Raw genomic sequence first — 115343 nt, forward strand, 5'->3', positions numbered from 1 at the left:
CGCGTGATGATCGATGCCGGTGGTGGTGTTTATCTGCGTTTTGGCCAAGCGGGAGGCAAACTGGAAGACTTAGACTTCCTTGGTTTAAGCCACTTCCACACCGACCACGTCGCCGACGTTCCTGCCTTATTAAAAGGTGGCTACTTCTTTGACCGTCAAGATCCCCTTGATATCGCAGGCCCAGAAGCAGGCTCTGCATTTCCTAGCTTAACCGGTTACATGAAAGCGCTTTTCGACGGTGATGAAGGCGCTTACGCATATCTGAACGGTTTATTTGATGGCAGCGATGGCTTGTTCCCAGTCACCATTACTGATGTGCCATACAAAACTTCCCAAGGCACCAAGGTGTACGAGCAAGATGGGTTAACCATTTACGCTCTCGGCATCCCACACGGTGACGTACCTTGTCTCGCTTTCCGAATCGAAAGTGCCGAAGGCGTAATGGTGATTTCCGCCGACCAAAACGGCAGTAACCCTGACTTCATCGACTTCGCTAAAGGTGCCGACATTTTATTGATGCCATTGGCAATTCACGAAGAAGCCGACGAAGTCTCGTCATTTATGCACGCTAAGCCATCGGTTGTCGGCAAGATCGCCGCAGAAGTAAATCCAAAACTCTTGGTGCTTAACCACTGGATGGGCTTAGGTCTAAAACTCAAACCCGCTTCCATCAAGATCGTCAAAGAGTACTACCACGGTCAAGTTATCGCTGGTCACGACTTATCTAGCTACCCAATGAGCGCAGCGAAGGAGATGTCTCATGAACAATAAACTCGCTCTATCTATCGCGATGACGTCTGTCATTACTTTGAACTCAGGCATGGCGTTTGCCGATGCACCCACCGAGGCTCCCGTTGAAGCTCAATCCAGCTCTCAACATGGCGGTAAGTGTGCGGCTGGTAAATGTGGTACAGAGAAACGCTTTGAGAAACAAGAGTTAAAAGATGATCCGCAAGGCCGCTTGGTACGCGCCCGAGACGGTAAATGTGGTGTGACAGGTGAAGGCATTAACCCTTCGGCAGAAACCATCAAATTAACCAAAAGCAAAATCACAGGTGGGGTATGCGGACAATAACCGATACATCAAAAGGGATTGGGCTGCGCAGTGAACACGTTGATTTGCTGTGTCAGTTGCCCGAGCACCCAGATATCGATTTCCTCGAATTAGCACCGGAAAACTGGATGAATATTGGCGGCTTGAAACGTGAACAGCTACAAGACATTGCTAAACATTATCCTCTTGTCGCTCATGGCTTGAGCTTATCGATTGGTGATTGCCAGCCGATAAACGAGTCTTTTGTACGAGACGTCGCACGCTTTCTCGATGAATTTAATATCGACATCTATAGCGAACATCTGAGTTTCTCTAGAGACAATCAGGGCTATTTGTATGAACTGCTTCCGATCCCTCGACACAAAGAGAACATTCCGTATTTGGTCGAACGCATTCAACGCGTGCAAGACATTATTCAGCGCCCATTAGCGTTAGAGAATATCTCTTACTACCACGATTACGGACATGAAATGCCAGAGGGCGAGTTTATCGCTGAAGTGAGCGAGCGCAGTGGATGTGAGCTGCTTATCGACATCAATAATGTGTTCGTAAACAGCCGAAATCATCATTTCTGCCCGTACGACATGCTCAGCACTTTACCAAGCGATGCGATTCGGTATTACCACATTGCGGGTCACCTGAAAGAGCGTGATGACTTCTTACTCGATACCCATGGCAAACCAGTGCCTGATGAAGTGATTGATCTGGCTCGTTACACCTACTCGGTGCATGGCAGCAAGCCTTTGCTTCTTGAGCGCGACCACAATGTGCCTTCGCTGCTTGTTCTGGCTGAAGAGCTTCGCAGCATTCATGGTGAGATCTTGGATTTCAGCCAAACACTCGAAGTGTTGTGTAAGGAGGTGCTCAATGCTTAATCCTCCGAGCAAAATGTGCGCGCAAACCGAGTCCCTAACGGCTCTGATTCGCACGCCTATGAATCAGCATGCGCTGTGTCGATATAGCGAATTTATCCGCGACAACATCTTGGGTGTCGTTGCGAATACGTTCCCTCTATTTTCTTCGCAGTTCGCTGATGAACAACTTGAGCGCATGGTGGATGACTTTGTGGTGATGCATGGTGCATCCGAGCCTGAATTTCACCATATTGCCACCGAGTTTGTTCAATTTTTGCAACAGAAAGCGCATCAAGATTCCAGCTTCATCTCTGCCGATCAGATGGCGTTGTTGGAATATGAATGGGTGGCGTTCAATGTAGAGATTGACACCTTAGTCGCGGCATTCACTTCTTCACCGAATCCGATATTCGAAGAGAACCAAGTGCTGCAACTCAACCCAACATTAAAGCTGGTCGAAGTGCCTTTCTTGTTGCATCAAGACTCCGTGACCTTCTTAACTGACAGGCGTCACCCTGTGTTTTATGGCGTGTTTCGGAACTCACAGCATCATGTGATATCGCAAAAGCTCAGAGAAGTGGATGTCGCATTGATTCAGCTATTACAACAGCAACCAAACCTGACTCTGGCGCAACTACAACAAATGCTTGCTCAGCAACTCGCCAGATTCAGTTTCATGGAGTGGGCTCAACACTTCAGTGAACTAGGACTCGTCAGCGTCCGCCCTTCAGGAGAAAAATTATGATTAAGTCAGCCCTCAATTGGTTCGACGGTCTCGTCGAGAAATGCAAAAGATACGATTACTTAGCGTTGCTTGCGATTCGTCTCTACCTCATTCCGGTCATTTTTGTTGGCGCTCGCTCTAAGGTGCTGGGCTTCTCTGGCACCGTCGCGTGGTTTGGCGCGTCCACCGCAGATGGTGGTTTGAACTTACCATTTCCCGAGTTGTTAGCGTTTCTTGCCGCTGGTACGGAAGTGCTTGGCTGTATTTGTATCGCTTTGGGTTTATTTACCCGAGTGATGTCGATTCCGATGATTTTCTTGATGAGTGTTGCGAGCGCAATGGTGCACTGGAAACACGGTTGGGATGCCATCGCCACTGGCGGCATGGAAGCAACGGTACGTTTGAACGGCTTTATTGAATGGTTAGCAACCAACTTCCCAGGTCGATACAACTACATCACCGAATTGGGTGACCCAGTAATGCTCAACAACGGTATGGAGTTCGCAGCGACCTACTTTGTGATGTTGCTGGTGCTGTTCTTCTACGGCGGTGGTCGCTACGTAAGCTTGGATTACTGGTTGAGAAAACCTTTCTCTCGCACACCAGCAAAAGCATAATTCAAGCACCCAAGCTTTAACGCTTAATTAAACAGACCAATAATAACCTTATCTAACCCGCTACTCTGGTAGCGGGAAGGAGTCCTTATGTTTGCAGATGTCGTTGATCTGTCGCGGTTTCAGTTCGCTAGTACCGCACTCTATCATTTTATATTCGTCCCACTGACCATAGGTTTGTCTTTCTTACTGGCCGTTATGGAGTCTTTGTACGTCATGACGGGAAAAACCATCTACAAGGACATGACCAAGTTCTGGGGTAAATTATTCGGGATTAACTTCGCCGTGGGCGTCGCGACCGGTCTTACCATGGAGTTTCAATTTGGTACCAACTGGGCTTATTACTCTCACTATGTGGGCGATATTTTCGGGGCACCGCTCGCCATCGAAGCCTTAATTGCCTTCTTCCTCGAATCCACCTTAGTTGGTATGTTCTTCTTCGGTTGGGATCGATTATCAAAACGCCAACACTTGTCGGTCACTTGGCTGACAGCGCTAGGTTCTAACTTCTCTGGGTTGTGGATTTTGATGGCGAATGGCTGGATGCAAAACCCAGTCGGCGCAGAATTCAATTACCAAACCATGCGAATGGAGATGATCAACTTTGCTGATGTGGTGTTTAACCCCGTCACGCAAGTGAAATTTGTTCATACCGTGGCTGCCGGTTACACCACAGGTGCTTTGTTTGTGATGGGCATCAGTGCTTACTACTTACTCAAAGGTCGAGATATCTCTTTCGCTCGCCGTTCATTTGCGGTGGCGTCCGCATTTGGCATGGCCGCGATTGTGTCGACATTGATGCTAGGTGACGAATCGGGTTACGAGCTTGGTGACGTGCAACAGGTAAAACTGGCGGCAATTGAGTCCGAATGGCACACCGAAGAAGCACCCGCCTCGTTCACGCTATTTGGCTTACCAAACCAAGAAACCATGGAAACCGACTACGCCATTAAGATTCCATATCTAATGGGGATCATCGCAACTCGCTCGCTGGATGAACCAGTGATGGGCTTACGCGACCTGATGGCACAGAACGAAGATCGTATCCGCGATGGTATCCAAGCTTACGGCATGCTAGAGGAACTTCGCGCAGGTAACGACAGCCCAGAAAACATCGCTCAATTCGATGAGATGAAGAAAGATCTCGGCTACGGTCTGCTCTTGAAGAAATACACCGAGAACGTCACCGACGCGACTGAAAGTCAAATCAAGCAAGCGGCGCAAGACACGATTCCTCAAGTAGCACCTCTGTTCTGGAGCTTCCGAATCATGGTGGCTTGTGGGGTATTGATGTTCGCCATTATCGGTTTGTCTTTCGTCCAAGTCTGCCGCAGAAAATTGGGTTCGAGCCCTTGGTTATTGAGAGCGACACTATGGGCGATTCCATTGCCTTTCATAGCTTGTGAAGCAGGTTGGTTCGTTGCCGAATATGGGCGCCAACCATGGGCAATTGGTGAGGTGCTTCCGGTCAATATGGCAGTATCTAACCTCGCACCAAGTGACATTTGGATTTCGCTCGGCTTTGTTTATGTGCTCTACACAGCGTTCTTGATTGTAGAAATGTTCTTGATGGTGAAGTTTGCCAAACGTGGACCAAGCGTGCTTAAAACGGGTCGCTATCACCATGAAGAGAACAACGAAAAAGACAAACAATCCGACACATTCAAACTGATTGATCAGCACTAAGGAGGCACTATGTTTGATTACGAAAACCTACGCCTATTTACTTGGGCGATCGTTGGTGTGCTGTTGATTGGTTTCACCATCACTGACGGATTCGATATGGGGGTGGCCGCGCTGCTCCCAGTTATGGGGAAAAAGAACCTCGAACGTCGCGTAATGCTTAACGCTATCGCGCCACACTGGGACGGCAACCAAGTTTGGCTAATTACCGCAGGCGGTGCCATCTTCGCGATATGGCCCTTGGTATACGCCGCAGCGTTCTCCGGCTTCTACATTGCCATGCTGTTAGTGCTAGCATCCCTTTGGTTGCGTCCTATCGGTATGGATTACCGAGCTAAAATCGATAATCCGCAATGGCGCAACGCATGTGATATCGCCTTGTTCATCAGCGGTGTGATTCCACCGATTATCTTTGGGGTTGGTTTCGGTAACTTGTTAGTCGGTGTGCCGTTCGAGTTAAACAACCTATTGATGTTGGATTATCAAGGTGGGTTCTTTGACTTGCTTACTCCATTCCCAATTCTGTGTGGCTTGGTGAGCTTGACCATGGTGGTGACACAAGGTGCAGCTTTCCTTCAAATGAAAACCAAACATGAGCTACGCACACGAGCACAAAACATCACGTTGTGGGGCGCGGGGGCAACCATGTTGCTATTTATGTTTGGCGGTTTGTTCGCGGCATCTCAATCGGGTTACATCATCATCGGAGCAATGCTTAAAGATGGCATTTCAAACCCACTCAACAAACAAGTGGTGAGCATCGCGGGTGATTTATTGCATAACTTCAGCGAAATGCCGCAACTTTGGCTGATTCCATTCACTGCAGTAACGAGCTTACTCGTGTGCTTTTGGGCAACGGTCTCTCGCCGTGCTGGGGTGGCGTTCACTATGTCGAGCATTGCGATTGCTTGCATCATCTTAACGGCAGGCGTCACCTTGTTCCCGATGATCATGCCATCAAGCATAAACCCATCGCACAGCTTAACGTTATGGGATGCGACATCGAGTGAGAAAACGCTCGGAATTATCTCTGTCGTTGCCATCATCGTTGTACCTGTGATTCTGGGCTACACCGCATGGTGTTACTACAAAATGTTCGGACGTTTGGATAACAACTACATCCGCAGCAACAGCTCATCGCTCTATTAAGGAGGCAAGTATGTGGTACATGTGTTGGGTACTTGGCGTATTACTCGCCTGCGCCTTTGGTGTCATCAATGGTTTATGGCTAGAGAACACTGGACGCTTTGAAGAGGAAGAGTTCTAACCTCTCACGTCAGAACGGAGCATTCCCAATAACAAACGCCCTCAATCACGAGGGCGTTTGTTCATATCAATGAGTTTACTCTGCCGACAATCGATAGCGGCGCACTTCGTATTGGTCTTGCTCTGAATAAAATGTATTGAGAAACTCGCCACCCGCCTTTTCGATCACGCGTCTTGATGCGGTATTGTTCATATCACAAGTGACGATAGCGCTGCCTTCAAGAACCTCGGCTTTCACCCAGTTCAACATGAATGTAGCGATGCCTTTGCCTTGCGCATCTGGCGCAGTTTCGTAACCAATGTGCCCAATCACATTTTCAAGGTAGTCGTTATTACCGTCACGAACTCGAATCGAACCAAGTATCACCTCTTCCTCGATACAGAAGTATGTCGAAGACGGCGTCCAACCTTCCGGCAAACCTTCGCCTTTCGCGTATCCAATTCGTTTTTTCAGCAGCGCTTCGCTGTCGCTTTGGGCAGCGACGTACATTTCCATTCCCACCTGAGCACACTTCTCAACATACTGCTCAAATGCTTCTAAATGGCTGAGGTTGGCTTTAACTACTTGCATTTTCTTCCTTGTGTTAGTTTGAGTGAGCATCCGTTACGAAACCAATGGCTCGATGTTTTCTGCAAATAAGCACTCAAGAGGATAAGGCAAAGCAAGTGTCGGCATATCTGTTTTCGAGAACCAAGCCAGCTCGCTAGTCTCGTCATCTAACTGTTCTTCAAAGTGACCTGTTTGCAGACACTTTAACAAGACAACGGTGTATTCGACTTGGTCGCCGTTTGGATAAGTAAAACCAAATCCTTCTCCACCGAAAATACCGAGCACACGTTCAACTTTAACCTTGAGTCCGGTTTCTTCTCTGACTTCTCGAATCACGGCTTGCGAAGGTGATTCGGCTGGCTCAATCATGCCTGCAGGTAAACTCCAACTGCCATCAGATTTCTTTTGCAATAGAAGTTGGTTTCTTTGATTGAGGATCACAGCGGCAACGCCCGGAATCATTAACACTTGATTACCTACTTTGCTGCGTAGCTCTTTTACGTAGTGACTGGCACTCATTTATCTTCCTTGAACTCAAATGTTTTAGTTTCTCACCAGATGTTCATTTTGAAATACAACAAGAAGCAGGTAATAAAAATTAAGCCGCACCATGCGAAAAAGATCTTCGCTTTTTGCTCTGCACTGGCTTTTTCTGGATCTGGTTGCAAGATGAAGTAGTAACAAACGATGGGAATGAGTTCGTAGGTTTTAGCAATGTATTGATGCCCCATTTCAAGGAATGGCGGGACGTACAAATACACCACGGTATAAGCAATGAAATAAAGCGTACCAAGAATGCGGTGCAAACCGATGGATTGGCCTTCTCGGAAAAACCAAACTAATGCTGCCAAACCAGCAAAAACTGCGACGAGTAAAAACATCCGTTCTTCTACCCTTCTTTTTGAAACTTTCTCCTACCCTATTTAAACCACTCAATTAATCAAATGGTTATGTTGCCAAACACGATAAAGCTCAAACAGAAAAGGCACCAATTGGTGCCTTTGTGACGCTCTGACGCGTTTATTAGTATGTCACTTTCAGTGCTTCGCGCGCTTTTAGGTTTTGCGCCGCATGCTTAGGCGCTTCTGCCAAGACATCTCGGCTGCCCTGCTCTGCTTTTCGATTCAGTTTCACTGAGGTGATTTGCCAGTTATCGCCTGCTCGTTGCAACCCAAACTCGTATTCACCCGAAACTGCCCAGAAACCCTCTTCACCGAGCCAATGACTTGCGGTGAAATCCACTATCGCACTCGCCTTATCGCCATCAATAGAGACGTTCAGATTGCTCAAGTCATGAAATGTCGCATCAAACCCAGGCAGGAATCCCGCCCACTGCTGCATTAAATCTTGGCGTTTGACTTGTTGGGCTTCACCGCCAAACAGCGTGGTGTAATCCACCGTCAATTCTGGAGCGAACAATCGACCTAAGTATTCAAATGCGCCTTGGTCTGCCAAAGCCGAGAAGCTGTTAATGTTGCTACGAATTTTCGCTTCGTCCAAAGACATGGTTTGAGCATTCACATTCATGGCAATCACTCCGATAAACAGTAACCACAGTTGTTTAAGCTTCATCACGTGATTCCTTATAGGTTCGCTTCGAAGTGCTCTACAACTTCATCGACAGCCAGTTTTACCGCTTCTGGTTGGTCATAGAAATCGAATTGATTGATGTCGTATAGCCATACTGCGTTAACGTTGCTACCAGCATTCTCAATGTAACGATGCGCACCAGCAGGCAGAGCCATGGCTTCAGATGCCACCATTAGCACTGGTTTATCTTGTGTTGCTGCACTTGCTTGAGCGTCGTAGTTCAACCAACCAGTCCATGATGCAACGTTGTATTGGTTGTCATATTCAGGAATCAAACCGCGGTCAGTCTCCGTGTAGTAAGGCGCTTGGAACATCAATGCGTTCTCATTGGTTGTGCTTGCCGCTTCGATGTAAACCGGAGTCGCTGAGCGTGCAGCTTCTTCCGCTGCTGCGAGTAAGTTTTTCGCGCTTTCTTCGCCACCGTAAATTTCAGTCGCCATCGCTTTATCGTGCAGCCAAGGAGCAACCACTGCCGCGGCTTTTACTTTGTCATTACCGGCAACCGCATCTAGCATGTAGCCCGCCGATGCACAGATACCCAAACCACCGATGCGTGTTGCATCAACGCCATCGAGTTGACTCACCGCTTCAATCACTGCACGAATGTCTGCGGTTTTACGTGCAGGATCTTCTAAGTACATCACTTGGTCTTTGCTTTCACCCCAACCACGGAAATCAAAAGTCAATGCAGCGTAACCTCGCTCTGCCAATGCTTGAGCATAAACCGCCGGCATCTGCTCTTTCACTGCTGTCCACGCACCCGTCACGATAACAACTGGGGCATTTTTCGCACCTTTTGGTAGGTAAAGGTTTGCAGCTAGTTGACCAACTTGAGTATTGAGTTCGATGTGTTTCATGGTGGTGTCCTCTAAAGCTAAGTTCATGTTGTTGTCATTTGCAGAAACTGAGTGAGCAAAGGTGGTAAACGGCAAACTACCTAATAGTAGTAAAAGCGATTTCTTAAACATGGCATCCTCTCTGTCTTATGTTTTGCCTAAGCTGTCCGGCTAACTTGGGTATAGATTAGCGCTGCACCGCGAGAGAAGATTGAACATTCCTGCCCAAGTTTTTGTACTTTGTTGCCCCCTCAATGAGTTGACGAAATGTGCAAAACTCGGCTAATTTCAGCTAGCAAGTGGAAGAGAACAAAGGAAAGAAAATGAAGTCCGAGCTTAAGTTTTATGACTCTGAATCTAATGCGCTATCAAGCTGTGGCGACGTGCTGGATATTGAGTTTTCAAACCATGGATTAGATTGGCCGGGCGTATTGGTAGAAAAAGGCACGTCCCCTTATTTTTATCCGAAGAATGTCTACACCCCATACTTCTACTTTGCACTGGCACTAGAAAAAGATTTGAATTGGAGCGTCGAAAAAGATGGCACGTTCGCCGATCTGAAAACCAGCCCGGGCAACATTTGGATTAACCCGCCTAAAACCCCGTTTACCCATGATGTGGCAGAGCCTTGTTACTTCGTGATTTTGGCGATTGAAGAGCAAGAGTTTTTCTCACACTGCCCGCTCAATTTAGAGGGAATTGAGCTGCAATTTTTGAACAACTACAACGTGTTGGATGAGACCATCAAAGGCATCATTGAACTGTTTATGTTGGAAGCGAAAGCCAAAGGACGAAATGGCAAAATCTACCTCAATAACTTGGTTTCACTCCTTGCAACCCACTACATTCAAAACTACTCCAACTACTTTGACCTTAAGAACAACCAGCTTGCTGCCTCTAAGTTCGACCAACACCAAGTCGATAAGATTGACCAATACATCGAAGAAAACATCGGCAACAACATCGCGGTTGATGACCTTGCAGACTTGCTTGGGTGTAGTAAGTTTTACTTTCTGAGGGAATTCAAAAAGCTTATCGGCGTAACGCCTTATCAGTACCTGATGAATAAGCGTTTGGAGCAAGCACGAGTGGCACTCTCTTCTGGCTCAGTTAATATCGCTTTAACGGCGCACGAGCTTGGCTTTAATGACCAATCCCACTTTACTCGTGCCTTCAAAAACCATTTCGGCATGACACCGGGGCAATTCGTTAAACAACAAGAAAGCTAATCTTAAGGTTGGTTAGCTTTCTTCCACTGCAAAGGGGTGATGCCATTCGCGCGTTTAAAGGCACGCACAAACTGAGTGGCATCAGCGTATCCCAAGTGCACAGCAATATCTCCAACGGCACTGTTTCTTTGAATCAAAACGCGTTTGGCAAAGGTAAAGTTGAGCGCCTCTTTTACCTCTCGAAAACTGGTGCCTTCTTGCTTCAAACTACGCTGCACCGTGCGCTTTGAAATGCCAATTAACTCGCTAAACACTTCCAAACACATATCAACTCGCCCTACATACGCAGACAAAGCTTGCTCAACATAGTAAGCAAAAGGCTTGTCTTCCGCGCATACATTTATGCTATCGATCCCTTCTAAAGCGGGATACTCCAACGCTAAGTGTTCTTGACCAAGAAACTGCGGAATATCGTTTCTGATTTGGAGCTCAGTTAAGGGTTGGCCTTGCGGGTGAAGCAGATAATAAGCGCTCGGCTCTTGCAGATTTGGGTACCAAGCTTTCATATACGCATGAAGATAAACCGTTAGAAAAAGCTCGGCTTCTATTTGCTCAAAAGCACTAGCATGAGCTTCTACACGAGTGAAATGAGCTGTCGTTTCTAAGCTCAAGGCTCTTAGACCTAAGCTCGTGAAGACGTTTTCCGGCGTGGCTTGATTGAACTTCAAATTAATACTCGCGTGCTTCGCGATACGTTGTAATGAAGAGACAAATACCGTTGCACCTAAGTGCTGCCTCAACCCGGATAGCAACCGAGAAAAGGCATGGAAAGGAATGAACTCAGCCGTTGAAGTGTCTAGCGCAAATGGCATGTCGGCTTGCTCTTGCAGTTGCGCCAGTGCTGTAGGCTCCAGAGCTAACTGACCAAGAAAATCATACACGATTGTTTTTCTAATCAATGGGATGGAATGACTCACACCTTCTCCTAGGTTCAACACGTCTCTTTTCATTACACGACTTCTGACGTTACTTGACTGGCTTTTCAAAAGATAGAACACGTGGCGCAAAATGCACATTTTCAGATTCCTAACTGGCTAAGATAACCACATCGCTTGAGTGAAGCTAAGGCAAAAAATTTGAGCCATAGATCGTATTTCACATCAAGTTTCCGTTATCGCTTAGAGATTGGCAGCAAGAACGTGAGTTTTGACTAATATTCAATTAGTTGAATTAAACTGTTCACGACAAAAGCCATCTCTAAACGCTAGATGCACCCATCAAAATAAACGGACTTACACTCACTATTGAGAGGTTACTATGATCAAGAAAATGTCATTGGCAGCAATCACTATCGCCGTATCAATGGGCTCCGCTTACGCCAGCGTAGAAAGCAAAACGTGGCCAGCCTCAGACAAAGCAAAAGCCTTTGTTCAAGACACCATTGTGATTGGCATGCTAGCAAGCCCTTATGGTGCTGGTTGGACAGATGATCAACAACTTCTCGATTACTTCCAATTAGCACGCGATAACGGCATTACTGGTCATGAATACACGATTACTGCGGCTGACCATAACTTTGATGACTTCATTTTCCACCACCACAAACACCGTGCAGCCATGGCGAAAGAACCAGACAATTTTATTGTTGCCCATTCCAACCAAGACATTGAGAAAGCGCACGTAGAGGGCAAAACCGCCGTTCTTTGGAATAGCCAAACTGCCACCATTTTGGAAGAAGACGTGACTCGTATGGCGCTGCTTAAAGACATGGGTTTGAAAAGCATGATCTTGGCGTACAACGATATTTTCCGTACCGGTTCAGGTCAATTAGCGGCCTACAATGGTCGCGATATTGGCTTAACGCCTTGGGGCCAATCGGTGATCGATGAGATGGTGAAATACCGTGTAATTCTGGACTTGAGCCATACCGGTTCCAAGACCGCCAATGATGCGATGGATTACATGGAAAAGAATCATGCTGGAACGCCATTTATCTACTCTCACTCAGTCCCTGCGGGTTTGTATAAGAGTGAACCCGATGCGACACCAAAAGGCTGTTATCGTGCAATCCCTGATGATGAGGCAATTCGTGCAGCGAAGTCAGGCGGTTACGTATCACCAACCTTTACCGAGTGGATGATGGATGGTGTATGGCCTGAGGACATTTCGCCAAAGCAGGCAGCGGATATGATTGATTACTATGTGAAATTGGTTGGTGTTGACCATGTTGGTATCGCTACCGATGACATGTTCTCCACAAAGGGCGTGGTCGATTTTGCGATGAAAAACGCCAAGATGTATGACGATGGCGGCTACATGATTGACGCCTTCAACAAGGGTGCAACAGGCAACGGCGAACTATCCAAGATCTTAGCCGCAATTACTGATGACTTATGGGCACGAGGCTATAGCAACGAAGACCTAGCGAAGATTTACGGCGGTAACAAGATGCGAGTATACGCCCAAGTTTCTGAAGGCGTTGACCCAAAAGCCTTCCAAGAGCAGTATTCAAAACGCTTGGAAATGCTAACAAAAATGCGCCACGAGCATATGGGTAAATAAACTCATTCCAAAACGCAAAAAGGCACCAACCGGTGCCTTTTGTTTTAGTTAGTCAGTGTACTTATAGCTCGTGCTCGGTACGTGCGATGATGTCGTCTTGAGCATCTGGTGATAGCGCGGTGAAGAAGGCTGAGTAGCCTGCAACTCGCACAACAAGATCACGATATTGCTCCGGGTTCTTCTTCGCAGCCAGCAAGGTCTCACGAGAAACGATGTTGTACTGCACGTGCCAACCTTTGTGGTGGTTGAAGAAGGTGCGAATCAACATAGATAGCTTGAGCTTATCCCCTTCAGACTCAACTGCCGCAGGGCTTAATTTCTGGTTAAGCAGCACGCCACCAAGGATCTTATTCGCTTGGATCTTACCGACCGAGTTGTACACTGCCGTTGGACCTAAACGGTCTGAGCCAGATGACGGGCTTGCGCCTTCTGCCAATGGCGTTTTCGCTTTACGACCATCTGGCGTTGCCATAGTTGAAGCGCCAAATGGGACGTTTGCCGAGATACTTGATGTACCTGCGTAGTAACCTCCGCCAATTGGACCACGCCCATGACGCGTATTAACGAACTGCTCTAGCTCATCAATGTACACTTGGTACGCGTCTGCCAGTAGTTGGTCTACTGCGTCATCATCGTTACCGTATTTTGGTGCAAAGTTGATAAGACGTTGGCGAAGCTGCTCGTTCTCCATGCCGTCGAAATCTTCTGCCAATGCTTTTGCCAACTCTGGTTGGGTGATTTGCGCATCATCGAAAACAAGGTGCTTGATAGCTGCTAGGCTATTACCTAAGTTTGCGATACCGACTTGTAAGCCAGATACCCAATCGTATTTCGCACCACCCTCTTTCACGGTTTTACCGCGAGCCAAACAGTCATCCACCAGCGTTGAACAGAAGATGTCTTGTGCCTGCTGTTCAAGCACGCTGTCCACTACCGTATCAATCTCAATCGATTTACGGGTGTAGTAGCGGATTTGCTCTGCCCAAGAAGCCGTCACTTGCTCAAAGTTCTCAAAGTTACCTTTTGCTAATGACTTATCGTGCGGCAAGAAGGCTTTACCCGTTGTTGCATCCACACCTTCGTTCAATGAAGCGAGCAGGATACGAGCGAAGTTAATGAAGCTCATACCCGTACAACGGTAACCCCATTTGCCCGGAACCGCCGTCTCGATACAGCCGATAGATGCGTAGTTGTAAGCGTCTTCTTTCTCTACGCCAAGCTTGATGAATTCAGGAATAACAATCTCATCGTTGTTGAACGCTGGCATACCGAAGCCGCATTTAATCACTTCGATACAACCCATTAAGAACTCTTGGTTCAAACCTTCGTGGTAACGCACACTCAAGTTAGGTTGCGTCGAACGCAACTGACCACAAGATTCCAGAATCGCCCAAGAAAGAGGATTCACTGCGTCTTCAGGCTCACCCTTTTCATTCAACTTCTGACCGCCGATACACACGTTTTGATACAGCGGAGAACCTGCCGATGCTTTCGAGTGAGCACCAGAGCGAATCTTGTTTACTTCAAGCAGCTTCAACCAACAGCTTTGTAAAAGCTCTAATGCAAAGTCTTTCTCAATCGTGCCATTTTCGATATCACGAACATAAAATTCGTTGAGGAATTGGTCCATACGACCGAAAGAAACCGAGTGACCATTCGATTCGATTTGTAGCATCAACTGAACGAAATAGCTCAACTGCAGTGCTTGCCAGAAGTTTTCTGGTGCGTGGCTCGCGACATGACGACAGTTTGCCGCAATGCTTTCTAATTCAGCTTTGCGCAGCGGGCGCGTCTCTTCTAGCGCCATTTTTGCTGCTAATTCAGCGTAGCTCACCATGTGGTCTTGAATGGCAAGCAGTACAATTTCGACCGATTTGTAGAACTGCTCTTTCTTCAAGCCTTCAAAGGTCGAAACATCATTGTTAGCACGGTGCTGACGAACATCCTCTAGCAAACCGTTCATGCCTAGCTTCAAGATTTTCTCGTTGTCCACCGCTAGGTGCGCGTCACCCGAAGTCATGTTGCCTTCAGCTTTAATGATGGTGCTGGCTAAGATCTCTTGCTGTTCATCAGTAAACAAACCATAACAACGGTCTTGAACGGTTTTACCGCGCCAGTACGGTGTGATGCTGTGGATGCTTTGCTTATCTTCTTCAGTAACCGCAAAGCCTGCACCAGGACGGTCGGCTAGCTCATCAATTTCCGCTTCAATCCAACGTACAGTGTATTCTGGGAAAATAGGCGCAGCGCGTACTTTGCTCGCTTGGTTACCGACGATTAACTCATCATGCTTAATCCAAATCGTACGAGTGCGTAAGTGCTCTTGCAGTGCTAGCGCACGTTGGACAATTACAGGTTTGTCTTCGTTCGCTTGATAAGCACGAGTGTATGCCTCTGCACGCTCGGTACAGACAGGTGGCGTTACGATATTTACCAGTGCCGATTTGTGCGCTTTGATACGCTCAGGAAGGTAATTCAGGTCCATAGTTAACCTCTTACAATCACGTTAAGTTGGGTGTTTTCGCTTGCGTATTGCATGGCGCTTTCTAGCAGTTCTGGTTTGTTTAATGGCTTGTCAGAACACTCGTAAGGCATATCGAGCAAACGGTATTTATTGATGCCGAGCGTGTGGTACGGCAGCAAGTGAAGTTCTTGGCAGCTTTCTAGTGAAGCCGCAAAATCGATGATGTCTTTCAACTCTTCGATGGTGTCATTGAACCCCGGCACAACGGGAACGCGAATCACAATGCGTTTCGCGATAGGTGCCAGTTTTCGGAAATTGTCTTTGATGCGTTTTAGTGAACCTTTCGCCCAGCTAAGAAACTTCTCTTCATCGGTGTGTTTTAAATCCGCCAACCAGCAATCAATATACGGCGCGGCTTTTTCAACGTTCTTCCACGGAACATGCATGCACGATTCAATAGCGGTAGAGACTTGGTTGTCATGCAGACGTTGTGCGAGTTCTGCCACCAAATCGGCTTGCATGAGTGGCTCACCACCGGAGAATGTCACGCCACCTTGGCTTTGGTCATAGAAAGGTTTGTCTTTCATTAAGGTGTCGAACAACATGTCTGATTTCGCCTCTTCACCGCAGACAGTCAGTGCTTGCGTAGGACAGACGTCTCGCAGCGCGATCAGTTGGTCTTCTTTGATGGCTTTGCGATTGATGATGATCTGGTTGTCGATGCGTTGAATACCATCACCCATCATTTCACTACCCGCTGTAGATTGAGTTGTGGCTTGATAAGCAGAAACGCACAGCTGGCAACCTTCCATACAACTTCGCTGATCAAATAAGAGTGAATGCTTTTCGCTGCGGCTTTCTGGGTTTTGACACCAAGGGCAAGACAAGCTGCATCCTTTAAGAAAAAGAATGGAACGAATGCCATCGCCATCATGGGTAGAGAATCGTTGAATATTGAAATACATCTCTGCTTGCCTCTTGGTCTGTGCTACCGCTGTGTACTTAATCCGTTTCTTGCTGGTTAAGTCTTATCAGCGACTTTTCTTTGTTCGAACTGAAAGCTTCATTTGAGCGTTTACAAGTTTCACTTAACTTTCATTTAATGAAATTATTATAGTTTCAAATGAAATTTCAATTGATCAAAATCAAGATCTCGTTCGATTGTCAGATCTATAGTGATCCCATCATCAAAACGAAGATTTTGTTTAAGGTAGAAACCATGATTGAACTTTATTTAGATACTGCTGATGTGGCAGAAGTAAAACGCTTTAACCAGTGCCTACCGCTAAAAGGCGTGACCACAAACCCAAGCATTTTGGCGAAGTCAAAACAGGGACTGAATGAAACCCTAGCAGGCATGCAAGAAGCACTTGGTGGTACACCTCGCTTTCATGCTCAAGTTGTGAGTTCAACCGTCGAAGGTATGCTGGCAGAAGCGCGCCAACTGAATGAATTGCCTTACGATATGGTGGTAAAAGTGCCAGCAACAGAAACCGGCTTAGCAGCAATTAAGCTAATGAAAAAAGAGGGAATTCAGGTTCTTGCCACCGCTATCTATTCAGCTCAACAAGGTTTCCTTGCAGCACTGTGCGGTGCAGACTATCTAGCACCTTACGTAAACCGCATTGATGCGATGAACGGCAACGGTGTTGAAGTGGTCGCAGATCTTCAATTGTTGCTCGATCAAAACCAACTACCAGCGAAGATTTTGGCAGCCAGTTTCAAGAATACTCAACAAGCGATGGAGGTGATGAAACTGGGCATCGAAGCCATTACATTGCCAACTGATGTGGCGGCACAAATGTTCGCACATCCAGCAGTAAAACCGGCGGTTGAGCAGTTCGATAAAGACTGGAAAGAGACGTTCGGCGAGAAACTTTCATTTGAAAGCTGATTAAAAGTAGCAGCTAAACTTCTTAGTTAACAATAAAGGGAACCTTAACTCACCCTGTGCGCCGGTGAGTTTAAGATTCCCTTTTGTATTTCAGATAAAGAGGTGAGGTTTACAGCAGTTCTCTATTGGTCAGTGACCAAAGGTACACGCGCTTGAGTAAACTAATTTTGAACCTCTTACGAATACCTCGTTTGGAATAGCGGAGTCGGTCTGGTAGCGCAATGGCTTTCATCTCGGTCTTCATTTCTTTTCTATCCACCAACACAGTAGACCTCCGATGCAGTAAGCCAGCAGATCTTTCCAATCAAATGTGGCGCCCAAAATCACTGCCAGAGGCGATGAAGATTCGATACCAAGCCAAGCTGCGACCTGAAGCAATTGCCCCAACTCGACGGCAAACGCAATCAACACCACCAGTGAAACCAGCCAGTTAACGGGCATGGAGAACAAGCTTGCAAGAAAGTAGTAGAGCCAAACCACAACCAGAACATCACCAAATGTCGGACGAATAAAGCTGTCTCGAACATAGAGCGCAATAACGACCAATGTGATAAAACACACCAAGCTTTTGAGTCCATTTTTTGCAGAAAATCGCAGGTGGATAGCGGACGTCTCTTCCACCATATCGCTTGGCTTAGCAGTGAGAATTGCTCGCTTAAATATCTTCATGATTCGCCTTTGCACTTTCTTCTGCTTTCTTATTTCGTGCGTACCAGTCGATGTTGCGTGTAATGACCATAGTGAAGCTCAAAATCGCGAAGCACAGTAATGTCCCCATCACCAATGCGTAGCTTTCTGCTTGTAGCAAGCCAAACAGTAATCCGTAGAGAGTAAGTAAACACGCTCCGAATATCGCCCCGTGCTTGGTGTTGCTCAACATACCGCTCACGTACACACTTAAAAGCCCGGTCGATGCAACTGCCGACACCACATATGCCCAGTTGAAGCCGAGGTGTTCACTCATCGAAATCAGCAACAGATAGAAAAGCGCTAAAGCCAGACCAATAAAACCGTATTGTACTGGGTGAACCGGACGCGCTTGGAACAGCTCCAGTAAGAAGAAACTCGCAAATACTAATGTGATAACCAAAAGTGAATAGTTCACAGCTCGGTGAGATTTCAAATAGTGGTCCACGGGATCAATCAAATCTACGCCCATTTGTCGCTGTTCAAGCTCGTGACAAGCGTGATTCGATGACAAACAGCTTTGGAACAGCTGCGCAATATTGGTAGAGAAGTTGTTGCTCGCCCACTGTGCGTTAAATCCATCTTCAGATACTTCTGATGACACTGGTAAGTAATCACCGATAAAGCTTGGATGCGCCCAAGTTGAAGAGAGTTCAACCGTTGTTTGACTGCCAATTGGTGTGACTTGAAGCTGTCCCATCCCTTGTAGCAAGAAGTTAAGATCGAATGCCAAAGGTTGTGCTGGGTTTAGGTCTGCAAGTGTCAGATCACTGTGGAAGCCTTGTGGTAACTGATTTAACCCCGTTCCCGGTGCGACTTCGATATCAGAGCTCGCCATGGTCATGTCATCCAAACGAATCAATCCACGGCTGTCTTCAATGCCAACGACTAGGCTCATGTTTTCAATATCAAGCCCCAGCAACGCCGCGAGATCGTCTGCATCAAAAGTGCCTTTCAGTGCCACTTGTACTTTGTATAAACGCGCACGGTAAATGCCTCGGTACTTTTCAAAACTGTCCAGATTCGCGCTCATATCAAAAGTGCTAGGTAGGAGGAATTTACGACGCTCTTTAATCTGTACTTTGTCATCTCGGTAACTGGTTTCGGTGTAGTTAACCATGATGAATGGACCAATGATGCGCTGTTCGCCACTGCTGCTGCGTGCGATGTCATTTCTGACTTCATCTTGGCGATATGAGCGTTCTGAGATCAGCCCTGTGACCATTGAAAGCGGGATTTGCAGTAAAACAAACAAAAACAGCACGAAGGCGAACTTCGTGCCGAGTTGGTTATTGAGGATCTTTTTCATGTTTCATTCTCCATTTGCTGATGGGAGTAATCTAAATCAGCAATTTGGAGAACGAATGGAGCTAATGTGGAGTTTCTATGGAGTTGGTAAAATCAGGGTCACTTTCACGCCAGAATCGACGTTTTCTACTTGCAACTTACCTTTGTGTAGCTTGGTCACTTGCTCAACAAAATTCAGCCCGAGCCCAGTGCTCTTAACACCATTTTCCCTGGCGAGGGAGTAGAAGCGCTCGGTTAAACGAGGCATTGCATAGTCGGGAATGTGAGGGCCTGAATTGAAAATTGACAGGCACACCTCTTCTTTCGCGACCTCAGTTTTCCATTCAATGCATCCCTCTGAATGAACAAAATCCAGCGCATTGTCCATCAGGTTAAAAACGGCTTGTTTCAGTAAGAAGGCATCACCAAGCACGGAGGGATGGTCATCAATTTGAATGTTGGCAGTGACCGACTTAGCACTCAAACGCACATCCGCCGATTCAAGCACTTCATTGACCATTTGTTTTAGCGAGATAGCTTCGACTTGCTCTAGCTCAGGGCGCTTTTCAAGACGAGCAAGTTCTAGCAACTTATCAATCAATGACTGCATGCGGTCGCTTTCTCGCTCAATGTTGCCAGCAAAGCGCGTGACCTTTTCTTCAGGCAACGGCATTTGCAATATTTCACTCGCGCCTTTAATCGCTGATAACGGGCTTTTCAGCTCATGAGTCAGCGTCTGTACGTACTCTTCCACATATTGTTTGCCGTCGAGTTGGTTGCGCATTTTCTCCAATGCGTCGCTTAGCGTACCGTACTCATAGAAGATACGAAATGTCGGCTTAGAGACCTTTTCGCCCTCACCCATTTTGGTTGCGTAGTCTTCTAGCTTGTTCAGTGCCGAGTGAATTCGCCAAGCAAACAATGCCCCTGCCAATAGCACTAAACCACTCATCCACACCATCCAAAACAGCACATTGCGTTTAGAAAGATCGATGAAGGGTTGTACTGAGCGATTGGATTTTGCCACCGTCACGCTGCCAATGATTTCACCTTTGTGGTAAATGGGCGCAGCAACATGCATAACGGTTGAGAGTGGATCTTTCGGGTCTTCGATGGTACTGCGCGCGCCGTATTGACCACGCAACGTGAGATACACATCGTTCCATTGCGAGTAGTCTTTGCCTACGTCTTGCTGCCAAGAATCCGCAATCACAATGCCTTGTTTGTCGGTGATGTAAATTCGATGGTTAATCGCTTTTTTGCCAATTTCCCAAATGCGCGCTTGAGGCTCTCGCTGCCCATAAGCCGCTAGTAGTTTGGAGAAGCGACTCTCAGACAACTTTCCGTTCGCAACATCTTCTTCTGCCAATACCGCAAGCAAGTTCGCCATATCCACCAGCGTTTCTTCGGTGGTTTGACGCACGGTTGGCTTAAGTTCTTGGACAACCGTTTTGCTCACCATGTAAGCCGTCATCCCGACTAAGATGAAGTAGAGAAAAAACAGTCTGAGTCCAAGAGGGATCTTCGGCCAGCGATTCATCATTCACCTTTAATGCAGTAGAAGTAACCAAAGCCACGCTTGGTACAGATGCGTTCAGACATCTCAAACGGCTTTAACTTATGGCGAATGGCTTTGATGTGGGTATCGATATTGCGCTCATATGCAGCCTCTGGCGCCATGCCTGCAGCGACCATGAGCTGCTCTCGACTCAATACATTGGAAGAGACGGAAATCAGTTTATCGAGGATCTTAAATTCGACCGCGGTCAGCCCAAGCATTTGCCCACCCACACCATAGTCGAAGTTTTGCGCAACCAAATCATGGCTCAATTGAGGTTGTTCTGGAACAGCCACAGGCTCTGGTTTGTGCTCTATCATTGGCGCTTTAGCTTTGATTCGAAGTTTAATGCGAGCCAACATTTCGCGCGGGCTAAATGGCTTAGTCACGTAATCATCTGCGCCAATCTCCAAGCCCACTACACGGTCAATTTCATCGCTTCTTGCGGTGAGAAAGATAATGGGAATATCAGAAAACTCACGGATGGTTTTGCACAATTCAAACCCATTACCATCCGGTAAGCCTACGTCTAACACAAGTAACGCTGCAGAGTTATGCTGCAAAAAGGCCAAGCCCTCTCCTGCCGTTGCAAACCACTCTGCGTGGTAGCCATCCATCTCTAATACATGAATCAGGTTCTCTGCAATGGCAGATTCATCCTCAATAATGACGACGGTTGATTGGTCGCTCAATGTTCTAACCTCACTGACGATACTTGTTTAGATGCACATCTTGTTCACTTACTTTGGCGCAAAGGCTATCGGATTGATACCACAAAGGCAAAATCCGTGAATAATATTAATCAAACACCCTCTCATTCAGCGTGGTGAACTTATCACTCACACTGATGAGTCACTACAATTGTGAATACAATGATTTCAACCATTGATATGAACAGTGTTCATTTTACACTCGAGTTATCAATTCGATTTTGTTTAAAGGACAGTAACTGATGAAAAGAGCGCTAATCCCCCTAGCTTTACTCACTTTGCTCTCTGGTTGCGCCAGCATGTCTCCGGATGAGTGCAAGACGGCGAACTGGTACAAGGTAGGTTATCAAGATGGCCGAGACGGCAACGATCCAAACGTTATTAATAGCTATACCGAAGACTGTGGTGAAGCGGGCGTGACACCAGACCGAGCGAAATGGAAAGAAGGTTTTGATAAAGGCACTATCCAGTATTGCTCACCAGACAATGGTTACACTGTCGGTATCGAAGGCAAAGAATATTACGGTGTGTGCAGCAGCAAAGAGTTCATTGAGAACTACCAGTTAGGCCATCAAGAATATCAACGCCAGCAACGCATCCAAGAGATCGATACTGAAATCTCGGTCATCGATAATCAACTTGATGGCAATCCAGACAAAGACAATGCCAAACGTCTGAAAGAGAAGAGAAAGCGATTGGCTGACGAGCGCTCAGACCTCTTGTCGCCAACCATCAACTTGAATCTAAATTTCTAAATCGATTGGATTTAGCTTCTAAAAAATTAATGGCCCTAGCTCAGTTCTAGGGTCATGAATTGGCTGTTTGGATCGAGTTCATAGTCACCAAACGGCTCGCAGTACACAAAGCCATGCTTTTCATACAACAGGCGCGCAGGTTTAAAAAATTCCATCGAGCCCGTTTCTAAACTCAAGCGCTGCAAGCCTTTTTGCTTCGCTTGCTCAATCACATGAATCAATAATTGAGACGCCACACCTTGGTTTCTTGCCGCTGGCGTGGTGCGCATGGATTTCAGCTCCGCGTGTTGGCCATCCAATTCTTTAATCGCAGCACAACCAAGCAGTTGTTCACCCTTCCATCCAGTCCAAAATGTCACTTCTGGTGCTTTGAGGTTATCTAAATCTAACGCATGCACGCTCTCTGGTGGCGACGTGGCGTACATGTCTTGCAAATGTTCTTCTAGCAATGCGATGACTGCTGTTCTTTCTAAATTGTCGACTTCAATGTTCACATATCGTCCTTGAGCGTTTGTGCTTATTCATTCAATAGCATTGAATTTATTGCATAACTTTAGCCGATACAATCTTTTACTCCGCCTTTTTACAACCGCTGGCGCATGATGTGTTGAGGCCCAACTGGTCCACCATGATACTGTTCATTGGTATCTTCAAAACCTGCTTTCAAATAGCACTGATAAGCCGGTACATTGCGGCAATTGACCGTCAAATAGAGAAAATCAAAGCTCGGAAAATGCAATTTAGCGTAATCAGCAAACTGGCTGATGGCTCGCTTGGCAATGCCTTTACCTTGATGACGATGATCCAACAACAACCAACGCACGCCTAAACTCTTTTCCGGACAGAAATCGTAGTTCTCGCTGTATCCCGCATCGAAGACAAAAAAGCCGACCACTTGATCATCCAATAAGATCAAATGCGCTAGCTCTGTCGGTTTAAGACTTCCCAATAACTCTGGAATATTTGCGACTGTGTATTGGACTTGATCCTCTAAGACTTGCAGCTCAAGGGTTTGCTCATGACGGCATGGCGTGTACTTTTCAATGGTAATCATAGTCATCCTTGCTGTTTTTATACCCATTTCATACAGGGTATGTCGTAAATGGAAAAACCTGCTGTCGTATTTCCCACTCGCAGGCAAACGTTTAGCACACTATTATCCTCATCAACTGTTAGTGAGGTTGTCATGTTTCGTTTTCTGCTTTGTAGTTTCTCTCTTGTTTTACTCTATCCTACCGCCATTGATCTTTATCTTGTAGGTTTGCCTCAAATTGCCGCGGATTTAAACGCCAGTGAATCACAATTACACATCGCGTTTTCTATTTACCTTGCAGGTATGGCAACCACCATGCTGTTTGCAGGTAAGATCGCCGACTCCGTTGGCCGCAAACCGGTGGCGATGGTAGGTGCAGCTATTTTTATTGCAGCATCATTGCTCGGCGGAATGGCAGAACAATCCAATACGTTTTTAATCGCACGTTCTGCCCAAGGTATTGGGGCTGGCTCTTGCTATGTGGTTGCTTTTGCTATTTTGCGCGACACATTGGATGACAAACGCCGCGCTAAGGTGCTGTCGATGCTTAACGGCATTACCTGCATTATTCCTGTTATCGCCCCCGTTGTTGGCCATCTCATTATGCTCAAATTCCCTTGGCCAAGCCTGTTCACCACAATGGCTGGCATGGGTGTGGTGGTTTGTTTGCTTTCGATGGTAGTGCTGAAAGAATCCAAGCCTAGTGCATTGCCACAACAAAACACCGCTTCAGCTTCTACCCAAGAAACGTTCACGGAGCGCTTTTTCATCAGCCGACTCATCATTACGGCCATCGGCGTGACCACCATTCTTACCTACGTGAATGTCTCTCCAATGCTGGTGATGGGCGAACTTGGTTTTGATCGTGGCGGCTATTCTTCTGTCATGGCAGGCACTGCGCTCGTAAGTATGATCACTTCTTTCTCTGCGCCATTGGCTTTGTCCTACTTTAAGCAACGCACTCTGATGCTGACTTCGCAAACCTTGCTTGTCAGTGCGGCGATGGTGATTGGTTTTGCTCATCTAAACCAATGGGGAATCCCATTTTACTTATTCGGATTTGGGCTGATTTGCGCTGGCTTCTCGATTGGCTTTGGCGTGGCCATGAGTCAAGCGCTCAGCCCTTTCTCTCTGCGTGCTGGTGTAGCAAGCTCCCTACTGGGCATCGCTCAAGTGTGTTGCTCTGCCCTCTACATCTGGTTTATGGGGTTCATCGGCGTTAATGCGCTGAATATGTTGGTGTTTGTGTTAGCTATAGGTGGCGCAATCAGCTTGGCTCTAATACTATTTATTCCTAAGCCTGCTCATGAAAGCCACTATGAAGAAATCACTAACCCGTCTTGATCTCAACCTGCTGTTCACTCTGCAATTGCTGCTGCAAGAGCAGAGTGTTTCCAAAGCGTCGAAGAAGTTAAACGTCACGCCGTCAACGGTAAGTAAATCGCTTAATAAGCTTCGTGACTGGTTTGATGATCCTCTGTTTGTGAAAACACCGAAAGGATTAGCGCCCACTCCATTAGCGCAAAGCATGGAGCAAGATCTGGCAGAATGGCTACAAATTGGTAGCCAAATTGCAGAGAAGCGCAGCGATATAGCCCCCAAAGGCGTGCGCTTTGATCTGACCATTGAGTCACCTTTAGTGCTGACAATTCTTGATGATCTTCTTGTTGCCATCCACCAGCGCTACCCAGATGCGAAAGTCAAAACCAGTAACTGGGATTACGATTCACTCGACGCGATTGTACGTGGAGAGGCAGACATCGGCTTTACCGGCAGAGAGAGCCATCCTCGCTCGAAAGAGTCACTCGACCTGCTTCCCTACTTCCTCGATTTTGAAGTGCTGTTTTCAGATTTACCTATGGTGTACCTACACAAAGATCACCCCGCTTTGGATCAGGAATGGAATCTTGAGACCTTTTTGAGTTACCAACACATCAATATTGTTTGGGAAAAGAGTGAGACGTGGGCACTGGACGAAGTGTTGAGTGAACTTGGTTTACAGCGCTCCATTGGCTTAACCATGTCGAGCTTCGAACAGTCTCTATTTATGGCCGCGCAACCACACCACAATATGCTGACCACAGCGCCGCAATACTGTGAAAGTTACACCAAGAAGCTGCATCCAGATTTGGTGTGCTTACCCATTCCTTTAGAGCAACCACAACAAGAAAAACTGCTGATCCCGTTCACCATGATTTGGCACAAACGTAATGCGTACAATCCCAAACTGGTGTGGTTGAGAAACTCCATCAAGTCGCTTTATGGGGAGAAGAGCAGCAGCAATACGTGATTGCTTCTTCCACACATTACTGATAAATTTCGCGCGTTTTTAACCCTATTTTCAAGGAGGTATTTCCAATGATTCGTTTTCAACACACTCATTTTAATCAACGTCCTTACGTTGTTTTAGGATAACTAAAACCCCTAAATTCAAGTAAGGACGACAAGCTAACTTATTGTCGGAATTACAACTATGTTTAAAAAACTGAATGAAGCAACCGCCAAACCAGCCGTTTGGTCAGCATACACTGCAGACGTACTGTGGACAGATAACCACATTGCGAAACAGATGCTCAGCTTCCACCTTAACCAAGAAATCGAAGCCGCGTCGCGCTCATTCAACTTCATTGATGAATCTGTTGACTGGCTGGTGTCTGAATTTGGTCTCAACCAAGATTCAAAAACCATCGATTTTGGTTGCGGCCCTGGCCTTTACACCCAACGCTTAAAAACGCGTGGTGTAGGCACGGTGCTCGGATTGGATTTCTCGCAAAACTCACTGGAATATGCGACTCAACAAGCAGCGTCTTCTAATCTCGCTATTGAGTATCACTTAGGCAATTACCTAGAGTTCAGTGACACACGACAGTTTGATTTGATCACGCTTGTTATGTGTGACCTTTGCGCGCTCAATCCAACTCAACGTGCGACGTTGTTTGCTAAGTTCAAAACACTGTTGGCTGAGAATGGTGCGATTGCATTAGACGTGTACACGCAAACACGTTTTAACAAGCAAGCTGAAGCGCTGACACTCAACCAAAATGCCATGAACGGTTTTTGGAGTGCAGAAGATTACTGGTGTATTCAGTCTTCATTCAAATACGACACTGACCTTGTCACGCTAGACAAGTACGTGATAACTGAAGCGCAACGAGAGTGGACAGTCTATAACTGGCTGCAACACTTCACTTTAGACATGCTTAAAGCAGAACTTGCGCCGCATGGTTTAGAAGTTCAAGCAACCTACAGCGACTTGCGCGGAAAGCCGTTCGTAGATGGTGACGAAATGGCGGTGGTGATTCGTCATAAATAATGACCAACCCAAGCTAGAGCGACACTGCTATCAATAGCAAAAGGGGCGATACTCTCGCCCCTTTTTCGTGTTTCGCTATTTGCTTTGGTGCTTATTCCGCGCTCACAACCTTTTTCTCTGCAAGTGCCATGGCGATATTCGCTTTGCTGTACGCGCTCTCATTGATGAAGTGCGGATAGATATCCTGTTTGCCTTCCCAGAAAATGTCGTAACCAAAGAAAGTCGCGAGTAGTGGTTCGCCCGGTTTGACTACCTCGAAGTCTCGTCCACAGATCATAGGGTGCACTGTCGCGACACGCATACCATCGTGATCGACAGGGATCATCACTTCTTCAGTGTAAAAATACGCATCGTAGTCGTTCAGCTCACCAACTTGCCCAAGATTATGTTGCTCAAGGTAATCGAGCACCATGGTCAGCATCTTCTTCATTAGCTCTAGCGTGTCGTACTTCAGTGAGCCATGCGCTTGAGCTCCAACTTCGATCATCACGCCATGCTGCCCGGTGGTGCACAAATAAGGTTGGTCATCCCACGCTTTTCTATCTTCAAATAGAATGTTGGCTTCAGGCATACGTTGTTTCACATATGCCCCCATCTTGCGATAGAACACGTCGTTAGAAACCAAAATCAAGGTCGCACCCATGTTACTGGTGGTGTTGTGCAGATCGATGATCAATTGATTCTCTTGGTGAGCATGTACTTGCGTGAATTGCTGCGCGATTTCAGTTTCTTGCTGAGTCGCAGGTGATGATTGACTCGCCAAGGCAAATTCACGGTTGAGATCGGTTTCAACATAACGAACATTTTGCTTTACCGCTTCAGGGTTGCCAAGCACGCACTGAGTATTGAACGTCGAACGCTCAGCAACATAAAGACGATCTTTGATCAGCTTTTGAAGATAAATGCCAGAAAGCTCATTACCATGCGTACCTGCCACAAGCAGAACACGATTAAGTTTGTCCATAAAAGTGATATTCCAAATATTGAGTAAAAGTGAGTTTTGATTGAGATTGAGCAGCGCCTTCTTAGCGAAACGCCATTGCGCCTTTCCCTACGCCTTCATAAGCGATGATTTGTAACGACTGCCCTTCTTCCAGTGAAGGAGCAATTTCATTGGCGATAAACACAGCCAACAACTCTACCGTCGTATCGGTGTTCAATACTTCGGTTTCGCTGTGCGCAATAGCAAGTTGGAAGTCACCTTGTGAAGTGGTGTATCGGAAACCAAAATGCGTATCGCAGTTGATGAGGCTCGCATGTTCGCTCAGTTCCAAATGACTAATCTCAACCAGATCTTCGATAGAAGCGAGGTAGATATCCTGCCAGCGCTGCGCAAAAGCGTCCTCACGAGCGGTATCGCGCTGACCATCAACCAGAATTTGAATCGGTGAACGATGCCCATGTGCAATACGCTGACAATTGCCGTCGTGCTTTTTTAAACCGTGGGTGTAGTGATAGTAAGCGCCATCGAGTTTTTCATGACGCAAGGTCACGTCAATCGATGCCACATTAGTTGGTAAATGACCTTGCAGAACTTGGTGGATGTGTTGCGTTACGCTCTCTATTGAGATTTCTTGTGCATCAACGAAACAAAAGGCTTCATCTGGGCAATGCAGGTGAATGCTCTTTTCTCCGCGCACGAGATCGACTTGTGTATAACCTGCTTTAGTATTCTCCCTTTCAACTGCGGAATTCTTTACAGGGACAAGCAAGCGGTGATCAACGTACTGATCGACCAATTGTTTGATTTGTTTTTTTACTTTCGAGAAATCCAGCACCATGCTCATCTCATTGAGATCGCCGTGCATTACTACGTCCAGAATCCAGCTCTCGCCGACCATGCCTCGTGTTTCACACAAATACGAAGCATCAATAACCGTGAGATCGTTAACAAATAGATTCAATCTGAATTCCTCATTTTATGTTGAGTCTAAAAATCAAATGTTATGTTATAACACTTGCCGCTTTCGCTCAATTTCGCAAAGTGATGTTCTTTCCACTCTGCGTTGCGCTATGGTTTCAGCTATAACTAATCACTTTATCAACTAATTAGCCCTTTCGATTTAACGCTACACTGCGACTCTTAATGAGATTTGAGGATAAGGAATGCCGACATTTTTACTGACCGCGATTGCCATGTTGGCGTTTGCCGCCAATTCGCTGTTGTGCCGTTTGGCATTAGCAGCAGGTTTGATTGACGCGGGCAGCTTTACTCTTATCCGTTTACTCTCTGGCGCCGTGACTCTCATCGCCATCATGTTTTTGCGTGGCAACTGGCGCAGCCAAATCCCAACGACTCGATTCAGTGTGTTCGCTGGTGTGGCCTTATTTGGGTATGCGGCACTGTTCTCTTTCGCTTATGTAAAACTAGCAGCTGGAACTGGAGCCTTGTTACTTTTTGGTGCCGTACAGCTAACTTTGCTCGTACTCTATTGGTGGCAAGGGCAACGGTTTAAAATACTCGAACTTGTCGGTATTGCGGTTTCTTTGCTTGGGTTTGCGTGGTTAATGCTGCCATCGGCAACACGTCCTGATGTTTGGTCAGCTTTGTTAATGGTGTTGTCAGGTATTTGTTGGGCAGGATTTACCGCCTTGGGTAAGCAAGCTCCCACTCCTAGCAGCGGCATTACTTGGGGATTCATTACCGCTTCTATCTTTGGGCTTTTACTCTCTCCTCTTCTACTAGAGTCCATTCATGTTACGTTGCAAGGCGTAATGCTCGCGGTTGCATCCGGCGCCATCGCCTCTGGTTGCGGTTACGTCCTTTGGTATCAAGTGATGCAAAAACTGACCTTGCTGCAAGCGGCAGTCAGCCAACTTTCTGTTCCTGCGATTGCGTTAGCCTTAGGAAGCGTAATGTTAAGTGAGCCGCTCACCACTCACTCAATCATCACCAGTGCCATCATTCTTGGTGGTATCGCTTTGGTATTTTTATCTCGCTCCCAAAAACCAACAAAGACTCCAGCAAGCTAATAAAAAATAGAAACTTTCCCCTCAACTTATCTCCCATCATCTATGCTTTTTGTTAGGCACTTGTTTTCACAGCACTTTGGACGTGAGCAATGCCTAACGCGCTGGCGATGAGCCTTGAATAGAAATTTGGTTTGGTAACTCCTGCAAAACTGTATCAGTAATGAGATTTTCTAGTTAAACGTTTTCTTGGTCATTTTTCCCTCACGCCATAGCTAACGGGGTGTGAACGGCGATTTGAGCATTTTGAGCCAATTTTGTTTTGACAAAGGATTTACAAACCACCTCTTTTCAATCGCTATATTCCGCCTCCGCAATTTTTTCAGAACGAAATTCTGATTATTGATTGAATAAATTCATCCACTTACAAACATAAGCCTGAGCTAACTTTGAAACTATGAACGAAAAAAGCAAATTCGCCACAAAAGTAGCGCTTAGCCTGACTCTGGCTTATCTGATCCCATTTGCCATGGGTTGGCCGCAAGCGTCGACAGCTGCAACGACAGTCATGTTGATCGCTTCAACAGGCAGCCGTCGTGAATCGCTAGCGAAAGGCACATTGCGAGTGTTGGGTACTTTGGTCGGTGCTGTGATTGGCTTGTTGCTAGTTGGAATGTTTGCCCAAGATCGCATCATGTACATGCTCAGTGTCTCTGTGGTTGTGTCCTTTATCTTCTATTTCCGTAACGCTTACCAAAAAGACCCAACCCTGCTTGCCCTAACCGGTGTAATGACTTTGATGATGTCGAACGGTGGCGATGCAGAAGGCGCATTTATGTACGGCGTTGACCGAGCGTACATGACCATCTTTGGCGTGGTGCTTTACACCATGGTAGGCACATTCTTATGGCCAACAAAGACAGAGCAAAACCTTCGTCAGCTTATTGAACAACTTAACCAAGCTCAGCAAGCGCTGTTCGCAGCGATTTTACAGAACTTCGAACAAAGGCATGCTCAACAGCAAGGGTTGGTTCCTGCTTCAGGCACGCAAGACGGTGAAGAAGACGAAGAACCAAAGCCCACTATCGACGAGTTGCTAGACAAAGTCTTTGCCGCGCAAAACGCACTAGAGCAACGCTTCGCAACGGTGAGTGTCGAGTGCAGTGATGTCTCGGCCTACATGAAAGAATGGCAACTTGCCGTCCACTTCAACAAGCAAATCACCCAAGAACTCAGCGTGGCAGCACACAGTCACTTTAGCCACCAGCAAGACCGAAGCTGCATCAACAACTTCGATCAAGCCATCGAAGAAATTCAAACTCTATTCAAAACCTGCCAAGAGATGTGGGACAACGAAGGCCCTGCCTTTCGCGCGCAGGAATTTAAAGTTGATTACAACCAACAGGCTTTATCGGACGCCCCACACCTTGCAAAAGGCTCCGCGCTCACGCTTGGCCACTTGCTTAAATTAATGCACCAGAGCTTATCTCGCTTAGCAGAGAGCATCAGCTGTATTGATTCTGTGACCAACAATGTTTCGTTCAAACAAGAATTGCCGAAGCAGAAGAGCAAGTTCCTTTGGTGGGATGCTGAAAACTTCAAAACCGCAGTGAAAACCTTCACCACCTACTGGGTGGCAGGGTTGATTTGGATTTACTTCAATCCACCGGGTGGCTACTCGTTTGTTACCTTCTCCACCATCTTTATGTCACTGCTGTCGTTCGTACCTGTTCACCCATTCATGTTGCTGATTTTGTTTACGTTTGGCTTCCTATTTGCGGTGCCTTCGTACGTCTTCATCTTGCCGGGATTAGAACTCGGTGGCGAACTCGGGTTGTTCATCTTCATCTACACCTTTATCGGCTTCTACTTGTTTAAAGGGCCGGTGACCATCTTCTACATGATTGGCTTGTTTGTCCTCGGTCTCGACAACAACATGACCTATCACTTTGGCATTCTGATGACGATCATGACCTTGTTCTACATGGTGGTGTTCATGATCATTTTCGCTCACTACTTCCCGTTCAACTCCCGTCCGGAGCACTTGTTCTTGACCATGAAGGAGCGGTATTTCAGGCATGTGGGCGATTTGTTCTCCAGTTACCACGAGCAGTCTGAATCGGCTTACAAGAAGATGAAACGTTCACTGCACTTGGTGACACTGAACGTCTCTTCTAAAAAGCTCAAAGTGTGGGGGTCGAAGATCAACCACAAGCTGTTCGACAAGACACCGCCAGAAGCGATTGGTGCATTCAGCAAGTCTTGTGACGCCCTGAGCAACCACGTCAACATTCTGATTGCTGCCGAACAAAAGCTGTTAAGTAACCCACTTATCAAGCAGTTACGCAGCAAGCATACCGATTCCATATTACCTCTGATGGCTGGCGCACTCGCAAGCCATCAGGCGACCGACGAACTCGATTCTGTGTTCGAAAAATACAGCCAGGATTACCAATCCTTTGAAAATAAACTGGAAGATTTCTTTAGTGAGTTGGATTTATCTGACTACGCTTATTCAGAGATTGCCGGTTTTTATATCTTGCTGAATTTAAAACGGAACGTGTTCGAAGCGATCAACCAATGCAAGCAAACCTACGAGGATATCGATTGGGTGAACTTACGTCAGAAGCGGTTTTAAAGGTGAGGATATGATGCTTCTAAAACTAACTAAACCAAGCCTCGCCATACTCTCTGTACTCGGATTGAGTGCGTGTACGACTTTGGGTCCGGACTACGTCCATCCAGAGCAAACCGCCTTGCCAAGTGATTGGTCGGTAGAAAAAGCGGCGCAAGACACACAACAATCCGAGCAAAAGCTGCAGCAGTGGTGGCAGCAGTTCAACGATCCAACACTGAACCAACTGGTTGAGATGGCAAGCCAACAAAACCTCGATCTTGAGGCGGCGGGTTTGCGCATCGTCCAAGCACGTTCGCTATTGGGCATCTCAACTGGATTGCAATACCCACAAGTGCAAACCGTATCCGGTAACTTAGCCAGAGCTTATGTGAACGACCAAGGCGTGAATAATGCAGCGCTGTCGTTTGATGCCGGTTGGGAGATGGATATTTGGGGCAAATACACACGTGGCATTGAATCAGCTGAGGCTGGTTACTACGCATCGATTGCGTCATACCACGACATCATGGTGACCATCACCTCTGAGGTGGCACGCAACTACATCAACTACCGCACGTTCCAAGAACGTATTTTGCTTTCTCGTCGAAACATCGAGATCCAAGAGCGCGTGGTGAATATTACACAGGTGCAGTTTGATTCGGGTAACGTAACCGAGCTCGACGTTCAGCAAGCGAAGAACCAACTCTTCAATACTAAAGCGGCGCAACCTTCGCTTGAAATTGCAATGAAGCAGTCGCGCACGGCATTGGCACTGCTGTTGGGTGTCCTGCCAGAAGACGTTGAAAAGCTGTTGCAATCAGATGGCTTTGCCCAGCGTATGGCTGATTACGAAAACCAGTTCAAATCCTCAGGCAGAAAACCTGCTTTGTCTGGAAATGATGAACGTTCCATCGTGCCTCGCCCTCCTCTGTTGGAGGACAAAGTGGATGCGAACCTAGTAATGCGTCGACCTGACTTGCAGGTTTCAGAGATGCAAGCACGAGCGCAAAGTGCTCAGATTGGCGTTGCAGAAACCGCACTGTACCCAAGCTTCACCCTGTTCGGCTCAATTGGTATCGACAGTACAGTACCGGATGGCAGCAGTTTTAGTTTCAGTGACTCGTTGACCATGGTCGCGGGTCCAAGCTTTAGCTGGAACATTTTCCAGTACGGTCGAGTGAAGAACAACATCCGCTTTGAAGATGCTCGCTTCCAAGAAACCATCACCAACTACAACAAGAAGGTGCTGCAAGCGGTTAATGAAGTAACCAATGCGCTGGAAGCTTACGACTTGTACTTGGAGCAAAAATCGTTGCGTCTGCAATCGGTGAACTCATCCATTCGTGCGTTCAACATCTCGATGACCCAATACGAAAACGGTCAGATTTCTTTTGAGCGTCTGTTGAATTCAGTAGAGAAGATGACTCGCGCAGAAGACAGCTACGCCACCATCAAAGGTAACGTTGCAAACCAAGTGGTTGCCCTCTACAAAGCACTCGGTGGTGGTTGGGAAACCCAAACTGGTAAGCCTTTCTTATCAGAAACCGTTGCAAAACAGATGCAAGACCGCAGCGATTGGGATGATTTGCTGGACGAAGAAGAACGCGTTCTACCGCCACTGCTTCTTGAGCAACCATCAGACAAAACACAAGCGGACGATGCCCAGAAAAATAGTGCTGAGCAAAACAGCGCCGAGCAAGATGGGGAGGTGCAGTAATGCCACACGAACTCTCTTGGGGTGACGTTTACTTCTCACCGCTGCTCTTGGTGTTGATTCTAGCGGTCACCGCCACATGGATAACGGTGATAATTTTGAACAAGACACGCTTGTCTCGTTTCATTGCGTTTCCGTCTCTGACATTCATTGCCATCATGGTGTTCTACGTGGTGGCCATCGACAGTTTTTATATACAGTTTTAGGTGCCCAACAAGATGAAAAAACTACTCGTTATTGCACTCAATCTTGTCATTCTTGGTGGCGCGGCGTGGTTCGGCTATCAGAAGTTCGAAGAGTATTTTAATAACCCGTGGACCCGCGATGGTCAGGTACGTGCGAACGTTATCAAGGTCGCACCTCGTGTGTCTGGCCCTATCGTCAATGTTGCGGTGATGGACAACCAAGAAGTGAAGAAAGGTGATCTGCTGTTTGAGATCGACCCAACCACTTACGAAGTTGCCCTATCACAAGCCGAAGTGGCGTTAGAGAAAGCCATCGTTAGCTCTCGCGGTAAAAAGATCGAATACGATCGTTTGAAAGACATTCGAGCGAAAGACCGTGGCGCTGTCTCTCACAAAGATCTGATTCGTCGTGAGATCACTTACGAAGAGTCACTACTGCAAATCAAATCAGCAGAAGAGCAACTTAAATCCGCACGCCTGAATCTTGGTTACACCAAAGTGTACGCATCGGTTGATGGCTTTGTATCGAACCTCGATATCCGTGACGGTACACAGGCAGTTGCAAACCAGCCGTTAGTGGCACTTATCGACAAAAACAGCTTCTGGGTCTTTGGCTTCTTCCGTGAAAACCAATTGGCTCAAATTGCTCCGGGTAGCGATGCGCGCGTGACCTTAATGTCTCATCCAGATACGCCAATCGATGCAACGGTGGACTCAATTGGTTGGGGTATCGCACCAAAAGACGGCACCGTGGGCTACAACCTGCTGCCGAACGTGAATCCAGTATTTCATTGGATTCGCCTAGCGCAACGTATTCCGGTTCGCGTTTCTCTGCATGAACTGCCAGAAGGTGTCGACCTTCGATTCGGGCTTTCTGCTTCCATCATGGTGATGAAGGACTCATCACAAGAACAAGAGTAGGAGTTAAACAGGCATAACCATGGTTATTGGAAAAAAACTCAAAAACATTAATGAAGAAAACAACTTCTTCTATCTGACCTTAGCGCTCATCGGGCTTTTGATCGGCGGTGCGTTTGTACAGGTCGTTGGAGAAGGTGCGATGGAGCACTTACTGCAAGGCTTCACCATCATCACCTTCATCGTCTGTATGGCGAGCTTGCGCTTTGACAAAAATTGGTCACGTTTCCTCTATACCCTATTAGGTACTTGGGTCGTGGTGATTGGTATCAAAGCCGTGCTAGGCATCAAGGAGATGGACGTAGTGATGCTCGCCCTCACCTTCGCGTTCTTCTTCGGCACATTTAAGTCTATCGCAAGGCAGATTCTGTTCACTGGGCATGTGAACACCAACAAAGTCATTGGCTCTGTTGCTCTATTTTTGCTGCTGGGTCTGATGTGGGCAATTGCTTACCTCATTCTTCTTGAGTTCTCTCCAAACTCATTCACCGGGATGGAAGCCATCTCTTGGGGTCAGAACTTCTCTAATGCAGCGTATTTCAGTTTCGTCACCTTAACCACACTCGGTTATGGCGATATCAGCCCTCTAACACCATTGGCGCAAGTCGTTGTGTATTTAGAGGCCATCGTAGGCGTGTTTTATATGGCGATTGTTGTTTCAAGTCTCGTCAGTTCCAACATTGAACATCAGGTAAACAAAAATGGATAAACAATCGGTAAAAATCGAGAGTAAGGTTTTCATCAGTAATATGGTGGAATCCGCAATACGTATCGGCTTGATCTTAGTCTTGCTGATGTTTACATATGACATCATCAAACCTTTCATTCTTCCTGTGATTTGGGGTGCCATCATTGCCGTTGCATTGATGCCAATCTGTAAGAAGCTGGCAAAAGTGTATGGTGGCAAACGTGGCCTCGCGGCGACGACAATCGCCTTGTTGGGTATCGCACTATTGGTTACGCCTTTAGTCATGGTATCTGGCTCTATCGTCGATGGTGCAACACACGCGCTAGACGTTTTACAAAGTGGCGATATTAAGATCCCGGGTCCAAAACCTTCTGTTGCAGAATGGCCGTTGGTCGGTGACAAGCTTTACGAAGTATGGACACTGTTCGCAACCAACCTAGAAAAAGCCATCCAAACCTTTATGCCTCAAATTAAGGCGGGTCTGACTTCTCTGCTTGGCATGGTCGGTGGTGCGCTGGGTAGCTTGCTACTATCAATCATCTCTCTAGCGATTGCTGCTGGCTTTATGACTTACTCTGAGTCTTTGGCTTCTGGCTTGAAAACCATCGCAGTTCGTACTGCAGGGGACAATGCGAAAAGCTGGACGACGCTGATTGCTGCGACCATCAAGAGTGTGTTACTTGGCGTAGTGGGTGTAGCTGCCATTCAAGCGCTATTGATTGGTGCGGGCTTCTTCATCTTTGGCGTACCGGCTGCAGGCCTACTAACGCTAGTGCTGATGATTCTTTGTATCGCACAGCTACCTGCTCTATTAGCGGTTCTGCCAGTTGTGGGTTACATGTACATGACGCAAGACACAAGCACAGCAACCATGTTTACCGTTTGGGTTGTGGTTGCAGCGCTGTCTGAAAACCTATTCAAACCAATGCTAATGGGACGTGGTGTTGATGTACCAATGCCAGTCATTCTACTAGGTGCCATCGGTGGTATGTTGTTCTACGGCATCGTTGGTCTGTTCTTAGGTGCGGTTATTCTTGCGATTTGGTACGAGCTATTTGTGTGGTGGTTGAACATTGAAAAAGCTCAACAACAGCAAGAAGCGTTAGCGGAAAATGCCGAACAAGCTTCAGAACAAAACGAAGCTGGACATGGCGCTGGTATCTAATCGTTCTATCAATTGAAACAAACCGCTGCCCTTTGCAGCGGTTTGAGCTATTTAGCTCACAGTTTCATAGTTTGGTATCCGATTAAAATGACGTTCTTGTTAAATTTTCAATCTTCTTACATTCGGGAGTTGCAATCGAACAATGAACGATGCACTCTCGATGACCACTAATTCAGTGCTTAGGATAAAAACAATGAAATTGATCAAGCCTTTAACTTGCGCGCTTGCTTTGGCTATGAGTGGCATGGCATTCGCGGATGTGACAGTAACCGTTCCTGACGACGTTTCTATTTTGGCGGCTAACGGCGAGAAGGTGAAACTATCTGGCGGCTTCTTTGCTTCAGAAAAATCATTCACGCTACCTGACGGCGTAAACCAAGTTGTGTTCCGCTACGCACCTTACTTCAGCCAAGGTAATGATCGCCTAAGCGTTGAGAGTGACGTTATCGTAACTCGCTTCGACGCAACGGACGCTGAACTAAGCCTACAAGTTCCTGAATATCGCGACCTTCGCCAAGCAGAAGACAAAATCAAAGACCTAGATTGGAAACTGGTTGATGCTTCTGGCAACGCAATTGCGGTAGAGCAAGACAAGCTAATCAAGCCTGGCATGCAAATCGGTCGTGATTACGTACGTGAAGTGGAAGACTACAACAAGACTGGCGGCGTTGCGGCAGTTGGCGTTGTAAGTGCAGCGGTTATCCAACCAGCAACACTTCCTACAAAGATCCCAGCAGACATGAAGCAAACTAAGCCTGCGACAATGAAAGCAGATTCAACAGCTGAAGAAATGCTGCATTTCTGGTACCAAAAAGCAGACGCTGAGACACAAGCGCGCTTTAAAGACTACATCAACCAACAATAATCCCGTTGGTTTAGTCGTGCAGACTAGATGTAAAAAGCCACACTCAAGTGTGGCTTTTTTACTATCAGAATTTATACGCCAAGGTCAGCATCGGCCCATAGAATCGATAAGTAACATCGAGCGCTGAATTGTCGCTTTCATAATCCACCCCGACTTCGTAATAGTTGAATGACCCAGTCATACTGAACTGATCAGTAAACAGGTATTTTGCGCCAAAATCGACTTCTAACAAGTATCCCTCAATATCGTCTACTGCTAGATAAAAGACTTGGGCGTGACTTTTCAAAATCCAATCTTGATTAAGCGAATACTCCGCCCGAATGCCTAAATCAGGCAAAGGTGCCGTAACATCACTCAGTACCGTCTCGTCGACAAACATCACCGGAAATTCATCAACGCCACTTGCCTTAGCGCCAAGCTTGCCGTCCAAACCCAGCGACAGCCACATCACGTGTAATCCGGCCAACACATCCACCGCCCACTTATCACTGGTGTAAAACTGGTAGCCATAACCTAGGCGCGCAATATCGATATTGAGCTCTGTGGTCAGCTTTGAGCCCGCTTGAACCGCGTAAGTCGTTCCATCCACCGTGACTTCAAAAGGCTTAGTCACTGCAGTGCGGGTCGCTTCTCGGTGTAGGCTTCGCCAATCCACATAGACGCTGTGTTTTTTATTGAAGTAATACTCGACCTCAACATAAGGCAGCACAGTAAACTCTTTCAAATCGAGATCCGATTCGAAATCAATAGTGCGTATTTGATCGAGGTAAGGGTCGTAAGCGTTCAGTTTGGTGTCAGTGCGAGAGAAAAATCCGCCCGCTTCAATCTCCCACTCACCAGCGATAGTGGCAAAGGAAGTAAGCGTGGCAAGGCACACTGTCCAACCAGCTTTGTTCATCATCCTTGAATCCTAAGCGATTGAATTTATGTCTGAAGTAAGTGTAGTGGTAAGAATAGAAATATGGAAAGTTGACTCGCTCGCAACTCTGAGTGAAACAACAGCTTTAATACAAGATCAGCGAGTAATTTAACAGTTGACGACTTTAGTGCCAGAGAGCATGTCATGTAACAAACGACGTTCTGGATGACAAAAGAGCAAAATGATGTTCACTAGTGGCGTAAATGGAATCAGCATTTCAATTAAGTAGCTGATGCACAATCGAAGTGAAGCGGTGACTTTTGTGGTGTCGTGGCCGTTCTTCATCACCACTTTAATCCCCACCAAACGCATACCTATGGTTTGCCCTTCGCGCAGTAAATTCCAATTCACTAGCATCAACATGGGGATGGTAAGTACGTAGCTCGCCTTCGTATCCTGTACCAGCTGTAGGTTCTCGCTCACAGAAAGTTCAAAGTCGTTCACAAATGAATTGATGGTCAACGCAATCAGTAATACTAATCCCGTTACGATCATCAGATCGATAAGACCACCAATCATCCTTCGTTTTCTATTGGCAATTGAACACCACATACCTTATCCCCTCAAATGCAAGCTGATGCATTCTATGGATGAGGGTAAGTGTGCTCAATTAAGAGAAGTCATATTTGTGACCCTCTCTCAGAAGTGAGATGGTCTAAAAATTGATCAGCGTTTACCAATATCTCTCGTAAATGATATTGCCACCCGTTCGGGCACGATACTTTTCCAAGCCGATATCTTGCAGTACTGGAGAGGTGTCTTTGATCATCTCCGGATTGCCACACATCATCACAAAGCTGCTTTCTTTAGAAAACGGTAAGTCCGCACGATTAACGAGCTCTCCCGACGCAATCAGATCTGGAATGCGGCCTTGAAGCTTACCCGGAATACTCTCACGGCTGACAATCGGCACATAACGAAGACGACCTTCATATCGCTGTTGGAGTTGCTCAATCAGGTATTTATAAACTAAATCTCTTTCGTAACGCACACCATGTACCAGCACAATATGATCGCTGTGTGGGAGTAAATTAATGTCGTCTAACAAGGAGAGAAATGGACCAATGCCTGTGCCGGTGGAAAGCAGCCATAGATCGTTTGCGTGTTTGGGAATGGTATCGTGGATAAGATCGCCATGAGCCGTTTCACCAACATAAATGCTATCGCCAGTTTGAAGCTGTTGCAGCCTTGGTGTCAGTTGCCCTTCTGGGTTCGCGACGACTAAGAATTCGAGCCACTCGAACTGCTCACTGGGCGCATTCACCACCGAGTATGCGCGGCTAATGGGATTGCCCTGTTCGTCGAGCAAGGCGAGTTTGGTAAATTGTCCGGCTTTGAAGGAGAGAGGCGCACCGGAAACTCGTAAACTGAACAGCTCACCTGTCCAGTCGATTCGTTTTTCTACTTTGGCAAGATTGAAACCTTTCAGTTCTGTCATTGGACATCTCCTTTTGGTTACGCTTACTTAAACCTACGCCTCACAACTGACTATGTAAAGTTTTTAGTTTACAAAAATAAGCATCTAATTCATTTCACATTTTACATACAATTTTATTACATTTTAATCAGTTCCATCTAGAATAAATACTCAAAGTGATAAGTCGCTTTGCAAATTGCGGCAACGTCGATGAAAAAGGAACATGAGTAATGGATACGTTATTAAAAGAATTCCCAGTGATTACGGAAATCAAAGTCGCTTGGGGAGAGATGGATGCCCTGCAACACGTCAACAATGCGGTGTATTTTCGTTACTTCGAAACTGCGCGTTTGGACTACTTCAACAAGATTAATCTGTTGGTAGATTTGCAGACGTCTCACATCGGTCCGGTTTTAAGTGAAACCCAATGCCGCTATAAGCTACCCGTTACGTTTCCAGATACGCTTTTGATTGGCTCACGCGTAATCGACATGCAAGAAGATCGCATCACGATGGAATACCAAGTGCTGAGTAAGAAGTGGGGCAAGATTGCAACCATCGCGACCGCCACGGGTGTGATGTTTGATTTTAAGAACAATGTGAAAGCCGCAATTCCAGATCATGTTCGCCAGTCGATTTTAGACTTGGAAGGTACCGTGGGCAGTACGCATCATTTGGAGTAAGGAAAGAGGCGAGTTGCGAGATGCGAGATGCGAGATGCGAGATGCGAGATGCGAGATGCGAGATGCGAGAGATTAAGGTCTAAATAACCGACAACGCAACAAAGAATCTGCGTCATTCCGGACGAGCCTCAGCGAGCCATCCGGAATCTCTCTTTTAGACGTGCACCAAATCCGATTAGCAGAACGTCTCGATGTACAGCGCTTCTACTTTATCTCTTGCCCACTGCGTTTTACGCAGGAACTTCAGCGACGATTTGATTGAAGGATCTTTCTTAAAGCAATTCACACGAACGCGTTCATGCATTCCGTTCCACCCAAAGTGCTCAACTAAACGGGTAAGGATTTTCTCTAAACTCAACCCGTGAAGTGGGTTATTCGGCTGCTGTTGGCTCATGCTATTGATCCGGTAAAGTGAAGTTGCGCGCTAATCTAACTCAAACTCGCCGTGCAACCTAATGTTTTAACCTTGAATTGCCCTGCGACTCTCCCCTATAGTAGCCCAAACTTCTTAAAAGCCCTTTTCATTATGAAAGCCCTCAACGATCTGAATATCTTTGTCGAAACCGCACGCCAAGGCAGCTTTTCGAAAGCCGCCAACAGCATGGACATGACACCGGCAGCCATTAGTGCATCGATCAAACGTCTTGAGGGACAAATAGGCTTTCCTCTGTTTGTGCGATCCACTCGCAGCCTACGTTTAACCTCGGAAGGTGAGCTGTTCTTAGACAAAACCACTCAAGCACTCGCAATGCTACAAGAGGGGTTAGATCAGATCTCAAGCGCGCGTGGCGAGCTCTCGGGCCAACTGCACATCACCGCGCCATCTGATTTTGGTCGCAACATGCTGCTTGATTGGGTTGATGAATTTATTGATGTTTACCCAAACGTCTCGATCAAGTTAGAGCTGTCTGATAGCTTAACCGATATGTACACCAAGCCCGTCGATATCGCGATTCGTTACGGCGAACCTGCTGACTCTAACCTTGTCGTATTGGCGTTATGTGGTGCAAATGAGCGAATCCTTTGTGCCTCTCCAGAATACGTCGCAAACAATCCTGTGCTGACCAAACCGGAAGACCTAAACCAACACAACTGTTTGTGTTATATGGTGGCTGATTCGGTTTACAACAAATGGACGCTGACTCGCGGAGACGAAACAGAACAAGTTGTCGTAAGTGGCAAGCTGCTTAGCAACGACAGTGACTTATCCCATCGCTTAGCAATCAAAGGCAAAGGCATCGCCAACAAATCACTGATGGACATCAGCCAAGATTTGATTGAGGGAAGATTACTAAGAGTATTACCTGAATGGGATTGTGGTCCGGTACCGCTATATATGGTGTGCGCCGATCGTCGTTTGCTGACGCCAACCATTCGCACCTTCCGTGAATTCATTCATGAAAAATGCTGCCAGCAACGTAAGAAAGTGCTGGCAACATTCTGCTCAGAAAGTTAGCCGACGAACGTCATTGGGCGAATCTGAGAATATTCAACCCAGTCGTTATCTTCTAGCGTCGAGATAAACTGCGCGATATGTGGGCTTTGTAAGTGCTTATCTAACGCTTCTTGCGACGCCCAAATTTCTTGGAACATAAACAAGCCTTCGATCTTTTGATCCAAATACAGTTCGTATTGGCAACACCCCTCTTCTTCACGAGAAGGTTCTAGTAGACCAGAAAGTAAGTTGGTTACGTTGTCGATACTATCTGGGTACGCTTTAATTTCTGCAACTAAATGAATCATCTTGATCAGATCTCAGTAAACACAGAGCTTTCTTCCCAGCGTGACTTCGGCGTCTTGGCATTGAAGTCATCTTCCGCGTGGTAGCCAAGCGGTACAATCACAACGCCAGTGTAGCCTTTTTCACGTAGACCAAATTCTTCATCCAGCACTTTCGGGTCAAAACCTTCGATTGGCACCGCATCAATTTCTAGCGTTGAAGCACCCAGTAACAATGTACCCACGTTGAGGTAAACCTGTTTCTCCATCCAATGATTGGCGTCTTTCAGGTCAAAACGGTGCATGTTCACAAAGTAACTACGACCGCCACGTACCGCTGCTTTTGCCTCTTCGGTTGGGAATCGACCGTCTTTTTCTTCCTGCGCCAATAACGCTTCGATGTAGTCGTTATCGATGCCAGTTTTGGCACAGAACACCAACACGTGTGACGCATTCAAGATCTTCGCAGCGTTGAACGCGTAGTTCTCTTGCGCAGCTTTTGCGATACGTTGCTTGCCCTCTTCTGTGCTTGCCAGAATGAAGTGCCATGGCTGAGAGTTCACACTCGATGGACTAAAACGAATCAGCTCTTTGACTGCGTCGATCTTCTCTTGTGGCAGTTTACGAGTTGGGTCAAAAACTTTGGTTGAGTAGCGAGATTTAGCAGCTTGAACGATGTCCATCGGGGTCTCCAGTCGAGTAGTTTATGCTGGTTATCACTTTAACCTTATGAGTTACAGGGAAAAACCGATTTCAGTTAAAAACATCTTCAAAATAAATTTGAAAATCGCCGATGTAACAAGCTTTGAGCACTCTCACTGAAGCAACACTTGGTTTAAGCAATAATGTCACCTTTGCTTTGTTACCGAACCACTTTCATGCTGCCTCAAGACAACATCATCACGCCCTTTCTCTGCAAAAAACTTGGGCATAATCACCTAAGAATTGCTGGCGAATATTGGCATATTGAGAAGCTGGTTGCCTTGCAATGTATGATGTTGCAAGAGGCACCGACGCTGCGTGAAGGTCTGTTGTGGTGGAGCAAAAGTGTTTCGCTGTTCGACCGTCGCTTGTACATTGTTTTCAAACACAGTGATAACCAGATTCAGATGCAGTTAGAGTGCAGAGCTACCGAAATGCCAAGCTGGGCAGAATCGGTTTATGACTTGCTGCTGATGCAATTGGAACAGCTAGGTTTGAGTGAATCTGTGCGCATTCATCTTCACAACCATGACCTTTACTCTGCTCAATTCGAGCTAGAAGAAGACATCAACCCGAAGCAGAACTCGGTTGTGTTCGACTTGGTAAAGCATGTTTATTTGCTGCTGTCTCATCAGCCAATTGAACAGCCAGAATTGTTGAGCGTGCTTAATGCTCTGTTCGTCAAAAACAGCAATTACGCACTGAAATTAGAACAAGCCGCGCTGCAATTGGGCGTATCCAAGCGCACCTTGCAACGTCGCCTGCAAGAAAAACAAATGAGCTATTCGCAATGCGTCGACTTCGCCAAGAAAAAGCACGCGCTTGCCCTACTTGCAGACACTCAACTCACAACGCAGCAAATCGCTTATCAGTTGGGTTATGAAGAGCCTTCCAACTTCCACCGAACCTTTCGCCGTTGGTATCCGTTTTCGCCAATGCAATATCGCCAGCAATGCTTGGATAACCGCACTCATCTCAATAACCAACCCATCCGCTTGTACTATGCCAAAGCCAATACTCTAGCCGATAACGACATTGACCAACCCGTCGGTAAAATCTGGATGGAAGTGGATAACATAGCGTTTGAAAAAGTGGTCTCAGTTGAGTGTCGAGACCGTGATGGCGCGTGGCGTCGCTACCCAGCCTTCTTCGAGCGTTTTTTGAATAATGGCACCGAACTATGGGCGACAACAGAGCTTCCTGTCGCTCATCCACTGACGTTTAGACTGTGTTATGAAGTCGATGGTGATCGCTACATTGATAACAACCACCAGCGTGATTACGTGGTTTCTAAAGGGCTTTTGATTGGCTCAACGGAATACATTGTCCCGACAAGGCAACTGATCCAACTCGGCACTCAGTACACCTTGTTTGTGGAACTCGCGTGTAGATTAAAAGACGTGGCGAAGATCGATTGCTACGTGGGTGACGCGCCAGCCCCGCACGCAATGAGCCTGACTCAGGACGCAGAAGATTACACATGCTGGGTACTGCAACTACCCCTCACCCAAACGGCTAAACAGTGTCGATTCCGACTCTATGATCATTCTGGTAATGAGTTAGCCAAAGACCATTACCCGATTCAATACCCAATTGTGCAACCACTCAGTTAAATATGTAGCACAGTTCAAATTCAGCACTTCGTGACATCATTTCACGTCTCTTTTGGCGTGAAATGACACTCTCAATTTCAAACCTTTGATTTATCGTTTCCGCATTGCTGCATAACGGAGACAAAAACCGTGTTTGAAACCTTACCTAACCCTATGAATAAAATAAAAATACTCCCTCTAGCGATCGCCCTAGCTCTTTCTGGCTGTGGTAGCGATGAAACCACACCAGCAGAGACAGGAAGCCACGTGGCATCTCCTGATTGGCAAGACCAGATCATTTACTTCTTGATGATCGACCGTTTTAACGACGGCGACAACACGCTTAACGATCAAGGCCAGAACGAGTACGATCCTACCTCAGACAAAAAATTCAGTGGTGGAGACCTAGTTGGTGTCAGTGACAAACTGGGCTACATCGAAGACCTAGGCGCTACCTCTATCTGGATTACACCGCCAGTGGCAAACCAATGGTGGGATGCAGAACAAAACTACGGCGGCTACCACGGCTACTGGGCGCGTGACTTCCAAAAAGTGGATGAGCACTTTGGTGACATGGAAAGCTACCAAGCGTTAGCGCGAGAAGTGCACGCTCGTAACATGTTCTTGATTCAAGACATCGTGACCAACCACGTAGGTAACTTCTTCACTTACGATGACCCATACAATTACGATCCTAGCCTACCTTGCCAAGGTTTCCGTTTGATTGAAAATGCGCTGCCAGCAGGGCAAGAACTGCCTTATCCGCTCAACATGAATGAGTGTAAAGATGATGGCACCGGCATTTACCACTGGACGCCAAGCATCACCGACCACAACGACCCAGTACAAGAAAAAACCTGGCAACTGTCGGATCTGGATGACCTGAATACATCCGCCCCTGAAGTACGCGCTTATCTAAAAGAGAGCTACCGTAAATGGATCCGAGAAGTTGGCGTTGACGGTTTCCGTATCGATACTGTGAAGTTTGTAGAGCACGATTTCTGGAATGACTTCCTGCACGCCGACGATGGTGTGATGACTCAAGCGGTTGATACTGGTCGCGATAACTTCCTGACCTTTGGTGAAGTCTTCGAAACATCTACGCCTTACAACACAGAAGGCGAAGAGAAGATGCTGACTTACATCGGCGAAAGCGGCTCACCGGAACAGTTAACCTCGGTGCTGAACTTCCCATTACAAGCTACTATGACGCGCGTGTTTGCAGCAGGACAACCGACCGATTACTTACGCTTCCGCCTTGAGAAAATGATGGAGATGTTCCCGAATCCATACATCATGCCGAACTTCATTGATAACCACGATATGCCACGTTTTCTATCGCAAGGCAGTATCAACGATATGAAGCAAGCGCTGATTACCATGATGGCGGTACCGGGCATTCCTGTGATTTACCAAGGTACAGAACAGGCGATGTCAGCAGCGCGCGATGCGATGTTTGCTGGCGGTTACCGTGAAGACGGTGACTACGTAGATTCATTCGACCAAAATAGCGAGATGTACTTGTTCATCCAAGAGCTTGCTAAGTTGCGTACCGAAAACAAAGTCATGACACGCGGCGAAATGAAAGTGATTGGCAGCGATAAAGCTGGCGCCGGTGTGTTCGCCTTTACCCGAACGTTGGATAACGACGAAGTCTTGGTGGTAATGAACACATCGAATTCCCCGATGTTGATGAACCAACTCGATGTAGAGCAAGCGGGCGGCACCGGCACCGTCTTCCAACAACAAATCATGTCGAATTGGGCGGACGCTCCGGAGCAGTTAATCGCAGATGAAAACGGTCACGTAACCCTTGAGCTACCAGCCAAAGCTGCTGTGATCTACTCGAAAACTAACGACACTCAATCGGTAGATACACCAGACCTCAACATCCAACTGGCGCAAGATTGGGAAGGACAAACCATCACTGATGACATCGTGATTACTGGTACTGCTAACGCAAACGAGAAATTAAACCTTGTCGTGGACGGGAATCTAGAAACCGCACAAGCCATTACCGTAAGTGCTGACGGTCAATTTAACGTGACTTTATCTACCCGTCACTTTGCGATTGGCGAACAGCAACACCGCTTCGCGATTTACTCCACTGAGAAAAAAGCAGGCATTGAAGATGTGAACTTTGTGTCGGACTTAAGCTGGTCGAACACGCCAGACGACATTATTGATGACGCAGGTGATGCACAAGATGGTATGGGCGGTCCTAACGGTAACTACTCGCTACCAACGGATCCGACGTTCGACAAAGACAACAGCCAACTCGCAATCAACAAAGCTGAGGTATTTACCGTCGGCAGTAACGTGCGCTTGACCTTCACCATGGACAAGATCACCGATACTTGGTTGCCGCCAAACGGCTTTGACCACGTTGGTTTCACCATCTTCATTGATTTACCGGAAGAAGCGGCATCCAACCAAACAGAACTGCCTAAGATCAACGCTTCTATGCCAAGCGGAACATGGAGTCGCAATGCTGTGGTCTTCGGCTGGCAAAGCTCGATTTACAACACTCAAGGCGCAAACGCGACAACATGGGGCGAAGCCGTAACACCAGCACCAATGGTCACGGTAGACAAAGCCAACAACACCATTTCGATGGACTTCGCGAGTGACGCACTAGGTCGACCGGATTCACTAGATGGTATTCGATTCTATGTGACAACTTGGGACTTGGATGGATTGTCTGCCACTTACCGTCCACTGGAACAAGACAAAGGTCCTTGGAACTTCTCTGGCGGTGCATCAGATGAGAGTAAGATTTGGGATGACTTACCGATAATCACCTTGTCTGAATAATCACTGAACCCGCAATAAACGCGAAAGTCGTCTCAACTATAAAAAGCAGCTCACCTTCGAGCTGCTTTTCTTTGTCTGAAATACTTAAACCACTATTGCGAAACTCGCCCTTGCGCTAGTTAAACAGTGACTTCACCCACAACACTAAACTGTCCCATAACTTCCCAATCCACGAGCCCTCTTCCACCGCTTGGTTACTTACCAACGGATAGCTCGCCACAGTTTTATCGTCACTCTTCCACACGACTTTGCCAACCACATCCCCTTTTGCTATGGGTGCAATCAGCGGCTCATTCACGACCACGCTTTTATCTAAACCAGCGGTTAGAGAGCGAGGCAGCGTCAGGTACGCATCTTGGGCAAAACCCAAATCAATCTCACTGACATCGCCTTTCCACACTTTTGCACTCGCCTGAACTTCGCCCTGTTTTGCCACTTGTTTGGTGTCATAGAAGCGGAAGCCATAACTGAGCAGGTTCTTAGACTGGCTAATGCGTGACTGTTTGCTTGGCGTTCCCATCACTACCGAGATCAATCGCATCTTTCCTTGCTTTGCAGAACTGACCAAACTGTACCCTGCATTGCTGGTGTAGCCCGTTTTGCCGCCATCGACATCCATCGATTTGTCCCACAACAGTTTATTTCGGTTGTATTGGGTGATCTTGTTCCACTTAAATACCTTCTCACTATAAAGCGCATAGACTTCAGGCACGTCATTGATGATGGATTGCATCAGCGTCGCCATATCATTAGGAGAGGTTTGAATGCCCTCGCTATCCAGACCGTGCGAGTTAACAAAGTAGGTATCGTTCAAGCTGAGCTTATCTGCCCAACCGTTCATCAACGCAACAAACGCCCCTTCACTACCGGCAACATGTTCAGCAAGCGCCACACAAGCATCATTACCAGATTGAACGATCACACCACGCATTAGGTTGGCGACGGTGATTTCATCTTTGGGTTGGATAAACATTTTTGAGGAATCTGGGAATTTGGCTGACCACGCGTTCTCACTCACCGTCACTTTATCATCCCATTGGAGTCGCCCGGATTTGATTTCTTGCCCTACGACGTAAGCGGTCATCAACTTAGTTAAACTGGCTGGGGCTAATCCGGCACGCGCGTTTTGCTCCGCAATGATGGCACCGGACTGAAAGTCCATTAACACATAGCCTTTTGCCTGCAACTGAGGCGGATTCGGCGTCACGACCGCCAATGCAGGGGCACTTATGGTCTGTAGTAATAAACAAGCGAGCGTGATTCGGGTTAGTGACGTGTTCATCAAGCATCCTCCATGGTCAATGACCGCCAAATGTCTCGTTTCATAAAAACGGTAAAACAGTGATGTCTAAACTGCACTTATCAGATCATAGTTCACTCAGTGCATACCAACACGGAAAGATCGAAGAGTTTCTGTTTTGAGTGCCATTCCTTGCCTTTCCGGCTTCAAAAATCGAGTTCTTACAACAAATCTATTGTTTCTAATAAGGAATTCGATATCGTAAAGCGACTATAAACAAGGACAAACCATAACAATGAACGCTCAATCATTTATAGACGCAGGACTGCATTACACGCCCCACTCGTTTACCGTGCCGCTGAACTACCAAGATCTAAGTAAAGGCACGATCAACGTCTTCGCTCGCTCCGTTTGTTTAGTCGGCGATGAAGACTCCGACAAACCATGGTTAGTGTATTTTCAAGGCGGTCCGGGCTTCCCTTCTCCTCGTCCAAACGGAAACAACGGTTGGATAAAACGCGCACTGAGTGAGTATCGTATACTGCTGCTCGACCAACGCGGCACTGGCAACAGCAGCGTGATTAATCACCAGACGCTTGCGCACCTTACACCGACGCAACAGGCAGACTACTTAAGCCACTTCCGCGCAGACAACATTGTTCGCGATGCGGAATTTATCCGTGAACAATTTGGTGTTGAGCAGTGGGCGATTTTGGGTCAGAGCTTTGGCGGCTTCTGCTCACTAACTTATCTATCGCTGTTCCCGAACAGCCTGCTGCAAAGCTACATCACGGGTGGTGTGCCTTCGGTTTCTCGTCATGCCGATGATGTGTATCAAGCAACCTTTAAGCGCACCATGGAGAAGAACCAAGCCTTCTTCCAGCAATTCCCACAAGCGCAGCAACTGTGCCAAAACATTGCCAATCACTTATTGGAGCACGAAGAGTTTCTGCCAAATGGTCAGCGTTTTACTGTCGAACAGTTCCAACAAATTGGGATTAACTTTGGTGTCAGTGACACCTTCTTGCCAACTTACTACTGGCTAGAAAGTGCCTTGATTGAAGTGAACGGTAAGCCTCAGCTTCGTTATGAATTCCTCAACGACATGCTGGCGCAGCAAAACTTCCAGACCAATCCAATTTACGCGATTTTGCACGAGTCGATTTACTGCCAAGGGTTTGCTTCTCAATGGAGCGCTCACAGAGTGCGCCAAGAGCATGATGCGTTCAATTACGAACAAGGTAAGCCGTTTTACTTCACTGGCGAAATGGTCTTCCCTTGGATGTTCGACCAATACGAAAACTTAAAGCCACTGAAAGAAGCGGCGGAATTACTGGCAGAGAAAGCCGACTGGACGCCGTTATACGATGCCCAGCAACTGGCAAACAATAAGGTACCTGTAAGCTGCGCTGTCTATGCCGACGATATGTTTGTAGAAATGGACATCAGCCGTGAAACACTTGCTGCAATGCCGAACTCGAAAGCATGGATCACCAATGAATATGAGCACAACGGTCTCCGCGCAGATGGTGAGCGCATTCTCGACAAGTTAATTGCGATGGGTAAACAAACCGCAGCAACGTTGAAATAAGTGGCTAGCGCTCAGAATTCGCTAAAAACCTAGATAGAAAAACGCCTCTTTATCACGAGATAGAGAGGCGTTTTTGATTCGATTCAGGTCTAAGCTAGCGCTAGTCTTTGACTCGTTTAGTCATCATTTTGGTGATCACGCGGTAACCCATCTTATGGTAGAAATCTTCGCCTTCGTGATTAAATGACGCCACGGTTAAACCGAGCTCTTCAATGTCTTGGCTGCATAAATCGCTCTCGATTTTATCCATCAAAGACAAGCCAATACCTAAGTTACGATGGCTTTCAGACACCACCAATTCATTGATATAACCGACGCGTCTTTCTGGAGAGAGAATCGAGTTGACCTCTCGCACGGTGCCAGAAATAAAGCCAACCACCTGTCGGTTAGAACAAGCAATAAAAGCCGTGATGCTGCCATCAAAATATTTATCGAAGATGTTGCGATCTTCCCTTAACTGCGCCATTTCTTCCGGAGAACGGTAGAAATCTGGCTCAGCATTATAATGAGAAGTGTCGAGTTCGACCAAGAGCGTTTTCAACAGTGGGACGTCTTCTTCTCTTAGTCTTCTGATATGAAACTGTTGCATGTTGAATTCCTTTGCCAACCGACCTGTATCAAGCACAGATCTTTGCTTCAACTGATTATCGGATAAGAAGTTTTAGGAATGTGAAGCGAATCAACAGTACAAATTTCGACCATTTATGTCGAGTACGTTTTCAACAGTTTTACGAGTTTTTACTGATAATTTGAACATCCACAAAATTTAAGTGGAAATAAAAATCCCCTTTTCTCAATAAAAGGGGATTAAAGACCTAATTTAGAAAGCGGCATTTTGCTCAAAAGCGAGTGCCGATTTTAAGCGACTGAAATCACCAATGGGTTCGCCATCAAGCATAAACTGCGGATAGCTTCTTGCGGTTGGGAATAACTCGAACAAGGTTTCTCGGTCAAATTCCACATCCAACTTGAGCGTTGCCACGTTAAAGCCCTGATTTTGCAACCACATTGCTGCGGTTTCACATTGGGAGCACTGCTCCTTGCTGTACATTTCTATTTTCATCACTCTTCTCTGCTATTCCTTGCCGTTAGAAATCCGCATCAAAACTCAATTGGCGATCTTGAGGTCGTTTGTACTCAGTAACGCGTTTTTCGAAGAAGTTGGTTTTTCCTTCCATGTCCAGCAAACGCATGTAATCAAATGGGTTTTCCGCACCAAAGATCGGGTTGAAACCAAACAAACCAGCGATAACATCAGCAGTGTGCTCAATATATTGGCACATGAGTTCAGCATTCATACCAATCAAGTCCACTGGTAAGGCTTCCGTTACAAACTCCTTCTCAATTGAAACCGCTTCTCGGCAAATCTCTTCAAACTCTTGTTGTGCCACCTTGCCTTGACCTAAGGTTTTGAATAGCAGCGCAGAGAAACTAAAGTGCAACCCTTCATCACGAGCGATTAAGTCATTACTTGCCGCTAAGCCTGCCAGCAAACCACGTTTACGGAAGTAATAAATGGCGCAGAAGCTGCCAGCGAAGAACAAGCCTTCCACCAAGCCAAAGGCGATCAAACGCATTGCCAATGGTTTATCGGAAGAGATCCACTTCATTACCCACTCCGCCTTACGCTTCACAGTAGGGACGTTTTCAATCGCATTGAACAAACGCTCACGCTCTTCAACATCGGGAATGTAAGTTTCGAGTTGTAGTGCGTAAGTCTCTGCGTGAATGACCTCATTAAATGCCTGCAAAGCAAGGAAGCAGCGCGCTTCTGCGATTTCAATTTCGCCATAAAATCGAGTCAATAAGTTCTCGTTAATCATCCCTTCACTCTGAGCAAAGAACGCCAACACATGTCGAATGAAGTGCTTTTCGCCTTCGGTCAGCTTGGCAAGATCAGCAAGATCTTGAGCGAAATCGAGTTCTTCTGTCGTCCAGAAAGCCGCTTCGTGAGTTTTGTACGCTTGCCAAATCTCTTCGTATTGAATGGGGAACAAGCTAAATTTGTTTTTAACAATCATACCGTTTCCTTACTTTCGGTTGATGTGAATCTTTTTAATTGACGAGATAGGTTTATGCGCCGCAGTTTAGGCAATCTTCATCTTCGCTTTGCTGACCAACGGTGACTTTCACCGCATTCGTCGATGGCTTAGAGCGCAAGTAGTACATGCCGGTTTTCAGACCACGTTTCCACGCGTAGAAGTGCATCGCATTGATTTGGGCGAACGTTGGTGATGCGAGCCATAAGTTGAGGCTCTGCGATTGGCAAACAAACGGGGCACGAGCTGCCGACATATCAATGATCACTTTCTGAGAGATTTCCCACACGGTGCGATACACGGATTGAAGATCGTCGGGAATGGCATCGATGCCTTGTACTGAGCCGTTATTAAGAATAATGGCGTCACGGATTTTGCTCGTCCAAAGACCACGCTGTTCCAGATCGCTCACCAGATGTTTGTTGATGATGATGAACTCACCCGACAATGTTTGGCGTTTATAGATATTGCTGGTTTGCGCTTCAAACGCTTCGTTGTTGCCTAAAATTTGCGCTGTCGACGCCGTTGGCATTTGAGCAATCAGTAACGAGTTGCGCACACCATGCTCTGCGATTTGGCGCTTGAGCTGTGACCAATCCCAGCGGCTGCTTGGTTGTTCACCCCACAGATCAAATTGGAGCTGACCATGACTGATCGGTGAGCCGTCATAACTGGAGTACGCGCCTTTTTGCGCCGCGATTTCACAAGACGCTTCAAGGGAGGCGTGATACATGGTTTCCGCGATGTCACGGTTAAGCTGCAATGCTTCTTCGCTATCGAATGGAAGGTGCATTTTGAAAAACACATCCGCCAAACCTTGGATACCCAAACCAACAGGACGATGCGCGTGGTTCGATTTTTCAATCTTATCGGTTGGGTGATAGTTCACATCGATAACGCGGTCGAGGTTCTTAATCGCGACTTTGGTGACTTGGTGAAGTTTGTCGAAATCAAACCCCGTGTCTGTAACGAACTTAGGCAGTGCCATGGACGCCAAATTACAAGCCGCCGTTTCATCTGGCGTTGAGACTTCCATGATCTCTGCGCACAAGTTACTCGATTTGATGGTGCCGAGGTTTTTCTGATTCGACTTTTCATTACACGCATCTTTGTAGAGCATGTACGGTGTTCCCGTCTCGGCTTGCGACTCAATGATTTGCGTCATCAACTGGCGGGCTTTGATGGTCTTCACGCCCAAGCCCATACGCTCGTATTCTTGGTACTTCTGAGTAAATTCAGTACCGTATAAATCAGACAAACCTTTGGTATTGTGTGGGCTAAACAGAGTCCATTCCGCGTCGTTTTCGACACGTTCCATGAACAAGTCTGGCACCCATAGAGCGAGGAATAAGTCACGTGCGCGGAACTCTTCTTTGCCGTGGTTTTTACGTAAATCGAGGAAGGATTCGATATCCGCATGCCAAGGCTCCAGATAAACCGCAAACGAGCCTTTACGCTTACCGCCACCTTGGTCGACATAGCGAGCGGTTTCATTGAAGACTTTGAGCATTGGCACGATGCCATTCGACACACCATTAGTGCCAATAATTGGCGCACCCGTCGCTCGAATATTGTGGATGTGTAGCCCAATGCCACCCGCCGATTTAGAAATCAGCGCACAATCTTTGAGGGTGTCGTAAATGCCGTTGATGGAATCTTCTTGCATCGCTAATAGGAAACACGAAGACAGTTGCTGCATCTTACAGCCAGCATTAAACAACGTTGGCGTGGCGTGGGTGTAGTAACCAAGGCTGAGCAAATCGTATAGCTCTCTAATTTCTTCAAGATCGTCACCCGCGACAGCGACTGCCACACGCATGAACATATCTTGTGGTCGTTCAACCACCACGCGTTTTACTTTCAATAGGTAGGAACGTTCGAGAGTTTTGTAGCCGAAGTAATCAAACTGATAGTCACGTTTGTAGTCAATCATCTCTTCGAGCGCAAACTGATTCTTGGCAACAAAGTCGACGTAAGCATCGGAAAGAATACCGATTTCAGAGAGCTCACGTGTTGCAGTGGCGTATCCGCTGGTTTCTTTTTGCAGAGAACTCACCATCACGCGAGCCGCAAGCTTGGCATAATCAGGGTGTTCCGTCGCAAGGCTTGCTGCCGTTTCAGCGAGGAATACATCGATTTCCGTCACCTTAATGCCGTCGTATAAACCGCTTACCACGTGTTGTGCAACCGCAATAGGTTCAACTTTTAGTCCATCAGCCAGCGCTTCGGCTCTTCGAGTCACCTTATCTAGACTGGCTTTTTCTTTCCGTCCATCTCGTTTTATAACGTCCATAATCTATATCTTGTGTGTAGTTTAAATGTTGAGCACCATATGTACGCAATAGATCTAGATGATAATAGTTATCATTACAAGCAAGTTTTTTAAAAGTTAGAACTGAAGATGGAGTGGGTAAGGAAAAATATTGACACCGACACCAAGCTCGACAGGAACTGCAATTAGAGGCAAGCACCGCAAACGTGATAAAGTGATGAAGTTTTCCACAAAGCTTTAATTTTCATTAACTTAGTTCATTTCTAGAAATGAATAATAAATGTGATCTGGTTCAAATTTTCATACCCTTTAACTTCCAATGCTACGCGCTGAAATTTGTTGAAAAAAACGCCGGGGAAACATGACTAAAAATATCCGCATAGTTTGTCCGTATTTCCGACTAAATTACTCAGGTATACTCCGAGCCGCTAAAATTGTTAGGTATCGAGTCGTCGAACCATCGACCTTTTAAAGTAAGGAATAATCATGAGTCAGTATGTTGTCTGCGCCCTGTATAAATTTGTGGAACTGGAAAACTACCAAGAGTTACGCGAGCCATTGCTTGCCCTAATGGAAGCCCACGGTGTACATGGAACGTTGCTACTGGCGAGTGAAGGTATTAACGGTACGGTTGCAGCGAAACGCGAAGGTATTGATACACTGCTTGCATGGCTAAATGCCGAGCCTCGCCTTACGGGTATTGTTTACAAAGAGTCGTACTCAGACACTCAGCCGTTTAACCGCACCAAGGTAAAACTCAAGAAAGAGATCGTGACACTGGGCGTTGAAGGCATCGATCCTCGCCATGTGGTTGGTACTTACGTGAAGCCGCAAGATTGGAACGATCTGATTGCTGATCCAGAAGTATTTGTGGTTGATACTCGTAATGACTATGAAATTGAGATCGGAACATTTAAAGGTGCAGTTAACCCAAATACGGACACGTTCCGCGAGTTTCCTGACTATGTAAAACAAAACATGGACCCAGAGAAACACAAAAAAGTCGCGATGTTCTGTACGGGTGGTATTCGCTGTGAGAAGTCGACCGCTTACATGAAAGAACAGGGCTTTGATGAGGTATACCACCTAGAAGGCGGTATTCTGAAATACCTTGAAGAAGTACCAGAAGAAGAAAGCTTGTGGGAAGGCGATTGTTACGTATTCGACGGTCGCGTTGCGGTGAACCACCAGCTAGAAAAAGCGGACTACGACTTGTGTAATGCTTGCCGATTGCCAATCACAGAAGAAGACAAACAATCAGAGCAGTTTGAGCAAGGCGTAAGTTGCCCGAAATGTTTTGGTAAACACAGTGACGAGCAAGTAGCGCGCTTCCGCGAACGTGAAAAGCAAGTGTCGTTAGCAGCGGTTCGTGGCGAACAACACGTCGGTGGTGAAAGTGCCAAACAACGTGAGCAGCGACGTGCAGAAAAACTGGCGAAGAAAGACGCACAGCGCAAACGAGCGTAAGATTCAAACACATTAAACACAAACGCCCCGCTTCTGGCTTGGAGACGGGGCGTTTTTGTTATCGTTGGAAGGTAAAAACTAAGATGTTCTGATAAGACCTGCGTAAGCTTTATCTGAGCCGCTGTCAGGAAATACGCTTTCTAGCGCACTCGATTCTATGCTCATGTGTTGCTGTAGAACGGCTTTGATCACCGCCCTCATATCATTCGCAGGGGCTAAGTCTCGCCCTTCATAGAGTTCAGCTTGGGCAAGCCCCGGAAATTCTCCCAACACTTTGCCTCCTTCGATGGCTCCACCAGCAATAAACATGGCGTTTGCTGTTCCATGATCGGTGCCTTTGGTTCCGTTTTCCGCTGCGGTGCGTCCAAATTCACTTGCCGCCATCACGACGGTTTTCGACCAGTTATCCCCTAACGCTTTCTTTAGGTTGGCAAGACCGTTATCCAATTTACGCAATTGATTGGCTAACCTTCCTGTTTCTGCACCTTGGCCTGCATGAGTATCCCACCCGCCCAGTTCCAATACCGCAATGTTAGGACCACCTTCAGCAGAGAGAAAAGCTCCCGCTTGAGACGCCAACACAGGAAACTGCTTACCGGGACGATTACGATTCGACATCATTTCAATCTTCAACGCTTCTTCAAAATTACTCGCGAGCTTCTCATCACTTTGAAACAACGCCTCTAGCAGCTCCACTTGGCTGTCTCTCGCTTGCAAATTGTTTGGATACCAACTGCTGACCGCCTTCTCTCCTTGAACAATCAAAGGTAACCCTGAATCAATTGCCAAACCTTTCGACTTCGCATCCAGTTGTAGCAACCGGTTTAACCACCCATCACGATGTAACGGATTGTCTGTACCATTTTCTAAGACTTTTTGCCCATCAAAATGAGAGCGCTCACGATACGCGGTGGCACAAGCGTGAACCATCGCCAACTGCTTATTTTGATACCACTCGAAGCTGGTTTTCATCGCCGGATGCAAACCATAAAAATCGTCGAGTTTATTCAGTTTTTCTGTTGCTAACCCAATCGTCGGACGGAGAGCTAAATACTGCTTATCAGCATAAGGAACCACAACGTTTAATCCATCCATCGCACCACGTAGCGTAATCCAAACAAAGATATTTGGAGAGCTAGATTGAGCAAAGACTGCATTAGGCAACAAGCTTGTTGCGCCCACGGCTAAAGCGGATTTCAAGAATTGTCGACGAGTCGATGTTAAGTTCGTATGTTTATCTATTGTCATCACTCACCTCATCGATACTGAAATTGCGGGCTAAGCCAAAGTAGAGAAAGCTTCATCTCTGCAGATGGGGCTTTGTTCATCACTAACCTTGTGTGTTCGTCCAACGCATTGCCGTAGAGCTGTTGGCTAACTTGCTCGACAAAAGCTTGTGGTTTCACACCTTGGGACTTGGCACTTTTCACCGCCAGCCGAGCGATTCGATTCGCTAACTGCCACCGCTGAGTTAGCGCCGAAGGACTGTTGTAATCTGCGTCTTTATCTGGCCAACCAGCAGGAGAACCCGCCATAAAAGGAGGCTGACCTAAGCTTCTTTGCGCACCGAGTAATTTATTCCCCGACTTGCTCATTTGCATGTCATTCGATTCAGGAAAACGGACATCAGCACTGCGCAAAACCGCGAATAACCACTCTTGAGAATTGCGAAAACGCACCGCCTCTGCCGATTGGCTCAAAGCGCTTTGAATCAACAATAGATAAACCGGAAGCAAATCCCCTTTACCTTTTAGATAAGCTTGGCTTAGCGGTTCAATCAAGGCTTCACCGGAAGGTCCTAGGAAATGCTGTGCCAACTTACGTGCAATATGTTTTGCGGTATCAGGGTGAAGCGCAAGATCTCTCAAACACGCTCGTCCTTGTTCAATACCTTGTTGAGAGTAACGCTTGCCAAGCAGAGTTATCGAGCCTGGTTCATGGGTTCTTGAATTAAATTGGAAACCAACTTTTGGCGCTTTAAATCCAACACTCCAGCCAGTAATGGCTTTTGACAGTTCAATCACGTCTTGTTGTGTATATTGGCTATCAACACCAAGCGTGTGCAGCTCCATGATTTCTCGCGCGAGATTTTCATTGAGCCCTTTACCCTGTTTCAGCCCTTGTTTGGAGTTCGGTCCTACCGACAAGTTGTTATCCAGAAACATCAGCATGGTTGGGTGCTGACTCACCGCTAAGAGCATCTCAACAAAGTTGCCATTCCAGTGTGCTCGAATCACTTCATTTTCAACGCTAGCCACAATCGGACGCACCTTTCGAGTATCTGCCGATGTGGCAAAATGATTGCTCCAAAATTGAATCAAGCGTTCCTGAAATCCATACGGGGTGTGCAAAGTCTGTTGGTTGCGAGCCTCGACTTGTCGCAAATATTGCTCACGAAAGAACGCACCGATTTGCTTTTGTACTTCACGCTTTTTGGTTGGGGATTGTTTGAGCTCTCGTTTGGTGTCATTGAGCTTTCTCAGTTCTAACAACACTTCGTTTGTACTCGGCAACTTGGTTATTGCCTCATGCCAATAAGTCTTACTGCTTAGTTGCTTTTCTAAACTTGGCGAACTGTGTTGATAAAGGGGCCCAAAGCCGAACCGCTGCTCAGAGATAATGTCTTGAGTTGGGTAATACTGCATAGCCGATTCCGTGTGATGCTTTATGTCAGTCTAGCAAGCATCACATGGCGTCGAGTTCAATTTTTGGTTATTTCTCAGTCAGTAAAGCTGGTTATCACGCAGAGGAACTTCTAATTCATTAGTACCATCTTTAGATGACTGCCCAACCATTTCGTCATAGGCACTTTGTTGGCGAAGCACCTGCTGTTTCGCTTTCAAGTGACGACATTGCTTTTGCAACTCCAGTATCGAATGCGCTCTTAAAAATTTGCCTTTATCGTCGGTAACAAAGTGTTCCTCTCCATCGACCAAGACGGATACTTGATACAGAGCGAGATCGAGAGAGTGGATAACAAGCTTGTCGATATAGAAGAATTTTTCCAATTTACTGAGTGGCATAGACATAAAGCACCTCCTTGCTCCGTGCCTCTACGTCAACATCAATAAAATCGATCACTGAGTGAGAAATATGCCCCGCAAATACGTAGAAATCGAAAAAACAAGCGAGGGGCACAATGCAAACAATCAACTTAGTGTGGTTAAAACGCGATTTACGCCTGACCGATCATACGCCTTTACAACACGCTTTATCTTCAGAACATCCAACTGTGCTGCTTTATATTGTCGAACCCATGTTACTGGATGACCCACATTACTCTGCTCGTCACTGGCGTTTTATTTGGCAATCACTCCAAGATATGAACGAAACACTCTCGGCTCGTGGCCATCAAGTGTCCGTAATGTCGGGTAGCGTAATAGATTGCCTCAGCGCGATTCAGAACCAGTTCAACATCAATGCTATTTTCTCCCACCAAGAAATCGGATTGGATTGTACGTTTGAACGAGATAAACAAGTATCAGAATGGCTTCAATCACAAGGGGTTCCGTGGCGCGAATTTGAACATGGCGCCGTTATTCGAGGAGCAATAGACCGACTCGGCTGGGATAAGCATTGGGATACGGTTATGCGAGCAGAGATTGAAGATATAGACCTTGAAAGTGCTTCTCTTGTTACCCTCGATGCCGAAGCTCTTGGTTATTCGTTTACGCCCCCACCCTCTTGGTTGGAAAAAATAAAAGGCATGCAAACGGGCGGAAGTTCGCTCGCTTGGCAAACCATGGAAGACTTTTTTCAACGTCGGGGACGAGATTATTACCGAAGTATTTCCAGCCCGACGGCATCTCGAACTGCATGCACTCGCCTCTCTCCCTATCTTGCATGGGGCAATATATCGCTTCGAGAAGTGTACCAATACCTGCTGCAACATTGGCAAGTGGCTGGGTTTCGTCGCAGCTTAATAGCACTGTCTTCGAGATTGCATTGGCATTGTCACTTTATGCAGAAATTTGAATCCGAATGCGAAATGGAGTTTCGTTGTGTCAATAGGGCTTATGAACCTTTATTACAGCAAGCAAGCGTCAGAGATGAGACACTCTTGGACGCTTGGAAGTCAGGCACAACCGGGATGCCACTCATCGATGCGTGTATGCGCTGTCTTCATCACACCGGATACATCAACTTTCGCATGCGTGCGATGTTAGTGAGCTTTTTAACGCATCATATGAACATGGATTGGCGCGATGGCGTGACCCACTTAGCTCAGTTGTTCCTCGACTTTGAACCGGGAATCCATTACCCACAATTTCAGATGCAAGCAGGTGTGACTGGCACCAATACGATTCGCATCTACAATCCGACGAAACAAGCACAAGAGCACGATGCTGACGGTGAGTTCATTCATAAATGGATCCCAGAACTTGCAATGGTTCCCACGCCCTTGTTGTTTGAACCATGGAAAATGACCGCGATGGAAACCGTCATGTACCAACTGGATCCCGATTCCCGATATCTCGCGCCCGTCGTAAATGTAGAGGCAAGCGCAAAAGCAGCAAGAGAGCGATTGTGGGCATGGCGCAAACGCACAGAAGTGAAAGTAGAAGGAGCGAGAATTTTGGCACAACACGTTCGGCCTACGAACAAAAAGAAAGCCAGTTGATCCCCTAGAAAGAAGCGTGCGTACAAACAGGGACTTTTATCAGGGAGCGAGCGGTCCCCAAACAACTAAAGGAATGCACTATGTTGAAACGTATTTTGGTTACGACCACGGTTTTGTTTGCCACCTTTTCATTTTTACTGCCAGCAAAAGCCCACGAACACGGAATGATGAAAGAAGACATCGTTGATGTGGCTGTTGCAAATGGCTCTTTCAATACTCTGGTAGCAGCAGTCAAAGCCGCAGGCTTAGTGGATACACTGAAAGGTGAAGGCCCATTTACGGTGTTTGCACCGACTGACGAAGCATTTGCTAAGCTTCCAGATGGCACGGTTGATATGTTGCTGATGCCAGATAACAAAGACAAGTTGGTCGCGATTCTTACTTACCATGTGGTTCCGGGCAAAGTAATGGCCGCAGACGTAGTGAAAATGGATAAAGCGACGACAGTCCAAGGGCAAGACGTGATGATCAAAACCATGGGCGATAAAGTGATGATCAATAACGCTACCGTGATTGCCACCGACGTCAAAGCAAAGAATGGTGTGATTCATGTAATTGATGAAGTCATCATGCCGAAATAAAATCAACAAGGAGGGCGGGCTCACCCGCCCCTTTCAAGGATATGGAAAACATCAAACTCTCGAAGCACGACATTCAAGCTATGGAGCAACGCCAACGCACCCGATTGATTAACTCTCTAGCGGGATACAAAAGCGCTAACCTCATCGGCACAAGGGACAGGCAGGGACAAGAGAACCTTGCTGTGGTGAGCTCGGTGGTACATTTGGGTTCGCATCCACCTCTATTCGGCTTTATCGTTCGTCCACGTAAAAGTCGCCGTCACACGCTAGAAAACATCCTCGATACCAAGCATTTCACCATCAACGCTATCGGTGTCGACTTTGTGCAAAAAGCCCATCAAACCTCCGCGCGCTACCCAAAGCACATCTCAGAGTTCGAAGCAGTAGGCCTGACACCTTATTACGATGATGTATTTCCTGCGCCTTTTGTCCTCGAAAGTAACCTCAAGATGGGCCTAGCTTTGAAAGAACACATCAAGATTGAGAGCAATCAAACTGAGATGTTGATTGGTGAAGTGTTAATGGTGCACGCACCAGAAAGAGCGATTATGCCAGATGGTTATCTTGATTTGGAACTGCTCGACTTGGTGACTATTTCTGGGCTAGACAGCTACCACGTAACACAACGACTGCATCGACTAAGTTATGCCAAACCTGACTCTCGTCTGTTCCCCTTAACAAGAGAAGGAGAACCTTCATCTTGGGGAGCGCTTGAAGTCGATTTGGACTAACTCCTCATACTCAAGAACTAAATACAAAAATGGCAGTTTTCTCTGTCCAAGCCGTGTTCACCAGCCCGATTGGTAAGGTGAGCGCGTCCTGCTTCCAACCCCATTTCATAGCCTTCGAGCAAGACAGATTGACGCATAGACAATCGCTGAACGTTGAATTCATCTGGCGGAGCAACCACGCGAACACGCGTTCCTTTGGGAGGGTTGCGAATAAACTCAAGCGACTCATTATAGTTCTCTGAGCGATGAAGCATTGCCTCTGCCATTTGTGGATGTTCAGCGAACAACTTCTTCATTAACCAAGGCGTCTTCACTGGCTTTTTCTCATAAGCCAAAGGATGTGAAAGAACAACCGTGATATCACGAGCACCACGACGGTAAGCTTCTCGTACAGGAATGGAATCTGCTACACCACCATCTGTATAACAACCGCCGGAGAAACACGGAGTATGTTTGTAAGCAATAGGCAGAGCGGTTGTTGCTTCCATCGCGTTGTGGAAGTTATGACGATTCACTCGATAGTAATCCGCTTTACCTGTATTGATGTTCGTCGTTGCCGCTAAGAAAGGAATGCCTTCAAACAGTTTCGCTTCATCGACTGGGTACAAACGATTTGACTCTTCAAATAACCATTTCACGTCGATCAAATCTCCACCTTTCAAAAAGCGGGTAGGATCGAAAAAGCGTTTGCTGGTTGCTAATTTAGTAATGACGTTGATGCTACGGTGCGGATAATCAGTTAGATAACCGATCAAATTTGAAGCCCCGGCTGATACGCCAATCGCAAAATCAAATGGTTTGTAGTCTTGCTCTAAGAATGCATCTAATACGCCACTGGCAAAGACGCCACGCATTGCACCACCCTCGACTACGATTGCTTTTGTTGCCATGTTTCCCCCCAATAAAGACGTTAAAAAGATTACTGAAATTCGTGCTACAGCAACAATCGGTTATTCTTATTATTGAGATAGGCGAAGTCTATGTGTTTCTTGCTCTTTAAGTGGAAACTTAGGATCAAAAAATCCACATCAACCAAAGCGTTGATGTGGATTTTCAGTCGTTCAAATCAGAGATTACGCAAAGACGGTTTTATATGCCTCGGCAGCACCTTCAATAAACATCTGTGTGCCAATCACCGCAAGAATCAAACCCATCATTTTGGTGATCACATTCAGTGCGCTTGGACCAACAGCTTTCACTAACTTGTCACCAAACAAAAACAGAACATAAGTCATCACGCAAAGGACTGCGAATGAAGCAATGGTAATGATGGTTTCGGTGATTCCACCCGTTGTTGCAAAGTTCATCGCCGTCGCAAGTGTTCCTGGCCCCGCCAATATCGGCATGGCTAATGGTGAAACGGCAATGCTCAACGCGGCTTGTTCTTGCTCCGGTGAGTAAGCCTTTTCCTTGGTCTTCTTGTGTGTCGATTCCCCTTGCAACATGTGGAAACCAATAAGGAATACTAAGATACCGCCAGTAATGCGCAGTGCGTAAAGAGTAATACCAAATAGGTCAAAAATGACTTTGCCTGCAATAGCGAACACTGCAACGATAACAAAAGCGATAAACACAGAGCGAAACGCAATGGAGCGCACGGTTTGCTTGTCTTCATCCGCTGTCAGGCTTAAGAAGATAGGGATGTTTGCGATTGGGTTCATGATGGCAAAAAAGCCCATGAATACAGTGACAGTATGAAGTATCAGTTCTTTCATGTTTTCTACATTTGGTAAGTTATTGATTATTAAAAATCATTATATACCCAACTTTATAAATAACGTCACTTTATGTTCACTGTACTTTCCAAGCGCCTCACCTTTTGCTCATCGCCACGGTTTGGAGCGCATGCTAGTTTACGCTCAATATAAATAGCGTTATGGTGAAGATTCAGCCAATACTAAGAACAAACTAAGGAAGTTGATTGATCATGAACAGTACGATTGAAACCATTCTCGGTCATCGCTCTATTCGTAAGTTCACCTCTGAGCCTATTGCAAGTGAACAACTACAAACGATTCTCCAATCTGGATTAGCCGCCTCTTCTTCTAGCATGCTTCAGGTGGTCTCTATCATTCGCGTGGCAGACACAGAGAAGCGCAAACTGCTAGCACAATACGCTGGCAATCAGGCTTACGTTGAAAGTGCTGCAGAATTTTTGGTGTTTTGCATTGACTACCAGCGTCACACAACCATCAACCCAGACGTTCAAGCCGACTTTACTGAACTGACCCTGATTGGCGCTGTAGATTCCGGCATCATGGCTCAAAACTGTTTGTTAGCTGCCGAGTCTATGGGGTTAGGTGGCGTATACATTGGTGGCTTAAGAAACAGTGCAGCACAAGTCGATGAGCTACTCGGTTTGCCTAAAAACGCCGCTATCCTGTTTGGTATGTGTTTGGGTCATCCAGATCAAAACCCTGAGGTAAAACCACGCTTACCCGTTAACGTTATTGTCCACGAAAACCAATACCAAGCGCTGAATGTAGACGATGTACAAACCTACGATCAAACCATGCAAGAGTACTACGCGAGCCGCACAAGCAATCAAAAACAGAGCGCATGGTCACAAGAAACAGCCGGAAAGCTATCTGGTGAGTCTCGCCCGCACATCCTGCCTTATCTAAATAGTAAGGGGTTGGCTAAACGATAATGAGAAAGATCGTTTAATCGACCGAAAGATCAAAAAAGGCCTCGGATGAGGCCTTTAGTATCAATTTGTTCCTAACGATTAGTTACCGCCAGTACCGCCTGTGCCACCACCCGGTGGATCTTCAGGTTCGATAGGTTCACCTACTTCAGGATCAGGGATAGTTGGTACGTCAGGTTTGATATCTTCAACAGGAGTACCAGCGTCGATAGCATCTTGCACATCACCAACTACCTGTTGCGTATCTTCTGCTGGGATCTCTACGTAAATCACATCACCAGTTTCGCTTAGCGGGTAAGCAGGGTTTGCAGCAATGACTTCTTCAGTGATTGCTTTAGCAGCTACAGAAATTGCCTCAGGTGACGCGTCTGGGTTCGCCTTGATGACATCTGAAACAACGTTTGCTGTTGCGATTAGCTGTGTAGCGATAGCCGACGCATCGTCATCGCCCTGCTCTTGCAGATCCTGAACCACTTGTTCAGTGTTCAGTAGAAGTTCATCCACAGAAACACCGATTGCATTGATATCAATACCAAGGTCTGAGAACACTTTCTCTGCAACCTCAGGAGAGTAAACTTCACCTTCTGCAAGAGAGCCAGCGATAAGCGTAGTAAACGGAGAACCCGTAACTAGGCCATCTACTTGTGCTAAACCTTGAGGAATGGTGTATTCCGTTGTGATTGGTTTGCCGTTAGACGAGTCACGACTTGTCGCTGTAGGACTAAGTACAAATTCACACTCGTGTGGTGCTGTCACTACATCAATGTGGCTAATACGAGCTTGACCAACCATGCCTTTGTAGTTTGTCGTTAACTCATCCGCCTCACCTGTAAGATCGCCACATGTGTATGTCACTTTCATGTCAATAACTGCTGGATCGTAAGCCTGAACTGAATAGGTTTTCACTACAGGGTCGCTGTCACTACCACAGCCAGCCAGTAGCACCGCCGCCACACTTGCCGTTAAAAGTTTGATTTTCAAAATTAGCTCCAATATTTTTTGTTATATCCGACCGCATCGGAAAGCATAACGGCAGTTGCATATAGTGTAAATAGGATGCATAAAACTTTGGTATGAGTTTTTTCACATTAATAGTTGTTTTCATGTGCAAAACGGCGCATTTTCACTATTAACTTGAGATAGCCCCATTTTTGTCAGGTATTTGTCAGTATTTTTTAAGGTTCTGGTTGCCTTCATTGCAACAAGATGGATAATAGTTGTCTATTTTTTGATGGTCAGATTTTCAACCTTCATAAATAAAAATGAGGACTCTGAATCGTCAAGTGCGTTTTTGGAGCATTTATTACATAAATAATACTGAATGGAATCGTTTTATAAAGGCTAAAGACGATGAGAGAAACGCTATTTATAGGCGTACTCACGTCATACAAAAAGTGAACCAATTTCAGTCGGCAAATTTTCTTTCGGTAGCTAGAAACCAATGAATAAATTTAACAAAGTTTTGGGGATTACGTTTCTTCCAATCGTTCTAGCTGGGTGTACCGTACCTGGCAGCCACCTTTCCACCAGTGACAAAACGGTAATGACTACCGAAGCAACAGACATTGAGTCTCAAGTCACGGTTTATCCCCTAACGTTAGATCGCGTCAGTTCTTTAAATACAGCAGAACCATTTTCTAAACCTAACCCAGAACTCGACATCGAGATCGCTAAGTACGAGTACGTCGTTGGTCCTGGTGACATTCTGAACATTACTATTTGGGATCATCCAGAGCTTACTATCCCAGCTGGTTCTTACCGTAGCTCTGCCGAAGCTGGTAACTGGGTTCATGCAGATGGCACCATCTTTTATCCGTACATCGGTATTGTAGAAGTTGAAGGTAAAAACGTTCGTCAAATTCGAACAGACATTGCAAAGCGCCTAGCTAAGTATATTGAAAGCCCACAAGTTGATGTGAGCGTCGCGGCTTTTCGTTCAAAGAAAACCTATGTAACTGGTGAAGTAAACAAACCAGGACAACAAGCCATCACAAACATCCCACTAACCCTTCTTGATGCGGTTAACCGTGCAGGCGGTCTGGCACAAGATGCAGATTGGCGCAACGCAACATTAACGCGTGGCGGTGAAGTTCAGGACGTTTCTCTTTATGCATTAATGCAACAAGGCGATCTCACTCAGAACCGCCTACTTCAATCGGGTGATATTGTTCACGTACCGCGCAATGACGCACAAAAAGTATTTGTGATGGGTGAAGTTAACGATCCAAAGCTACTCAAGATCGACCGTGCGGGTATGAGCCTAACAGAAGCGTTAAGTAACGTCGGAGGCATTAGCCAAATCTCAGCTGACGCAACTGGCGTTTTTGTCATCCGTCGTTCAAAAGAAGAATCTAAGATGGCTGATATCTACCAGCTCGATGTGTCAGATGCCTCTGCACTTGTGATTGGTACCGAATTTGACTTAAACCCTTACGATATCGTTTATGTCACGGCAGCACCAATTAGCCGTTGGAACCGCGTTATTGCACAGTTAGTACCAACTATTTCTGGCTTCAACGAATTGACGGAAGGCGCACTGCGTATCCGCAACTGGCCTTAAACCGAATATGTCTAGAGGGAGTAATTTAACTCCCTCTAAAAACATCAATTTTTAAGCAGCGAACGTTATTCGTAACATTTGTTCACTTAGAAAGGAAAAGAATTTGTTTTCTAACATTTTAGTGGTTTGCGTAGGTAATATCTGTCGTTCACCAACAGGAGAGCGACTTTTACAGTCTCTTTTGCCAAGTAAAAAAGTGGCATCTGCTGGTATTGCCGTAGAAAAAAGCCACTTAACTGGCAAGTCTGCTGATGAAATGGCAACTAAAGTTGCACTTGAACACGGAATAAGTTTAGAAGGGCATTGCGCCCAGCAATTAACCCCTGAGTTATGTGCACAATATGATCTGATTTTAGTCATGGAGAAAGGCCACCAAGAAGCCTTAACCAAGATTGCTCCAGAAGCTCGCGGCAAAACAATGTTGTTTGGCCAGTGGATTGGAAAGAACATACCCGATCCATATCGCCAGAGCAAAGAAGCATTCGACCACGCTTATGCTCTCATAGATGAAGCGGCACAAGCTTGGACTAAAAAACTATAAGCCGAAAGGCTCATTTTCAAACGCCTATGGCAAGGTATTTAAGAAGTTAATGTAATGACAACACAAACTATTAAGCAATCACGTCAAGTCGACGATGAAATCGATTTGGGGAAGCTATTTGGGATCATCCTTGATGCCAAGTGGTTTATATTATGTACCGTCTTCCTATTCTCTGTTGTAGGTGTCGGTGTTGCCATTCTATCGACACCCATATACAAAGCTGACGCACTTATTCAAATTGAGAAGAAGAGCTCAGGTGGCATTTCAGCAATGGTTGGTGATATGGGCGAATTATTTTCTGCCGAATCATCTGCAACGACCGAGATTGAGATCATCAAGTCACGTATGATCCTTGGGGATACCGTTGATAAATTCAACTTAACCACCGTGGTAACCCCAAACTACCTACCTTTCATTGGTAAAGGACTTGCTCGCCTTCAAGGTGAACAAAACCGCCTTTCTGTTTCGCGCTTTAACATCCCATCATATGCGGTCGGCATCCCACACACGCTAGAAGTGCTCGATGCAGAACAAAAAACGTTCAAACTGCTTCAAAATGATGGCCGCGTGGTTCTGGAAGGTAAAGTTGGTGAATTGATCGACAAAGACGGTTACCAATTTATGGCAAATGAGATGTTTGCCCAAGATGGCGCTACCTTCACCGTTAGCAAAATCAGTAAGCTTGATGCAATCAACCAGCTTCAACAAAACTTGTCTATCAGTGAACGAGGCAAGCAAACCGGAATTATATCTTTAAGCTTCTCCGGCGAAGATCGTGCTCGTATCCAAGCTATTTTGAATGATGTTAGTCAAAATTACTTCTTACAGAACGTTCAGCGTAACTCTGCAGAAGCAGAACAAAGCCTAGAGTTTTTAAAGGGTCACCTGCCAGACATCAAAGTCAAGCTGACTGCTTCGGAAGATATCTTGAACCGATTCCGTCAAGAGAACGAATCTATTGACCTTGGCCTTGAAGCGCAATCAACACTGAAAGTAATGGTTGAGTTAGAAGCACAATTGAATGAGCTTACTTTTAAAGAAAGTGAAATCAGCCAACGCTTTACTCAAGACCACCCTGCGTATAAGTCGCTTCTCGATAAGCGCCAAACACTTCTAAAAGAGAAAGAACGCTTAAACAAACAAGTACAAAAACTGCCTAAAACACAACGTGAAGTACTTCGTATGACACGTGACGTTGAAGTAAACCAACAAATTTACATCCAGCTTCTAAACAAGGTTCAAGAACTGAACATTATTAAAGCAGGCACCGTTGGTAACGTACGTATTCTAGACAGTGCGCAGTCATTCTCTAAACCAATTAAACCGAAGAAGGCCCTGATTGTTGTATTAGCCACATTGCTTGGTGGTATGGTAGGTGTAGCGTTCGTTCTTATTCGCGCGGCTTTCCATCGCGGCGTAGAAACACCTGACCAAATCGAACAAATGGGTATGCCTGTATACGCGAGTGTACCGAAGTCTATTCAACAACTTGAATTCGCAAGTAAACTGAAACGCAATAAAGGTAAAGCGAATAAAGAACTTGTTCTGCTGGCTGAAGCAAACCCTGCAGACCTTTCTATTGAAGCACTTCGTAGCCTTCGCACAAGTTTGCACTTCGCAATGATGGAAGCAAAAAATAACATCTTGATGATTTCAGGCCCTGCTCCGTCTATCGGTAAAACATTTGTTTCTACCAACTTTGCGGCTGTTGCTGCGAAAACAGGTCAAAAAGTTCTGCTTATCGATGCGGATATGCGTAAAGGCTACTTACAGCAATGTTTTGGTCTGCGTTGGGACAACGGCCTATCAGACCACCTAAGTGGTAAAGTAACCGCCGATGACATCATCAAAGAAACATCAATTGAAAACCTTGATGTTGTCACTCGCGGCCAAGTACCACCAAACCCGTCAGAACTACTAATGCACCCACGCTTCAAAGACTTCATCGAAGCGATGTCAGAAAAATATGACTTGGTTATTATCGATACACCACCAGTGCTTGCTGTAACGGATCCGAGTATTGTTGGCGCGCTAGCAGGTACAACCTTGATGGTTGCTCGTTTTGACCAGACGACATTGAAAGAGATTGAAGTAGCCCAAGGCCGATTTGAACAATCAGGCGTAGAGGTAAAAGGCGTGATTCTGAACGCAGTCGAGAAGAAGGCATCAAACTCTTACGGATATGGCTACGGTTACTACAACTACAGCTATAAAAGTGAGTAACATCTAGCTAAAAACACAAAGCCCCGCTATATCGCGGGGCTTTTTTATTTGTGCTGCAGGAACCGTTTTTATTCTGATTGTTTCTTCCATTGAATAAAAGTGAGCACACTCAATAGCAAGAAGAAAGCAGGGTCACTCCAACCAAAACCAACGAACACGCCTATAATGCCAGCGTAAGTGGTGATCACCACGCCTAAAAGATTCGTGACCAGCAAAGCTTTGAACAGTTGTTTCGCCGTGTTGCCAGATTCAACGTCACGCAACATCAAACTGACCGCAGCAATCCCACCTAAAAAGATCGACGTGTGCTGCGATAAAAACAACGCATATTGGTCGTTAATTTGTACGCCATACATCGGCCACATCATGGTCGGAACAAAAAACAGCGCAAAAGCAAATAACGTATAAATGACGCCATGAACGGTTAGAAAAGTGCGGTTAGTCATAATGTTACTCTCCGATTGGACCTTGGTTGATAGTGCTCAGTGGCGTATTGATATCAAATATCTGCCCTCTTACTTCTTCAACACCCATCTGTTTCAAACGAGCAGTGTGCATTTCGAGATAAGCTTGCGCCGTTGCTTCATCTTCAAAAAGATAGATGCCGCCGCCAAGTTTGTCTTTCTCGCTTTCCGTCCAGATTTTCCAACTCATGCCTGGCTCTTGGTTAATTGACTGAGCTAGGTCTACCAGTGCGTTCGACATCTCTTCACCAAATGGGCCATGAAATTCAAAATCAACTTGCAGTAATTTCGCCATCTTGAGTCTCCTCTTCTTTTTTGACTCGCTTTCGATGAGAGGATTATTACCTTTATAAAACTGACAAAAAAGTTCATAATTTTGTCATTACTTGTCGAAAAAACTGACCAATGAGACTCAAAACAACCCTAGAGCAGTGGCAAACATTACAAGCGATTGAACAAGCTGGAAGTATTCAGTCAGCCGCAGTGACGCTCAATAAAAGCCACACTACGCTGATCTATTCAGTGAAAAAGCTCGAGGACCAACTGGGCATCAAACTGATAGAAGTGAAAGGTCGAAAGGCTGGATTAACCGAACACGGCAAGACGATGTTACGCCGCGCGCAATCTATGCTCGAACAAGCTCGTGAACTTGAAATGATCAGTGAACAGCTAAATAGCGGTGTAGAGTCGCAAATTACGGTAGCTATCGATCACCTGTGCGATCCAAGTTGGCTGTATGCACCACTTAGTGAATTTTTGGCACAAAACAGCACTACCTCCGTTCAGGTCGTGGAAACTTCGCTAAGTAAAACCACTGATATGGTGGTCAATGAGATAGCAGATATCGCCATTATCAATCTTCCTATCACCAACCACCCAGCCGAAGCATTTGGCACAACAACCATGGTGCCCGTTATTGCAGTTGAGCACCCATTGGCAAAGAAAGAGCACGTTTCATTGGTGGACTTTGCGACCACCAGCCAAATTGTGGTTCGAGATCTTGGTGAATCAGACAAGGCGAAACGAGACGTGGGCTGGCTGCGCGCGCGCCAAAGAATCACGGTGGACAATTTCGACCACGCTTTTCGAGCGGTAGAGCAAGGTGTTGGCTTTTGTCGACTCCCTAAACATCTCGTCGAATACCGCCACAGTGCAGGCATCAAGGTATTAGACCTTGAACACTCAAACCAATATCAAGTCGCACTGCACCTCACGCTGCCAAAAGGCGCGAAGAGCGGACCAGCCACACTAGCTCTTTATCAAGCACTGCTGAATAGTGCAAACGACCGCATTTAGCTGGCCATAAGACTGTTGTTAAAACCACAAAAGTCATTTGTATTAAGTGCTATTTTTCGCAAAGGATGATTTCCTCATACTCTCCCTCACTGATAGCGCATCTGAGACGTGCGCTTGAACAAAATGAGAGAGTAAATTATGCCAATCGCATTATTAGCATTAACCCTAAGCGCCTTTGCGATAGGGACAACTGAGTTTGTTATCGTTGGATTAATTCCAACCATGGCAGCAGACCTTAACGTTTCTTTACCTTCTGCAGGTTTGCTGGTGAGTTTATACGCATTAGGCGTGGCTATTGGCGCGCCCGTTTTAACTGCACTTACGAGCAAGATGAATCGCAAGCACGTGCTTCTCGCTGTGATGGGCTTGTTCGTTGTCGGTAACCTGTTAGCTTGGCAAGCTCCAGGTTACAACACTCTAATTGCCGCACGTATTTTAACGGGCTTGGCTCACGGTGTGTTCTTCTCTATCGGCTCGACCATCGCAACTGGTTTGGTCTCCAAAGAAAAAGCCGCTAGTGCTATTGCGATTATGTTTACTGGTTTAACGGTCGCACTAGTGACTGGTGTACCTCTAGGCACTTACATCGGGCAACATTTTGGTTGGGAAACCACATTCTTAATTGTGGCCATTCTTGGTTTGATTGCCTTAGTCGGTAGCGCTTTACTTGTTCCGAACAACTTAAAGCAAGACGCGACGGCTTCTTTAAAAGATCAGCTAAAAGTACTCACCCAACCTCGCTTGCTATTGGTTTATGCGATTACTGCGCTAGGTTACGGCGGCACCTTTACCGCGTTCACTTATCTTGCGCCAATTTTGGAGCAGGTATCCGGCTTTGAAGCGAGTGCGGTTGGCTTGATCATGCTGGTGTACGGTGTTTCTGTCGCGGTGGGTAACATCCAAGGCGGCAAAATGGCAGACAAATTTGGCCCCGTAAAAGCACTGACGATCATCTTTGCTGGCTTAGCCGCAATCTTGTTTGTGCTCAACTTTACCGCATACAACCCAATTGCTGCTGTGATTACTATTTTGGTTTGGGGTGCTTTCGCTTTCGGTAACGTACCAGGACTACAGGTTTACGTAGTAAAACTGGCAGAAAAATACGCACCTAATGCCGTTGATGTTGCTTCAGGTTTGAACATCGCCGCCTTTAACGTAGGTATTGCGCTCGGTTCATGGAGTGGCGGTTTGATCGTAGAGCGAGCAGGATTAATGAATACACCATGGGTCGGTGGTGTAGTCGTTATCTCAGCACTTCTATTGACTCGCTTAAGCGGCGCGTTAGATAAGCGAGAAAACAAGCAAGTTCAGCAATCAGCCTGCGCTGAGCTTTCATAAACAGTCTTTAAAGCCCTAACTTAAACGTTGGGGCTTTTTATGTGAGATCAAAGGCAGTTTTGCTTGTTTAGATGATTCTAAGTTGCGATACCCATTTCGATTACATACCATTGAAACAGCTCAAGCCTAAAGCATCCAACACTCGCGGAAAGAACTCGGTTCATGGCAACTCAACTTCCCTGCTTTCGTTAGCAGGAACAATCTATTTTTACCTTCTTTTTAACTTCTAATAAGGCGAGTGTGGAAGAGATAAGAAAGGTGAAAAATGCAATCTCACAATAGCTTCTCTATTAACCTTAACCAGCAAAAGTCTGTCGCGAAAAAGCGCTTAAAAGCAATCCGCCACAATGACACCAGAGTACTTGATCAGGTTAAGCAGTTTCATTCCCAACCAGAAACCCTAACGCCAGATTCTATCCAGCTTGCAGATGTTCAACACGCCCTAGCTAGAGAGCTTGGCTTACCCAGTTGGAGCAAGTTAAAAGCTCATGTGGAAGAGCTAGAAAGTCACAAGCTCGCCATCAACAACCAAGCAAATCCACTTGATGCCGAACTAACAACACTGCATGTCCGCTGTGGACACGACATTCAACAACAACTAAAGACATGTGGGTTCGAGGGTGACTTTTTACCCATGATTGATCCATTATGCATTGGTCCCATTCCGAGCAATGAAAAAGGATTTGTCGCGATTCGAGCACAATACGTTGTAGACACATTACTGCCTGTTATGGGAAGAAAAGACTCGGTACAAGAAGTAGCGCAGTTTGAGCAAAGCAATATCCATACCCTGCTCGACCAGCAATACGAACGCATCGTTTTTTGGGTCGAACATGATGCCTACGATCAATTCATGCTACTTCGAGGGCTCTCTCTGTTAGAGGAAACCGAAGGCAAAATCATTGAGATCATCGAATTCAATCAGTTTCCGGGAACTGAGCGATTTATTGGCTTCGGGCAACTCCCTGCTGAAGCGATTCGCTCATGTTGGCAGCATAGAAAGCCAGTGACAGCGAAGCTTTTTAGCCAAACCAAACGCTGCTGGCAAGCTTTGCAAGCTCCAACACCACAGCCTCTCGTGAATCTATTAGAACAGCATGAACTAGATTACTTGCCGAACATCAAAGCAGTGATGAAACGACATCTTCAAGAGCTGCCTCATTCAGAATCAGGATTGAGCTTCACACAACATTTGGCTTTGCAGATATTGAACGAGCATAACGAACCAATCAAAGTGAAAGATTGGTTTCAGAAGTACCAACAACAAGAACCACTCCCTACTCTTGGCGATGTCATGTTTTATGCATTACTGCTGCCACTCACGCAAGCAGAAAACCCACTATTTACTGTCGATTCATTGGATAAGAATTGGTGGGAACAACAAGTGAATATCAGCGAGAATGGCCGTGAATGCCTCAATGGACACTCAACTTTCTTACAAGATTACTGGGTAGGCGGAATCCACAACCAAGTGAATAGCCGCTGGACATGGAACCACACCCAGCTCTCATCTTTACATCACTTAATCACGGCTTAGGTGCTTCATCACTAGTTCGGTAATAAAGCGGAGGAGCTAGCAACGGTAGCCATCGAAAAACAGCGTGAGAATATCTTCGACGATTTTCTTGCGCTGCTCGGCACTAGGCACTGCTTGATTGGCAACCAGTTGCGGCCATAAGCAGTTCCCCTTTAATAAGCACATCAACATACAGCTCATCATTGCTGGGTCGAGCGCTTTGACCTTGTTATCCGCAATAGCCTCTGTAAACCAATTCTCCAACAACTCATCTTGACGTTGAAGTTGATGCAAGTAGTTCTCTGCCAGTTCTGGTGTGCGCATAAATTCACTGATCACCATTTTGGCCAATGGCAAGCCGAAGTCCTCATACATAGAGTCCAGTTTTGCATGCAGATAAGTTCTAAGCTGGGTTTCGACATCAATGTCTGATGTGTACTTAAGCTGTAAACGCGCACGCTGAGTTTCGAGCACAGTTTGAATAGACTCGATAAACAGCACGTCTTTGCTTTCAAAATGGCGATACAAGGTGCGCTTTGACGTCCCTGCTCGCTCACATACTCTGTCCATATTGGCACAACTGAAACCGTGCTCAATAAATTCCTGTTGAGCCGCTTCAATCAGCGCTAAGCGTTTTTTTTCTGACAGTTTCATCGCTCTAGATTCACCAACCTCATGTAAGTGGACGCAGAGTATAGCGCACAACAATCAAAAGTATACTTTGAAGTTTACTTTTTTGATTTTAGGAGTAAGATGCGCTCGCCGAAGTTAAGATCCTAAGAAAAATATCAAAATAGAATCACTCTTAACTCACGCTGTGGCGCTTTGTCTGTCAGATAAAGCTGTGATTTTTCCGTGACACAAACTCCAGAGTCGATGCCCTTATTACAAGGCCCCTGGTGTTGTTGTGATCGTCACGTTTAATGAAGTAACTTATGAAATTACGCTCCTTGCTCGTTGCCGTTTCCTGCCTGCTTACTGGTACGGCAAACGCTGATTCGATTTCTCTGCCAATCTGGAAAGATAAAGCAGAAGCACTCGGTTATGACTTACCAAAGCCCTTTGGCGTCAACCTGAGCTATATGAGTATGGAACAAGGCATCAACGTCGACTCCATTTCTCTGAGTGGATTACATGGCTTAGAAAAACTATTAAAAATGGAAGCCAGCGGGGGTAAACAAGCCAGCGATGTTATGACACTTCGTGGGGACGTTTGGTTGTTCCCATTCTTAAATGTTTATGGCTTAGTTGGCACACTTGATGGCTATTCAGAAACCAATGTCAAAGTCAGCCTGCTTGGCAAGCAACTGGGCGAATTCCCTTTCCGTCTCGATCTCGATGGTTACACCTATGGGGGTGGCTTTGTCCTAGCGGGCGGTTATGACCAACTGTTTGCTCTTGTTGATGCCAGTTACACCCAAACGAATTTGAATGTAATCGATGGTGCTATCGATGCGATAGTCGTGTCTCCACGTGTCGGTTACGACTTCCATAAAAATGGCGTCCCTTTGCGTTTCTGGGTCGGTGCCATGTACCAAAACGTTGAGCAAGAATTATCCGGAACATTAAAACAAGCGGGTATCAATCTCTCTGGTCGCTTTGACGTTAAGCAGCGCTTGGAATCTGAGTGGAACACCCTTGCCGGCATGCAATACCAGATTAATGACGACTGGTACTTATTGGGCGAAGCTGGCTTTGGCGACCGTCAAAGTATCTTCTTCTCTCTCGATCGCCGCTTCTAAGGTAAAGAGAAGATGAAAGCTTGTTATTCCCTAGTAATTGCAGCACTGTTTTGCACACCACTCGTTTTTGCTATGCAGCAAGACGAAAGCAGTTTGGTAGATGACATCCTAACCAAACTAGGCTCTAGCGAAACAGTGGATGAGTCGAAATTGATCGACTGGGGCATCTTACCGGGACCATTCGTCAATCCAGAGCAAGGATTTGGCATCGGCGTTGCCGCGGTGGGCTTGTATACCCCTTATGACTGGCAGAAAGGCGACCCGTACTCAACCGTCACCGTCACATCTTACGGTTCAACTTCCGGCTCTTACGGCTTGGGGTTAAACAACCGCACCTATTTGAAGGGTGACAAAGTACGCCTACTTGGTGAAGCGTGGATCAGCCACACTCCCGGATACTATTGGGGTATCGGCAGTCAAGCAGCCGAGAATGATAGTAATAAAGTGCAATACGAAGGCCAACGGTTACAGCTGAGCCCAAAAGTCGCCGTAGAAATTGCGCCAAATACTTACGCTAAGCTCGGCTGGCAGTGGCAATCATTCAACAAAGTAGCCGGTGTGGATGGCGATATTCTTCCTTCAGAAGTCACCAATGCCACCAGCAGCGGTGTGTTACTGGGGATGGAATACGATACGCGCGATTTCGAGCCAAACCCAATGCGAGGGCAGTTTCTTGATATTGAATGGATTGCCAACCGCGATTCACTAGGTAGTGATGAAGACTACGACAATCTCGTGGCCAACTATCGTCTCTATCAACAATGGTCAAACAGTACCATCATCGCGATGGAAGTTTACTCGCAATCGATTTTTGGTGATGCCCCTTGGTTTGATTACGCCCAGTTAGGTGACGATCAACGCATGCGTGGCTACTACCAAGGACAATATCGCGACAAACATCAACTCTCCACACAAATAGAAATCCGCCACACCATTGCTGGTCGTCATGGTGTTGTGGGTTGGTTGGGTGCAGGCAATATCGCACCTACTTATCACGACTTATTCGCAAGCAGTTGGCTACCAACTGTCGGGGTTGGTTATCGATTTGCCTTTAAGGCACGTATTAACGTGCGCGTCGATTTAGGGGTAGGTAAAGACAGCACCGGTTTTTATTTCCAAATTAATGAAGCATTCTAGGAGTAGGGTTTGAAGAAAGCAGCACTATTACTACTAAGCCTTTGTAGTGGGTTTGTCCAAGCACAAGAATTCAAAGCACCGGTTGGCGTCAGGCCATGCTGTGCCTTCGGTGTAGACCTCAAAGCGCAACTAGGAAGCGTACCTGTTCCTTTCTTCTCCCTTGAGAATGTCTTGTCCAGCACCGAAGTAGGTACTCACCACTATAACGATGGCAGTGAATCGGTGCCAGGCAGTCTGCTTGGATTAAATGAAGAAGCGAATGGAATAATCTTTACCGAGCTTGGTGGGTTTATTGATACGGCACACGTTCGCGACACGGCCGATTACACCTACTATTTGTTTACTCTCAACCAACATTATCTCGGCCGTGCGGCACATCTGGATTTACCAGAAGAACTTCGTGTTCGCCGCATTCGTTGGTATGAACAAAAAGAAAAGCTTAGTGAAGAAGAGAAGCTCGACCGCAGTGCTCAGGCAGCAGCGCTAACGGCGTTTCGTCTTGCTCAATGGCATGAGATTGCGCAATGGTTCGGTATGGTATCGGTGAGTGGCTTTAAAGAACTGGCGTCCGCCTTCTCATCCGAAGACCTCTACTCCAACATGCTTGGTGCTAACTTAGCCAAGCAAGTCCTGTTGGATAATCCCGAACTCGATCAAAAGGGCTTTTCTCAAGCGATGGACACCGCTTTTAAACAAGCCTTAAAAGAGTTAAAAGCACAGCCGAAATCCGTCGCTAAACAGAAAATTCAGCAGCTTGATGGCGATTGGTGGGACAGTTCAAGACGCCTACCGGATAAGTGGGTAGTGCGATTCCGCGATTATCATATGGCATTGAGTTTGACACCAAACTACCCAGGCGCAAATCACGAACTTTCATTGTCTAACACCTTCGATAATCAACAGCCAATCGACCAATGGATGAGTGTCGAGTTTAGAGCAAGCGACAATGAAAAAGCGTTCTCTGCATTACCTAAGCCATTGACGTCAAAATCAATTTGGACACGCGCAGATTATCAACAGATTTCAGATTTTGCTCGTACCATCGACGAACAGACTCGCCCACCGCTGAAGTGACTTTGCAATCATAAAGTGAATAAAAGATGCCTAGTTATGCACTTGGCGTCTTTCATCTTATCGTTATGCATCCAGTTTTCTACTATTTGAGAATGTAAGAATTTATTTCTATCGGTTGTAAATTCGATAAATTTGTTAATCAGCAAACTTTTCAACCAGCCAAATCGTTACAATTTGGTTAATATTCTATTTTTTAAAGTGACTAACTTCACATCTATCGACCATTCAGAGGATTATTCTTTCGTATTTTCGCACTCCGCTGCTAATCTGCACGCCGCCTTGAAGTGAACTCAAGGTGCATAACTATAAGGAGTGTTCTCATGAATACCAAGAAACCGATGTCGCTCACCAGCCGCGTAATTTTGGGTATGGTAGCGGGTATCTTGACAGGATTTGCAATTCGCACACTTTTTGCCGACAACGGATTTGTCGACGCATACATTGTTAATGGATTATTCGAAGTTGGTGGACAGATCTTCGTTGCCAGCTTAAAAATGCTTGTTGTACCGCTAGTATTTGTTTCGCTAGTTTGTGGTACCAGCTCTCTAAAAGACCTATCTACATTGGGTCGCATGGGTGGTAAAACCCTTGCTTTCTACGTAGCAACAACCGCTATCGCAATCACACTTGCTCTAACCATGGGTACGCTATTCCAGCCGGGTGCTGGTGCAGACCTAACCGCAGCAAGTTCATTCAAATCAGCAGAAGCGCCATCTTTGGGTCAAGTGATCATTGATATGTTCCCAACCAACCCAATCAGCGCAATGGCAGAAGGTAAAACCCTGCAAGTTATCGTGTTCGCCGTCCTATTCGGTATCGCGATCAGTGCAGCAGGTAAGCCAGGCGAGCGTATCGCAGCATTCTTCTCTGATCTGAATGAAGTAATCATGAAATTGGTTGCTATTCTGATGAACCTTGCGCCTTACGGTGTGTTCTTCCTAATGGCGAAGCTGTTTACAGGTCTTGGTCTAAGCGCAATCTTTAACCTTGCTGAATACTTCGTTGTACTAGCAGGTACGCTATTGCTGCACGGCCTTGTGACTTACAGCCTGATGCTAAAAGGCTTCACTGGTCTAAACCCAATTACGTTCCTACGTAAGATGGAAGACGCAATCATGTTTGCTTTCTCTACAGCATCATCGAACGCAACCATTCCAGTGACAATGGAAACGGCTAAGCACCGCATGGGTGTTGAGAACCGCGTATCATCGTTCACAGTACCGCTAGGTGCAACCGTGAACATGGACGGCACGGCGATCATGCAAGGTGTGGCGACAGCGTTCATCGCACAGGCATTCAACATCGACCTAACTATGGGTGACTACCTAATGGTTATCATGACGGCAACATTGGCGTCTATCGGTACCGCAGGTGTTCCTGGTGTTGGTCTAGTAATGTTGGCTATGGTATTGAACCAAGTAGGTCTGCCGCTAGAAGGTATTGCACTTATCATGGGTGTTGACCGTCTACTTGATATGATTCGTACCGCAGTTAACATCACCGGTGACAGCGCAGTGACTATCATTGTTGCTAAATCGGAAGGCGCACTGGATGAAACTCGCTTCAACGATCCAAAAGCTGGGGTCGCAGAAGAAGAAGTGCATCTGAAACGCGCGGAAGCTTAAACCCTTCCAAACTCAATTATCCTGTCTAAATGAAAGCCCCGATGGAAACATCGGGGCTTTTGTTTTATTTGAAATCTGAAGAATAGGTAATAACCCTATTCCGTCATCGAACTCAGCTTTTCTCTCGCTTGCTCTTCATGCTCATCGGTGATGGCATTGCCGACCGAGTTCGCCGCTAGCGTCAATGCTGCCATGTCATCGGTAAAGCCGACACCTGCTAACACGTCTGGCACCATATCTGTTGGCAGGACGAAGTAAGCCAGCGCGCCACCTAAAATAGCTTTGTGGCGAACAGAGGTGTTGGAATCTGCCATCGCGAGCCATGATTTAATGCCCATAACCGCAATCTCTTCACCTGCTTTCTTGACGGAATTTTTCATTTTACGCCAGAAGGTTTTCTCATCTGGCGCTTGCATCGTTTGGTCTAAGACGTCATCGGACGCCGAATTTACAGACATGCTTGTGGTCATCGTGCCTCCTAAATTTATGACTGTGGCAAAGATATTAAGACGATGAACCTGAACGTAGGATTAATAGCGAGTAATGATAATGAAGAAAGGAAACAAAATGGCTAGATAAAAAAATCCCCAAACCGAAGTCCGAGGATTATTGCTTTGGATACCAAAAGGTTTTGAAACCAGAAGTCTTGGAAACCAACAGCTTTGGGAACCAAGCTTTAGAAGCAGAATGCCTTATTGAGCAATCTTCTCCAATACACGCATCAGCATTTTGATACGTGGTTCAATAGACTCAAGCAACAAGTACTCTTGGTCACTGTGGAAGCCTGCACCGATAGGTCCTAGACCGTCCAAAGTTGGAACGCCAAGAATCGCCGTGTTGTTTGCATCAGAGCCACCACCCACTTCTTTCCAGTTGATGTCGATCGCCAGTTCACTTGCGGCTTCTTCAACTAATGTCATCAGGCTTTCCGTTTGAGCACTTGGCACCATAGAAGGCTTATAAGCTTCACGAACCAGATCGATGCTCACGCCATCAACGAATGGTGTTTCCAGCATGCCATTTAGCTTGCTATCGACATCATCGTATTCTTCATTGCTCCAGAAACGCACATCCACGATCGCTTCAGCATGCTCCGGGACAATGTTCGCACCGTTACCACCAGAAACAATACCGACGTTCAGCGTAGTACCAGATTCAAAGTTGGTCATTGCGTTGACTGCAAGAATCCAATTCGCCATCTCAGTGATTGCGCTGCGACCATTTTCTGGCTCGTTACCTGCGTGAGCTGCAACGCCATTAAAGGTCATTTTGTAGCGAGCCATGCCTTTACGCGCTTTCACTAAACCGCCGTCTGCACGTGCTGCTTCTGCAACCAGTACATTCTTAGCGTTTTTCGCAACTGATTGAATCCAATCCACAGAATCGAGAGAACCCGTCTCTTCATCTGGGTTCATGCAGATAGCGATAGATAGCTTATCCAACACCGCTTGGTCTAGATTGCGCATCGCGTATACGATGTTCAGCAAACCAGATTTCATGTCCGAGACGCCAGGACCATAGGCTTTCTCTGCATCTTGAGACATTGGACGAAGCTCAGCGGTACCCACAGGGAACACGGTATCCATATGACCAATCAGCATCACGTCGATTTGCTCAGCTTCCGGCTTATTTCGAACTTCAAGACCGATGCCTGCCCTGCCACAGTCGATGCGTTTTACGCTCCAACCTGACATCGCTTGGTACTTCTCTTCAAATTGAGAAGCGATGAACTCGATACCATCAGTCGTGTAAGTGCCACAATCCACATTGATTAGCGGACGTAGCTCTTCTAGATATTCATTTAGAGAGAATTGCATGACTCACTCCTAGACAAACAGATTCATCACCAGCATTGCGCCAAACGCGTTCAATACTGAGATTGCAATCATAACTGGGATGTAACGACCTTCAGTACCAATTGGACCCATGATACGACCCATGTACTGAACTTGAGAGCCCATTAGGTAGATAGCTGGCGCTAGAATCGCAATGTGCGTACCGTTTAGGATGCCTTGGTCAAACAGCGTGATAACCACACCCACTGCGCCGCCCATCGACATCCAAGCGCCGATAAGAACAGCAGCCGCTTCACCCGGAAGGCCAAACACCGCCATGATTGGAGAGAACACAGTACCCATCAGATCCAGCGCGCCTGTGATTTGCAGCGCTTTGATGATAACGAACGCCATCAATACGTTAGGAACCGTAGAGGTAGTCGCAATTACCCAGCCTTTCTTAGCACCTTCGACGAAGATATCCGTCACCATTGGTTTTTTCGCTTTAACGTCACCCATTATGCCGTCTCCTCTTTTAGGTTCTCTGATTTGTTTTGGTCTTGTTTGTCTTCTTTACCTTCCGTCATGTTTAGGTAGATACGGAACAGGTTCGCGCCGATGATCTTAAATGCGAACATCACCACAACTGCCAAACCAATAGAAGACGTTACTGCTAGAGAACCGTCAGCCATCGTCAGCGTGAACAGCACAGCGCCTGATGAGAAGAAGTTCACGATGGTTGCACCAGCAGTGAACTGGAACATGGTAAATACGTCCGTTTCACGCTTAGTTAGGTGACCTTCATCTTTTAGCTGACGCGTCATTGCCGCACCTGCATCGGTACTTTGTAGAGAAGCAATCAAAGCCAAACCAGAGTTACCAGGGATGCCCATTAGAGGACGTAGAAGAGGAGTAAGAAGCTTACGAGCAGCTTCAAGTGCACCGTAGTGCTCAAGTACGTTGATCATACCTAATGCGAACATAACGGTTGGAATCAAAGTAAGTGCGAAAATGAAACCGTCACGAGCACCGCTACCGCCAGTACCGCGGAAAGATGTAGTCGCAGCTTGTACCGCGCCATCCGCACCTTCCGTTACGCCGTAAGCCACTTTACCGAAAGAGCCATTAAGCGTTGTAAAGTCGAATACACCGTACCATTCGTTGGATTGCATCAGACCAGAAAAGAACACAACCGCAAACGCGAGTGCAATGTAACACCCGATCGTCACCTTGCGTTCAGCATGAACAGGGCTTGTCATAAATTCACCTATGTATGTGGAACAGAACGCATAGATGATCCCTTGAACGACGTGCTAGAGAGATGATCAAAATCAATCCATTTACCGAACAATCATGTCACTCAATTATGAAGTTTTATTTTATGATTTGAATCACATTTAAAAGATAATAAATATTTATGACCAAGATAAGGTAGATTTATCTAACTATCTGCGAATCCCATCCATTAACAAAACAAACCAAAGTTATGAACAAGTTTGTTATTAGCCACACCTTCGACGTGCTTCATGGTTTGTTGCTTATTTGAGGTTTCTTGACCAAAAATTAACAAAAGTTCCGTGTAATTTATTTTAGGGTGGTTCGGTCATTACTTAGAGACTTACTCAGGGTTTGCCTTTTGCTTCGATCACAATCCAACGTCGCTCGATGGACACTTGCCCTTGTGGCTTGGGTTATCGTGATCTGTTTAAGTAAAAATGCAGGCTTCTACCAATCTTGCCCTCTGATTGGCATGCAAGTGACAGCTGAACACGCTGCTGCGCAGCAACAAAAGAGCGAGAGAGGGCTGGCTAAGCAGTGTGAACTGTCTGAAAAGCTGATTCAGGTTTCACAAAACCATCTCGACAGCTTCATTGTTCCCTTATTCCTATTTGCGTTTGTCTTGCTGTCTATCACCAGCACCGAGCGTAATGCTTTCCGCCATCATACCGAGCCGATACCCGACAAATATCGGGTGCACCTCAAGCTATGTGTGTTTAGAGAATAAAACCCGATTGCTATTCATCCCCAAATCAATTGTTTTATTTTTAATCACTTCGCGACAAAAACCGCGAAGAAAGAGAGTTTTAGGAAATATCATGAAATTCACACGCACACTATTAACTGTGGCTATCGCGCTGGTACCTCTATTTTCACACGCATCAGAAAAAACATCAGAAGAGAAGCTGCAAGAAATTACTCAACTGCTGAAAGAAAACCCGCAGATCCTCGATTCACTGCATCAAAACCTACAAGACTACGTCGCTTACCAAAAGACGTTTAACGCGACTTTGGATGAAGCGCGCGCCTATCTTAACGATGGCAAGCACTCTTACTTCGGTGCAGAGAACCCAGAACTGACAATCATCAACGTAACCGATTACAGCTGTCCTTTCTGTAAGCGTCTTGAAGGTGAGCTAGTGAAGGTAGAGAAAGAATATCCGCAGGTAAAAGTGCTGAACATGACGGTATCGTTCAAAGAACAGTACGAGAAGAACGGTTACAACTCGGCAAGTTACGCATTGAACGTATGGCAGAACCAACATGACAAGTACAAAGAAGTGCACGACTTGTTGGTGAAGAAGCCGGGTCCACATGATGCAAGTTCACTACAAAAAATCGCTAAGAAGACTGGCACAGAAGCACAGCTTGTCGACGACAAAGAGACCAAAGCATTATTGGATAAAAACTACGAGTACTTCACTCGCTTAGGTCTACGAGGCACACCAGCGATCATCATTAATGACCAAGTCATTCCGGGTTATGTACCTTTCGAAGAGCTTGAGAAAGTTATCGACCAAGAGCTAAAGAAATAACTATCGAAATAGATAGCTATTGAAATAGATAAGTAACCATCAAAAACAACAAAGCCCTTCCCTGATAACTCAAGGAAGGGCTTTTTCTATCTAGGCTTAAAACGAAGTTCTAACTACTTGTCACGCCCCACAAACGCCACAACGACTTTGTCATTGCCAAGCGAACGAGAGAACACGTACGCGCCTTCTTGTTCAATCACTTGATGCTGACCCGCACCAATCGCTGGGTGCGCTTTACGGAACTGACCAAGTGTTTGCCAATGTTTTAGCAATGCTTGCTTCTCATCTGACAGTTTCCATATCATGTCAGAGCGTGTGCCTTGATGGAAATCGTCCGCGTAAGGACCAATGTTACGACCCACTTCGTCACCGTAATAAACCTGAACAGCACCAGGGCTCAGAAGCAGTGCATTCGCGGCATTACGCTGCATGCCGTAATCTTTGAAGCGAGAGAAGAACAGCTCGGTATCGTGAGAAGACATGTAGCTCACAGGGTTGAAGTCTTTCTCATTGGCGATTGTGTCTGCGTAACTTTGGTAAGTGTCTGCCATTTGGCTGAAACACGCCGCGCCTTTGTCTAACTTCTTCTGCATGTCGAAGTTAATCAACGCATCAAAGCCGTCGTCGAAGTAAGGGCTGCGATATGCGGTATGTCCCCATACTTCCCCCATCATCCAGAATGGCTGACCTGACTTACCGTTCTCTTTACGCCACTGCTCAAGACTGCTTGATGCCTCTTCTTTCAAGCGTTTCCACACATCGCCTTCAACGTGCTTCACGGTATCGACACGGTAACCATCAATGCCAAAGCGTTTCACCCAATCAGTTTGCCACTCAATTAGGTAATCCGAGACGGTGTAATTGTCACGCGCCTCTACGCGAGTACCAGGGTTATCCAATAGCCACTGCGCAGGCTTCACGGCTTTGTCTGATTCGGTGATAAAGTCAGGCAAACCCGCCAATGACATAGTGATATCACTGCTGCCCGGAGCTGGGTATCCCGGTAGACCTGTTCTTACCCAGTCACCACCCCACCATTTCGCCCAGTTTGGACTCTGGTAATCAATATTCTGGTGGTAGCTATGCCAATTTTCACCCGCTTTTGGTTGCCAGTCGCCCCACTTCTTCGGTAAATCAGCGTTTGGTTTTAACACCTCAATACCGTCAAATTGCAAATCAGCTAACGTTGAGTAACCAGTGTGGTTGATTACCGCGTCCATCAATACTTTAAGGCCACGTTTATGTGCCTCTTCCACCAGCTTTTTAAGATCAGCTTCGTTACCGAAGTTCTCATCAATCTTGGTAAAGTCACGCGTCCAGTAACCGTGGTAAGCGTAGAATGGGAATGAGCCGCTATCGCCGCCGCCAACAAAGCCGTGCACTTGCTCAACGATTGGCGATAACCAAATCGCATCTGTACCTAGGCTCTTGATGTAATCTAACTTTTCGATCACGCCTTTTAGGTCACCGCCGTGGAAAGTGCCTATCTCTTCTTTGCCGTCTTTCTTGCGCCCATAGCTGTTGTCATTGCTGGTATCGGCATTGTTGAAACGGTCGACCATCACGAAGTAAATGTTGGCATTACGGTAATCAAACGGTACTGCTTCTTTGGTTTTCTTCACTGGCTCTAGTAGCACCAAACCGCCTGAATCTTTGCTTGGTGTCAGCGATACTTGCTGATCTTTTACTTCGACCATCTGCCCAGAGTAAGCATCACGCAACTTGGTGCCATCTGGGAAACTGTCACCCAGCGCAATCGTGACTTCGCCGCCTTGGTAAACCTCACATTGCACTTGTGGGATTGGGCGTTTGAATTCTGTCTTGGCGGCTTTCTTAGGTTCACGTTTGAAGCGCAATGTTTTCGCTTCCGCATCAAAAGCAAAAGAGTAATCGCCGGTAAAGCGGATTTTTAACGGCAGTTCCGTTGGCTTTCCGCAGTTCAACGCGATAGGTTTATTGAATTTGACCTTCTGACCATCAGGCGCGACACAGTCGCCTTCAACACCTGTGATTTTGAGCGTGTATCCGTCTTTGGTTAAGGGCACAACCAAAGGCTGCTCTGCACTTAAAGGAAAGTCACGGCTGTTGGTCGTGGTAGAAATGGTGATGTTTGGCTCGGCGATGGCACTTGCCGATGCAAGCAATAAGGTAGTCGTAATCAGATTCAGTTTCATCGTTCAGTCCATTGGTTGCGCATAGGCGCAGTATTCGTGTTGTAGTTTTATTCACACTAATAGTAAATGGATGAAAAACTGAGCACATCATTCTGAAAGGCTACGCCCTAAAGCTTGTGACGCTTCACATTTTGCTTTTATTGGGGCGTAGTTCTATTTATGGACACAGGATAGGTATGGAAAAGAGAAACTTATAACTCGACGTTGCCAAGATTGCGCATCTGGGTCAGAGCCCAATTGGTGCGATGTTGAGTGTAATTAGTGTGCGGATACACTTTGATCTTGTAAGGATTCGGCAGAACCACCGCTAACCTCGCCGCTTGCCATTGGGTCAGTTGGCTGGCATGAATACCGTAATAGTTTTGCGCAGCCGCCTCGATACCGTATATACCCGGGCCAAATTCCACCACATTTAAATACACTTCGAGGATGCGTTCTTTACTCCACATCGCTTCCATCAGCAGAGCAAAATAAAGCTCGTACGCTTTGCGCACATAAGAGTGTGCGGGGAACAGAAATACGTTCTTTGCAGTTTGTTGAGTAATCGTGCTCGCGCCGCGAGAAGGTCCGTTCTCACCGGCTTGTGAGATAACAGAAAATAGCGAATCAAAGTCCACTCCATAATGATGAGGAAACTTCTGATCTTCCGTTGCCATGACTGCTAGTTGGATGTTTTTTGAAATCTCAGACAGTGGCACCCACTCTTGTTGGCTAGTTTCTGGGTATCCTTCTGGTGGCGAGATCATACGACTGATCTTCCATCCCCACAGTGGCGGATTTACATACTTGACGAAACCTACCAACAACACAGGAGTCAGTAACAAAACTAATGAAATTTTGAATAGAAACGACTTCAGTCTTTTCAGCATGCTTTATTTGCCTAGCCAGAGTAAGGGATACGCCACTGATGAATCTCTATTTGTGGCTGTTTAATTAAATGGGAGCGAAGATTGCCTGATTCAAGGTAGAACAACAAGGTTACAAGGTCAAAAGTTGGTTAAAAAAAGCCCGATTTACATTGTAAAGCGGGCTTGATGTTGATTATGAATTTTGGCTAGTTACGTTTGTTTTGCGAACTCAACTTACTTTGCCAACTTGTAGAATACGGTTGATAGTGGCGGTAAACGCAGCTCAAGAGACTGAGGCAGCGATTCGCTCTCTACTTCTTCTGTGTCTACGCTGGTCAGAACTTCAAAATCGCTACCATCGTATTTCACATCATCAGTATTCAGAAGAAGCTCGTATTTGCCTTCCATTGGAACACCCAAACGGAAACGCTCATGCGGCACTGGTGTGAAGTTACTGATAACTAATACGCGCTCACCGTTTTGGCTAATACGTTCATGTGCAAGAATGCTCGAATCGGCTTCGTCTTGAAGACGCCATTCAAAGCCAGCAGGCACACAATCTTGATCGTGCATCGCCGCTTCATTACGGTACAAGTGGTTTAAGTCACGAATCAGCGCTTGCACGCCTTGGTGACGACCAAATTCTAGTAAGAACCATTGCAACTGGTCATCGTGATTCCACTCCGCAGTTTGACCAAGCTCTGCACCCATGAAGTTTAGCTTCTTACCAGGTTGACCGTACATGTAACCGAAGTAAGCACGCAAGTTCGCCGTTTGTTGCCACTCATCACCCGGCATCTTGTTATGGATAGAGCCTTTGCCATACACCACTTCATCATGAGAAAGCGACAATACGTAGTTTTCGCTGTGTGCATAAACAAGCGGGAACGTGATGGTATTGTGGTGGTATTTGCGGTGAATAGGATCTTCTTGGATGTAAGAAAGACTGTCGTGCATCCAACCCATATTCCACTTAAAGCCAAAGCCTAAACCGCCCATAAAGGTCGGCGCAGATACACCCGGGAATGCGGTCGATTCTTCTGCAATGGTCATTGCGTTCGGGAAATGTTTGTACACTTCTTCGTTCATCCATTTCAGTGTTGCGATCGCATCGTAGTTCTCGTTGCCACCATCTACGTTCGGGATCCACTGATCGTGGCTGCGTGAGTAATCTAGGTAAAGCATCGACGCAACAGCATCGACGCGGATTCCATCAATATGGAATTGTTCGAACCAGTACAGCGCGTTAGACACTAGGAAACGGCGCACATGTTCACGACCTAGATCGTAGATGTAAGAGTTCCAATCTTGGTGCCAACCACGGCGAGGATCTGGATCGTGGAACAGAGGCGTACCATCAAAGTTCGCTAAGCCATGATCATCCGATGGGAAGTGTGCAGGTACCCAATCCAGTACCACGCCCAAGCCAGCTTGGTGACACGCATCAACGAAGAACTTGAAGTCATCCGGAGAGCCGTAACGACTGGTCGGCGCAAACAAGCCAACAGGTTGGTAACCCCAAGAACCAAAGAACGGATGTTCAGAAACAGGCATAAGCTCAACGTGGGTGTAGCCCATGTCTACAAGGTAAGGTACTAATTCAGCGGCCAGTTCACGGTAGTTTAGGAAGTCGCCCTCTTCGTTGCGTTTCCAAGAGCCCGCGTGCAGTTCGTAGAAAGACAACGCTTCATCACGTTTCTGCGTCACTGGACGGTTTTGCCATTTTGCGTCTTGCCATTGGTAACGGTTGTGATCGTATGTGATCGATGCAAATGACGGGTATTGCTCTGAGTAGAAGCCCCAAGGGTCTTGTTTATGAGGAAGCCCTTCCCCATTTGGACCTTTGAGTTCAAATTTGTATTGTACGCCCTCTTCCAAACCAGGAATGAACAGGCCCCAGATACCGTAGTCTAGGCGCTGCATTGGATGACGACGGCCATCCCACTGGTTAAAGCTACCCACTAGGCTGATAGCTGATGCATGAGGGGCGTAAACAAGGAAACGAACGCCTGAGATGTTTTCGCCACCGCGCTCGATGGTCACAAATTGTGAACCCATGTAGCGGTACATGTCTTTTGGTGTGTGTAGGTGTTCGTATTCTTGGTAGATGTTGTGGTATTGGTAAGGGTCGTCGATGAGCTGTTCTACACCATTCCAGTCTACTGCAAGTTGGTAATGCGTTAGATGCAAGTCGCGCTTGTCTTTTAAGATGAAGCCGCTTTCATCTTCACGCTCTAGCTCAATTCGAGGTTCGCCGCTGATAACCAATTCAACTTTGTCTGCACCCGGCATCCAAACACGTAACGATCCTTCGCCGTCATCAATGAATGGACCAAGTGACGCAAACGGGTCTGAGTAAGCCGCCTCAGCTAGTAATTCGTAGGCGCGTTCGTATTTTTTCTTTACCTTGGTTTTCAAATCTTTCTCCCTAGCACCGATATTCTCCTTATGGTTTTTGAACATCGGATTTCCTCAGCCAAACGTTGTGAATTCACACAATTATAAAAGACCCAATCCTATTCAAACATTGAATAAAACGGCGTCAAAAAACAAAAATGCCCGCTATTGTTGCGGGCATAATAACGGTACTTCATCCTAACGGATTGTGCCGATTTAATGAGTGACCTAGGCTGTACTTTCGTACCTTGGCGCAATTAAATTCGCGAATTCCTACATCACTCATTCCACCTTATTTGCTCGCTTTCGCGCGCACTTCAGTAAGGCGCTTAGAAATACGATTCACGTCTTCGCGGCTGAAGATTTCATCTAGGTTCATCGACAGTTTACGACGCCAGTTTGGATACTCATCTACCGTGCCAGGAATGTTGACCGGTTGATCCATTTCTAGCCAGTCTTCAAGCTGAACACTCAGTAGTGCTGAGTCACCCGCAGCAACGTGCAATTGAAGCGCTTCGCTTAGGTGGCAATCCATTGGAACGTACTGTGCGTCATGGCCGATGCCTTCTGGCAGGTAACCATGCCAACGAACGCTGTCTAGGATGCCTTGCTTACACTTCAGACGGTCATCAAACAGACCTTCTAATTGTTGCTCGTCTGGGTACAGACCGATCTCACGCCCCATCTTCAAGTCATCACAGTGCCAGAAGCCACGTAGTGTTGGCATATCGTGCGTACACAACGCCGCCATAGACTGCTCAGCGTAGTGCTTCGGAGAAATAAAGCCGCCGTCGTCTTTTGATGTTTCGAAGAAGAACACTTTGTATGAGTGAACGCCTGCGTCACGTAGGATATCCACGATTTCATCAGGCACAGTCCCCAAGTCTTCACCGATTACAGAACACTGATGACGATGAGATTCTAGCGCTAGGATTGCTAGCATGTCTTCAACTGGGTAGTACAGGTAAGCTCCTTCTGTCGCTTTCTCGCCTTTTGGAATCCACCATAGACGAAGTAGACCAAGAACGTGGTCAATACGCAGTGCACCACAGTGTTTCATGTTTGCACGCAGTAGCTTGATGTATGCATCGTAGCCAGTTGCTTCCAACACTTGTGGGTTTAGCGGTGGAAGACCCCAGTTTTGGCCTAGTGGACCAAGAACATCTGGTGGCGCACCGATGCTTGCATCCAATACTAGCGCGCCGTCATCAGCCCAAGTCTCGCTGCCTGAATCTGCAACACCTACCGCAAGGTCGCGATACAGACCAACTGTCATGCCTTTTTCTTCAGCTAGCGCTTGCGCTTCTTTGATTTGATCGTCTGCGATCCACTGCAGGTACATGTACAGGTGAACACGGTCTGCGTTGTCTTTGATGTACTTCTGAGTTGCTGCTGCATCGAACGTGCGGAACTTCTCAGGGAATACCGGCCAACCCCAAACGCTTGAATCTTCAGCGTGTAGCTCACCGTGCAATGCATCAAATGCTGCTTGGTGAAGTAGGCTCTCGCCGCCAATTTCTACGAACTCTAGGAACGCACGAGCACGGTCTGTGTTCTTGTCTAGATGACGCGCTTTAAACTCGCTAAATAGCAGCGGAAGAATGCTCATCTTAAGCTCAGACACTTCGGTGTAGTTCACCCAGTGTGATTCACGTGCTTTTTGTAGACGTTGCTGGAATTCAGCGCTGCCAACACGTTGCTGTGCTTCTGCACTTAGTGCGAACTCAGGCACAGAGCTTACGTCGATGTACATGATGTTCAACCAACGACGAGAAGACGGGCTGTATGGGCTCGCACCTTCTGGGTTCGCTGGGAACAATGAGTGAATCGGGTTCAAACCAATGAAGTCACCGCCACGAGATGCGATGTCACTCACCAACTGCTTCAGGTCACCGAAGTCACCAATACCCCAGTTGTGCTGAGTACGCAGTGTGTAAAGCTGGATGCTTGGGCCCCATAGCTTTTTGTGTTGGTTTAGGTCTTCTTGTTTGAAACACGCTTTAGGTGTGATGATCAGCGACATTTCGTAAGGAGTCTTGCGACGCTTACGGCTGATGATCAGTTTGTGGTAACCCCATGCCAAGTTCTTTGGCAATGCAAACACTAGAGGGCCACCCTCAGCTCGTTCATCACGAACAATTTGCGACTGAAGATAGCCTTCAAGTACCTCTCCTTGTTCTGTTTCTAAACGCCAGCTAAATTCGCTCTCGCGAGCACTCGTACCTAGGTTTAGTTCCACTTCGACTGGTTCGCCGTCGCGTAAAACAAGAACAGGGGCTAGTACGTCTTTCTTATGTTTTTTCTCAGCAGAAGCCAATAGCTTCTCATCGCTGCTAGTATCGTAGCCAAGTGAAGTGAGCAAGCGGCGCAGTGTTTCTTCAGAAACTTTTGCCTCGTCTCCCCACGCGCTGACGTAGCTATCAGCTAATCGCGCCATGTCTGCGACTTTCTTTAGTGCTGTTTGTTCTTTCATCGCTTTCTCCGAAGGTAATACCAACACCTTCCATGTAGGGTTTTATTGTTATCAATAACTAATCTTTGAAAATGACCAAAGGTAGCGCTCGGCTACCTTGGTCTTAACTGGGTTCTATTAGCGTTTCACCGCTTCAAGTTTCCAGATGTTGTTCACGTAGTCGCGGATAGAGCGGTCTGATGTGAACTTACCAACTAGGGCAGTGTTAAGAATCGCTTTCTTAGCCCAGCCTGCTTGGTCTTTGTATTGTTTGCCCATTTCTTCATGCGCTTTCACATAAGATGCGAAGTCAGCAAGACATAGGTATGGGTCACCGCCATCTAGTAGGCTATCGAATGTAGCGCGTAGTAGGCCTGGTTGACCTGGCGTAAACTCTTCGCCTGTTAGTAGGTCTAGAGACGCTTTCAGTAGGTGATCTGCGTTGTAGTAGTCGTAAGGGTTGTAGCCAGCTGCTTTAACCGCTTTCACGCCTTCAACATCAAGACCGAAGATGTAGATGTTCTCGTCGCCCACTTCTTCACGAATCTCAACGTTAGCACCATCCATCGTACCGATAGTTAGGGCACCGTTAAGAGCCATCTTCATGTTACCTGTACCAGATGCTTCTTTACCCGCTAGCGAGATTTGTTGTGAAACGTCTGCCGCAGGGATGATGATCTCAGCCATGCTCACGCGGTAGTCAGGGATGAATACCACTTTCAGTTTGTTACCGATGCGAGGATCATTGTTGATCTTCTCTGCAACCTTGTTCACTGCGAACATAATTTCTTTCGCTAGGTGGTAGCCCGGTGCTGCTTTCGCTGCGAAGAAACATACGCGTGGCTCACACTCGAAACCAGGTTCGTTCAGGATGCGGTGGTATAGAGACAGAATGTGTAGCAGATCTAGGTGCTGACGCTTGTACTCGTGTAGACGCTTGATTTGAACGTCGAAGATAGCGTTAGTATCTAGCTCGATACCCATGTTATCTAGAACCCAATCAGCAAGACGCTGTTTGTTTTCTTTCTTAACAGCCATGAATTCTTTTTGGAATTTCGCGTCTGTTGCGTATTTAGCGATACCTTCTAGCTGCTCTAGTTTCGCAGGCCATTCTGGACCTACTTTCTCAGTGATTAGCTTAGAAAGACCCGGGTTACAGAACTTCAACCAACGACGAGGAGTGATACCGTTCGTTACGTTGTGTAGACGAGTTGGGTACATCTCGTGGAACTCTGGGAATAGGTCTTTCTTAACCAGTTCAGAGTGAAGTGCTGCTACGCCGTTAACTGCGTAAGAACCGATTACACATAGGTTAGCCATGCGAACCATGCGGTTGAAACCTTCTTGGATGATAGAAAGCTTCGCTTGCTTCTCACCGTCACCAGGCCACATCTTACGAACTTCTTGTAGGAAGCGGTGGTTGATTTCAAAAATGATTTCCATGTGACGTGGAAGTAGACGCTGGATTAGCGACTCTGGCCATGTCTCTAGTGCTTCTGGAAGTAGCGTGTGGTTAGTGTACGCGAATGTCTGAGAACTGATTTCCCAAGCCGCTTCCCAAGTAAGACCTTTTTCGTCCACTAGGATGCGCATTAGCTCAGGGATAGCAATTGTTGGGTGCGTATCGTTAAGCTGGATAGTCTCTTGCTTCGGTAGATCCGCTAGCGAGTAACCTGCTGCTTCGTGGCGACGTAGGATGTCGCGTACCGATGCTGCTGAGTGGAAGTACTGTTGCATTAGACGTAGTGTTTTACCTTTCTCGTGGTTATCGTTCGGGTAAAGCACTTTAGTGATGTTGCCTGCGTCGATCAGCGCGTGCTGAGCTTCGAAGTAATCACCGTTGTTAAAGCTTTCTAGTGAGAATGGTGCGATTGCCTGACATTCCCAAAGACGTAGAGGGTAAACCGTGTCTGATTCGTAACCTACGATAGGCAGATCCCAAGGCATTGCTTTTACAGACATGCCAGGAACCCATTTACGAACTTCTTTACCGTTCTCGTTTACCACTTCAACGTGACCGTAGAAGCCGATTTCTTGCGCAAGCTCAGGGCGAGCCACTTCCCAAGGGTAACCTTCTACACCACGCCATGCGTCTGGTGCTTCTTGTTGACGGCCGTCTTTGAACGACTGCTTAAATAGACCGTATTCGTAATGCAGGCCGTAACCTACAGTTGGGAATTCTTGAGCCGCACATGAATCCATGAAACATGCTGCTAGACGACCTAGACCACCGTTACCCAGTGATGGGTCACGTTCTTCTTCTAGAAGGTCTGTTAGGTTGTGACCTAGCTCAGCCATAGCTTCAGTGATCTCTTCGTAAAGACCCATGCTGATTAGGTTGTTACCAGTCAAACGACCGATAAGGAATTCTAGTGAAAGGTAGTTAACGCTTTTCGCTTCTTGGATGCGAGCGTCTGCTTCAGTAGCAAGCAAATCACAAGTCGTAAACTCAGCCAATGCACGACCCATTGCTAGGTACCATGCGCGGCTATCTGCATTTTCAACCGTGTGAGCGTAAGTCACAGATAGATGTTTCTTTACGCTTTCTTGGAACGACTTCTTGTCAAATTGTTTCTGTTGAGTAGGTTTCATTAAGAAATTCTCACGTCTTTTAGTAATTCATCTGCCATACATCGTGCATTTCCCTCTGTGAATAAACATCCTCCCATTTATCCTCCCTACAAGGAGGAGGGGGTAGGGCGTAGAGGGCGTAAGGTTGCAAACTTAGTGATCCAAATCGCAACACAGCAGCCTATAACCCTATTCTTAGTGATTCGGATCACAGCCAACTTTGAGAAAGGTTAAATTTTGTTCATGACGTTTTTTATTCGACAACTCTAATCTGATGTAAAAACTGTCTTAGTGATCACATTAAGCCTTTTAACATCGATAAATTTTCCGTAATAGATGTGCAACTCTTTCTACATGGGATCAATACCACCGGCTTTTAAGTGACCAAAATCACAAATACAGGGCGTAGTTGGTGGCATTTGCAGCAACCCTTGAGAATTAGGAAGTGGATCAAAGTAACAACCGATTCTGTTGTCGTAACATCGCAAACGACTCACCAGCCTGTACACTTTTTACACAAACTAGAATTTAGTGGTGTGAGTCAGTTTCTAGTTTCGCTAGCTCAAAAAATTTAAGGACAGAATTAATAATGTGGATTCCATCTAAACTTACTCGCCCTGGCCGCTTGCATAACGCGATCGTCCGCCCGCGAGTGTTGGACTTACTACAACAAGCGCCTTACTACAAATTGGTATTGTTCCGCTCGCCTGCTGGTTACGGAAAAACCACCATGGCAGCACAATGGTTGTCAGATAAACCCAACGTAGGTTGGTACAGCATTGATGACAGTGATAACGACGGTTTTCGCTTCGTTAACTATTTGCTGCAAGCTTTAAACAAAGCCACCAACTACAACTGCTCTAACGCTCAGAAATTGGCTGAGAAACGTCAGTTCTCTTCTTTACGCTCTTTATTCAGCGAAGTTTTCGCTGAGATGGCGGATTTTCAGCACGAGTGTTACGTCGTATTAGATGATTATCACCTGATCACCAACGACGAAATCCATGAATCGATGCGCTTCTTCTTAAAGCACATGCCAGACAACCTAACCGTTGTTGTCACAAGCCGTGCAGCTCCGCCGCTGGGGACGGCGAACCTGCGTGTACGTGATTTGATGATCGAAATTGGCAATGAAATGTTGGCATTCGATACTGAAGAAACCACGCGCTTCTTCAATCAACGCATTGCCGACGGCATCGATGAAGACATGGCAAACAACCTACGCACCTATGTGGAAGGTTGGCCATCAGCGCTGCAGCTTATTGCGCTGCAAGCTCAGCATCAAAACCGCACATTGGCGCAAACCGTTGAATCTGTTTCTCAATTCAATCACGCTCACCTTTGGGATTACTTGGTCGAGGAAGTCTTTGATCTCTTAGATAAAGAGACACGTCACTTCTTAATGCAGGTGTCGGTACTGGACCATTTCAACGATGAGTTAGTGTTTGCACTGACCCAGCGTGAAGACGCTCTGGGCATGATTGAATCACTCAACCGCTACGGCTTGTTCATCTACCCACTGGAAGGTGAGCAAAACTGGTTCCGTTTCCACAACTTGTTTGGCGAGTTCTTGTCGCATGAGCGTCAAGCGCGTATTCCTCAACAAGAAAAAGACCTTCACCGCAATGCCGCGGTTGCTTGGCTAAAGCAGAAAGCACCACATCAGGCGATCCACCACGCTCAAAAATCTAACGACACCGATTTGATCGTTGAAATTTTGAATGAGTTCGGTTGGAAGATGTTCAACCAAGGCGAGTTAACAACGCTAGAGTCTGCCATCAACCAACTAGATAAAGATCTGCTGTTCAGCCATCCGAAATTGTCGATGCTAAGAGCTTGGTTGGCACAGAGCCAACACCGCTACAACCAAGTTGGTAAGCTACTAGCAGAAGCAGAAGAAGAGCACAAAAAGCGTAATATCGAACTCGACACTGGTTACCAAGGTCAAGCCAATGCCCTACTCGCTCAAGTCGCGATCAACAGCAACCAACCAGAGCACGCATTGGAACTTGCAGAGCTTGCGCTTAGCCAACTTGACCCAACCGTATACCGCAGCCGTATCGTGGCTACGTCGGTCGTTGGTGAAGTTAACCACGTATTGGGTAAACTCGACCGCGCGTTGCCGATGATGCAACAAACCGAAAAGCTGGCTCGCCAGTATCAGGTTTACCACCAAGCGTTGTGGGCCATCTTGCAGCAAAGCGAAATCATGATTGCGCAAGGTTACGTTCAAGCAGCATTTGAACTGCAAGATTCAGGCTTCCGTCTGATCGAAGACCAGCAGCTTCAGCACGTACCTCTTCATGAATTCTTGCTGCGTATTCGCGCTCAAGTATTGTGGTGCTGGAACCGTTTGGATGAAGCAGAAGAGTGTGCGTACAAAGGTTTGCAGATTCTGGAAAACCACTCGCCAAGTAAGCACTTACATAGCTACTCAATGTTGGCTCGTATTGCGATTGGTCGCGGTGAACTGGATAAAGCAGGCAAGTTCATCGAGCACATCCAGCACTTGATGAAGCAGTCGACTTACCACGTTGATTGGACAGCCAATGCCTCACTTTCTCTGATCTTGTTCTGGCAAGCACGTGGGAACACTGAAGCGATTCAAGAATGGTTGAATACCGCCGTTCGTCCTGAATCAGCATGTAACCACTTCCAGCAACTGCAATGGCGTAACATTGCTCGTGCTCATATCAACCTTGGTCAATACGACGAAGCACGCCAAGCTTTGGACTTCCTACAAAGCGAAGCGCGACGTACTAACCTAGTGACCGACACAAACCGCAACTTAGTCGTAGAAGCGGTATTTGCTGCGCGTCAGAAAGACGAAGAGCAAGCCAAAGCATTACTAAAAGAAGCGCTAGTGATGACTAACCAAACCGGTATGGTCGGCAACTTCTTAATCGACGGTGCAACCATTGGCGGGTTGTTAGAGAAGCTAAGCCTTCGTCATGAATTAGGCGATTTGGAACGTCACCGTGCTCAACAGTTAATGAAAGACATTTCATCTAATCAGCGTAGCCGTTCTATTCACTTCGATGAGGACTTTATCGAGAAGCTAGTCAATCACCCGAATGTTCCTGAGCTGGTTCGTACTAGCCCACTAACTCAACGTGAATGGCAAGTACTTGGTCTTATCTACTCTGGCTTTAGTAACGAGCAAATCGCACAAGAGCTGGATGTGGCAGGCACAACGATTAAGACTCACATTCGTAACTTGTACCAAAAGCTCAACATTGCAAACCGTAAGGAAGCAATCGTCACAGCAGAGAACTTGTTGCAGCTGATGGGTTACTGAGCAGGCTAAATAAATTAGTGCTAATACTAGGGTTGGCGTTATGCGTCAGCCCTTTTTTATTGCTAATTAAGCGTTGAAAAGTGCAAATTGCAAAGCACGTAGGAAACGTTGTACATATATTCCAGACAAAAAAATAGCCAACCGCAATTAAGGCGATTGGCTTATGTATGATGTGAACAATGTGTATTCACTAACAACGTCAGTTGGCTAGGTGACCCTCGGCTTAAGAAGGGTCGAAAAGAATTATGCATTAATCATGCCAATTTGAAAAGCATTATTTTTGGGCACAAGATCTCATATCAAATCTTGTTACAGCCTTAATTTTTGCATTATGCAAAGCCAGAATGCAAAACGCAGTTGCAAGACGCAATCTAGTCACATAAGTGATAAATAAATCATCAATTAGCTAGATTCACGAGATTTATTGTTTAATTAGGTTAATTTAGACAGTGTTGAGCGATTTATATTTCCCCATATTCACCCTGCCAAATCTCGTTTATCGCCCTGTTTTTATTTGTAGGAAATCACTAAAGCTCTTCTGTTTCTCTGATAAGCAATCATTTCGATATCTTCCGAAACACTATTTCATACTTTTTTGACATCAATGTTTGTATACTCACTGCCATCAACATGACTTAGTACTTGAGAAATGAACTATCTAATCACCTACTTTAAAGGAATGGCCATGGGTGCAGCCGATGTTGTCCCTGGCGTATCAGGCGGCACCATTGCATTCATTACCGGCATTTACGACACGTTGCTAGAAAGCATTCGACGTATTAACCCATCACTTTTCTCGATTTGGAAAAAAGATGGCTTCAAAGCCGCATTTAACCATATTAACGGCTTCTTCCTGATTTCACTGTTTGCGGGCATTTTCACCAGCATCGCAACGCTAGCAAAACTGATCAGTTGGCTATTAGAAACTCACCCAATTCCAATTTGGTCTTTCTTCTTCGGCCTGATTTTGGTGTCGGTCTACCACATCATTCGCCAAGTAGAGAAACGCGATGCGATTCGCTTTGTTGCCCTCTTGATTGGTATTGGCTTTGCCTACAGCATCACGGTACTCAAACCACTTCACATGGAGCCAACTGCAATCAACACCATTCTTGCAGGTGCGATTGCGATTTGTGCAATGATTCTACCGGGCATCTCAGGCAGCTTTATTTTGCTGTTGATCGGTATGTACGCTCCTGTGCTAGGCGCAGTGAAAGGTTTCCAAATTGATATCCTTGCCTTGTTCCTTGTTGGCTGTGTGGCTGGTCTATTGTCTTTCTCTCACCTGTTATCTTGGTTACTGCGCAAGTTCCGCGATTTAACGTTGATGTTCCTAACAGGCTTGATGATCGGTACGCTACCAAAGATCTGGCCTTGGAAAGAGACGCTAACATGGCGTACGAACTCGAAAGGTGAGCAAGTGCCATTACTAGAGCAAAACCTGTCACCATTTGAGTTTGAGCACATCACGTCTCAGCCATCGCAACTGGTGTTAGCTGTGATCATGATGCTAGCTGCCATTGCACTGGTACTTGGTTTAGAAAAGTTTGCGGATTCAAACAAGTAAATCTGAACCTCTATTCCATCATTTAAGAAGCGGAGCCATTGGCTCCGCTTTTTTTATTTACGCTTTACAAACAATAGGTTTCAAATAGATAGGAATATACCCAAGTGACTTCAAGATGCAGGATTCAGAGCGTTGTCATTGATTCGAGGGCAAGGAAAACAACACAGCGTAATAGCCAGCTATTTCCAAGTTGTTTGACGCAGCAATCGGGTCAATGACACGCTCCCAAAGGGCGAGTTGCTTTGGCTTGTATACTTTGTTGTCGATTCTTGATTTAGCCCCACCAAACCTTTAAATCGGCGCCGCGTCTACAAACCAAATCATTCTCGCTGAACCAAGCATCTCGAGGTTACTTGGGTATAGTGCACAATTTGTTGAAGTTACGAGTTTTCGTACATTCCATCTGTGCTAGGATGCAGACAATGTTAAGTGATAAATACTGAATCTTAATGAAAGTGTTACAAATCGCAGGGATAGCCGTTGCACTGGTTGCTGGCTTTTACGCGCCTACCCTGATCAAAAACTTCTCTTCAGCGCCCGAGCCTAAGTCGCTCGATGAATACTGTTTCCTCTCTACTGAACCTTGCATCCAACATGATGTTGCGATGACGCTTAGCGTCGATACTGCTCAACCTCTGATCCCAGCTCAGCTCGAAGTCGAATGGCAAGACAGCGAAGCCGATCAGCTTGTATTAAGTTTGGTTGGTCGAGAAATGGAAATGGGCGAGCCAAAATTCATGCTGAAGAAAGTGGCGCCGGGTAAATTCGTGGGCGATGTGACATTGCCCGTTTGTACACAAGATTCGATGACGTGGGTTGGTGAGCTTTCCGACGGTAAAGACACCATCTACCCAGCCCTCAAAATGCAAAGATAAGGAATTGATATGAGCCGTAATTGGTCTCTCTTTCTCGTGGTTGCTTTTGTCCTCGGCTTTGGTACCAAAACGTATCTAGATGGACAAAAAGACGTAGAGAAAAAACAGCAAGTCGCGACCGAACAAAGCGTGTTGTTCGGCGAAGGCGATAAACCTGTCGATATCTTCGATACCAGCGATGATCGCATTCGCATTGTTTACTTTGGCTTTACGCGTTGCCCAGACGTGTGTCCGACCTCATTAGCCATGCTAGCCGGCGCTCTCAACCAAATCGACGATGCACAGAAAGCACAGTTGCGCCCGATGTTCATCTCGCTTGATCCAGAACGCGACGAAGCTGATGCATCCGCCAAATATGCGCACTACTTCCATCCGATGATTGAAGGTCTATCAGCGCCACTTGATGTGACCACCCCACTTGCTCACAAGTACGGTGTCATTTTCCGTAAAACGGAGCTAGAAGGCTCAGAGCTGAAATACACACTCGACCACAGCTCTTACTTTTACTTCTTGAAGCCTGACGGCACACTCATCACTAAAGTGCCACATACCTTAACGCCTGCGCCAATTGTCGAGGCGATAACCAAACTGACTGCAGAAGGAAAAACCAATGAAAGCTAAGCATGCAATCAAAACGTTAGCCCTCTCCGCCCTACTTCTAAGCCCTTTGGCACAAGCAAACCTCAATGTAATGCCACACGAGCCTTATGCACGTGCCATGGCGCCAGGTGCTGTGACAAGCGCTGTGTTTGTGACCTTTGCTAACCGAAGCCAAGAAGACATCAATATCGTTGCAGCAGAAACCCCTGCGGCAGGCAAAGTCGAGCTGCACGATGTGATTAAAGAAGGCGATGTGATGAAGATGCGTCAGGTAGACCACATCACGCTCGCTGCAAAAGAGACTACCGAGCTAAAACCGGGCAGCCTGCATATCATGCTATTCGACCTTAAAAAGCCGCTTAATGAAGGCGACGAAATCGAGGTGACAGTGACTTACGACAACGGCCAAAAGCAAAGCTTTATCGCACCAGTCAAAAAAGTCATGGCAGGAATGAAAAAGCACGATCATCATTAGTGCTTCTTTACTTCATCGATTCGAAGCTCCTCCAACGTGAGGAGCTTTTTTATTCCTCTCTCCTTTCTCTGAGCAGTATTCGCCAAGCTATCAATGCATGATTTTGTGTCCTAAATCAGAGCGAAACAGCCGCAGCTGAGATATAAACAAGGCTTTGCTGCCAAACGAGTTTCTCGCGATGTTAAAAGCCCTTTCTCGCATCTTCAAAATGCTGACGCACGTAAATCCAAATCTGGAACAAGATGTCGACACCATCATTGACGCTATCGGTGGCATGGATAATTTGGTGGAAACCGGAGCTTGTGCGACAAGGCTACGCCTCACACTAAAAGACACTGCAATCGTGAATCAAAAAGCATTGAAAGCACACGGAGCACATGGCGTGGTGATCATCGATGAGCGACATATCCAAATCATCTACGGCGTAAAAGCCAATACCTATTCACAAGAGATGGAAGAACGTCGAATAAAACACATATAAAACGCAAAGGAGTTGTAAGAATCGAATCACAGCCGCTATACTCCGGCCGTTAACTCACCAACTAAGAGGAAATATGATGATTGTAATGAATAACACTAACTGGGCAGTGAAAGGGTAAACGTCCAACTTTTTTCTCGTGGCTAAGCCACAACTCCTCCCTTCCTTGCCCGGTTTTCACCGGGGTCAGCTCTATGCGAATTAGACCCTAATGCGATTTGTATTAAGGCGCTTTGTTGCGTCTGGGATAATTCAACAATGAATAAAACACATTCTTTTTGTGAAACACTACTAACTCAACCTAACCCATTAAAGCTATTAGGTTGGAAACCGTTTTTTCAACAACAACTGACGCTAGACGATTACGAGAACACGCTTTTCGCGCGAGTGATTGCTCACCATCGTAGTGGTTACGTTGTGGTTAGCGAACAAGGTGAAACTCACTTACCTATCCATACCTCGTTACCCAGCATGACCGTTGGTGACTGGGTGATACTCAACCACCAGCAGCAGTTTTCTCGTTTACTTGAGCGCCGCAGCTTATTCAGCCGTAAAGCCGCTGGCAGCAAGGTCGCTGAGCAACTTATTGCCGCCAACGTGGATACGGTCTTTATCGTTTGTTCACTCAATCACGACTTTAATCTCAGCCGCATTGAGCGCTACTTGGCACTCATCAATGAAGCCGATGTAGAACCTGTGATTGTGCTGACGAAAGCAGACTTATGTGACGACGCTGACGAGCTCAAAGCTCAGGTACAAAAGCTCGATCCACTGCTTATGGTAGAGAGCGTTAATGGCTTGGACGAATCAGACGTTGCCAAGTTGATGGGTTGGTGTGGTGAAGGTCAAACCGTCGCCTTTATCGGTTCTTCTGGGGTAGGAAAATCGACCTTAGTCAACACCTTACTTGGCGAGCAAGAACAAGCGACTGGCGGAATTCGTGAAGATGACAGCAAAGGTCGACATACGACGACCTCGCGCTCAATCCATCTATTGCCTTCCGGTGGGATCCTAATGGACACGCCGGGAATGCGAGAGATCCAATTGGCAGATTGCGAAGCAGGCGTGAGTGAAACGTTCGCTGATGTTGAAGCATTGGCAGAAAACTGTCGATTCAGCGATTGTCAGCATCAAACGGAACCGGGTTGCGCGGTTCAAGCCGCAATTGAAGATGGCACATTAGAGATGCGCCGCTTTACTAACTACCAAAAGTTACTGCGAGAACAAGCCCACAACGGCGCGACTCTCGCAGAACAACGAGCTCAGAGTAAACAGTTCGGAAAAATGGTACGCAGTATCGTTGGCGAAAAGCGCAAACACCAACGAGGTTATTAACTTGTTGCATTTGCGTAATCAATAGAACAAAGGAGGCTAACGCCTCCTTTTTTAATAACTTAGTGAAAAACCATCATTCATACTTGGCGACACAAATCAACATAAAAGACCAATAACAGCAACATTGTGCAAACATTTAAACTAAGAACAAACTAAAACTAGACACAAAATATTACCAAGCTAAGATATGTGATATTCAGCAAGAAAATAGCTGGATTTATAAAAACAGGATAATTGATAATCAGGACGTCTTAGCAACACAACAACAAGGTTCAGCCCCTTCATTCTAAGGAACATTACGCCGTGTAATGACTGAAACTTACGCTGCTGCTGAGGCAAAAATTGCAGGAATGATGTATGCAAATGCAACACAACAGTCTCGTTGCCCGATACGCTCGCGGTAACCTCGTTCTCCAGATCCTCGTCGGTATTGTTTTGGGTATTCTGCTTGCGACTATCTCACCAAGCCACGCTGAAAGCGTTGGTATGCTAGGTAGTCTATTTGTCGGTGCTCTTAAAGCGATTGCTCCTATCTTGGTATTCATTTTGGTTGCGGCTTCTATCGCCAACCAAAAGAAAAACCAACACACTTACATGCGTCCAATCGTCATTCTTTACCTAGCGGGTACCTTCTTCGCGGCGCTAACCGCAGTAGTACTAAGTTTCCTTTTCCCGACCAATTTAACGCTAGTAACGGGCGCTGAAGGTGCAACGCCACCACAAGGCATTGCAGAAGTTATCCAAACCTTGCTGTTCAAGCTGGTTGATAACCCAGTAAACGCACTAGTAGAAGCGAACTACATCGGTATTCTTGCTTGGGGTGTGGGTCTTGGTCTTGCGCTTCACCACGCATCAGCAACGACGAAAGCGGTATTCGAAGATCTAAGCCACAGTGTTTCTCACATTGTTCGCTTTATCATTCGTCTTGCGCCTTTCGGTATCTTCGGTTTGGTTGCATCTACATTTGCAACAACTGGTTTTGGTGCACTAGCGAGCTACGCTCACCTTCTAGCGGTACTACTGGGTTCAATGTTTATCATTGCGCTAGTGGTTAACCCAGCGATCGTGTACTTCAAAACAAAAGAAAACCCATACCCATTGGTGTTCCAATGTCTACGTGAAAGTGGCGTAACGGCATTCTTTACGCGTTCAAGTGCTGCGAACATTCCAGTGAACATGAACCTATGTAAGAAGCTAGACCTAGACGAAGATACGTACTCAGTGTCTATCCCACTAGGTGCGACCATCAACATGGCGGGTGCAGCAATCACTATCACCACCCTAACGCTAGCAGCGGTACACACTATGGGCATCAAAGTTGATCTCATGACAGCGGTACTACTAAGTATTGTTGCTGCAGTATCAGCGTGTGGCGCATCAGGTGTCGCAGGTGGTTCTCTACTACTAATCCCACTAGCGTGTGGTCTGTTTGGTATCTCAAACGATGTAGCAATGCAGGTTGTAGCGGTTGGCTTCATCATTGGTGTGATTCAAGACTCGGCTGAAACAGCACTAAACAGCTCAACAGACGTTATCTTCACTGCCGCTGTTTGCAAATCAGAACAGAAGAAAGCTCAGTAAGACTTAAGCATCTGTAAGATATACGTATCTTTGATGTAAGAAATAGAAAGGGGAGCCAACGCGGCTCCCCTTTTTGTTTCCTGTTAAGGATGACCTACAAACGAACCGTCTTCCCAGTTCGCATGGATTCTAACGCAGCGTCCGCTAACGTCAGAGCAATCTCACCATCTATGCCAGAGCAGCATGGCGCTTCGCCTTTCAGCACTTCAACAAAGTGTTGCCACTCGGCCACGTAAGCACGCTCATAACGCTCTAAGAAGAAGTACTTTGGAGTTGCGCCTGCTTGCCCTGTTTCTGTACTGCGGCTGACTAGATTTTCGGTCTGATTCGCCACTTGCAGCATACCTTTCTCGCCATGCACTTCGAGACGCTGATCGTATCCGTAGCCAGAGCGACGACTGTTATGAATCGTCGCCATCGCACCAGAAGGGAATGTAAGCGTCACCACACTGGTATCGATATCTCCCGCTTCACCGATGGCAGGATCTACCTTACAACTGCCATGCGCAGTAAGCGCGATTGGGTCTTCCCCTAAGATAAACCGCGCCATGTCGAGGTCGTGAATCGTCATATCACGGAACATGCCACCCGAGGATTTGCTGTATTGCGCTGGGGGTGGCGCAGGATCGCGAGAGGTGATAATTACGCTTGCTGGTTCGCCAATTTGGCCGTCATCTAACGCTTTCTTAAGACTTAGGAAATGCGGGTCAAAGCGGCGATTGAAGCCTAATAAGAAAGGCACTTGATGCTGATTTACTACGCCCAAGCAATCACGTACTCGCCCCAAATCAAGGTCGATTGGCTTCTCACAAAAGATGGCTTTGCCTGCTCTTGCTGCTCGCTCAATCAAATCCGCATGAGTATCGGTTGATGAGCAAATACACACCGCATGAACATTGTCATCCGCCATCGCTTCTTCCACGGTTTGGCGTTTTGTCTGCGGATATTGCGCACAAAACTGATCCGCATAGACCTCATAAGGTTCGATAAGCGAATAAATCGTAGTTTCTGGTGAGCGTTCGATATTGACCGCATGAACTTGACCAATTCGACCCGCTCCAAATAAAGCAATATTAAACATAGGAAATCCTTTCTGTGTCGCTTAGTCGAATTGACGCTTCATGCCCGCCAACATATCTTCGGCGATGTCATAGTAATCCCCTTCCCACAGTTGGTCATTGAGGAACTCACCAGAATAGAAGCCGTCGTAACCTGTTTGGCGAATCGCATCGACCCATTCTTTTAATGGCACTTCACCTTGTCCTAGCAAGTAACCACGTAGAGCGCGCTCATCAGGCCAAGCCTCACCCGGAGCGGGACGCTTGCCGTCAGACAAGTGCACGTTGTAAATCAGCTCAGCATCGATATTTGCCACTTGCTCCAGCGTTGCCCCGCGACATGCCCATAAGTGCCATGTATCCAGAACAAAACCAAAGTTGTCGCGACCGACGGCGTCGTACAGGCGGAAGTAATCTTCCAGTTTGGCGATTGGAGTCCAAGCCGCGCCTTCATATTGGAAACGGATGCCATAGCTCTTACCAATGTCGACAATCTGGCGAATGTTCTGCGCCGTGAGTTCGATGTTTTGCTCTTTGGATAAGCCGTTTAATGCCTCAAAAGCATTGAGCTGGATGGTAGGTGCACCCACGGCCTGCGCAAAACGGCACAGCGTTTCTGAATCTTGGAACAGTTGACGTTGGCTAGCTTTATCTGTCACTTCAACTGCGCCAATGATGTCGATTGCCGTTGGAACAATGCCAAACTCATCCATGCGCTGTTTGAGCTGCTCAGCCGTGAAGCCAGCCTGAATATAACGCCAGAGTTTTTCGGTGTGGATTTCGAGCCCTTGATAGCCAGTTTCTTTGGCGAGTCGGACATCAGATAGGATATTGCTGTGCAGAGAGCACATGCCATGTAGAGCAAAACGCATCAGATTTACCTCTTCTCACTGCCCTGTATATTGCAGGACATAAGCTGAATTCAGCTCGAGCAAACCCGCAGCACAACCGCTAAGTTGCACCTAATCAGTGGACAAAGGTATGGAAAAATCTGCGCGCTTTACTGCTTATTCGCTCGCAGGATCGCGTCCCTATTCGAGATTACTGAGCGATGAAATTACTTCACTTCTCGACAAATCAGACTCACCGCAATCGCCTGCGCCAAATACATGGAGCTGCTGAGCGAACGGAAGCCCATCAATTCGCCTTCTTGCACTTCAAAACAGACATCCATTTTGCTGCCATGAGGCGTCATTTGGTTATCAGTAATGCAGACAATCGGCACGTTCTTTTTGCAAGCATCATCAATCAGTTGGCTGGTTTCTTCCGCGTATGGATTGAAGGTGATAGCAAACAGAACGTCTTTATCGTTCATTCGTCGAGTTAACGGAGACAACATGCCACCGTGATCATCCAAGAGCACGACACTCTTGTCGGATTTCATGAGGGCGTACCAAAGATAGAAAGCCACTGGGTAAGCACGGCGAGTACCTTGAATGTAGATGGTTTCTGCACCATCCATCAGAGCCACTGCACGTTCCAGTTTTTGTGGAGAGACCGACATTTGAAGCTGTTCTAATGCTTCAATGTTCGCGTGTCCGAAGTCTTGGAAGATGGCTTGAGGCGAGTCATGCGGGACGTCCTCCATCTCACGAGCTTTGCGAACGCGCTCTTTGTAATCTCTCGGGCGATTCAAATATTGATCGCGAAACAGTACTTGCATAGAAGTGAAGCCATCAAAGCCCATCGCATTAGAGAATCGACTTAAGGTCGACAGAGGGACGTTGGCTTGCTTAGCAATGGTCGCCATGGTTTCTACCGCTACCAGCATCGGCTGGTCGGTTACGAAATCCGCGACTTGCTGCAAACGCCCGCTCAAACTGTCGTAACGCTTTGCGATTAACTCTTTTAGTGTGTCTAAATCTGCAGGTGCTTTCACTTCAACATCCATAGTTATACTGCTCTCCTATCAATGAACGCTTGGAGATAGAGGCCCCTTATAGTAACAAAAGGGGCCGCTATTTTAAGATAATAATTCAAAGTTTCGTACCGCTTCTTCTTTCACATAAGGCATCGCCTTTTGCATGAAGTAAATACGGTCAAACTTTTGTGGTTCCTGATTCATGTAATCGCGAAGATTATGACCCAGAGCCTGACGCAAGCAGGTGCCAATATTGAACTTGGACACGCGGCTTTGCTTGAGCTTGAGCATGTCTTCATCGCGGATACCACTCGAACCATGAATCACCAACGGCACAGCCACAGCATTTGCGATACGGTCTAAGCGACCAAAATCGATAGTACAAGTTGGCTCGGTTAGGCGATGAACGTTGCCGACGGAAATTGCGACACAATCAACGCCACTCTCTTCTGCAAAGCGCGCCGCATCTTCCGGTTCTGTGTAGATAGATTTTATGTGGTCGCGACCTTCTTCATAAGGCACCGAACCAATTTCACCCTCTACCGATGCTCCTAACGCATGCGCCACTTCCACGACTTTCTTGGTGCGAGCAATGTTCTCGTCCAACGTCAGTTGCGAGCCATCAAACATCACGGAACTAAACCCAGCTTTAAGCGCGCGAAAGACGATGTCTTCTTCGTAAGTGTGGTCAAGGTGAAGCACCACTGGTACCGTGCTCTTATGCGCTAGATTTAGGAACATCGCCGCAGCGGTTTCGACGCCATAAAAATCCACCACGTCTTTGTTACAAGCCAGAATTACAGGTTTGTTCACTTGCTCTGCCGCTTCAACAACAGCACGTGCATCTTCAAAGCCGAACACATTAAAGCAAGGGACCGCGTAGTTAGATGCCGCAGCCTCTGGCAATAGGTCATTCAAATTTACCAACATGATGATTCCCCTACTTGAATTTCGCGATCATGTCTTTGATGCCAGGGATCGTTTCCACTTGGTATTCGTGGTGCGGATCGAAGTGCTGAATCAAAGATTTCTCTGTTTTGCCAACGATGATGGTGAAGTAATACATTTCGTAGCCCGGCGCCGCCACACTTGGGTGATAGCCTTTGTCGATGGCAATCACAGAGCCCGTGCGCACGTGGTAAACCGGACCAAAGTCGTCTTCGTGCTCGTATAGGAACTGCGCACCAAAGCCGAAATCTGGGTTGAAGCGGAATTGATACACTTCTTCGTAAAGGGTTTCTTTGCTGCCGTCAGGCTTAACACGATCTTCATCGTGCTTGTGTGGAGGGAAGCCAGACCAACCGCCTGCCCCAACAGTGAATAGTTCACTCACTAATAAACGACCACGTTTATCTGCGTTGGATTGACCCAGTACGTGTTTGATTTTGCGGTGTGTTTTGGTGTCATCCGAACCATATTGCACTATGTCTACGTTCTCTTCGCGGACGCAGAACGGCTCTAGTGACGCTTCAAACTTACCACCTGCAATCATAACGTCAGCTTTGTCGCTCACACATTGAATGGTCGCGCGGTAGCCAAGTGGCACGTAAACCGCTTCTGGGTTGCCGTCCCAAACTGATTTACGCTTACCAATGTTGTCGAACGTTTCGCTCTCGCCGTCTTTCGTTACGGTGATGCTGCAAGTACCGCCAGCCAATACGATGACAGACTCATACCCTTCGATAACATGGTCAAAAGTTTCGTTCTGATTCAAGAACACTTGGTTGAAGTAACATAACGGCGTTACTTCGTCGTTCGCACCAATAATTGGTTCATTCTTGTTATCAAATGGTGGAATGTGTTTTCCCATTTTTCTTTTCTCCTCACAGTTCGTTTGATAACGAGACTGTCCTATCCTTCTGAAAGTGGCTTAACAAAAAAGCCGGGCCACGATGGTGTGTACGCGCACTGTTTGGTTATCCTCAAGTGACATACCGGCCCGGGAGACCAAACGCGCAGCAATGTGGTGCCCGAAAGCACCAAACCGTGCTTAACTTCGCGTCTCAATAAAATCGAATAGTTGTTCCTTAGTTGGCATGGCCTCTGTGCAGCTGTGACCGCTGACATTAATCGCCGCTGCTGCCGTGCCGTTGCGTACGCCCTCTTCTAACGACCCGCCAGTAACTAGCGTCCAAATCAGACCGCCCGCAAACGAATCACCAGAGCCAAATGGTTTATTAGCTTCCACTCGGAAAATGCCTTGCCCGAACTTATGACCAGCACGGTCGTACACTTTCGAGCCATGCTCACCGGCTTTCACCACCACCACTTGAGTGTTCTCTGTTAAGAAACGAGCCGCCGTTTGGTCATCATCGGTGTTGCCCGGAGCAATGACGGTTTCCATCATGTCGAACTCTTCACGGTTACCGATGACGATGTCTGAAAGACCTGCGGCAATGCCGTAGTAAATCGAAGCATCAGTATCCGTGCGCCAAGAGTAAGGACGGTAATCAACATCCAACACCACTAAGGTATTGCTACGACGCGCATGCTGCATCGCAATCAAAGTAGCTTCACGGCTTGGGCTTTCCGACAAGGCCGTACCCGTGACTACCAAGACTTTTGAGCTAGCGATGTAAGCTGGGTCGATCTCTTCTGGTTTGATGGTCAAATCCGATGCGTTGTTACGGTAGATAAGCACGGTGCAATCTTTTGGCTTCATCTCTGTGAATGCCACCGAAGTGCGCGAACCAGAATCATCGGTTCTCATGCCGTCAAGGTTGATGCCTTGCTCAGTCATGTAACCCTTGACGTAACCCCCGAACGCATCGTCAGCCACGCAGCCAATAAAGCCGACCTTACCGCCTAACTTGGCAATGCCCACCGCAATGTTTGCTGCTGAGCCACCAACGAATTTGTTGAAGCCGGAAATGTCCGCCATGTCGGTTTTAGCTTCGCGAGCGTAGAGATCTACGCCCGCACGTCCTAAAACGATGGCATCCAATGGTCGATTTGTTTCAAGTGCAATGTTTGTCATCGTCTGTTCCTATTATTTGTAATCAACCCAAGCGGCGTTCTGGTCTGCCGATTCCACACACTTCTCGCATAGGCGCACACCTTCGATGCCAGCATCGATACCTGGGAACCAAATTTCAGACAGCGCTTGCTGGTCATCGCGGTCCGCCGCATCGAATGCCAACGCGAAACGGTGGTACAAGTTCGCCCATGACTCGAAGTAACCTTCTGCATGACCACCACCAACACGGTTAGAAGCCACACCCGGAGCGTCTTGGTACAGGTAACCCATGCCACGCTCTAGAATTCGTGGTGCTTCACCCTGCACTTCAAAACGAAGTTGGTTTGGTTGCTCATCCCACCATTCGATGGACGCTTTCGAACCGACGATGCGGATTTTTTGTTGGTGCATCGAACCTGCATTCACTGCCGATGCCCAAAGCGTACCGACTGCGCCATCTTTGAATTGCATCATGATGTGAGCATTATCTTCGAGCGGAGCACGTGACTTGATGAAGCTTTGACGCATACAAGACAAACGGTCGATTTCAAGACCTGTCATCACTTCACACAGGTAGAAAGCGTGCGTACCTACATCGCCTAGAACATAAGTTGGGCCTGAGACTTCTGGGCTGACGCGCCATTTCAAACCTGGATCGTTTTTCTCGTATTCTTCGTTGTGGAAGCCGTGAGCAAACTGCATGTTCACCACACGAATCTCACCCAGATCACCACGCTTCACCATTTCACGCGCTTGCTGAACCATTGGGAAACCGCTGTAACCGTACATCACGCCAATCACGCGATTGCGCTCTGCTGCGATCTGTTTGAGCTCTTCTGCTTCTTCCGTCGTGAAGGTGATTGGTTTTTCACACACCACGTGTAAGTTAGCTTCCAGTGCTGCTTTACAAATTTCGTAGTGGGTTGAGTTTGGTGTTGCGACCGAAACAGCTTGAATGCCATCTTCGCGTTGCGCTTCCTTCTCAAACATCTCTTTGTAATTTGCGTAGCAACGGTCGCCATCTAGACCTAAGTTCTCACCGAAATCACGACAACGATCCGCATCCAAATCGAATGCACCAGCGACCAATTTGAACAAACCATCGCGCTGCGCTGCATTACGGTGCGAGTAACCGATCTGACTGCCACGACCACCGCCGACCATTGCCCAACGGATTGGTTGCTCAAAATGACGTTCTTCATTAAACATGTTTGACTCCTTGATAGGCTCTTGCTTAAGAGCCTATAAATCGAATTGTTGAAATCTGTTTTAAAGCTGGATGTTTTAATACATAAATCGGTTTGGGCTTAAACGCCTGCGCGTTGCGCTGCTCTGCCTTCTTCCCATGCCGCCACTTTCTCTGCGGTGTCGTCATTGCGTGTCACTTGAGGAAGGCCCACTTCCCACCAGCAATCACACTTAGACCAAGCCATTGGCGATACTGGGTCGATGTCGACCACAATCACGTAAGTACGGTCGGCTTCTTTAGCGCGTTGGAATGCGTCATCAAACTGGTCGATTGAGGTCAACTTCTCACTGATTGCACCTTGCGCTTCGGCATGCTTAGCAAAGTCCACGCGAGCTACCTCGCCATCAGGACGGCGACAGTCTTCCAATAGGTTATTGAACGACTCGTTACCCGTATTGTTTTGCAGCTTGTTGATCACTGCGAAACCACCGTTGTCGCATACCACAACAATCATCTTGTGACCCGTCAGAACTGACGAGTAGATGTCTGAGTTTTGAATCAGGTAAGAGCCATCGCCGACGAGCACAACCACATCGTTATCTGGGTTCGCAACTTTCGCACCCCAGCCACCTGCGATTTCATAACCCATGCAAGAGAAGCCGAATTCAATGTCGAACTTACCAATTTGGTAGTTCTGCCAGTTCATCGCGAGCTCTGCTGGTAAGCCACCCGCTGCCGTAAGTACCGTGTCGCCCGGCTGCATAGATTTGTTGAGCTTGCCAATCACTTCTGCATAAGAAGACGTACCGTCGAGTAGATCGCCTGGTTGAGGGTGAGTACGACGATGCACCACGGCTTTCCATTCATCCGCTTGCGCTTTCGCCGTTGCCGCCCACTCGTCACTGCTACGGAAATCACCCAGTAGGTTGGACAGCTCAACTAAGCCACGTTTTGCGTCTGCTTTAACTGGAATAGCACGATGTTTGATGGCATCAAAACGTGCGGTATTGATGGTAACCAGCTTCATATCTGGGTTCTTGAACACCGACCAAGAGCCTGTCGTGAAATCTTGTAAGCGAGTCCCCACAGCCAACACCACATCCGCATGCGCTGCCATGTAATTTGCAGAGTCTGAACCTGTCACGCCGATTGGACCTGCGTTCAGAGGATTGTCTTGCAGCATCGTGGCACGACCGGCAATGGTCTCAACCACAGGGATGTTGTGTTTTTTCGCAAAGGCAGCCAACTCGTCCGTTGCTAGTGAGTAATGCACGCCACCGCCAGAGATAACCAAAGGTTGTTTCGCGCTAAGCAGCGCCACTTTTGCATCCTCTAGATCTGCCACTTCTGGCTCTGGACGACGAATGCGGTGTACTTTTTCTTGGAAGAAGACTTCAGGGAAATCGTAAGCCACGCCCTGAATATCTTGTGGTAAGCCGATAAACGCTGGACCACAGGTTTCTGGGTCAAGCATGGTGTCAATTGCCTGAGGCAATGAGTGCATCAATTGCGTTGGCGAGATAATGCGATCCCAGTAACGTGTTAGCGGTTTGAACGCATCGTTACAAGTGATCGAAGGATCGTAGAAATTCTCCGGCTGTTGAAGCACAGGATCTGGCAGACGACTGACGTAAGCATCACCAGAAATCAAAAGCACTGGTAAACGGTTTGTGTGCGCGATACCTGCTGCGGTAACCATATTGGTTGCACCCGGACCAATTGAACTGGTCGCGATGCCGATGCGACGACGTAAGTTCGCTTTGGCATACGCGATTGCCGCTGTTGCCATCGACTGCTCATTTTGACCACGCCAAGTCGGAATTTTGTCTTCGATATTTTTTAGCTGTTGGCCAAAACACGTCACGTTACCGTGACCAAAGATGGCAAACGCCGCACCAAACAGCTGTTCTTTTTTACCATCAATTTCAATCATTTGTGCGGCTAGGTACTGAGCTAGCGCTTCTGCAACAGTTAGGCGTACAGTTTTCATTGTCTTCCCCGGTAGTATCAATCATTTTTGTAGCCACGTTGTCTCCGCGGCTTGATACAGGGGAGACGAATCTCCCCTTCCTTGCTTGTGCTCTTATAGGCCGTATTTCTTCGCGTAGCCTGTGATGTTCTCGTAAGCGGTTTTCGCGTACGTCAATGGGTGCGCTTTCGCTGGGTCTTGCTCTGCTTCAACCAGCAACCAGCCTTGGTAGTTGCGCTCCTTCAGTGCTGCGAATACGTCGTCGTAATCCACGTCACCGGTACCCGGAACAGTGAATACGCCATCAAGCACTGCGTTTAGGAATGATTTGTCTGCATCACGAGCGGCTTTCATTACTTCTAGGCGAAGGTCTTTAAAGTGCATGTGACCAATGCGGTGACCCCAACGTTTGATCATGGTCACTGGGTTACCACCACCGTAAGTGATGTGACCCGTATCTAGAGTCAGGTAAACCGCTTCGCCAGTGAATTCCATCATGATGTTGATGTCATCTTCCGTTTCACAGATGGTGCCGACGTGATGGTGGAAAGACAGCTTGATGTCGTGCTCGTTTAGAAGGTATTCCGCAACTTGAGTTAACTTCGCGCAGTAGGTTTTCCACTCGTCCATAGTAAGGATCACGCGTTGAGAAAGTGGCGTGTTGATGTCGCCGTGAACCGTGTTGCTCACTTCACCGAACACCATTGCTTTACAGCCAGCAGCCTTTAGCAATTTGATGTGCTCTTGCATCGCTGCGATTTCTTCTTCCGCGGTCAGCTTCATTAGATTGCCGCTGTACCAGCCAGAAGCGAGCACTAGGCCATGTTTTTCTAGTAGAGGGATTAGAACTTCTGG

General features: G+C 46.7%; 107 protein-coding genes (2 of these 107 cut by a window edge). 53 read left to right on the top strand and 54 right to left on the bottom strand.

Annotated features, from left to right (window positions below):
* From VCHENC03_RS10825 to cydX, 8 genes are all read left to right on the top strand, one after another.
* Positions 1–771 carry the 3' portion of an MBL fold metallo-hydrolase gene (locus tag VCHENC03_RS10825; RefSeq protein ID WP_005429413.1) on the top strand. Its footprint begins 186 nt before the window's first position, so the window shows 771 of its 957 coding nt (coding positions 187–957); its start codon lies off the left edge, out of view; it ends in the stop codon at positions 769–771.
* Complete coding sequence (locus VCHENC03_RS10820; protein ID WP_005436274.1) at positions 761–1075, top strand: hypothetical protein; 315 nt, start codon at positions 761–763, stop codon at positions 1073–1075. The genes VCHENC03_RS10825 and VCHENC03_RS10820 overlap by 11 nt, the downstream gene beginning before the upstream one ends.
* Positions 1063–1929 carry a DUF692 domain-containing protein gene (locus VCHENC03_RS10815; protein ID WP_009706431.1) on the top strand — a complete coding sequence of 289 codons (867 nt, stop codon included), beginning with the start codon at positions 1063–1065 and terminating at the stop codon, positions 1927–1929. The genes VCHENC03_RS10820 and VCHENC03_RS10815 overlap by 13 nt, the downstream gene beginning before the upstream one ends.
* Positions 1922–2653 (top strand): HvfC family peptide modification chaperone, encoded by a 732-nt coding sequence (locus VCHENC03_RS10810; RefSeq protein WP_009706432.1) that lies wholly within the window; start codon positions 1922–1924, stop codon positions 2651–2653. The genes VCHENC03_RS10815 and VCHENC03_RS10810 overlap by 8 nt, the downstream gene beginning before the upstream one ends.
* Entirely contained in the window at positions 2650–3249 is a 600-nt protein-coding gene (locus tag VCHENC03_RS10805) for an HvfX family Cu-binding RiPP maturation protein (RefSeq protein ID WP_005429408.1), read from the top strand. Before VCHENC03_RS10810 ends, VCHENC03_RS10805 begins: the two co-directional genes overlap by 4 nt.
* An 87-nt stretch (positions 3250–3336) precedes the next feature.
* Complete coding sequence (locus tag VCHENC03_RS10800) at positions 3337–4932, top strand: cytochrome ubiquinol oxidase subunit I (protein WP_032802797.1); 1596 nt, start codon at positions 3337–3339, stop codon at positions 4930–4932.
* A 9-nt stretch (positions 4933–4941) separates the two neighbouring features.
* Positions 4942–6078: a cytochrome d ubiquinol oxidase subunit II gene (gene cydB, locus VCHENC03_RS10795; RefSeq protein WP_009706434.1), complete on the top strand. Its 1137-nt coding sequence runs from the start codon at positions 4942–4944 to the stop codon at positions 6076–6078.
* A 10-nt stretch (positions 6079–6088) separates the two neighbouring features.
* Complete coding sequence (gene cydX / locus VCHENC03_RS26935) at positions 6089–6196, top strand: cytochrome bd-I oxidase subunit CydX (protein WP_010453186.1); 108 nt, start codon at positions 6089–6091, stop codon at positions 6194–6196.
* Between the two features lie 75 nt (positions 6197–6271).
* Here the strand turns inward: cydX and VCHENC03_RS10790 are convergent, their stop codons facing one another.
* The 5 genes from VCHENC03_RS10790 to VCHENC03_RS10770 form a co-directional block, all read right to left on the bottom strand.
* Entirely contained in the window at positions 6272–6766 is a 495-nt protein-coding gene (locus VCHENC03_RS10790; RefSeq protein ID WP_009706435.1) for a GNAT family N-acetyltransferase, read from the bottom strand.
* Between the two features lie 33 nt (positions 6767–6799).
* Positions 6800–7264 (bottom strand): NUDIX domain-containing protein, encoded by a 465-nt coding sequence (locus VCHENC03_RS10785; protein WP_009706436.1) that lies wholly within the window; start codon positions 7262–7264, stop codon positions 6800–6802.
* A gap of 32 nt (positions 7265–7296) precedes the next feature.
* Entirely contained in the window at positions 7297–7626 is a 330-nt protein-coding gene (locus tag VCHENC03_RS10780; protein ID WP_009706437.1) for a hypothetical protein, read from the bottom strand.
* A gap of 142 nt (positions 7627–7768) precedes the next feature.
* The gene (locus tag VCHENC03_RS10775) at positions 7769–8317 is read right to left on the bottom strand and encodes a nuclear transport factor 2 family protein (protein ID WP_009706438.1); all 549 of its coding nucleotides are present in this window, start codon (positions 8315–8317) and stop codon (positions 7769–7771) included.
* A gap of 11 nt (positions 8318–8328) precedes the next feature.
* Positions 8329–9303, bottom strand: a complete 975-nt coding sequence (locus VCHENC03_RS10770; RefSeq protein WP_032802798.1) for an alpha/beta hydrolase — start codon at positions 9301–9303, stop codon at positions 8329–8331.
* Between the two features lie 191 nt (positions 9304–9494).
* Between VCHENC03_RS10770 and VCHENC03_RS10765 the strand changes: the two genes are divergently transcribed.
* The gene (locus VCHENC03_RS10765) at positions 9495–10400 is read left to right on the top strand and encodes a helix-turn-helix transcriptional regulator (RefSeq protein WP_009706440.1); all 906 of its coding nucleotides are present in this window, start codon (positions 9495–9497) and stop codon (positions 10398–10400) included.
* Positions 10401–10402: 2 nt separating this feature from the next.
* Here the strand turns inward: VCHENC03_RS10765 and VCHENC03_RS10760 are convergent, their stop codons facing one another.
* A complete protein-coding gene (locus VCHENC03_RS10760) occupies positions 10403–11317 on the bottom strand; it encodes a helix-turn-helix transcriptional regulator (protein ID WP_232310346.1) in 915 nt (304 codons plus the stop codon).
* A 340-nt stretch (positions 11318–11657) separates the two neighbouring features.
* Between VCHENC03_RS10760 and VCHENC03_RS10755 the strand changes: the two genes are divergently transcribed.
* The gene (locus VCHENC03_RS10755; RefSeq protein WP_009706442.1) at positions 11658–12902 is read left to right on the top strand and encodes a dipeptidase; all 1245 of its coding nucleotides are present in this window, start codon (positions 11658–11660) and stop codon (positions 12900–12902) included.
* A 61-nt stretch (positions 12903–12963) separates the two neighbouring features.
* Here the strand turns inward: VCHENC03_RS10755 and VCHENC03_RS10750 are convergent, their stop codons facing one another.
* Together VCHENC03_RS10750 and VCHENC03_RS10745 are read right to left on the bottom strand one after the other, a co-directional pair.
* A complete protein-coding gene (locus VCHENC03_RS10750) occupies positions 12964–15387 on the bottom strand; it encodes a formate C-acetyltransferase/glycerol dehydratase family glycyl radical enzyme (protein ID WP_009706443.1) in 2424 nt (807 codons plus the stop codon).
* Between the two features lie 2 nt (positions 15388–15389).
* Positions 15390–16331, bottom strand: coding sequence for a glycyl-radical enzyme activating protein (locus VCHENC03_RS10745; RefSeq protein ID WP_009706444.1), 942 nt, complete (start codon positions 16329–16331; stop codon positions 15390–15392).
* A gap of 254 nt (positions 16332–16585) precedes the next feature.
* On the opposite strand from VCHENC03_RS10745, the gene VCHENC03_RS10740 reads away from it, so the two are divergent.
* Positions 16586–17260: a fructose-6-phosphate aldolase gene (locus VCHENC03_RS10740; RefSeq protein ID WP_009706445.1), complete on the top strand. Its 675-nt coding sequence runs from the start codon at positions 16586–16588 to the stop codon at positions 17258–17260.
* Positions 17261–17500: 240 nt separating this feature from the next.
* Here VCHENC03_RS10740 and VCHENC03_RS10735 read toward each other — a convergent pair whose 3' ends face one another.
* The 4 genes from VCHENC03_RS10735 to VCHENC03_RS10720 form a co-directional block, all read right to left on the bottom strand.
* Positions 17501–17929, bottom strand: coding sequence for a ribosomal maturation YjgA family protein (locus VCHENC03_RS10735; protein ID WP_009706447.1), 429 nt, complete (start codon positions 17927–17929; stop codon positions 17501–17503).
* Complete coding sequence (gene creD, locus VCHENC03_RS10730; protein WP_009706448.1) at positions 17916–19256, bottom strand: cell envelope integrity protein CreD; 1341 nt, start codon at positions 19254–19256, stop codon at positions 17916–17918. Before creD ends, VCHENC03_RS10735 begins: the two co-directional genes overlap by 14 nt.
* Before the next feature lie 75 nt (positions 19257–19331).
* A complete protein-coding gene (gene creC, locus VCHENC03_RS10725) occupies positions 19332–20774 on the bottom strand; it encodes a two-component system sensor histidine kinase CreC (protein WP_009706449.1) in 1443 nt (480 codons plus the stop codon).
* Positions 20774–21484: a response regulator gene (locus VCHENC03_RS10720; RefSeq protein WP_009706450.1), complete on the bottom strand. Its 711-nt coding sequence runs from the start codon at positions 21482–21484 to the stop codon at positions 20774–20776. The genes creC and VCHENC03_RS10720 overlap by 1 nt, the downstream gene beginning before the upstream one ends.
* Positions 21485–21744: 260 nt before the next feature.
* Here VCHENC03_RS10720 and VCHENC03_RS10715 point away from each other — a divergent pair, with 260 nt between their 5' ends.
* Positions 21745–22257: a DUF2799 domain-containing protein gene (locus VCHENC03_RS10715; RefSeq protein WP_009706451.1), complete on the top strand. Its 513-nt coding sequence runs from the start codon at positions 21745–21747 to the stop codon at positions 22255–22257.
* A 35-nt stretch (positions 22258–22292) separates the two neighbouring features.
* Here VCHENC03_RS10715 and VCHENC03_RS10710 read toward each other — a convergent pair whose 3' ends face one another.
* A complete protein-coding gene (locus VCHENC03_RS10710) occupies positions 22293–22751 on the bottom strand; it encodes a GNAT family N-acetyltransferase (RefSeq protein WP_009706452.1) in 459 nt (152 codons plus the stop codon).
* A gap of 89 nt (positions 22752–22840) precedes the next feature.
* Positions 22841–23311 (bottom strand): GNAT family N-acetyltransferase, encoded by a 471-nt coding sequence (locus tag VCHENC03_RS10705; protein WP_009706453.1) that lies wholly within the window; start codon positions 23309–23311, stop codon positions 22841–22843.
* Positions 23312–23443: 132 nt separating this feature from the next.
* Here VCHENC03_RS10705 and VCHENC03_RS10700 point away from each other — a divergent pair, with 132 nt between their 5' ends.
* The 3 genes from VCHENC03_RS10700 (at position 23444) to VCHENC03_RS10690 (ending at position 26603) form a co-directional block, all read left to right on the top strand.
* Positions 23444–24634, top strand: coding sequence for an MFS transporter (locus VCHENC03_RS10700; RefSeq protein WP_009706454.1), 1191 nt, complete (start codon positions 23444–23446; stop codon positions 24632–24634).
* Positions 24609–25580 carry an HTH-type transcriptional regulator YidZ gene (gene yidZ, locus VCHENC03_RS10695; protein ID WP_009706455.1) on the top strand — a complete coding sequence of 324 codons (972 nt, stop codon included), beginning with the start codon at positions 24609–24611 and terminating at the stop codon, positions 25578–25580. The genes VCHENC03_RS10700 and yidZ overlap by 26 nt, the downstream gene beginning before the upstream one ends.
* 183 nt (positions 25581–25763) lie before the next feature.
* Positions 25764–26603 carry a class I SAM-dependent methyltransferase gene (locus VCHENC03_RS10690; RefSeq protein WP_009706456.1) on the top strand — a complete coding sequence of 280 codons (840 nt, stop codon included), beginning with the start codon at positions 25764–25766 and terminating at the stop codon, positions 26601–26603.
* A gap of 91 nt (positions 26604–26694) precedes the next feature.
* On the opposite strand, the gene VCHENC03_RS10685 is transcribed toward VCHENC03_RS10690, so the two are convergent.
* Together VCHENC03_RS10685 and VCHENC03_RS10680 are read right to left on the bottom strand one after the other, a co-directional pair.
* Complete coding sequence (locus VCHENC03_RS10685; protein ID WP_009706457.1) at positions 26695–27567, bottom strand: aspartoacylase; 873 nt, start codon at positions 27565–27567, stop codon at positions 26695–26697.
* 61 nt (positions 27568–27628) lie between these two features.
* Entirely contained in the window at positions 27629–28507 is an 879-nt protein-coding gene (locus tag VCHENC03_RS10680) for a 6-carboxytetrahydropterin synthase (RefSeq protein WP_009706458.1), read from the bottom strand.
* A 202-nt stretch (positions 28508–28709) separates the two neighbouring features.
* Between VCHENC03_RS10680 and VCHENC03_RS10675 the strand changes: the two genes are divergently transcribed.
* The 8 genes from VCHENC03_RS10675 to VCHENC03_RS10640 all read left to right on the top strand — a co-directional run bounded on the left by VCHENC03_RS10675 (position 28710) and on the right by VCHENC03_RS10640 (position 37665).
* Positions 28710–29576: a DMT family transporter gene (locus tag VCHENC03_RS10675; RefSeq protein ID WP_009706459.1), complete on the top strand. Its 867-nt coding sequence runs from the start codon at positions 28710–28712 to the stop codon at positions 29574–29576.
* A gap of 394 nt (positions 29577–29970) precedes the next feature.
* Entirely contained in the window at positions 29971–32151 is a 2181-nt protein-coding gene (locus VCHENC03_RS10670) for an FUSC family protein (RefSeq protein ID WP_009706460.1), read from the top strand.
* A 10-nt stretch (positions 32152–32161) separates the two neighbouring features.
* Positions 32162–33847, top strand: a complete 1686-nt coding sequence (locus tag VCHENC03_RS10665) for a TolC family protein (RefSeq protein WP_032802799.1) — start codon at positions 32162–32164, stop codon at positions 33845–33847.
* Positions 33847–34050 (top strand): DUF1656 domain-containing protein, encoded by a 204-nt coding sequence (locus VCHENC03_RS10660; protein WP_005453214.1) that lies wholly within the window; start codon positions 33847–33849, stop codon positions 34048–34050. The genes VCHENC03_RS10665 and VCHENC03_RS10660 overlap by 1 nt, the downstream gene beginning before the upstream one ends.
* Before the next feature lie 12 nt (positions 34051–34062).
* Complete coding sequence (locus VCHENC03_RS10655; protein WP_009706462.1) at positions 34063–34950, top strand: HlyD family secretion protein; 888 nt, start codon at positions 34063–34065, stop codon at positions 34948–34950.
* A gap of 19 nt (positions 34951–34969) precedes the next feature.
* Positions 34970–35656, top strand: a complete 687-nt coding sequence (locus VCHENC03_RS10650) for a potassium channel family protein (protein ID WP_005436230.1) — start codon at positions 34970–34972, stop codon at positions 35654–35656.
* Positions 35649–36800 (top strand): AI-2E family transporter, encoded by a 1152-nt coding sequence (locus VCHENC03_RS10645; RefSeq protein WP_005436229.1) that lies wholly within the window; start codon positions 35649–35651, stop codon positions 36798–36800. The genes VCHENC03_RS10650 and VCHENC03_RS10645 overlap by 8 nt, the downstream gene beginning before the upstream one ends.
* A 193-nt stretch (positions 36801–36993) precedes the next feature.
* A complete protein-coding gene (locus VCHENC03_RS10640) occupies positions 36994–37665 on the top strand; it encodes a DUF2057 domain-containing protein (protein WP_009706463.1) in 672 nt (223 codons plus the stop codon).
* A 64-nt stretch (positions 37666–37729) separates the two neighbouring features.
* Here VCHENC03_RS10640 and VCHENC03_RS10635 read toward each other — a convergent pair whose 3' ends face one another.
* The 3 genes from VCHENC03_RS10635 to VCHENC03_RS10625 all read right to left on the bottom strand — a co-directional run bounded on the left by VCHENC03_RS10635 (position 37730) and on the right by VCHENC03_RS10625 (position 40022).
* Entirely contained in the window at positions 37730–38566 is an 837-nt protein-coding gene (locus VCHENC03_RS10635; protein WP_009706464.1) for a DUF481 domain-containing protein, read from the bottom strand.
* A gap of 126 nt (positions 38567–38692) precedes the next feature.
* Complete coding sequence (locus VCHENC03_RS10630) at positions 38693–39136, bottom strand: RDD family protein (protein WP_009706465.1); 444 nt, start codon at positions 39134–39136, stop codon at positions 38693–38695.
* Positions 39137–39257: 121 nt separating this feature from the next.
* A complete protein-coding gene (locus tag VCHENC03_RS10625; protein ID WP_009706466.1) occupies positions 39258–40022 on the bottom strand; it encodes a ferredoxin--NADP reductase in 765 nt (254 codons plus the stop codon).
* A gap of 209 nt (positions 40023–40231) precedes the next feature.
* Here VCHENC03_RS10625 and VCHENC03_RS10620 point away from each other — a divergent pair, with 209 nt between their 5' ends.
* Positions 40232–40684: an acyl-CoA thioesterase gene (locus VCHENC03_RS10620; protein WP_005453229.1), complete on the top strand. Its 453-nt coding sequence runs from the start codon at positions 40232–40234 to the stop codon at positions 40682–40684.
* 175 nt (positions 40685–40859) lie between these two features.
* Here VCHENC03_RS10620 and VCHENC03_RS10615 read toward each other — a convergent pair whose 3' ends face one another.
* Positions 40860–41078: a VF530 family DNA-binding protein gene (locus VCHENC03_RS10615; protein ID WP_005436214.1), complete on the bottom strand. Its 219-nt coding sequence runs from the start codon at positions 41076–41078 to the stop codon at positions 40860–40862.
* Between the two features lie 132 nt (positions 41079–41210).
* Between VCHENC03_RS10615 and VCHENC03_RS10610 the strand changes: the two genes are divergently transcribed.
* On the top strand, positions 41211–42140 hold the full coding sequence (locus VCHENC03_RS10610; RefSeq protein ID WP_009706467.1) for a LysR family transcriptional regulator: 930 nt from the start codon (positions 41211–41213) through the stop codon (positions 42138–42140).
* Here the strand turns inward: VCHENC03_RS10610 and VCHENC03_RS10605 are convergent.
* Both VCHENC03_RS10605 and VCHENC03_RS10600 read right to left on the bottom strand, forming a co-directional pair.
* Positions 42137–42427: a putative quinol monooxygenase gene (locus tag VCHENC03_RS10605; protein ID WP_005436210.1), complete on the bottom strand. Its 291-nt coding sequence runs from the start codon at positions 42425–42427 to the stop codon at positions 42137–42139. The genes VCHENC03_RS10610 and VCHENC03_RS10605 overlap by 4 nt on opposite strands.
* Before the next feature lie 5 nt (positions 42428–42432).
* Entirely contained in the window at positions 42433–43086 is a 654-nt protein-coding gene (locus VCHENC03_RS10600; protein ID WP_009706468.1) for an oxygen-insensitive NAD(P)H-dependent nitroreductase NfsB, read from the bottom strand.
* Positions 43087–43281: 195 nt separating this feature from the next.
* Here VCHENC03_RS10600 and VCHENC03_RS10595 point away from each other — a divergent pair, with 195 nt between their 5' ends.
* Together VCHENC03_RS10595 and VCHENC03_RS10590 are read left to right on the top strand one after the other, a co-directional pair.
* Positions 43282–44718: a helix-turn-helix domain-containing protein gene (locus VCHENC03_RS10595; RefSeq protein ID WP_032802864.1), complete on the top strand. Its 1437-nt coding sequence runs from the start codon at positions 43282–43284 to the stop codon at positions 44716–44718.
* A gap of 129 nt (positions 44719–44847) precedes the next feature.
* Complete coding sequence (locus VCHENC03_RS10590) at positions 44848–47511, top strand: alpha-amylase family glycosyl hydrolase (RefSeq protein WP_009706470.1); 2664 nt, start codon at positions 44848–44850, stop codon at positions 47509–47511.
* A 115-nt stretch (positions 47512–47626) separates the two neighbouring features.
* On the opposite strand, the gene VCHENC03_RS10585 is transcribed toward VCHENC03_RS10590, so the two are convergent.
* On the bottom strand, positions 47627–48793 hold the full coding sequence (locus VCHENC03_RS10585) for a D-alanyl-D-alanine carboxypeptidase family protein (RefSeq protein WP_009706471.1): 1167 nt from the start codon (positions 48791–48793) through the stop codon (positions 47627–47629).
* 253 nt (positions 48794–49046) lie between these two features.
* Here VCHENC03_RS10585 and VCHENC03_RS10580 point away from each other — a divergent pair, with 253 nt between their 5' ends.
* On the top strand, positions 49047–50342 hold the full coding sequence (locus VCHENC03_RS10580) for an alpha/beta fold hydrolase (RefSeq protein ID WP_009706472.1): 1296 nt from the start codon (positions 49047–49049) through the stop codon (positions 50340–50342).
* A 100-nt stretch (positions 50343–50442) separates the two neighbouring features.
* On the opposite strand, the gene VCHENC03_RS10575 is transcribed toward VCHENC03_RS10580, so the two are convergent.
* From VCHENC03_RS10575 to VCHENC03_RS10560, 4 genes are all read right to left on the bottom strand, one after another.
* Entirely contained in the window at positions 50443–50931 is a 489-nt protein-coding gene (locus tag VCHENC03_RS10575) for a GNAT family N-acetyltransferase (RefSeq protein ID WP_005441955.1), read from the bottom strand.
* A gap of 231 nt (positions 50932–51162) precedes the next feature.
* Positions 51163–51405 (bottom strand): glutaredoxin family protein, encoded by a 243-nt coding sequence (locus VCHENC03_RS10570; protein ID WP_005529518.1) that lies wholly within the window; start codon positions 51403–51405, stop codon positions 51163–51165.
* A 25-nt stretch (positions 51406–51430) separates the two neighbouring features.
* Positions 51431–52363 (bottom strand): ribonucleotide-diphosphate reductase subunit beta, encoded by a 933-nt coding sequence (locus tag VCHENC03_RS10565; RefSeq protein WP_009706474.1) that lies wholly within the window; start codon positions 52361–52363, stop codon positions 51431–51433.
* Between the two features lie 52 nt (positions 52364–52415).
* Positions 52416–54674: a ribonucleoside-diphosphate reductase subunit alpha gene (locus VCHENC03_RS10560; protein ID WP_009706475.1), complete on the bottom strand. Its 2259-nt coding sequence runs from the start codon at positions 54672–54674 to the stop codon at positions 52416–52418.
* Positions 54675–55139: 465 nt separating this feature from the next.
* Here VCHENC03_RS10560 and trhO point away from each other — a divergent pair, with 465 nt between their 5' ends.
* Positions 55140–56120 (top strand): oxygen-dependent tRNA uridine(34) hydroxylase TrhO, encoded by a 981-nt coding sequence (trhO, locus tag VCHENC03_RS10555; protein ID WP_009706477.1) that lies wholly within the window; start codon positions 55140–55142, stop codon positions 56118–56120.
* Positions 56121–56198: 78 nt separating this feature from the next.
* Here the strand turns inward: trhO and VCHENC03_RS10550 are convergent, their stop codons facing one another.
* From VCHENC03_RS10550 to VCHENC03_RS10540, 3 genes are all read right to left on the bottom strand, one after another.
* Positions 56199–57368, bottom strand: coding sequence for a DUF1501 domain-containing protein (locus VCHENC03_RS10550; protein ID WP_009706478.1), 1170 nt, complete (start codon positions 57366–57368; stop codon positions 56199–56201).
* Positions 57369–57376: 8 nt separating this feature from the next.
* Positions 57377–58765: a DUF1800 domain-containing protein gene (locus tag VCHENC03_RS10545; protein ID WP_009706479.1), complete on the bottom strand. Its 1389-nt coding sequence runs from the start codon at positions 58763–58765 to the stop codon at positions 57377–57379.
* 78 nt (positions 58766–58843) lie between these two features.
* Positions 58844–59149, bottom strand: coding sequence for a DUF6482 family protein (locus VCHENC03_RS10540; protein ID WP_009706480.1), 306 nt, complete (start codon positions 59147–59149; stop codon positions 58844–58846).
* 110 nt (positions 59150–59259) lie between these two features.
* On the opposite strand from VCHENC03_RS10540, the gene VCHENC03_RS10535 reads away from it, so the two are divergent.
* From VCHENC03_RS10535 to VCHENC03_RS10525, 3 genes are all read left to right on the top strand, one after another.
* A complete protein-coding gene (locus tag VCHENC03_RS10535; RefSeq protein ID WP_009706481.1) occupies positions 59260–60741 on the top strand; it encodes a cryptochrome/deoxyribodipyrimidine photo-lyase family protein in 1482 nt (493 codons plus the stop codon).
* 80 nt (positions 60742–60821) lie between these two features.
* The gene (locus VCHENC03_RS10530) at positions 60822–61322 is read left to right on the top strand and encodes a fasciclin domain-containing protein (RefSeq protein ID WP_009706482.1); all 501 of its coding nucleotides are present in this window, start codon (positions 60822–60824) and stop codon (positions 61320–61322) included.
* Positions 61323–61363: 41 nt separating this feature from the next.
* Positions 61364–62053 (top strand): flavin reductase family protein, encoded by a 690-nt coding sequence (locus tag VCHENC03_RS10525; protein WP_009706483.1) that lies wholly within the window; start codon positions 61364–61366, stop codon positions 62051–62053.
* Positions 62054–62070: 17 nt separating this feature from the next.
* Here the strand turns inward: VCHENC03_RS10525 and VCHENC03_RS10520 are convergent, their stop codons facing one another.
* Together VCHENC03_RS10520 and VCHENC03_RS10515 are read right to left on the bottom strand one after the other, a co-directional pair.
* Positions 62071–62943, bottom strand: a complete 873-nt coding sequence (locus VCHENC03_RS10520; RefSeq protein ID WP_005437919.1) for a patatin-like phospholipase family protein — start codon at positions 62941–62943, stop codon at positions 62071–62073.
* A gap of 183 nt (positions 62944–63126) precedes the next feature.
* Positions 63127–63768, bottom strand: coding sequence for a MarC family protein (locus VCHENC03_RS10515; RefSeq protein WP_005437917.1), 642 nt, complete (start codon positions 63766–63768; stop codon positions 63127–63129).
* 212 nt (positions 63769–63980) lie between these two features.
* Here VCHENC03_RS10515 and nfsA point away from each other — a divergent pair, with 212 nt between their 5' ends.
* Positions 63981–64703, top strand: coding sequence for an oxygen-insensitive NADPH nitroreductase (gene nfsA, locus VCHENC03_RS10510; RefSeq protein ID WP_009706484.1), 723 nt, complete (start codon positions 63981–63983; stop codon positions 64701–64703).
* A 78-nt stretch (positions 64704–64781) separates the two neighbouring features.
* Here the strand turns inward: nfsA and VCHENC03_RS10505 are convergent, their stop codons facing one another.
* Positions 64782–65681 carry a hypothetical protein gene (locus tag VCHENC03_RS10505; protein ID WP_009706485.1) on the bottom strand — a complete coding sequence of 300 codons (900 nt, stop codon included), beginning with the start codon at positions 65679–65681 and terminating at the stop codon, positions 64782–64784.
* Positions 65682–66141: 460 nt separating this feature from the next.
* Here VCHENC03_RS10505 and VCHENC03_RS10500 point away from each other — a divergent pair, with 460 nt between their 5' ends.
* The 3 genes from VCHENC03_RS10500 to VCHENC03_RS10490 all read left to right on the top strand — a co-directional run bounded on the left by VCHENC03_RS10500 (position 66142) and on the right by VCHENC03_RS10490 (position 70024).
* Positions 66142–67260 carry a polysaccharide export protein gene (locus tag VCHENC03_RS10500; RefSeq protein ID WP_009706486.1) on the top strand — a complete coding sequence of 373 codons (1119 nt, stop codon included), beginning with the start codon at positions 66142–66144 and terminating at the stop codon, positions 67258–67260.
* 103 nt (positions 67261–67363) lie between these two features.
* Positions 67364–67801, top strand: coding sequence for an arsenate reductase/protein-tyrosine-phosphatase family protein (locus VCHENC03_RS10495; RefSeq protein ID WP_009706487.1), 438 nt, complete (start codon positions 67364–67366; stop codon positions 67799–67801).
* Between the two features lie 54 nt (positions 67802–67855).
* Positions 67856–70024 carry a polysaccharide biosynthesis tyrosine autokinase gene (locus VCHENC03_RS10490; RefSeq protein ID WP_009706488.1) on the top strand — a complete coding sequence of 723 codons (2169 nt, stop codon included), beginning with the start codon at positions 67856–67858 and terminating at the stop codon, positions 70022–70024.
* 68 nt (positions 70025–70092) lie between these two features.
* Here VCHENC03_RS10490 and VCHENC03_RS10485 read toward each other — a convergent pair whose 3' ends face one another.
* Both VCHENC03_RS10485 and VCHENC03_RS10480 read right to left on the bottom strand, forming a co-directional pair.
* Positions 70093–70470 carry a hypothetical protein gene (locus tag VCHENC03_RS10485; RefSeq protein WP_009706489.1) on the bottom strand — a complete coding sequence of 126 codons (378 nt, stop codon included), beginning with the start codon at positions 70468–70470 and terminating at the stop codon, positions 70093–70095.
* Between the two features lie 4 nt (positions 70471–70474).
* Positions 70475–70783 carry a monooxygenase gene (locus VCHENC03_RS10480; protein ID WP_009706490.1) on the bottom strand — a complete coding sequence of 103 codons (309 nt, stop codon included), beginning with the start codon at positions 70781–70783 and terminating at the stop codon, positions 70475–70477.
* Between the two features lie 110 nt (positions 70784–70893).
* Here VCHENC03_RS10480 and VCHENC03_RS10475 point away from each other — a divergent pair, with 110 nt between their 5' ends.
* From VCHENC03_RS10475 to VCHENC03_RS10465, 3 genes are all read left to right on the top strand, one after another.
* Entirely contained in the window at positions 70894–71784 is an 891-nt protein-coding gene (locus tag VCHENC03_RS10475) for a LysR family transcriptional regulator (protein WP_009706491.1), read from the top strand.
* A 138-nt stretch (positions 71785–71922) separates the two neighbouring features.
* Positions 71923–73122, top strand: a complete 1200-nt coding sequence (locus VCHENC03_RS10470) for an MFS transporter (RefSeq protein WP_009706492.1) — start codon at positions 71923–71925, stop codon at positions 73120–73122.
* 265 nt (positions 73123–73387) lie between these two features.
* Positions 73388–74659 carry a DUF1835 domain-containing protein gene (locus VCHENC03_RS10465; RefSeq protein WP_009706493.1) on the top strand — a complete coding sequence of 424 codons (1272 nt, stop codon included), beginning with the start codon at positions 73388–73390 and terminating at the stop codon, positions 74657–74659.
* Positions 74660–74695: 36 nt separating this feature from the next.
* On the opposite strand, the gene VCHENC03_RS10460 is transcribed toward VCHENC03_RS10465, so the two are convergent.
* A complete protein-coding gene (locus VCHENC03_RS10460; protein WP_009706494.1) occupies positions 74696–75292 on the bottom strand; it encodes a TetR/AcrR family transcriptional regulator in 597 nt (198 codons plus the stop codon).
* 281 nt (positions 75293–75573) lie between these two features.
* On the opposite strand from VCHENC03_RS10460, the gene VCHENC03_RS10455 reads away from it, so the two are divergent.
* The 4 genes from VCHENC03_RS10455 to VCHENC03_RS10440 all read left to right on the top strand — a co-directional run bounded on the left by VCHENC03_RS10455 (position 75574) and on the right by VCHENC03_RS10440 (position 80216).
* Entirely contained in the window at positions 75574–76380 is an 807-nt protein-coding gene (locus VCHENC03_RS10455) for a hypothetical protein (RefSeq protein ID WP_009706495.1), read from the top strand.
* A 12-nt stretch (positions 76381–76392) separates the two neighbouring features.
* Positions 76393–77517, top strand: a complete 1125-nt coding sequence (locus VCHENC03_RS10450) for a BamA/TamA family outer membrane protein (RefSeq protein WP_009706496.1) — start codon at positions 76393–76395, stop codon at positions 77515–77517.
* Between the two features lie 9 nt (positions 77518–77526).
* Positions 77527–78591, top strand: coding sequence for a DUF4056 domain-containing protein (locus VCHENC03_RS10445; protein WP_009706497.1), 1065 nt, complete (start codon positions 77527–77529; stop codon positions 78589–78591).
* A 320-nt stretch (positions 78592–78911) separates the two neighbouring features.
* Complete coding sequence (locus VCHENC03_RS10440; protein ID WP_005437888.1) at positions 78912–80216, top strand: dicarboxylate/amino acid:cation symporter; 1305 nt, start codon at positions 78912–78914, stop codon at positions 80214–80216.
* A 95-nt stretch (positions 80217–80311) separates the two neighbouring features.
* Here VCHENC03_RS10440 and VCHENC03_RS10435 read toward each other — a convergent pair whose 3' ends face one another.
* From VCHENC03_RS10435 to VCHENC03_RS10420, 4 genes are all read right to left on the bottom strand, one after another.
* The gene (locus tag VCHENC03_RS10435) at positions 80312–80686 is read right to left on the bottom strand and encodes a YkvA family protein (RefSeq protein WP_009698021.1); all 375 of its coding nucleotides are present in this window, start codon (positions 80684–80686) and stop codon (positions 80312–80314) included.
* Between the two features lie 222 nt (positions 80687–80908).
* Positions 80909–82033: a M20 family metallopeptidase gene (locus VCHENC03_RS10430; RefSeq protein WP_009706498.1), complete on the bottom strand. Its 1125-nt coding sequence runs from the start codon at positions 82031–82033 to the stop codon at positions 80909–80911.
* Positions 82034–82042: 9 nt separating this feature from the next.
* Positions 82043–82510, bottom strand: coding sequence for a YjiG family protein (locus tag VCHENC03_RS10425; RefSeq protein WP_005374849.1), 468 nt, complete (start codon positions 82508–82510; stop codon positions 82043–82045).
* On the bottom strand, positions 82510–83250 hold the full coding sequence (locus VCHENC03_RS10420) for a nucleoside recognition domain-containing protein (RefSeq protein ID WP_005437881.1): 741 nt from the start codon (positions 83248–83250) through the stop codon (positions 82510–82512). The genes VCHENC03_RS10425 and VCHENC03_RS10420 overlap by 1 nt, the downstream gene beginning before the upstream one ends.
* A 422-nt stretch (positions 83251–83672) precedes the next feature.
* On the opposite strand from VCHENC03_RS10420, the gene VCHENC03_RS10415 reads away from it, so the two are divergent.
* Positions 83673–83996, top strand: coding sequence for a hypothetical protein (locus tag VCHENC03_RS10415; RefSeq protein WP_009706499.1), 324 nt, complete (start codon positions 83673–83675; stop codon positions 83994–83996).
* A 91-nt stretch (positions 83997–84087) separates the two neighbouring features.
* Positions 84088–84804: a DsbA family protein gene (locus tag VCHENC03_RS10410; RefSeq protein ID WP_009706500.1), complete on the top strand. Its 717-nt coding sequence runs from the start codon at positions 84088–84090 to the stop codon at positions 84802–84804.
* A gap of 113 nt (positions 84805–84917) precedes the next feature.
* On the opposite strand, the gene VCHENC03_RS10405 is transcribed toward VCHENC03_RS10410, so the two are convergent.
* From VCHENC03_RS10405 to VCHENC03_RS10385, 5 genes are all read right to left on the bottom strand, one after another.
* A complete protein-coding gene (locus tag VCHENC03_RS10405; protein WP_009706501.1) occupies positions 84918–86978 on the bottom strand; it encodes an alpha-amylase in 2061 nt (686 codons plus the stop codon).
* Positions 86979–87169: 191 nt separating this feature from the next.
* Positions 87170–87847 (bottom strand): monofunctional biosynthetic peptidoglycan transglycosylase, encoded by a 678-nt coding sequence (gene mtgA, locus VCHENC03_RS10400; protein WP_017189694.1) that lies wholly within the window; start codon positions 87845–87847, stop codon positions 87170–87172.
* 213 nt (positions 87848–88060) lie between these two features.
* Positions 88061–90289 (bottom strand): 1,4-alpha-glucan branching protein GlgB, encoded by a 2229-nt coding sequence (gene glgB / locus VCHENC03_RS10395; RefSeq protein ID WP_032802801.1) that lies wholly within the window; start codon positions 90287–90289, stop codon positions 88061–88063.
* A gap of 226 nt (positions 90290–90515) precedes the next feature.
* A complete protein-coding gene (malQ, locus tag VCHENC03_RS10390; RefSeq protein WP_009706504.1) occupies positions 90516–92696 on the bottom strand; it encodes a 4-alpha-glucanotransferase in 2181 nt (726 codons plus the stop codon).
* Between the two features lie 117 nt (positions 92697–92813).
* Entirely contained in the window at positions 92814–95267 is a 2454-nt protein-coding gene (locus VCHENC03_RS10385) for a glycogen/starch/alpha-glucan phosphorylase (RefSeq protein ID WP_009706505.1), read from the bottom strand.
* Positions 95268–95835: 568 nt separating this feature from the next.
* Between VCHENC03_RS10385 and malT the strand changes: the two genes are divergently transcribed.
* The 8 genes from malT to sstT all read left to right on the top strand — a co-directional run bounded on the left by malT (position 95836) and on the right by sstT (position 105455).
* The gene (gene malT / locus VCHENC03_RS10380) at positions 95836–98544 is read left to right on the top strand and encodes an HTH-type transcriptional regulator MalT (RefSeq protein WP_009706506.1); all 2709 of its coding nucleotides are present in this window, start codon (positions 95836–95838) and stop codon (positions 98542–98544) included.
* A 649-nt stretch (positions 98545–99193) separates the two neighbouring features.
* A complete protein-coding gene (locus VCHENC03_RS10375; protein WP_005437870.1) occupies positions 99194–100111 on the top strand; it encodes a DUF368 domain-containing protein in 918 nt (305 codons plus the stop codon).
* A 449-nt stretch (positions 100112–100560) separates the two neighbouring features.
* Positions 100561–100986 carry a hypothetical protein gene (locus VCHENC03_RS10370; protein WP_005437869.1) on the top strand — a complete coding sequence of 142 codons (426 nt, stop codon included), beginning with the start codon at positions 100561–100563 and terminating at the stop codon, positions 100984–100986.
* 9 nt (positions 100987–100995) lie between these two features.
* A complete protein-coding gene (locus VCHENC03_RS10365; RefSeq protein WP_009706507.1) occupies positions 100996–101607 on the top strand; it encodes an SCO family protein in 612 nt (203 codons plus the stop codon).
* Positions 101597–102061 carry a copper chaperone PCu(A)C gene (locus tag VCHENC03_RS10360; protein ID WP_009706508.1) on the top strand — a complete coding sequence of 155 codons (465 nt, stop codon included), beginning with the start codon at positions 101597–101599 and terminating at the stop codon, positions 102059–102061. Before VCHENC03_RS10365 ends, VCHENC03_RS10360 begins: the two co-directional genes overlap by 11 nt.
* 178 nt (positions 102062–102239) lie before the next feature.
* Entirely contained in the window at positions 102240–102542 is a 303-nt protein-coding gene (locus tag VCHENC03_RS10355) for a glucose PTS transporter subunit EIIB (RefSeq protein ID WP_009706509.1), read from the top strand.
* Positions 102543–102797: 255 nt separating this feature from the next.
* Positions 102798–103874 carry a ribosome small subunit-dependent GTPase A gene (gene rsgA / locus VCHENC03_RS10350; RefSeq protein WP_009706510.1) on the top strand — a complete coding sequence of 359 codons (1077 nt, stop codon included), beginning with the start codon at positions 102798–102800 and terminating at the stop codon, positions 103872–103874.
* A 363-nt stretch (positions 103875–104237) separates the two neighbouring features.
* Positions 104238–105455, top strand: coding sequence for a serine/threonine transporter SstT (gene sstT, locus VCHENC03_RS10345; protein ID WP_032802866.1), 1218 nt, complete (start codon positions 104238–104240; stop codon positions 105453–105455).
* 94 nt (positions 105456–105549) lie between these two features.
* Here sstT and iolG read toward each other — a convergent pair whose 3' ends face one another.
* The 9 genes from iolG to iolE all read right to left on the bottom strand — a co-directional run.
* Complete coding sequence (gene iolG, locus VCHENC03_RS10340; RefSeq protein ID WP_009706512.1) at positions 105550–106536, bottom strand: inositol 2-dehydrogenase; 987 nt, start codon at positions 106534–106536, stop codon at positions 105550–105552.
* 21 nt (positions 106537–106557) lie between these two features.
* Positions 106558–107385 carry a sugar phosphate isomerase/epimerase family protein gene (locus tag VCHENC03_RS10335; RefSeq protein ID WP_009706513.1) on the bottom strand — a complete coding sequence of 276 codons (828 nt, stop codon included), beginning with the start codon at positions 107383–107385 and terminating at the stop codon, positions 106558–106560.
* Positions 107386–107570: 185 nt separating this feature from the next.
* Positions 107571–108404, bottom strand: coding sequence for a MurR/RpiR family transcriptional regulator (locus tag VCHENC03_RS10330; protein ID WP_005437844.1), 834 nt, complete (start codon positions 108402–108404; stop codon positions 107571–107573).
* 72 nt (positions 108405–108476) lie between these two features.
* Entirely contained in the window at positions 108477–109304 is an 828-nt protein-coding gene (locus tag VCHENC03_RS10325) for a class II fructose-bisphosphate aldolase (protein WP_005437843.1), read from the bottom strand.
* A gap of 10 nt (positions 109305–109314) precedes the next feature.
* Positions 109315–110184 carry a 5-deoxy-glucuronate isomerase gene (locus VCHENC03_RS10320; protein WP_009706514.1) on the bottom strand — a complete coding sequence of 290 codons (870 nt, stop codon included), beginning with the start codon at positions 110182–110184 and terminating at the stop codon, positions 109315–109317.
* Positions 110185–110364: 180 nt separating this feature from the next.
* Positions 110365–111351, bottom strand: coding sequence for a 5-dehydro-2-deoxygluconokinase (gene iolC / locus VCHENC03_RS10315; RefSeq protein WP_009706515.1), 987 nt, complete (start codon positions 111349–111351; stop codon positions 110365–110367).
* 12 nt (positions 111352–111363) lie between these two features.
* Positions 111364–112539, bottom strand: coding sequence for a Gfo/Idh/MocA family protein (locus VCHENC03_RS10310; RefSeq protein WP_009706516.1), 1176 nt, complete (start codon positions 112537–112539; stop codon positions 111364–111366).
* Between the two features lie 98 nt (positions 112540–112637).
* Positions 112638–114509, bottom strand: a complete 1872-nt coding sequence (iolD, locus tag VCHENC03_RS10305; RefSeq protein ID WP_009706517.1) for a 3D-(3,5/4)-trihydroxycyclohexane-1,2-dione acylhydrolase (decyclizing) — start codon at positions 114507–114509, stop codon at positions 112638–112640.
* Between the two features lie 93 nt (positions 114510–114602).
* On the bottom strand, positions 114603–115343 hold the 3' portion of the coding sequence (iolE, locus tag VCHENC03_RS10300) for a myo-inosose-2 dehydratase (protein ID WP_005437833.1). The gene runs 153 nt beyond the window's last position; the window shows 741 of its 894 coding nt (coding positions 154–894); its start codon lies off the right edge, out of view; the stop codon is at positions 114603–114605.

Source organism: Vibrio sp. HENC-03, from assembly GCF_000305755.2.
GTDB lineage: Bacteria > Pseudomonadota > Gammaproteobacteria > Enterobacterales > Vibrionaceae > Vibrio > Vibrio owensii.

Coding starts and splice junctions, on each gene's coding strand:
- VCHENC03_RS10645 (WP_005436229.1), top strand. CDS start 35,649: ATGGATAAACAATCGGTAAAAATCGAGAGTAAGGTTTTCATCAGTAAT.
- VCHENC03_RS10670 (WP_009706460.1), top strand. CDS start 29,971: ATGAACGAAAAAAGCAAATTCGCCACAAAAGTAGCGCTTAGCCTGACT.
- VCHENC03_RS10615 (WP_005436214.1), bottom strand. CDS start 41,078: ATGAGCCAACAGCAGCCGAATAACCCACTTCACGGGTTGAGTTTAGAG.
- VCHENC03_RS10595 (WP_032802864.1), top strand. CDS start 43,282: ATGCTGCCTCAAGACAACATCATCACGCCCTTTCTCTGCAAAAAACTT.
- VCHENC03_RS10520 (WP_005437919.1), bottom strand. CDS start 62,943: ATGGCAACAAAAGCAATCGTAGTCGAGGGTGGTGCAATGCGTGGCGTC.
- VCHENC03_RS10460 (WP_009706494.1), bottom strand. CDS start 75,292: ATGAAACTGTCAGAAAAAAAACGCTTAGCGCTGATTGAAGCGGCTCAA.
- VCHENC03_RS10360 (WP_009706508.1), top strand. CDS start 101,597: ATGAAAGCTAAGCATGCAATCAAAACGTTAGCCCTCTCCGCCCTACTT.
- VCHENC03_RS10435 (WP_009698021.1), bottom strand. CDS start 80,686: ATGACCACAAGCATGTCTGTAAATTCGGCGTCCGATGACGTCTTAGAC.
- creC (WP_009706449.1), bottom strand. CDS start 20,774: ATGAATCGCTGGCCGAAGATCCCTCTTGGACTCAGACTGTTTTTTCTC.
- VCHENC03_RS10775 (WP_009706438.1), bottom strand. CDS start 8,317: ATGAAGCTTAAACAACTGTGGTTACTGTTTATCGGAGTGATTGCCATG.
- VCHENC03_RS10685 (WP_009706457.1), bottom strand. CDS start 27,567: ATGGACAAACTTAATCGTGTTCTGCTTGTGGCAGGTACGCATGGTAAT.
- VCHENC03_RS10410 (WP_009706500.1), top strand. CDS start 84,088: ATGAAATTCACACGCACACTATTAACTGTGGCTATCGCGCTGGTACCT.
- VCHENC03_RS10715 (WP_009706451.1), top strand. CDS start 21,745: ATGAAAAGAGCGCTAATCCCCCTAGCTTTACTCACTTTGCTCTCTGGT.
- VCHENC03_RS10785 (WP_009706436.1), bottom strand. CDS start 7,264: ATGAGTGCCAGTCACTACGTAAAAGAGCTACGCAGCAAAGTAGGTAAT.
- VCHENC03_RS10580 (WP_009706472.1), top strand. CDS start 49,047: ATGAACGCTCAATCATTTATAGACGCAGGACTGCATTACACGCCCCAC.
- VCHENC03_RS10440 (WP_005437888.1), top strand. CDS start 78,912: ATGAATACCAAGAAACCGATGTCGCTCACCAGCCGCGTAATTTTGGGT.
- VCHENC03_RS10630 (WP_009706465.1), bottom strand. CDS start 39,136: ATGTGGTGTTCAATTGCCAATAGAAAACGAAGGATGATTGGTGGTCTT.
- VCHENC03_RS10405 (WP_009706501.1), bottom strand. CDS start 86,978: ATGAAACTGAATCTGATTACGACTACCTTATTGCTTGCATCGGCAAGT.
- VCHENC03_RS10640 (WP_009706463.1), top strand. CDS start 36,994: ATGAAATTGATCAAGCCTTTAACTTGCGCGCTTGCTTTGGCTATGAGT.
- VCHENC03_RS10770 (WP_032802798.1), bottom strand. CDS start 9,303: ATGTTTAAGAAATCGCTTTTACTACTATTAGGTAGTTTGCCGTTTACC.
- VCHENC03_RS10570 (WP_005529518.1), bottom strand. CDS start 51,405: ATGAAAATAGAAATGTACAGCAAGGAGCAGTGCTCCCAATGTGAAACC.
- VCHENC03_RS10705 (WP_009706453.1), bottom strand. CDS start 23,311: ATGATTACCATTGAAAAGTACACGCCATGCCGTCATGAGCAAACCCTT.
- malQ (WP_009706504.1), bottom strand. CDS start 92,696: ATGAAAGAACAAACAGCACTAAAGAAAGTCGCAGACATGGCGCGATTA.
- VCHENC03_RS10370 (WP_005437869.1), top strand. CDS start 100,561: ATGAAAGTGTTACAAATCGCAGGGATAGCCGTTGCACTGGTTGCTGGC.
- VCHENC03_RS10625 (WP_009706466.1), bottom strand. CDS start 40,022: ATGACAGAACTGAAAGGTTTCAATCTTGCCAAAGTAGAAAAACGAATC.
- VCHENC03_RS10575 (WP_005441955.1), bottom strand. CDS start 50,931: ATGCAACAGTTTCATATCAGAAGACTAAGAGAAGAAGACGTCCCACTG.
- VCHENC03_RS10815 (WP_009706431.1), top strand. CDS start 1,063: ATGCGGACAATAACCGATACATCAAAAGGGATTGGGCTGCGCAGTGAA.
- nfsA (WP_009706484.1), top strand. CDS start 63,981: ATGAACAGTACGATTGAAACCATTCTCGGTCATCGCTCTATTCGTAAG.
- VCHENC03_RS10675 (WP_009706459.1), top strand. CDS start 28,710: ATGCCGACATTTTTACTGACCGCGATTGCCATGTTGGCGTTTGCCGCC.
- VCHENC03_RS10475 (WP_009706491.1), top strand. CDS start 70,894: ATGAGACTCAAAACAACCCTAGAGCAGTGGCAAACATTACAAGCGATT.
- VCHENC03_RS10690 (WP_009706456.1), top strand. CDS start 25,764: ATGTTTAAAAAACTGAATGAAGCAACCGCCAAACCAGCCGTTTGGTCA.
- VCHENC03_RS10740 (WP_009706445.1), top strand. CDS start 16,586: ATGATTGAACTTTATTTAGATACTGCTGATGTGGCAGAAGTAAAACGC.
- VCHENC03_RS10385 (WP_009706505.1), bottom strand. CDS start 95,267: ATGAAACCTACTCAACAGAAACAATTTGACAAGAAGTCGTTCCAAGAA.
- VCHENC03_RS10355 (WP_009706509.1), top strand. CDS start 102,240: ATGTTAAAAGCCCTTTCTCGCATCTTCAAAATGCTGACGCACGTAAAT.
- cydX (WP_010453186.1), top strand. CDS start 6,089: ATGTGGTACATGTGTTGGGTACTTGGCGTATTACTCGCCTGCGCCTTT.
- trhO (WP_009706477.1), top strand. CDS start 55,140: ATGAGTCAGTATGTTGTCTGCGCCCTGTATAAATTTGTGGAACTGGAA.
- VCHENC03_RS10550 (WP_009706478.1), bottom strand. CDS start 57,368: ATGACAATAGATAAACATACGAACTTAACATCGACTCGTCGACAATTC.
- VCHENC03_RS10565 (WP_009706474.1), bottom strand. CDS start 52,363: ATGATTGTTAAAAACAAATTTAGCTTGTTCCCCATTCAATACGAAGAG.
- VCHENC03_RS10735 (WP_009706447.1), bottom strand. CDS start 17,929: ATGAAGATATTTAAGCGAGCAATTCTCACTGCTAAGCCAAGCGATATG.
- glgB (WP_032802801.1), bottom strand. CDS start 90,289: ATGTTCAAAAACCATAAGGAGAATATCGGTGCTAGGGAGAAAGATTTG.
- VCHENC03_RS10425 (WP_005374849.1), bottom strand. CDS start 82,510: ATGGGTGACGTTAAAGCGAAAAAACCAATGGTGACGGATATCTTCGTC.
- VCHENC03_RS10665 (WP_032802799.1), top strand. CDS start 32,162: ATGATGCTTCTAAAACTAACTAAACCAAGCCTCGCCATACTCTCTGTA.
- VCHENC03_RS10325 (WP_005437843.1), bottom strand. CDS start 109,304: ATGTTGGTAAATTTGAATGACCTATTGCCAGAGGCTGCGGCATCTAAC.
- VCHENC03_RS10320 (WP_009706514.1), bottom strand. CDS start 110,184: ATGGGAAAACACATTCCACCATTTGATAACAAGAATGAACCAATTATT.
- VCHENC03_RS10745 (WP_009706444.1), bottom strand. CDS start 16,331: ATGTATTTCAATATTCAACGATTCTCTACCCATGATGGCGATGGCATT.
- VCHENC03_RS10600 (WP_009706468.1), bottom strand. CDS start 43,086: ATGGACATCGTTCAAGCTGCTAAATCTCGCTACTCAACCAAAGTTTTT.
- VCHENC03_RS10810 (WP_009706432.1), top strand. CDS start 1,922: ATGCTTAATCCTCCGAGCAAAATGTGCGCGCAAACCGAGTCCCTAACG.
- iolG (WP_009706512.1), bottom strand. CDS start 106,536: ATGTTTAATATTGCTTTATTTGGAGCGGGTCGAATTGGTCAAGTTCAT.
- VCHENC03_RS10650 (WP_005436230.1), top strand. CDS start 34,970: ATGGTTATTGGAAAAAAACTCAAAAACATTAATGAAGAAAACAACTTC.
- cydB (WP_009706434.1), top strand. CDS start 4,942: ATGTTTGATTACGAAAACCTACGCCTATTTACTTGGGCGATCGTTGGT.
- VCHENC03_RS10765 (WP_009706440.1), top strand. CDS start 9,495: ATGAAGTCCGAGCTTAAGTTTTATGACTCTGAATCTAATGCGCTATCA.
- VCHENC03_RS10790 (WP_009706435.1), bottom strand. CDS start 6,766: ATGCAAGTAGTTAAAGCCAACCTCAGCCATTTAGAAGCATTTGAGCAG.
- VCHENC03_RS10635 (WP_009706464.1), bottom strand. CDS start 38,566: ATGATGAACAAAGCTGGTTGGACAGTGTGCCTTGCCACGCTTACTTCC.
- sstT (WP_032802866.1), top strand. CDS start 104,238: ATGCAACACAACAGTCTCGTTGCCCGATACGCTCGCGGTAACCTCGTT.
- VCHENC03_RS10750 (WP_009706443.1), bottom strand. CDS start 15,387: ATGGACCTGAATTACCTTCCTGAGCGTATCAAAGCGCACAAATCGGCA.
- VCHENC03_RS10480 (WP_009706490.1), bottom strand. CDS start 70,783: ATGGCGAAATTACTGCAAGTTGATTTTGAATTTCATGGCCCATTTGGT.
- VCHENC03_RS10375 (WP_005437870.1), top strand. CDS start 99,194: ATGAACTATCTAATCACCTACTTTAAAGGAATGGCCATGGGTGCAGCC.
- VCHENC03_RS10540 (WP_009706480.1), bottom strand. CDS start 59,149: ATGTCTATGCCACTCAGTAAATTGGAAAAATTCTTCTATATCGACAAG.
- VCHENC03_RS10545 (WP_009706479.1), bottom strand. CDS start 58,765: ATGCAGTATTACCCAACTCAAGACATTATCTCTGAGCAGCGGTTCGGC.
- VCHENC03_RS10535 (WP_009706481.1), top strand. CDS start 59,260: ATGCAAACAATCAACTTAGTGTGGTTAAAACGCGATTTACGCCTGACC.
- VCHENC03_RS10470 (WP_009706492.1), top strand. CDS start 71,923: ATGCCAATCGCATTATTAGCATTAACCCTAAGCGCCTTTGCGATAGGG.
- VCHENC03_RS10530 (WP_009706482.1), top strand. CDS start 60,822: ATGTTGAAACGTATTTTGGTTACGACCACGGTTTTGTTTGCCACCTTT.
- VCHENC03_RS10525 (WP_009706483.1), top strand. CDS start 61,364: ATGGAAAACATCAAACTCTCGAAGCACGACATTCAAGCTATGGAGCAA.
- VCHENC03_RS10515 (WP_005437917.1), bottom strand. CDS start 63,768: ATGAAAGAACTGATACTTCATACTGTCACTGTATTCATGGGCTTTTTT.
- VCHENC03_RS10490 (WP_009706488.1), top strand. CDS start 67,856: ATGACAACACAAACTATTAAGCAATCACGTCAAGTCGACGATGAAATC.
- VCHENC03_RS10330 (WP_005437844.1), bottom strand. CDS start 108,404: ATGGATGTTGAAGTGAAAGCACCTGCAGATTTAGACACACTAAAAGAG.
- VCHENC03_RS10335 (WP_009706513.1), bottom strand. CDS start 107,385: ATGCGTTTTGCTCTACATGGCATGTGCTCTCTGCACAGCAATATCCTA.
- VCHENC03_RS10820 (WP_005436274.1), top strand. CDS start 761: ATGAACAATAAACTCGCTCTATCTATCGCGATGACGTCTGTCATTACT.
- rsgA (WP_009706510.1), top strand. CDS start 102,798: ATGAATAAAACACATTCTTTTTGTGAAACACTACTAACTCAACCTAAC.
- VCHENC03_RS10455 (WP_009706495.1), top strand. CDS start 75,574: ATGAAATTACGCTCCTTGCTCGTTGCCGTTTCCTGCCTGCTTACTGGT.
- VCHENC03_RS10780 (WP_009706437.1), bottom strand. CDS start 7,626: ATGTTTTTACTCGTCGCAGTTTTTGCTGGTTTGGCAGCATTAGTTTGG.
- VCHENC03_RS10660 (WP_005453214.1), top strand. CDS start 33,847: ATGCCACACGAACTCTCTTGGGGTGACGTTTACTTCTCACCGCTGCTC.
- VCHENC03_RS10755 (WP_009706442.1), top strand. CDS start 11,658: ATGATCAAGAAAATGTCATTGGCAGCAATCACTATCGCCGTATCAATG.
- VCHENC03_RS10560 (WP_009706475.1), bottom strand. CDS start 54,674: ATGGACGTTATAAAACGAGATGGACGGAAAGAAAAAGCCAGTCTAGAT.
- VCHENC03_RS10485 (WP_009706489.1), bottom strand. CDS start 70,470: ATGACTAACCGCACTTTTCTAACCGTTCATGGCGTCATTTATACGTTA.
- creD (WP_009706448.1), bottom strand. CDS start 19,256: ATGAAAAAGATCCTCAATAACCAACTCGGCACGAAGTTCGCCTTCGTG.
- VCHENC03_RS10420 (WP_005437881.1), bottom strand. CDS start 83,250: ATGACAAGCCCTGTTCATGCTGAACGCAAGGTGACGATCGGGTGTTAC.
- VCHENC03_RS10605 (WP_005436210.1), bottom strand. CDS start 42,427: ATGATTCATTTAGTTGCAGAAATTAAAGCGTACCCAGATAGTATCGAC.
- VCHENC03_RS10700 (WP_009706454.1), top strand. CDS start 23,444: ATGTTTCGTTTTCTGCTTTGTAGTTTCTCTCTTGTTTTACTCTATCCT.
- VCHENC03_RS10610 (WP_009706467.1), top strand. CDS start 41,211: ATGAAAGCCCTCAACGATCTGAATATCTTTGTCGAAACCGCACGCCAA.
- malT (WP_009706506.1), top strand. CDS start 95,836: ATGTGGATTCCATCTAAACTTACTCGCCCTGGCCGCTTGCATAACGCG.
- VCHENC03_RS10655 (WP_009706462.1), top strand. CDS start 34,063: ATGAAAAAACTACTCGTTATTGCACTCAATCTTGTCATTCTTGGTGGC.
- VCHENC03_RS10800 (WP_032802797.1), top strand. CDS start 3,337: ATGTTTGCAGATGTCGTTGATCTGTCGCGGTTTCAGTTCGCTAGTACC.
- yidZ (WP_009706455.1), top strand. CDS start 24,609: ATGAAGAAATCACTAACCCGTCTTGATCTCAACCTGCTGTTCACTCTG.
- mtgA (WP_017189694.1), bottom strand. CDS start 87,847: ATGCTGAAAAGACTGAAGTCGTTTCTATTCAAAATTTCATTAGTTTTG.
- VCHENC03_RS10465 (WP_009706493.1), top strand. CDS start 73,388: ATGCAATCTCACAATAGCTTCTCTATTAACCTTAACCAGCAAAAGTCT.
- VCHENC03_RS10500 (WP_009706486.1), top strand. CDS start 66,142: ATGAATAAATTTAACAAAGTTTTGGGGATTACGTTTCTTCCAATCGTT.
- iolD (WP_009706517.1), bottom strand. CDS start 114,509: ATGAAAACTGTACGCCTAACTGTTGCAGAAGCGCTAGCTCAGTACCTA.
- VCHENC03_RS10430 (WP_009706498.1), bottom strand. CDS start 82,033: ATGCAATTCTCTCTAAATGAATATCTAGAAGAGCTACGTCCGCTAATC.
- VCHENC03_RS10450 (WP_009706496.1), top strand. CDS start 76,393: ATGAAAGCTTGTTATTCCCTAGTAATTGCAGCACTGTTTTGCACACCA.
- VCHENC03_RS10585 (WP_009706471.1), bottom strand. CDS start 48,793: ATGAACACGTCACTAACCCGAATCACGCTCGCTTGTTTATTACTACAG.
- VCHENC03_RS10310 (WP_009706516.1), bottom strand. CDS start 112,539: ATGTTTAATGAAGAACGTCATTTTGAGCAACCAATCCGTTGGGCAATG.
- VCHENC03_RS10365 (WP_009706507.1), top strand. CDS start 100,996: ATGAGCCGTAATTGGTCTCTCTTTCTCGTGGTTGCTTTTGTCCTCGGC.
- iolC (WP_009706515.1), bottom strand. CDS start 111,351: ATGACAAACATTGCACTTGAAACAAATCGACCATTGGATGCCATCGTT.
- VCHENC03_RS10620 (WP_005453229.1), top strand. CDS start 40,232: ATGGATACGTTATTAAAAGAATTCCCAGTGATTACGGAAATCAAAGTC.
- VCHENC03_RS10805 (WP_005429408.1), top strand. CDS start 2,650: ATGATTAAGTCAGCCCTCAATTGGTTCGACGGTCTCGTCGAGAAATGC.